The organism is Algoriphagus chordae, from assembly GCF_003254055.1.
Classification (GTDB): domain Bacteria; phylum Bacteroidota; class Bacteroidia; order Cytophagales; family Cyclobacteriaceae; genus Algoriphagus; species Algoriphagus chordae.
In genome coordinates, this window is the sequence record NZ_QKZT01000013.1 from 57,672 (window position 1) to 153,598 (window position 95,927).

The window sequence follows — 95,927 nt, forward strand, 5'->3', positions numbered from 1 at the left end:
CCAGCTTAAGAGGTGCCCTCTAATATAGAAAGATCTGCTTCCTTGCTTTCTAGCATTTATGATTCTATAGTTTGTAGTAAACATTCCGCTATTTGCTTCAGAGCCATCATCATGCCCATCTGCCAATGCATCAACTCTCGCAAGTGAACCGAATTCTCCATATATCGGCCCGTATATAGCTGGTGTATTATTGCCATCTGAAGGGATTGGTGCATTTTGAGTTAATAGAACTAATTCGTTGAATAAGGTCGAAATTCTATCATTTTTTGCTGACTCCTCATCAGGTCCTACTGCTCTAGCTTGCTCAGTAGATATTTCTTGAGCCTTGGCTCTTAGTGTAGCAATTGATGAATCTGGGAAATTAGGATTTGCTTCAAGTTCAGTTATCCAAACAAGATAATCAACCGGAGTGGATGCAATTTTTAGCGTAGCATTTGCACCTTCTCCTTCAAAATACATCTCATGTCTATGCCCATCTCTGGTGGTAAGTTCACGTCTACTACCCCACCAGTTCATTACCGCATCAACAGCATTCCTTCCTGCTTGCAATATTGCTCCGCCCACACTTATTGCCCGATCGATCAACCAATCAATTGCGGCATTCACACGATCACGTAGCCCGCCTATCATTTCGGCTATTCTAGTTCCTAATCCACGTAAGCCCACCTGATTTGCCAAGAAACCGATTGCTATTGGAATAGCTCTTGCCAGGGCATTTTCTAGGTAGTTGGCGGCATCTGCTATATTTCCTCGGGCAATATTGGCCACCCCAGCAACGAAGGAATTGACGATTTCCAGCATTTCTCGAAGCTTCTCGATAAAGGATTGTATAGCTCGGTAGAAAGCAATAAAACTATTCACCACGGCCATAATGCCTGTCGGGTCGAGTAAGGAAAGTAAACGGGTAGTTACTTGGGTGATGATCTGAGTGACCACCCAACTCTGAACTTGCTCCAGCACCATGGTCCAGAGGTTACTCAATTGGTCCTGCACATATTCCCAGATTGCAATTGGCCCTCGTTCCCATACATCCTTAATGAATGTCCAAATACCTGACAAGGTATCAATCGCTCCACGTATTTGGGCAACTCGTTCGGCTCCCAGCTTCATTTCCAAACGCTCCCAGACATTGTCCATTGTAAGACCTAATACATCTAACACAAAGCCTAAGATGCTTTCGAAGGTCAAATCTGCAGGAGGATTAATCCCTGCTGAGGCAAGTTCCCCGAATAGCCAATCACGTAATCCACCAAGTAGGTGAGTCAGTATATTTTCAAAGAACTGTACAAAGCCCTGTTTGACTGCGCCTAGGAGATTTCGGAGGAAGCCTATAGGATCCCGCTTGATATCTGCAAAAGCACTCTGAGCATTTGCAATGATCTGCTGAACTGTCTCGATAGGGAAATTCATCACCACCAGCAGCACCTCAATCAGAATTTGTACTATGGTCACTACAAAGGCAAAAAGTCTTTGAACTGGGGCTGCAAGTGTCTCTACAATTCGGAGGAAAGCATCAATCGGGTGAAAGACATCTTGGATCGAAAAGCTGTTCCAAAGTCCAAGGAATAGTCCCGTGATATAGCCCCAAGAAAAGTTTAGCGTGGCTACTGCAGCATCAATTCTAGAAACAGTTTGCTCTATGGCTCCAGTTTCTTGCATTTGCTGGAACTGCGCCTCACCGCCTGGCATCAAGCCCATAAAGCCTCTAATGAGATTGACGGTAGTTCTCGGTACAACCTCCTCGGTAAATGGATCCTTGTTGAGTATGACTGTCAGTAGGTGGAAACCTTGCTGTTCTCTAGCATAAGCTGAAAGCTGAGCAAGAAGCGCGGTTTTGATAAATTCCAGTACCTTGATTGCAACATTTGCCGCAAAGGTGAAAACCCGGGTAGTAAAGGGAGTGAAAATGGCAACTGTTCGTTGGAAAGCTCCAATTGGATCCCGAATATCTTCCAGCGAGAACGCGTTCCAAGCAGTTTCAAAAAGTGCTCGAACCTCAGTAAAACTGAAGTTGAGTGCCGCTAATTCTCCATCTATCCAATCGGCTGTGTCTTGAATTGTTCCTTCAGCACGCATTCGCTCTAGCTCATCTTCCTTGCCAATCAAAATCAAGAAATCCTCAATTTTCTCAGCTGTAGTGGAGATCACTTCTTCGCCGGTCAAAGGGTCATGTCCCAGGAGTTTGGTAAGCAGTGGATAACCAGGGAAAGCATCTGCCAATGCTTTAAGTCCAGCCATCAGAGCATCCTTAATCAGCGTAAAGATTTGATCTTTTACGCGACCTGCAAATGTCTCTATGTCCCGATAGAGCTGTCCAAAAGTTTCGTCTAGTATTCTAATATTCCCATCCCAGCCTTCGGTGAGCCCCATTCTATCCCAAGCTTCCTCCAAGGTATCACCTAGTCGACTTGAGGTAAGATTGAGTGATCTCATCTCGTCTTGAACCCAGGTAAAAGCATCGTTGATGATACCTAGTTCCGTTAGCTTATTGAAAAGGAGCATCCCAAAAACAGGGATCAGGCCGAGTAGTCCACCAAGAAGGTTTGGCCCATTTCGTTCGACAGATCTGCCTGCTATTGGATCATATCCGATGATTACTGTCAAAAGTGAATACCCTGGGATGTAGCTGGCAAATCTTGCCAATCCCTCTCGGGCAGCCCAAGGAAGTCGCTGTACTTGTGGTTCAGCTTTGCTGATCGTGGAAATAGGCATCCTTCTCACAGCCGCTCCTTGCTGTACCGTATGCGTCAACTCATGTGCTAAGAGATGTTTTCCATTGGACGTTTCAGGCTGATATTTTCCTTCATTGAAATAAATATCCTTGCCGTGCGTAAATGCTTGAGCTCCTAGGGCATTGCTCATTCCAGCCGCTTGCGAGCCTGTATGAATATTTACTCCACTAAAATCGGCCCCAATTTTTTGGCCCATTTCAGCTAGAACAGGAGCAGGCAGTGACTGGCCAGAACCTTTGCTCTGGCTGATCTGAGTTGAGATTTGGGGAGAAGCTGTTGGAGCACCATCTGCTGAAAGTTGGATTGCTTCCTCCTCCTCTTCTTGTCGCTGAATAGTTTGGGACAAATCTGGACTGAGCTGCACAGTTTCCTCCTCCTCTTCCATGGAACTCAGCTGGAGAATAGAGCTGCTTTCAGGGAAAGGCATCATTTGCAGAGTTTCTTCTTCCTCCTCTGTCTGCATTTGAAAAGCTGATTCTGAGCTGGATGCTGGACTCATAGCCAGTGCTGGTGCAGCATTCGAAGGAGACATCACTACATGATTGGCGACGGAATCCGCTTCCTGCTCATATTTATCCCCGGGCCTTCCGATTTTGAGACTAGGCTGAACCACAAGCCTACTACTACCATTTCTTGATGGCATTGGTAAAGGCTTACGTTCAGCTACTGCGCTCATTTCATTTTTTCTTTTCAGTTTTCATAGGAGAGGCTGCTGCCAACGGAGTCATAGGTTCCTGTTCCTCTTCTACAGGAGTCATTTTCACTTCTTGCTTTTCCTCTTTGGCAGTTTCTTTATCTTCTACCAAGACTACTACAGGCTCATTTTCATTGTCCTGTTCTTGTTGTTTTCTAACTTTCTTCTTCATATCGTCCTTCCCATTTTATGATATTCTCTTCGAATTCCCTCACGAATGTCTGCAAGGTGGATGGTGGCACTTTCCTTATCCAAAGCCATCAGCAGGCTATGTTGGATCACCTGAATGATAGATCCACCCGATAGCTCATAACTCCTCGCCAACTCATGTAGATCAACTCGATCTTCAAGTTTCACATTGGAAGGAAAACCTTTACTCCAAAGCATTTTACGCTGTTCAGGCTGTGGCATAGGGAAAAATACAGAAGCCTGAAATCGTCTCATAAAAGCTTCATCTAAGTTATTTTTGAGGTTGGTTGCCAAAATCACTAAACCGTCATAATCTTCTATTCGCTGTAACAAATAGGACACTTCCTGATTTGCGTAGCGATCATGAGCATCGGATACAGACGTTCTTTTTCCAAAAAGGGCATCAGCTTCATCAAAAAACAGAATCCATCCTTTTCGCTCCGCTCGGTCAAATATCTTTGCTAGGTTCTTTTCCGTCTCCCCAATATATTTTGACACCATACGAGAGAGATCGATTCGATAGACATCTAAACCTAGTTTTTGTCCTAGCAGTGTTGTTGTCAAGGTTTTCCCAGTTCCAGGTGGCCCATAGAATAGCGCCTTGAAGCCTGGCTTAAGCTTTCGATGCATACCCCATTCTTGCAGCAACTTGTCTTTATGCTTGAGCCAGATTTCTATCTCCCGCAGTTCATCAGATGTATGTGGATTAAGCACCAAATCATCCCAGCTCATTTCTGTTTCTAAAAGTTGAGCGGGAAAATCTGCACTGAAATCAGGCTTTCTTACTTTTCCACTTGTTATCTCCTGAAGGGTATCTCGCGAGATATTCAGCATTCCATTGAGATATGGCTCGTCAGAATCTGTTTCGCTGAATTTGAGATAAGCCTCTTTGAAAAGGGTGTTCTCTGAGCTAAGTAGATTAAGGTATTTGAATCGCTTTTCTAGATCACTTCCGGCAAGGATAAAAAGTACGGTTTCTCCGGTGGGAATAAATCCGTTGTGATTTTTGCCTTTTCGTCCTCCAAATTCCGTGAAAATCTGCTGGGTTAATTGATTCTTTCCCATGAACATATCCAGCATCTGTGGCTTGATATGAGGAACTGTAGCCAAAATCAATAGGAATCTCTCTGCTTCATTTAGCCCTAGTTTTTGGACAAGATTGGCATAAGAGCTAGCTTTTTCTAGCATGGGAGGAGCGGGTATTTCCAATACTTCCCGAATGCTATTCCCGGAATTTGAATTCATCGCCGAACGAGCCTTAAGCAAGCTTTGCAGCCAGTCTAATTCCGCTTGAATTACTCTTGCGTTATGTTGGTTTTGATTTACCATTCTACATAGATTAAATCCTCCATCCAGGGAAGTTTGATCATTCCAATTGTCCAAGGTAATCTATCCAGAAGCATGTCAAAAGGTAGTCTTTGGACCTGAAGTTGGTAGCCTTTTTGGACTTTGCGCAAAGAGCCCTCACGTCGGAAAAAGCCCTCCGATAGCATCTTGCCCGAATTGCTCTTTAAAGCCGTCCATTGACTTGCCATGCTTTCTAATAGTAATGCTATCTCCTTTTGCTCAGAAGCTAGGATTTTCGGGGTACAGCCCAAAGCTGATGCTGGAGCTATTCCACAAAGGAGTTTATTCAGTAGTAAATCTGTCTCGTCATAGTCCTGTTCCGATCCTAGCATCTCTTGGAGAATAAATACGGCTTTTATTTGGGCTTGCTCTGATATGAATTTCCCGGCTTTCACTAAGCGGAGATTTTCGAAAAATCTGGGTAGAAATGCTGCTACTAGCACCAGTCCGGCATTGTTGATAACTTCCAACTCGTCCAGAACTGGGGATTTTGATTCTATTGCCCGCTTTTCTTTCCGCTGTAAGTGAATGAGCTCTTTTGATAATGTGGATAACTCTGCAATGGTCGTAGTTCCTTCTTTCATGTTTTCCACAACTTTCTTCCAAAAATTGTTGGTACTACCCACGGTTTTCCCTTTTCTCGGAGGTACAATTCCACTTTTCAGCTGTTGTTGGATGAAGTCCGAACTAGCAATTTTCATGGGCGACTCGGATGCTTGCTCAGAAATTTTTATAATGAAAAAGCTAAGGAAAAACAGGAATTGACTTGTGTCTAAAGCCTTATTCCCATCAGCTGATTTGATGGATTTAAAACCTGCCACAAGGATGGGACTAAGCTCATTGTCTTTTCCAAAAACGCAAAACAGTAAGCTTGTATTCAGCCAAAACCGAATGCTTGATTTTTCCAGGCTTGTTTTTGAAAGAAGTACTTGGAGTAAGTTAGTTACTGGTTGAGTATCCTTAAATGATAGCTGCAAGCTGTCTTTTAATAAATAATCCAACTGTTTTTGAGATAACAATAGGCTTAGTCTTTTTGCTGTCGCCAATGAAATTGGGTTTTCCTTGAGCCAAGATCTTAAGACCGAAACATTCGAAACCGTAAGCCGATTGAAAAGCGATTGTATTGGTTCTTTCTCTTTTGACAAAACCCACCAGGGCATTCTCCCATAGACTAAATAGTAGCTGATTTTCTCCCAATCGCTGTGCTTTGCTGTACTGGTAAGATTGTCCTTAATTCCAATAGGGTTAGTTGTAGCAGGAGAGAGAATGCCTTGTTCCAAATAGATTTTTTTCAACTGATCTTCTAAAACATCCCGGAATCGATCACGCATGAGATCTTCAGGTAAATCTGCTGAAAACCTGCCTAGGTCCAATTCCAATTTGTCTATTCTTAAAGATCTGCCGCTAGGGTCATACTCATCAAAAACTTGCTCCATGATTGGAAGTAAAACTTTTTGATACCTCTCCTGTAGCAGTTTCTGACCTGCTAAGGCAGATTCCTTGCTCTGGAAGCTTGCTTCAAAAAGCTGGGTATGTATCAAATGCGAACTCATCTTTTACCGAGTATTTTTTCAATGAGAATAGCCTTCGTATCCTGTGATCCTACCGATATTGATTTTTCTTCGGAGATTTTCAAGAGTGTATCTTTTTTGAATAGCTCTAAGTCTTTTTTGAGAATGGAAGATTCAGGTGTTGTCGCTTTGAATGTTTCTACCAATAGTGTTTTATCGGCTGTAGGGAGGTAACTGATATTCTTTGAATCTAAATATTTCCTTATTTCCTCCACAGGAAGATTTTCTGCTGTGACAATGATGGCATCCTCTGTTCTAAATCCACAATTACTATTTTGGTAGGACTCAATAGCCGCTGGATATTGCGATTCTCGCATAGAAGAAGGGTTGAGGCCTACCGTTTCCAAAATGATTTTCTGGATTTCTGGATCCTTGACCAAAGTTTCTCTTAGTTCAGAAGAACTGAATCCTTTCGTCTCTCGAAGACTTATAAGTACAGCACTTATTACAGCAGAAAGATTATCTGAAGGGTTTTCTAGTTGTCTTAATTTGGCGATTGCCCGAATGAAATTTTCTGGCCATAGGGTAATAATTCTAATAGAATAGCACTCTGTGGCAGCTTGAACAGCTGGGACCATAGTGACATTTGCCTCAGGTTGACTACAGATTTCTATTTCTTGATTTTCATATCCCTCCAATTCAAATAGCAGTGTTTGTCCTGGAGTTTCGAATTGAATTTCGTAGAATCCTACCCCATTGGTGTGAGTCGTAATATCAGAATCTACTACTGTCACTTTTAACTTGGAAAGGGCTCTTCCTGCTGCATCTCTCACTGTACCACTTACGAATAAGGAGGTACATTCTGGGGTCAGTATAGCGCCACAATTTTTAGCTTGATGATCAAGAATTGCTTGCTCTTGCTGTTCATAAGACAACTGATTTGTTGAGATTCCTAAGCAACTTAACAGTTTCAATCTGGACTCCTGATCCTCCAATTCACCACCTCTAATTTCGTCTGTGGAGAAACCATGGGTTCCCTTGAGACTTTCTAACAATAGTTCTAAAGCCTTTTCATCGGTTTCGTTTGCAACCTCTATTTTTCTTCGCGCCAAAGTATTACGCACACTTTCTATTCCCCAGCAACTGAGTACTTCTATAGAATAGCAGCCTTGAGCGCCTTTTACAAGAATACTGACCTTACCCTGATCGGATTGGTTGGTTTCTTTATCTCGCAAGATGTATTGGAAGCTGTCAACTCCCGTAAAACCAGGAGCTGATGTGTATCTGAAAATATTGGTTTCAGAATCCTTTTCTACCTTCCCATTCTGTGCCGAGGATGAGCCAACAGCCAAGACTTCGTAGGTTCTTCCAGATACTAATGCATCATTTAGAGTGATCTCCAACCTGATCGGCTTTTCCGTATAGGCAACAGCATAATCAGGTCTGGCAAAAGGAGGTAAGGAGAAACTTTGTTCACCACATGCTTCTACGCATGGAGTACAATCGCAGCAATAATATGGCAAACTAAAATCACCTATTATGCGCTCTTGTTTTGGGTCATGCAGCAGAAAAAATGTCCCTGCTCTCAGCACTCCCGCTTCATGGCTAATGCCATTGTGATTTTTTAGGTAGTTGGCAAATTGGTTTGATTGTGAAAGAAGTTGAATTCTATTTTCATAGCTGGTATAAATTCGCTGAAGCTTGGTGAAGAAAAACAAATCTAAAATCCTGTATAGAATTGGCGAAAGTCTCATCAGAATTCCGTTGTAGAAATCCAGTTCTTTTTCCTTTTCAGGATCTGCTTTTACTTCTTGTAAAAGTCCTGATTCTAGAAGTGCAAAATCAATTAAATACTGTAGTAACCTCTTGTAGGTATTTTGAAAAATAGTCCAGTTCAGATCTTTAATACATTCGGGTAAGGCATTTGCCATTTCCAAAAGCAATTTTAAAACCTCCGAAGCCTTAATGTAAAACTCATTTGAAGTGAAATCCTCCTCTTCAGTTTCCTGCGCATATTTGGTTACATAGTCAAAAAGCTGATTCAACTCCATGATCATTCCAAGCATGAAATAGCGCTGGAACGCATATTCCTCCTGAAGATCATTCCAACCGCATTCATCAATAGCCTCAGAACCATCCACTTCCCCGAGATGGAGCACATCCACATGAATGGGAAGGTTAAACTGCAGAATTAACTTCCTGAGATTGCTCAAGGCGTTGGCCAGAGGCATATCCAAATGCCCTTCTATCCTGAAAAATGGATAGTCTTCTAGATCATAGAATAAGGGTGTTTCTAATATGCTTTTAGCCTCGGGAGAAGGTTCATCTGGCTGATTATCATATCCTTGTACTCCTTTGTGAGTAGCGCTGTTCAGTTGTAAATTTCCAGGGTCAGTCCAGCTTTCTTCCAGTGAAAACCAACTTGAAATGGCACTTTTTGATTTGATGTCGTAATAATAGGGCAGCGCTCTATTGCCAAGAAGTCCTTGTTTTTCTATTGATGGCGTGATTTTAATCGGGAATTTTTCTGATTCAGGTTCCGCCAAAATCCCTATTTCCAGCTTCTCGATTTGCAAAATCATTCTTCTGTGTCGTTGGATACAGGTTTCCGCCAAGAGTTTTTGTTGGTTGAAGATCGGAGGCTGAATAAAGCCATGACGGTATTTTAAAAACTGAGCTTGGGTTTCTGAATCGCTTTTTGCCCTCCCCAGCATCAGATGAAGTGGGAAAAGAGAACTATCAGCTGGGCAAGTGTACCATAACTCCAGGGCTGATGCTCTGAACTCCATATATGCTTTCACGAGTTCTTTGGCGAAATCCCATAGGTATTGGACGCCTTGAATTTCCGCAGGATCAGCTTCTAGCAATGATTTTATTTCTGATATTTTGGAGCTGATAGCTGCGTTTGCAATAGGATTTTCGAAACCATAGCTTTTGCTTAGAATAGGTTCGAATAGGTCATAGGAATTCTCTAGTTCTTTGAAAAACTCATCATTCAGAGTCTCTGCTGTCGTTTTTTGATAGTGTGCTACAAATGCACTGAATTCATTTGATTCAGGATTGTGTGGGTAGAAAAGAGGTTTTTTCACAAAGAACTCCTTCAGCTCTATTTCAGCAGGAAATGGAGTTCGGACGTTGGAAGATTTAGTGAGAATTTTATCCAAATCAGTTTCATTGACTACCAATCTTCGGATAGTCAACAGTCGATCTTGGCCACGATCGTCACAGGCATTTCCTAGGCAAGATTTGAGATCTTTATCAAAAATCTCCAAGAATATCAGGACATACTTATTGTTTAAAAAGTTAGCTGGACTGTTGAGTTTTTTGACCCCAGTACTTTCTGAAGGGATCTCAGTCAGTAGTTCAAATAATGAAACTTCATGATCCACATCTTTGAATGGCTTGTAGTCTACACCTTCTGGCAAAGCGTATGGCCGATAATGCGTGGCATCAAAATTACCCGACTGGATCAAAAAACCCTCGGAAGTGATACCTAGTCCTTTGGTGATTCTAAGCCCTTGAGGGAATGGCTGAATCTGCATGCCACAGACGATTCCAATGCCAATGAGCTTTGATCGAGTGAGCCTGCCTTGCTGATCTAAGTAGGCGGAGAGCTGGTTGAGCTGAGTACTGGTAAGTACCTGGCTACCTTCAAAAATCGGATAAGTTGAAATGATCTGGCTCATAATCGTTGTGGTTAAAATTCTCCTAATGATGAGGAGTTGAGAATGATGGAATTTTCCAAATTTTCGTCTCCATCACAGTCGTGTAGTGTGCCGACTGGATAGACGTTTCGGATTTGCGCCAAGGCATCAATCAGCCCCGCGAGTGTCTCAGCAAGTTTTTTAGGCTCCTGAGTTGTTTTCAGCGTTTCTAGTAGCCAAAGTTTCCAGGCCAATTCTAACGCATGCATATGACTGGGACTGATCCAGCAAATTGTCAAAAAGACATGTGCCGGAGTCTCCCTTTTTATCTTTTTCTCTAGAAATCTCCTGAAGTCTGTATTGGTAAATCGACCTGACCAATAAGGTAAAATCACATGTGCCATGCAGGTATATGGATCATCCAGCGTGCATACACATTCGTCCTCAGAATGTGGATCTAGTAGTTTGTCTTCTAAAATTTCAGTGATAGTACCACCCAATCCATCTGGGACTTTGTATTTTCCTTTCACTTTTGGACGGAGTAAAATATGCTCGATCAGATGGGTACCTTCATGTGAGAAAAATTCCCGAACGAAGAACTGCTGCACCTTTTGAATTGCTTTAAGATCTGCTCCACCTAGGATTCTGAAAGAATCACCAGAGGTAGAAACTACATCAAATTGTCTGCTGAGTATGACAAATCCGCCAGGCTGTTCATCCAAGTTTTCTGGATCTTCGACCAAATTTGGTCTCGGTGTTTTTTTAGTCACCAAAATCGTATTGCCATCTTCTTCTCTGACTTGGTGGATTGTGTAGTATATCAAATGCTCATTTTCGCCAAGCATAAATTGTACTTCGAAATCCTCAAATTCTTCGAATAATGAAGCGTGCAAGCCTTCGATGGTGATTTGATGAGAAAACAAATCAAGCCCGATAATTTCAAATGCCCGTTCAAAATGAATCTGATCACCTTTTTGAGGAGCTGGATTTGCTTTGCTTTGGATAAATGGCCCGATGGCAGTGGCCTCAGTTATATTCAGTGCTATAGGCTCGAAACCAACCTGAACTAGCCAGGAATCTCCCCATTCTTCATTCAAAATGGCTGTAGCCAGCGGAACATTAAAATCCGAGTCTGAGCTTTTCGCGAGTATTCCCCCGCGAATCGGATCCGTCACTGAGAATCTGTACGGTGAAGCGTATGGAGCAGGGTCTGTGACATACGCAGGTTCCATTACTCCAGCAGTACAAATCTGCCAGATAAGCTCTTCCAGTCTTTCCTCTGCTAGTTCTTGGAGCTCAGGTTCTGAGGTAGCAGCTGGAACTTCCACTTCCAATGTTCCTTCAATGATTTTAGTCCCAGCTCCGAATGGAGCATCAAAAAGGGAATATTCTAAGGTGTATTTGGGAGGGGCAGGTGCTAGGCTAACTGTGATATCAGCTTCCCAAAATGTATCCAATCCAAGACTTAAATTCTTACGATTTGCGAGTGGATTGTTGAGAAATTCAGAGCGCATAATCTCCCAAACTTCCGTAAGAGCTAGATCTGCATCGCCTCCTTCTGTGTCATCCCCAAAATCAACTTTCAGGCTAGTTCCCACAGTTTTTCCTTCCCAAAGCAGTTCAAAATAGAAACCTGCATCACCAGTAGAAACCTGATAGTTTTCCTTACTTGCTCCAATCAATAATGCGATTTCAAAGGCTAATGCAGCCTCTTCTTGACTAGGAAAAATACCAGTGAGTTCAAAGACGGGCACATCAGAGGAGTCTTTCATCTGAACCTTCCAGCTTCCGGTATTTTCCACAAATTCAAAAGCTGGGGAGAAACGAAGCCAAGTCGCAGGCTTTTCCCGGATTCCCATCAACCCTTGGATTCGATTTTCTAAGCCTGATAAGTTTTCTCGGTGCCAGAAATGATCTCCGATTTTATAATCAAAGCCCTTTCCTCGTTCGGAAGAAATCTTTGGATAGGCATTTAGAAAAGCCATTTTATCCTCGATCAATCTAGCCTGACCTTCAGCTGGATTAAGTCGTAAAGCAAGCAAGCCGTAGTCGGTAAATTGCTCAGCAAATCTTGCAAGTAGATGGTCTAGGAAGCGATTTCTTCTGATTTGAAAATCTTCCACAGACTCTGTGATTTCCTTAACGCTTGGCTCTAGCGCTACCAAATCCTTCCAAAGCACAGCGCCGTCTGGCGTTAGATTTTCTAGGCTTTTGGAAAAGTATGTGGAGTCTATGATGGGATTTCCAAATTCATCTGTGCTGTTGTCTATTGAAAACAGATGTTTTACATTCTCAAGCTGGCTTAGATAGTTCACTAAAAGTTGCTCGAAAACCATCAAATATGCTTTCAACTGCTGCACCTGAGGAAGATTTGGTCGACCTTGAGATTTTGGAAGCATTCCTGCTTCAGTGATTCCATAGACTAGCGGAAAATCATTTTGGATGGATTCGTAGTCTCCAGGGTTTCTGTAGGTTCCCTGAGGTAAGTCAAAATCCAGTTTTGGATAGTAGAGCTTCTGTTTACGTTCGCCAGCTTTATAGGCTTGCAATAAATCTTCAACCTTCTCTCGATTTGCTCTGAATGGTAATTCCTCTTTGAAATAAGTGATTTTAGAAAGCTCAGTATTCAATCGAGGCACGTAAAAATCATCCACAGCAAGTTCAAGACACCATTTTACGCTTTTTGTTGGAATAGATCCACTGGCATTGTCCTGAGGTTTGTTGGCGATCTGTATGCTTTTCACAGCGCGCACTCCTGGGATATCCATAATAATATGGATCAAATCTGTGACGTGAATACTAGATCTTCTGTCGGCCTTGCTTAGGTCTTCTTCATCTATAAAACCATGTTTTAGTAGTGGTCCTTCGAAAAGTTTTTCTGTAGGAACACACTGCGATTCTTCCCAGTTGCCAAGAAATACCTGATCGTCATCCATCAAGACTGGCGAGGGGAAATTAGGAGTCAATAGGATTTCGCAGAGCTTGGAGTTTTTTGGGTCTGTCTTTACTTCAAGTGCTTCATAGATTCCTACATTTCCTCCAGAACCAATAATACTCAACTTGGATTTTGGTTTTGGATAGTCTGAAGTTGGGATTTCAATCCAGATTTTCGCTGGGTTTTGTTGAATCTTGGCTATCGGTAGCGCTTCATCCTTACAGCGATTGAGCATTTCTTCCAAACTGAAGAAATTCACCTGAGGAGAAAGAAATGCACTGATGGCCTGAAAAATCAATGCCTCAGTTTCATTAATCGGAGCATTCGGTGAAAGCTCAATGTCTGCACAAACGAGTATTTCCTCTACGCGCAAGGCATGAAAATCTACAAAATCCTCACAGAGATTTCGTTGTGCATGTAAACTGCTTTTTGCCTGCTCAAGAATCTGTTTGATTTTGGTGACTTTTTTCAGGTAAAAAGCTAGAATCCCTTCTGGACTGTTGAAAGTAAAATTATTCACCTGATTGCTCAAAGCGCCTAAGCCATCAAGAGGATCAAGCCCTTCAGCAACCAATTTACTCCCTTTTAATTCGATGAGATTGCTGGGACTCAGATCAAAATCCAATGTAATTCCATCCGGTAGGTTCTGGAATTGAATGGAAATGGAATGCACATTTTTGCGAATGCTAGCGGGATCTTCCCAATCTACATTTGCGGCATCCCATCTCGGGAATTCAATCTGAATATCAATGACCACTCCTTCCAAATCTGGATGCTCGTCCACCTCGATTTCCATGCTGATCTTGTTCTCATTCAGATCGCCTAGATTTTCGCAGAAATCAAATTCCAGTAAAACATCATATAAAATGCCTAACTGCAGAGCCTTTTCGCTTGTCGGGAATGGCTTGTAGGCTAATTCTTTCTCTTTTCTATCTGGATAAATGGCTATTTCGTTGCTGTCACGGATAATAATCCAGGCATTTTTAATTCCAGCCCTAGGACAGTCCAGATCTTCCTCATCGACTAGCTCCACATCCATGAGGAATTTCCGGTAGTCGTTTAAAGTAACAGGGGTGGAGGGAAGTATTTCGGAAGCACGGAAAAACTGATCTTTCAAACTGCCAGCTTCATCAGCTAGTAGATCTTGGACAGGGAAATTACTTCTATATCCCAAGTCAGTTATCGCATAGCAAAGCACTTCTAGAATAGTAATCCCAGGGTCGTGACTGTTGTAATCAGTCCATATTTTTCCGCCTATCCGCTGGATATAGCTGATGGCTTCTGTGCGCAGCAGCTCATAATCCATGCTTTTGATGGTTGGTTTTGCTTTCGATATGGTAATTGACTTTTCCATTATTTCAAGTATCAAAATGCCTCGTCCAAGTCTTCATTTTCTACCGATGCAATGCTTGCCGCGGGCTTTATTTCATTGTCTTCACAAAGACAATCATCAGTTTCCAAGACTTCTATGAGATGATCACCAAAAGAGCTTTGTGTACCAATCGAACCGAGTACAGACACGCCACGACTTCCTTTGGCGGCTTCCACCCGAGTTCTGGAAAGTAGTTCTCCAGAAACTGGATTTTTGACAAGATGATAGAGTTCAAAGCAGGTTAGGTAGTCCACATACGCCAGTTTTTCCACAAAATGAAGCACCACAGAACTGTGTAATGATTCGCTGAAAGTCCAATCAAAATCAGTTTCAAAAGCCCAAGGAGACAGAAAAGCTTTAAGATCATCTTCTAGTTTTTTTGCGAAAAAGCTTTTGTCTGCCCAAGAGTGAAATTTCACTTTGGTCTTAACCTGTATCTCTTCAAAAACTGGATTTACCACATGGAGAAAAACTCCTGGAGGATAAATTCTTGTAATGAATTCTCTTATTGCCGCAAGCTGAGCTACACTGGCTTTTGGACGAAGTGGATCAATAGCATTTTTGTTTTGCACATTTGAGATTATCACCAAAGTCACATTCCTAGGCGCTAAGGCAAGGTATTTAGTCAAGTCTCCATCGTAGGAAGTATGGTTCAGGCATTTTACCTGATATACTTCAGGGAATTCCTCCAATACCAAATGTTCGTAATCCCAACTTGTGATCGCCCGTTGCTTATGGCGTAATCGTTCGGAAATTCGCTGGTAAAAATCAGTGGAGGCTTCGGTTGTTTTCCCGCCAAAAGAGGAAAAAGGTTGCTGAATTTTATTGATAGCACTATCTCCGATTTTTAATTTGCTTATGGCTTCTTTCGAAATTGCCTTGCCCACTCGCAGGGGATCATTCTCATTGGATTCAAATCTAGTCTTGATGGCTTGTGCCAATACGGAGATAAAATCTGGGATAGCATCAGAATCTGAACTGACTGAAGCTTTCAACCAGGTAAGATTATCTGTGAGAATAGTATGCGAATTGTCGGCTTCTCTAGGCATTGCAAAAGCCAACAGACCACTCTGTATTAGACCGTTTGTTTCATCAGTAAGCAGGGCATATTTATCAAACTCCTTCCATTTATTTCCAGCTAAGTAGCTCCATTTTACCTGTGGGACAGGTTTTTCAGGATTTGCTGAGCCATCTAGAATCTGGATCAGAAGCTGAATATTTTGTGATTTTTGATGCTCGCTTAGCCCGATCAGTAATTCACCCTCGTCTGAATATTCAGGTAAAAGTGATAATGAATCATCTTGCCCTGAGACTTTGGCTTCACCAAATGCCCCAATGTGGAAAAAGCCATCCCACTTACTATTCTGCAGGTTTAGAGTCTCCTCAGCAGTATAGTCTAGACTTACAGACTGGAGCTCTGGAGTGTAAGGTTCTTTGGGTAGTACTGGTGTTGTTGCGAGTGCCTGAGTAGCGAAAATCAATGGATACTCCTTATGTCCGAAGTCAGGGGAGTTAAGTTTTAATCTTAGAAATCCACGATTGGAAGCTGGAGACCAGCCTGTAAAATTATCAAGTTCTGGATCTTTGTTAATTGATTCCCAGGCAGGTTCTGTTAGGTCAATAGTTTTGTTAGGATTTAGAAAATGGTTATCGGCTCCCTCGAAAAGTGACATAGAAGTACTTAGAGGTTTCCAGGTTTTCTGATCTAGAAAATCTACTGCTGCTTTAAAACTCTGATTATTTCGAACTGGAACATAGCCGGTATATTGATCGGTAAAACCTTTACTGTCTTCTGGTAATCCGTGCCATTTGAAGTTCAACGCTACTTTTTTAGGAGATTTCCCAAAAACCTCCTTGCTTCCAATATAAAAATTGGAACCTTTTACCGGTCTGAATCCAAAGGGCTGGATGTTTTTACCAATTGGTAATACGGTTTGATCATTTTGAAGAATAAGGTTTTCTACACCTTTCACATCGATAGAAATCGTCGCTTTCGATACTTCGCATTCTTTCAGAATTTCATAGCCATAGCTTTGAATAGTATTAGCCAGATTCACTTTCATCACAGGTGAAATGGTATCAATTCTTTGGATCAACACTTCCTCATTATAATTTACAACTGCTGGATCTTCGGGTAAAAGCATGCAGTTGAGGATCAAATCAATGCTATCTGCTGTAGAAAGTAGTTGGTGTTTATTGCGGAAGGAGTATAGTAAATCAATTGTTTTGTCATCACCAATACCTCGAACTGCTGTCAGTTGCTCAAATTCAGTGAATAGTTTTCCTGGGTAAGAATCTCGCTTACTAAGGATGTTTTTAGCTGTTACCTCTCCAATATCATATCCACGAAAAGGTCGGTGTTTTCCGCTTTCTGGATCATCAAATATTGGCCCCGCTTGAGGTTCTACTCCAGCGATATCCTGCCATATTTTCGCCTTATTTATAAAATCAAGTACTTTGGATTTGACATTTTCTTTGTTTTCCTCCCAATCTAAGGTTGCTCGTATCCATTCTTCTTCTCCACTAAACCATATTTCAAAAGCTTGATCTAGAGGTAGTGATTTTAATTTGCCGAGTAAGCCATCAGTACGTTTGAAACTGATTTTTAAGGAAATTGAGCGACTTCCTTCTCCCATCAATAAAATTGGAGATGCAAAGGCAAAGCCTATTGTTGCGACTTCCCGATCCTGATTTGGAAATAGTGTCGAGGGAGATCCAAAAGTTTTCCATTGCATTTCTTCGCTTAGGATTTCAGCTCCCAGTCCGTCAGCTGAATTGGCTATAGGAGATTTGTAGAGCCTTCCATCTTCATCTTTGTACAAGCTCATCAGCGAAGTGACCTCCGCTTTATTGATGACATTTTGATCTGTAGTTTGAAAAAGTATTTCTTTCCCTAGATCGTCTTTTCCTGCTTTGAATGCGGTGTTAGTGGCTAAGAAATGTTCTTGGATATGCTTAGCCAGTTTGAGAATCAAATAAACCTGATCTGACTCAGCAGGCTTTTCCTTCAGTCTAAGTACATCACGGTAATAGAAATCTAAATGACGCTGCGTAAGCGTATTGATGTCTTGCTGCGCAAAATTGAAAAGCTTTAGGAAAGCGAGGAAGAGAGAGAAATGTGGGTTGGTTAACTGATTTTCTTGAATCTTTTGGTCAAAAAAGCCAGACCAATCTTCGCCTGACCAAGGGTTCTCATCTTTTATGAATTTTAATTCTCCAGCAATCTTTACTGCGAATGACTGCAAGTCTTCCATTTTCCGCTCATCTACCAGGACATAGTCTGGCATGAGACTTTTGATAAGTCTCTGTGCACGGCTAGTTCCATTGCCGGGAAGGGTAAGATCGTTGCAGTCTTTACTCATAATTTCAGATCAGTTGCTTCGGTGAATAAATATGGATACACCAAGTTTCTTCGGTTGTTCGTGGCTATAATTAGGTATTCGACCAGTACTTCTATTCTACCTTCATTGTAATCTGGTCTTAGGTCTATATCCTCAGTTTTTACTCTTGGTTCATGAAAGAGAATTGCTTTTTTTATGCGGTTGGCGATCATATTTGCCGTGGTCACATTCAATGCTTCGAATAATAAATCCTCCATGTTTGCACCGTAATCTGGACGCATGATCCGCTCTCCCAGCGTCGTGTTGAGAAGTATGATCAGACTTTGCTGAATATCCTCCTCATCTTCTGCCATCTGAACTTGATGGCTTTCGGAGCTGAAAGCAACTGGAAATGCCCAGCCTCTACCTAGAAATGAATTGTTGTCTTCCATGCTATCCTATGATTACAGTTGGTTCTCCTACTGCTGCAGAGGCTCCGCAGACGCAGGCATCTCCCACTCTCAAAGCAGGTTTTCCTCCTATTAGTACTGTTCCACTGCCAGCGATAAATGGGCTAACGGTGGGTTGATGGGTATTTGGAGGAAGCGAACAGACATGATTATCTCCCAATACGGCCGCAGGCATTCCGCCTATCAGCACAGTAGGTTCTCCAGGTCCTATGATGGTTCCTCCATGAGTTGTCGTGTCTGTTAATCTTGCTGCTGCTGGCATATCTAGTTTAATTGAACAAGTGAACCTGAAATAGTTGTCATGCCTCCAGAGGAGACTTCAGCTCCTGCTGAGCCTTCAGCCTTAAACTCAGCGTTTGCTTTGATTTCTATGTTTGTTCCTTCTAGAGACACATCCCCAGAAGCTTTCAAAATGAGGTCGGCGCTACTTTCAATGGTAATTCCATCTGAATTCATGCTGATCTTATTCCCATTTTCATCTTCCAGCATAATTGCTCCTTCGTCATCTGTGAGCTGTATTTTATTACCATTAGGGGTTTCTATGGAAATCGACTTTTTATCGTCATCGAATAGGAGCTTCAACTTGTCTCGTGTGATAATTCCTTTTTCATGATTGTCATCTTTTTCTTCAATCGGAGAAGGTTTACTGCTACTATGCAGCATCCCCAGAATCACTGGATCACGTGGGTCCTCGTTGATAAATGCTACGATCACCTCGTCTTCTATCTCAGGTCTGAAATAGAATCCACGCTCATTTCCTGCATCTGGTGAAGCAAACCTTGCCCAGATCCCTTCCTCATCTTTGCTTACCAGAGGGAGTTTTACTTTTATTCGATTTTCCCCATCAGGATCCCCTTCGAGAACTGTAACAATCCCAATGTGAAGTCCTTTGATAGCAGGAACTAAGCCTGAGGCAGGTTCATCGATGATGTCATCATATTGCTGTGCAAACCATTTGGGGTCGAGCCCGAGTCCGAGGTGTGTAAACCATTTTTGATTGGGAGAAATCTCATGATAGACCCCGGAAACGAAGGCTTTTCCATTGAAACGATTGCCAAAGCCTTTCAACTCAACCATGTCTCCTGGTTTTACCTTGTTGTCACCGAGGATTTTTACTCTTCCCTGGATTTTCGATAGACGACTTCTCATCAGTCCAGCATCGGTCCAAGCTTGGAGCTCCTCGTCTGCCAAAAGTCCTCCGTGTTGCATTTGAAAGGCTTCCAGTCCTATCACTCCTGCCAGATCGTCTCCACTTATATCGCCCTGAAAGTCCATCGAAGGATTGGCTCCCTCTTTTTCGGTAACTTCTTGCTTGATAAAATCCCAGCTAAATCCTTTAGTCGCTGAGTACTGCTGTCTGGCATCCATTTCTGCCTCAAATTCCACCACATTGTCTCCATATTGAAGTTCGATGACAGGATCTGCTGTTGTCTGTGGTTTTTGAATGGTGACTTTACCAGCTTCTGTCGTAGCTATTCTACCATTTGCGTCAGCTCGACTGAGGACAAAATCCCAATCAGTGGAATGATATTGGACAATCTCAGCATGGGATAAATCTGTACCCTCTACCTCTGCTTCTAGGCCTGAATATTTACCAATGAGCTCTTCCATCACATCACTATCGGCACTGTCAAAAAAGTACTTGTTCTTCCTTCCGACGGTCATTTTGATAACAGGATCTCGTAATTCAATAACTAGCCTTGATGCCTTTTCAGGATTTATTTCCAGTCCATGTTTGATAATAATTCCTTCGAAGATGGACTCCTCTAGATTGTGATATCCTGCATCAATGCGCAGACTTACTCCAGGTTTGAACAAGTCGCCTTCACTCCATTGAAATTCTCCTGTCGCTATATCACCATCGAAAAGTACCAGCTTCGCCATGGGGATTTTATTCACAGATTTGCGCACAGCTATCATCGCCACTCCCACAGAAGGTGGTAGCTCTTGCCCATCAGAATAGACTTTGAAGGTGGCGAGATCGAGTTGCGTTTGCGCAGATGTAGAGGTTTCAGGCATTTGAAGATTTGGCTAAAGGTGGAAAAATGAGTTTCTGGCCAGGAATGAGTTTTCTGAAATTGCCCAGTTTATTGGCTTTGGCTACTTCCAAGTAATATTCCTGAGTACCATAAATTCTTTTACACATTAAGAGCAAGGTGTCCCCAGCTTTGACTATTCGCTCGTGAGTCAAGTCTGGAGAGGTTCTCGCAGTGGTAGCAGCTTGCTCTTGACGAGAAAGAGACTGGTCAAAATTGGCAGAAACAGTAGCCCTAATTGGGAGACCAGAACTGTTGAAGAGTTTGTAATTGATGGTAGCTGTGGCCAATACTCCTCGGAATTGGTATGCTCCCCAGTTGATTTGTAAATAGTTTGGCTTGTGCGTGTCTGACTGAATATTTTGTGTGATGTCTAGAAATTTCCGAATTGCCCGATCCACATGTCTATCCTGATTGATTAGCTCAATCGCCGAGACTTTGTTACCGCTGATACTTTCCAGATTTGGTTTATCATCTCCTAAGTAATCGAGGTTAGTATCTCCAGATTTGTCTTCGCTCGGCGGAGAAGCAGCACTTGCATCAAACAGAAATTCGAAAGAAACAGAGTCTGATTCCAGTGTTCTGAATTGATATTGTTTGCCATCTGCAGGACCTTCTTCGGGAATCCATTTGGATTTGAATTCCTGGCTAAAAGTTGTAGGATTATACATGACTACATAAGTCGCAGTTGACTCATTGTATTCTTCATCCTTGAAAGCCGTGATTTTCAGCTTTTCCAAGCCTCCTTTTTGCGAAAAAATATCTGAAAGTGCCATTTTGCTAGTTTTAGCGTTCGTTTTTTTCTTTAATTAATTGGCTTAATTCTCTGATCCCATCCATGACAGCTCCCGCGTCTGGGACTTTTTTGCCTTTCCCTGTCGGTTTACTTTCTGCAGTATCGACCGTAGTGCGAATAATGAGTTCCTTGATTACTATTGGCATAACTTTATATTGAAATGTCATCAGGACTGATCCGTCTATAGTATTGATAGGCGAATTCGATGTTTTCGATCATAATGGAGTTTTCCATGGCGTTGAAACCTTCCACGGACCATTTTACCGGCCAAGCATTGATGAAATTCCAAGCTTGAAGCGGCACCTTCTCGGGGCTTAGCAAAATGACTGTGATGTCTTGCGTTTCAAATTGAAATCCTTCGACACTATCCTTGAACCATTTTGCGATCTGAGAACTGATAGCCATCCCCCTTTTCAATACCAGATTGGGGTAGGAAATAGGATTTGGCATTCTATGTTTGAATCGATTCTCACCGCCCTCAGCATATTCTTCCACTCCTATTTCCACGCTAAGTCCTGATACCTCTTGAAATCCGATATCTGGCATAGCTGGGTATTTGAGCAAAAGCCCTTCAAATCTTACCAGAAAATGAAAACCGGTGGGCGGATAAAATAGCGCCATGGCTTAAGGTGTTTCTATTGCCAACCCTTCATGGCAAAGCTCGATTGTCTCAATCGCCACTTCATTTCCTGTAGAGTTCAAGGAAGGGCCTTCCACTTTGCATGGCCAAGCTTCTTTGACTTTCCATACCATTACTGGCTCATGCTCCTCATTGAGCAAGCTGATAGTGAGGTCACGACGCTCTATGTTGTTCATTTTTACAGTATTGAGCCATTGGAAAAATTCATTGTCAGCTCTGAAAACACCTCTTTTCAGCGTGATATTGGAATACTGTGGGATGCCAGGCATTTTGCTTACGTGGTATTCGAGCGAGCTACCTTCACGATAGTCGATGCTTTGTAACTCCACAGTAAGGCCTGATACTTCTGTGAAACCTATGCGAGATCCGCCCCATTCTACCTGGAAATGAAATACGGAAACTGGATATGCTACTGCCATAATATTTTGATTTTAAGTTTGCTGTAGATGAAATGTTAGGTTAAGATTCCTGAAGCTTATGAGAGAATTTCAGGATGATAAATTCGGCAGGTCTTACTGCTGCCAATCCGATTTCTATGATAAGTCGGCCTTCGAGAATATCCTGTGAAGACATCGTCTGTCCCAGACCCACTCGTACAAAAAATGCTTCTTCTGGTTTGGCTCCTGCCAGTGCTCCATCTCGCCAGAGTTTGGAGAGGAAGTTCTCAATCATAGTTTTCGTGCGTAGCCAAGTGTTGGCATCATTGGGTTCGAAGACCACGAATTCGGTTGCTTTTTTGACTGATTCCTCCACGAATATGTATAGTCTTCGCACGGGAATGTATCGCCATTCATTGTCATTTCCAGCCAATGTTCTTGCACCCCAAACCAGTGTTCCTTTACCTGTAAAAGTGCGTATCGCATTGATTGATTTTCCTGAAGTAGCATCCACGTTGAGATCGGCTTGCTGATCATGGGAAACTTTTCGAGATGGACCAATTACTGTTCGTACATCCACATTTGCGGGAGCTTTCCACACGCCGCGCTGACGATCAACTCGTGCATAGATACCCGCCACTGCTCCTGATGGAGGCAATGTGATGTACTGTTTCTTGATTTCGGCAAGTATGCTTCGCGAAAGACTTGGGTCAGAAGTTTCCAAGGTTGTCAAATTCAAGGTGTCCGATGCTCCAGGCTCCGAAAGTGGAGCTCCTGAAGGATAGGTCCTAGTATGTGTGATTGTTTGGTCTAAAGATGAGTACGCGTAGTTTAAAGAAGTACTCAGATTCGGGTAATAGGCAGCGCCATATTTTAGGTTGGACATTCCTATGCCGTTATTGCGAAAATTCTGAGCATCTGCAAATGGATCGGCGGTGACATCCTTGACGTCAACAATTACAAAACGATCTTTCAAAATATCGCATTGAGAAAGAGCAGCGTCATAGATGTCTTTGTACACAGATCCTACTGTTTCGGGTAGCACTGCTGGAATTACATCAGGAAACACCAGCAAAGTAGGTTCGTCTATGGCTTTGATAGCTTCCAAACCACCCAAAATGCTAGCTGGAGTTGCAGAATCACCTTTGATAGGCACATTATCATAGTCATTTACTGAGACGATGTAGCAGGGGCCACCTCCATTTGAAAAGTAAATCTGCAAGCTGTAGTAAAGCTTATAGGGGCTTGCTGTAGCAGGAGGCATTGCTGTGATTTTTCGGTTAGCTAGTTTTTCTCCTGCTCCTTTTGCAGCATCATAGCTATCTTCCACTGTGATCGTGAACGTTTCCGGGTTTCCCTTGCCGAAAATACTTTCAAACTCAAGCATATTCGTAATTCTTGTAGGGACTCCTCGGACGTCTTCCCCATCTTTTATGGCAAGATCTGTATGGCCTATAAATGCTGGAATCGCTGTTTCCACAGAAGCAACAGATGCTGGTAGGGTGGAGATTTCTTCGATATATACGCCTGGTGTAGATTGAATTGACATGGCTAAATGTGTTTAAAATGAAATGGATTAAGATTCCTGAAGTTTATGAGAGAATTTCAGGATGATAAATTCTGCCGGTCTCACTGCCGCCATACCGATTTCTACTATTAGGCGACCTTCCAGTATATCCAGAGGTGTCATGGTCTTGCCTAAGCCAATTCTCACAAAAAATGCTTCTTCCGCTTTGGATCCTGCCAGAGCACCATCCCTCCATAGATTACTGAGGAAGTTTTCTATCATGGTTTTCACGCGAAGCCAGGTATTGGCATCATTTGGCTCAAAGACGACGAATTCAGTAGCTTTTTTGACAGATTCTTCGACAAAAATGTAAAGTCTACGAACTGGGATATACCGCCATTCATTGTCATTTCCGGCGAGTGTTCTAGCTCCCCAGACCAGATTTCCTTTTCCTTGGAAAAAACGAATAGCATTGATTGATTTGCCAGAAGTAGGATCTACGTTGAGCAAGCCCTGATCTTCTGCGCTCACAGCCACTACAGGCTTGATTACTCCGCGTACATCTACATTTGCCGGAGCTTTCCATACGCCTCGCTGACGATCTACTCTTGCGCAGATTCCTGCCATAGATGCAGCTGGGTAGAGCTCCATTTTTTTGGATTGTAGCTGTGCAACTATAGTGTTGTAAAGGGTTTTGTCTGGGGCCTGCCATGAGAAAGTGCCTGATCCGGAAATTACCGCACCTCCATTTCCATTGTCAGTATAGCTTAATGGAATTTGTCCTCCAGCTTCACCTGGAATTCTTGAGGTTAAGGTGATAAGGTTACCAGCTCGCAGTACCGAGAAATCAGGATCAGCGTTTATAACAGCTTCTAGCGCGCCTGCTGTAGTTATATCAGATGTAGATTTATCAAATTCTGCTCCCTCTGTATAAGTCCCTGATCCTATTGTGAATACATCTCCATCTATGTTGTCATAGTCGTTTACCCTTATTGTAGCACTGGCAAAGGCATCACCTGCCCCTATGGACAAAAGAGAGTTTCCATGAAATGGCCCTGATCCAGCTCCACCACGATTATCCGTGATTATCAAGGAGGCCTCTGAATAGTACTTGTAAAGAGATGTTTTCAGAGATGGATAGTAGGCTGCTGCATATTTCAAATCACTACTTCCTACTTCTTCGCGAAAAGAATCACCATCATCTTTCACACTTTGGTTACCATAATGCAATGCATCCATCAGCGCAAAGCGATCTTGCAGCTTTGAGCATTGTGCTATCAATGTGTCATGAATAGTTTTTCGATCAGTAGGGCTTAGAATTACAGCCTCTGGCACTACCAAAAGTGTTGGTTCGTCTTCTTCCTCTAATGCGTTAATTCCTGCTATCAGCTCTCCTGGATCAATTGATGCTGGAGCTGGATTTGGCCCAGCTACGAAATTCCCAACGGGAACTATATAACAAGGTCCTCCGCCATTATTGAAATACATATAGACTTGGTAAGTCATTCGGTAAGGCGAAAAATTGGTAGGGTCCGTGATTTCTACTACGGTTGATCCATCTACCTCCGTTAAGGTTACGCCATAGTCTTCTGGATAAGATTCTCCAAAAATCTCCTTGTATTCTAGGTAGGAGCTGACTCGTACGGGCTTATTGACGGGTAAAGTCTCTGCATTTTTTTCGCGTTTTGCGGTATAGCCTACGAATGCCGGGATCGCTGTGGCGACTGGCGCAATGGAGGCGGGAAGGGTTGATATTTCCTGAACATAAACCCCAGGGGTTTTAAAGTCTGCCATATTCGGATTGTTTGCTAGATGAATACATATATTTCTGAGTTAACCTCTCCGCCACTTTGCTTGGTTGGGGCAGATCGGGAAGGATTAGGAAGGTTGGGAATCAACACCTGATTTTCAGGTGTTTTGCGAAGCTGAAAGTTGAGCTTTGGGACTTCGAAATAAGGAATCTTGACCTGGGACTGGAAAATCACCGTTTCCAGATTGTTTATTTTAATATCAGCATTTGGACTGTCACCAATCTGATCAAAAGCATAGCTTCCATAAGGCACTGTGCCCTCATTTCCCTGATCTTGAATTTGTAGTTGGCTCGATATCAGATCTACCTTGTTATTACCATTGACCACGTAATAGGTCCACAGACTTTCCTTTCTATTGAAGGAGAGTTGGTAATATTCCTTGTTGCCATAAAGATGATTTGGAGCTGCTTCGTATCGTAGTTCTACAATGCCAAAAGGCTGATCAGTTTGAGTTTCCCCTAGCCAGTATTTTTTGGACCAGAGATCTTCAGTGTCAGCAGTATTGCGAAGAGTGAAGGTGTAAACTCCTTCCTTTTTCCCATTGAAATTAAATATGAATTTAAATTTCCCATGGTCATCTGGATTCACTTCATAGCCATCGGGTAATGGTGTGCCAGCACTATCTTTTCCTGGAGAGACTACTTCTCCAGGAGCATTACGAACCTTGATCCGAACTGAAGATGGTATAGGATTTAGACTTAATTCCAGCGAGAAAGTTTTTGGCCGTAGTCCATCAAGTAATTGATAGCTAAGCTCCTCAGGATTCTCACTATCCGTGGAGGCAGCTGCTGGACTGTTTTGGAAAAATGGAACTTTGCCAGCTTGAAACTCCTCAGACCCTGTATCTAAATCAGTGATTTGAAGAAACGATGCGGCATTTTCTGGTTTGAAAAAGAAGAAAAATGACTGAGGTAAAGCAAGTGGTGTAAGAGGAGTAAGCTCATCTTCTTCTGCTCGATAAAGTAACACGATTCCACCCGGAGTTTCCCTAAATAGGATTTTGCCATTTTTCATCAAATGAGCAGTTTCCTGAGTGGGCATTAATAGTATGTCCTTGGCTAAACCGTCACGGTAGAAATCATGGCGAAGTGCTACTTCGCCTAGGCGTGTGTAGATGATGCTCATGACTTATGTACTGTATCGAGGTGAATTTTTTCAATTGGATCCCCACTTTCTTGGATCGCATTTTCCTGGATTTTAAGCGTCTTTACTTTATATAGTACTGAAGGCAGGTATTTGGCACCTACCACAGTCCAGAAATTGTAGAGTTGTTCGAAAGAATAGCTATAGAGTTCCACCACAATTTTTGCTAACTCTGGGTCAAATCCCGCTAATCCAGGACTATTTTCGGTGGTGAATACGTTTTTGGACTGGAAAAAAGATATGGCATAGCCCAATTGCTTGAGTCCTTCTACATAATCGTCAGAAGAGTCGTTTAGATTTTTATTCTGGAAATTGGCTGTGATCAGCACATAAAGATTCAATCGTATCTCTGGATTGCGTTTTTCTACTTTTCCAACTGGATTGATATAAGTACTTCGTTGTTCCTTTATGGTACGCTCCTCTTCTATATTGATTAATGACAGTCCTAGACTTTGGTCAGGTATGGCGATACCGGCTTCATTGGTGACACTGGAGAGGTATATTCGATTCCCCATAGTATCCCCTACCTTCAATTTGATAAAGGCATTCAATTCAGCTGTTAAAAATTCCAAGGCGGAATGGATCATATCGCTAGTAAAAAAGATTAAAAATAAACGGTTAAAAACCTGACTCAAGGTATCTAACTTGGTTAGCAAATGACAGGAAATAATATTGGTCTTTTATGCGATAATTAAGAATTAAAAAATTACAATTGGCTGAAAATCATTAGAATAATCAAATAATGTATGCTACAGTTGACATAGCCCTTTCTCAGAAAGTAAGAATGTAGGCATCAAAGTGGAGCTTAGGTAGATTGACTCTTGAGTCTTTAAGAGTTTTGTCTTTTGAGTAAAGAAAGGATCCAACTATCATAGCGGATCAACTCGAAAGAATGGGGATGCCAGGCCAAATCACCCTTTTCATTTTGTAATTTAATAAAGAGAGGGTCGAGAGTCAGATCAATGCATTCTGGTTTGTGCATAGATTTCTGAAGCTTTGAGAAAAGCTGAAAAGCATAATCAATTCTTGTATTTATTTTGCCCTTTTTCCTAGAGACCAATTTTCTGAAGTTCTCAATTTTGTATTCCAGCCAGTCCTGATCATTTTGATCAAAAAGTATCATCAGTTCCAGCATTTTTGAGCCTAGGTAATAGTCTAGTTTATTTTTGAGATCTTTCTGACAGCTGTGGATTTGCTTCAACGCAGCCTTGAAACTCTGCTGCTTGAAGTCAACGTAGGCCATTAAATAGGCGCAGGAGGGACATTGCTGAGAACCCAGATTCATCAATTTTCTCTTAAGAATTAGCTGAGCATCGTCCAGTTTATTCTGATGGAATAAGGAATGCCAGTGAATCAGTGAGTGTTTGAGTGCATTCTCTGGCGAAAAATCAGAGGTGTTTTGAGACTCATTACACACGGCTAGTACTTTGGGGAATTTCCGTTGAGCAAGGAGAATAGACATTTTTGCAATGAGTAATTCATCCTTTGTCTTGGATTCTGTATTCTGATCCCATTCTGATTCGGCTTGTGTTACTTGAGCCATAGCAGTTTTGTACTTTCCATCTCGAATAGATTTATTAATTAGATCCAGCTTGGACCAGGAATTCCGACTAAAGCTGAGTTGGCGAATCATAGTCTTGAGGTGATGGTTTTTAGCCTGTGGCGGATCGTCTTCCTTTACTTGATTTTTGGTAATCAACAAGCGCAAATGGCTTCGAATGGCAATCTCAAGTTCTGGCAAGTCATTATTGCTGAGAACTTCATAAAGCCCAAATCTCTTTGCCGTACTATAGATAGTCAAGACTAAGTCATGAAAACCATGCTTAATTGCCATTTTCAGTCCGCGCTCTAACAACTTGGAACCTTCCGCTCGAATTCCTCTGGCGAGGATGTGCTGGCTTTTGAGCAGCAATTCAGAACATTCGATATGTAGCTGAGTCTCCTTCTTTAAACAGTTCGGCTTTAGGAGCATAAAAAGCTCTTCAAATTCATCCTTAACTCTTTTCTTCAACTGGAAGTAGGCAGCGGTTTCTGGCTTTTTGTAGATTTTTTGGGCGTATTCAGAATCGGAAAGTTCAGGTTGGTTCACGAAGAGTTTCATGAGCATCAACTTTTTGGTGCCGGCCGAGTTTTTAACTTTCGCATATTCCAGCAACTGCATTTTTTCGGGCAAAGAACATGTATCCAGCATTTGACTTATCGATTCCATGAAACAGTTGAATTAGGGTAAGCAAACACAAAGTGGTTTCTTAAAATAGTATTTATTTACCTGATAATCAAATGATTAAAATGTAAGTTTAACTATTAATTCTTTTGGGAAATGCTGCCTTTATTACTTTTTCAAAGAATAAACGCCAGTCGAGGTTTTACGATATTGTTCTTCCAAGGCTGGAAATTGCTTGAGTAATTTCTCAAAGTCTCCATTTGGATCGAGCACAGTACTTGGTTTTTGCTTTTGAAGCATCTGAAAAAGTCTTGCCTTTTCTCTTAAGCCACGATCCTGCTCCAGATAGAGCTTGCTTAGGCGATAATTTAGGAATGGACCGCCTAGACTAGCATTCAGGTAAGGAGACAAATCGTCCCCCAACACCATGATATCTTCTGAATATTCTGCTTCTGTTTTAGCAACAAAATAGTCAGACTCCGCTATTTTTTGTTGCCAAAACCAAAAACTAACCGCCGGAAGACCTAAAACCAAAAGGTAAAATGCAGTCTTGGCAACAACCTCTTTTTTGGTGTTCAAGAAAAACTGAGTGATCAGATAGGTAAGCCCAGGTATGAGAATTACCAATTGATAGGCAGCCTGTTTTTTGATGATGAATAGTTGTGCTGCAGAAAAAAGTAGCCAAATGACGATAAGTTGTCGCTGCTTTTGCTGGTTTATCGTAGAACCTCTAAGTACAGTGGCCATGAAATAACCCGCCACAGCAAGTAAGAGTGGGAATAGTCCAATTATTAACCAATTCACCAGCGACTGGTATTCATATTTTTGGGTTAAGAAGGTGAGTGGCCAAATTTGTATAGCTTCTTCTAGTCCGTCGTTCCAGAAATAGAAAACAGATATCAATAATAGCGGGAGGAAATATCCTACTAGAGAGAGCATCAGCTGTCGAAAGGAAAAGCTAGAGATGGCGATCCCAGTGAAAATCATATAGGGTAAAAAGAGGATGTAATTTGGATTAAAACCCGTCGCAAGACCAGCATAAATCCCTATTAGTAAGGTGGACTCACTGGTGTCTTTCTGAAGTACCGTCTGAGAGAAAAGCTGACCTAGGGCTAATATCAGGAAGGTAGATCCTAATAATGCTGGGCTCAAACTGAGTAGGTCAAAGGAAAAATGAAATAGAGCTGCCATGATAATGGCTGGCAAATAAGTGTTGATGTCAAAAGCTTTGAACTTGATCAACATGGAATTCCAATAAAGTATCTGAAAGGATATAAGAATCCTACCCACTACCTCGTAGGCAAATAGACTACGACCAAATAGAAAATCCATGAAGGTAAAGAAGCCTGCTGATAGCGGGCCGTTGTCATCGATGATATCTTGATACAAATAGAATCCTTGGCCCAAGCGCTCTCCCAATAGCATCCACATCAATTGTGGATTGGTAATTGGGAAAGGATTAAGTACCAAATAGACGATTGTCAGCAGGAGGACGTATATTCCTATGCCGATAAGCCTGAAGGGGTCATTTAATTTAAAAAAACTGAACAAGGTATATTGGAGAAGAGTGTTTGGTTTTGCCCGAAATTAAAGCTTGCCAAACTATTTCGCTAAATTTGTACCACAAATACTTCATATGGAAAGTAAAAGACAACAAAAATATTCGAAGCTGATCCAAAAAGAGCTTGGAGACATATTTCAAAAGGAATCAAAACACCTCGTCGGTCGCGCTATGGTGACGATCACTCGCGTTTTGATGAGTCCAGATTTGGGTTTGGCAAAAGTTTACCTAAGCTTTTTATTAGCTGACCCAGAAGCGACTTACAAGCTGATCAATGCACACAAAAAAGAAATCAGGCACCAATTAGCCAAGAGAATTGGCAAGTCCGTGCGTGTCATTCCTGAAATAGCCTTCTTCCCAGATGATTCGGCAGCCTATGCGCAACATATGGACAAGGTGATTTCTGATCTAGCGATCCCACCAGCTCCAGCTGAGGAAGAAGATCAAGAAGAAGAGGATTAATCAAACTATCCTTGAATCTTAGCTTTTTCATAGCCTCCAGATATTTCCGCAGCAAAAAGAAGCGGAACTTCATTACCATTTTGTCCAGGATTTCTATGATAGGAGTTGCTGTGGGCACGATGGCTCTAGTGATAGTGATGTCTGTATTCAATGGTTTGGAGGATTTGATACGAGGACTATTTGCGAGCTTCGATGCTGAGCTGAAGATTGAAGCTACGGTAGGTAAAAGCTTTATGACGAATGAAGAGTGGCTGGATAGCATCAAAAACATCGAAGGCATAGCGATTCTCACCGAAGTCATCGAGGACAATGCCCTGCTGGATTATAATGGCAATCAGATGATAGGCAGGCTCAAAGGTGTCTCTGATAATTTTCTAGATCAGGGACGATTCTCCAGAGGTTATTTCTGGGGAGACACCACCTTGGGAACAGCAATTAATCCCGCTGCAATTTTGGGTAGGGGTGTTGGGTTTTTTCTTTCGGTAAATCTCGACAACGTCAATGTTCCGCTGAAAATATTTTATCCCAAAGCACCGAAAAGTGCCGCCTCGATCGATCCTTCCCAGTTCTATGAATCAGCCGTGCTGGATCCCGTGGCTTATTTCAGTATCGGGGAGCGTCAGTTTGATGATGAGTATGTGATTGCACCATTGTTCTTTGTTCGAGACTTGTTGAAATATGGAGATAAAAGAACTTCACTAGAAGTGAAAGTTGCCGAAGGTCATTCTATTGCCGAGGTTCACAAAAGACTGAAGGCACATCTGGGGGATGATTTTTCGGTGAAAAATGCAGATGAGCAGCACGCAGACTTGATTCGTACTGTTCAGATGGAAAAGTTTTTCGTCTTCCTCACCTTGACATTTATTTTGGCGATAGCCTCTTTCAATATTTTCTTTTCGCTGAGCATGCTAGCGATTGAAAAGAAGAAAGATATAGCGGTGCTCAAGGCTATGGGTGCGCCGGAGAAATTAATCAGAATGATTTTCTTAAAACAAGGAGCTTTGATAGCGTTTAGTGGTGCAGCGATTGGTTTAATTCTTGGCTATTTGGTGTGCTGGGCACAGCAGACTTTTGGATTAGTTTCGCTTGGGATTTCCTCTGCCGTGGTAGATGCTTATCCCGTGAAAATGATTTGGTCTGACTTCATCTGGATCAGTCTGGCTATGATCGTAATTACTTTTTTTGCCTCTTCCCGCCCAGCTTGGATTGCTTCACAAGTAGATACCGTCAAGGAAATTTAATTCCTGCCCTAGGATTTAGGCAGGCGTTTCACTTTTCCCAAATTTGAATCCTGAGAATCCACGAATCAATATGGCATATAAACTTCCCAGTAGACCTAGCGTTCCGGTGAGGTAGGCATAAATCTCGTTTAAAAATGATTTGTCAAAAATGCTGATCAAGGCAAAACATATCAGTACAAAACTCACCGCAGAAACTTGGATCATCTTGGAGTTTCCATTTTTACTCTCAAAATCCTGGAAGCTTTTGATCTCCTGCTTACTCACATGCGTCAAGATATAAGTCTGGAATAATCTACTGAAAAACTCATATTTCTGCCATTCCAGGGTGTTATCTACTTCCTCGTCCTTAGTTGGATTGATAGCTGGGCTTGTGTCTTCCAGTTCATTGCTGGCTTTTGCCTTGATGAGGATACCTTTTCGAATCAGTTCATTGATGGCTTTTTTGCGTGATTTATTGAGAAAGCGTTCCATTGAAAAGGAGTAACAGACAAGTTTTTCCTGGAAATTCAACTCAGACCAGATGTCTGCGAATTGGGCAATTCCCAGTTGCATTTTTTCTTCATTTTCTGCTTGGTGAAGCAGGACATGCTTTTTGACATTTGGCTCTGCTTTAAAACTTTGCAGGTTGATGGGAAGTATGTGGAATTCAAACTCCGTGAAGGTCTCCGAATACATCACCTGATCGTCTATTTCCTTTATTCTATTAAATAGCTCATCCCAACTCTTGCCTGAACTGATGATGATAGATTTTTTTTCATCAATAAGCCTATTCATTAGAGGTACGATATCTAGTTGGTTTTTCAGACAATGAATATTCTGAACATGGACATGAGTTTTGTCTGATTCTATAAGCCCCTCCTTAGCAAGATCCGTGTCCAACAGGTTAATGGTCTGGAGTTTTTCATCTTTTATTTTCTTTTGGATCATTTCCGCAGGAATACCCGTCTGTGGAGAGCATAGAAATAGTTTGGGCTTGGAGAAGTTTATTCCCTTTCTTTTCAAACTGAAAAAAGGATAGAAAATAATATTTTGGATGATGTTTACAAAAAGAATGAACAGCGCTAGCATCGTGAGCACTACCATTAGATTATAGATGAGTCTTGAGAAACTCGGGAAATCAAGGCTCCTTTTCTCCATTGCCTTTTTGAAAACAAACTGATTTGGAGCGATGAAATTTTTGATTTTTTGGTCAAAAGGATCTGCTATCCAGCTAAGAATTTTTCTCCTATCTAGTTCATACTGTATTTGAAATGTGTTTAGTGAATCACCTAGTGAGCCGGGATCAGTCATTTGTTGAGAGCTGGAAGCATTCCAGATGGTTTGCTCGTACATCTGAGTTTTTGATTGCAGAAAATAGCCTGGTAAAAAGCCAATGATCAAGAACCACATGCCAAGAAACGCTGGTATTGTTATGCTTTTGTGATGTTTGGTGAAACTTGCCTTTGGCTTGATAATCAAGAACCAGATTGCAATAATAGCACAGGCAAGCAAGGTCAGAAATAGCGCTGTTAATAGGATTTGGAAATTATATATAGCGATAAAAAGCAGGAGCACTAGGTTGATGCCTACGAGAATAATAGTGCGCATGGAATAGCGTCGAATTTTGAATTCGGTGAAATCATCAAAAGTCAAGGAACTGATGGAAGTTGACAGGTTCACTAGTGAGATCAAAAAACTAGAGTATATCAGTATCAGCAGCATTTCTATATGAGAGGTGTCTGCTATATAATAGGTGCCAATCAGACCGATAGCATAGAAGATATAGGCGATAATCAGATAATTAAGTCGGGGAAGGTTGTTGGCATTGGGTTCCAGCCAAGAGTAAAGAAATGCCTTGGTTCCCTGCTTATCCAGTGATCGTCTTGAATATTTTTGAATCAATAGACTCAGTAATAAGCCTAAAAAATATACTCCGAGTAGAGATATGGACTCTGCAGAACTGAGAGAAGCAAAAGCATGATTGATGTTTTCATTTACCAAAAATAGTAACCATACATTTTCATCGAAATCAGTGGTATTTACTCTTTTAAGTATTCCCGTATAGAAATTCCCATTTAAGTATAGGGAGGTTTGGATTTGGGCATCAGAGTTTGAATTATTTTTCATCAGAGACTCTATCTCTCCCCACTTTGCTTGATTGATTCCTTCTTGGATTTTGGCGATAGGAGAGGAGATTTTATTACTCTTCATCAGTATTTTCCCATTCTCTTTCAGTGCCAAAAACCGGTAATTCTTGCTTAAATCTGGATTTACGTTGAATTTAAATGTGATTGCATTGATGCCAGAGATAGTTGGTCTTAGCTTGGAAGGTGCAAAATCCTTGGAGATGACAGTCTCCAGCTGTCCGTCTGAGCGACTGTAATGTGAATTTAGAAAGGTGACTTTTTCTTTTCCTTTTTCTTTGAAAATGGTGAAATACTCTCGTTGACTCAGATCTATTGCCGAGCTGATATTCGAAAAATCCACGAGCTTTGACTCGGTATTTGTATGCTTGAAATAGATTTTCTCTGCATAGCCATCTGCCTTAAAGGAGATTACCTCATTGAAATTGGTAGGTTCATCAGCGAGCTGCTCATACTCAGTGAAAGATTCTAAAAAGCTTCTATATATATTTAAAGAGTTCTCTAATTCGCATTTTATCTCATTTGCCAAGCCAACTTGCTGTTTCACGGGATCGGGTTCATTTCGAAACTGAGAAATAGAATAGCCTATAATAATAGTCAAACATACTAGAGAAATGCCCACTTGAGTCACTTTGTTTTGCGTGAGATTGTCTCCTGGAGATAGGTTCATCACACCTAGAATAGGAACCAAAGCGATCAGAATCAACAGAAAGAGTATCAACATGCTCAACTTGCCAAAATCTAAACGCATCCCTACTTTTTGGTAAGTATCTTCTGAGATCAAGCCTACGGCATAGAGCTGTTGGTTTTCCATGGCAATAGGCGATACATAGGCCCTGGACTGATTTCCAGAATAATTGAGTCGTATAATATCTGTGCCCGAATTGGTCACTCCTAACGTGTCTATTTCTATATCCTTAGGAAGGAATAACTTGATGCCCGTATCCTCTGGTGGATAGAGAATCGTCCCGTCATTGTAGGTGATAAAGAAGTGTTCAAATATTTTATTGGTTTCCTGCTTTCTCAAAAGCTCTGCTATCGGGATTTCCAAATCGATAATCAGTTTGCTGTCGGAATGGATTGATTGCTTTTGGGAAATTTTGAAAGCTGCTATGAGAGAATCTAAATCGTAGTTTCTATGCAGATTATCAATATTCACAACTAATCCGTTTTTGATCACAAGGCCATTTCTGAAGCCAAGTGAATCGTCAAATTCTGAGCTTGACCTAATTAGTCTTGGATTGGAATATTTGAAATTAAATTTGATGATATTGGCGAGTATCGCTGCTTCGGATTTGCTGCTGTCGGTATAGCTGAAAGCATGCGCAGCAGCTTCTCGCATAAAGTGAGCATCTACTCGTGTATAATAATCTGAAAGCGCCCGGACAATATCATTTTTGGAAGCTTCTACACTTCGAGTAAGTTGGTTTTCCAGCTCCTTCTGGTTGTTGAAGGATTGCATATAGAGTGTCACCCCAATAATTAGGATTACCGGTAGTAGGACGAGCCATATTTTTACTGTTTTTGCCATAGGAAAAAATTTATCTTAAAAAATCTTAATCAATGTAAGTTATAATGTGCTGAAAATCAATGTTTAGTGCTAGTGACCTTTATTGTTATAGAAATTCATTAGAAAAATTGGCCTTAAATTGCTCTGAGGCATGTTTCTTGGAGACTGAAGCCTTTCACCCTAGTTTGTAAATTAATTACCCAATGAAGCGCGTATTGCCCCTATTCCTTATTTTGATTACGTTTATTTCCCTTCCTTCTTTCACTTTTGCGCAAGCTAACTCTGAGGACAAAGGTTCTCTGCAATCAGGAACGATCGATAGCCAGTTTGACTACATCTATAGTGAGTCAAATGATTACCAAGAATATAAAGTCGTCAAGCGAACCAACTTGGATAAGCTGAAGTCCAATATTCTAGATTCTATGCGCACGATGAGAAAAGAGGTGGGAGATCTCAAGCTTTTGATAGTGAGTGAAAAAGACTCCATCAATACCCTTATTACCACCTTGGCTACTGCTGAAGTGGAGAAGCAAGATGCTATCGCACAAAAGGACAATTTTTCTTTTCTTGGAATGGGAATTCACAAGGCAGTTTATTCCTCTTTTATGTGGATTTTAGTAGCTGTACTTGCTGGAGCACTTGCCGTTTTCTCATTCCAATATTTCAGTAGCTTCAGGAAAATCAAAAAAGCTCAGAAAGATTTGGCTGAGGTGCAGGAAGAATTTGACAATCACCGTAAGAATATGGTGGATCGAGAGCGCAAACTCAAGCGAGAATTGGTTGATGCGCAATTGGGCAGATAGTAGCTGTTTTCCTCATGTTGATAGTATGTTTTGCAAAAATTCTTCACGCTCTTTTTTCGAAGTTTTCTTCATTTTCCAAATAAAAAAGCCACATACACAGGCTACTATTAAGCTTATTATATGCAACTGAATAAGGGTAGAAATCCCCAAGAAAATTAGTCCGTAGAAGTAAAGTGGATTAAGAAACATTTTTTTTGTCTCTTTTTGGTCAATGTAATTTTGATCAGTGGAATGATTAATAACGCCAAAGTAGGAGCCCTGGCTTTTACCTTCCCGAATGTACCAGTAAACTGTTACGTTATTCCCTTTCCTACAGGCGAGATTGAAATCTTGAAGTTGAAAAGAACGTTCTTTTCCCTCAGAATTTATTAAAAATAGCTGATCATGAATTACAGTCTGCGATGTGATACTGACTGGAGCCGAATACCCGGACCCTTGGTAGGTAGACCCTCCTCCGCCACCTCCAGAGACACGTGTTTCTAAATTTTTTCCTGACTCAGCTACCTCTCCTGAAAATTGATAGATATTAAAAGCTTTTTGGTAAGATGGATTAATAGTATTCATAAGCAAATAGATATAGTTAATAAAAATATTTGACCTTAAACAGTAAGGACTAAGATCATGAATTTTAAGAAATTAAGCAATACATAGGTCAAAGTGCATGCTTTTTTTTACCCCTTTTATTTCCTTGAGAAATTAGGTGTTTGTGAGAATTCATATTCATTTATTTTAAAGAATGTATGGTTCATGCTTTGCGAAAAAAAGAGACTTAGCTATATGATAATTTATCCTGAATGTTGAATTCTTAATTGGACAAGGTGTTTTTCCAGATAATTTTTTGACATAGGTTTTAGTAGTACCTGTAGAGTATCAATCCTTTCACTTTTACAAAGAGAATCCTTGCGAAAAAACCTTAAGTTTGTCCACTTAATACGAAAATCAACGGATGGCTAAGAAAAGAGGAACTGCTTTGGACGAGAGTGAGAAAAGGAAGTTGAATAAGCAGAATTTGAGTAAACTGGCAGGCATTTTTCAGTTTTTGATGCCTTATAAATCACATTTTTTTTTAGGACTAGTATTCCTAGTGTTTTCATCACTTACCCTGCTGACTTTTCCTTTCGTCGCTGGTAAGCTGATCGATACTGCTCAGGGGACGGATTGGATCGTATCTGATATTAATTCTATTGCGCTGATGTTGGTAGGAATACTGGCAGTGCAGAGCGTATTCTCTTTTTTCAGGGTCTGGCTTTTTGCCTTGGTCTCGGAGCGATCCATGCGTGACATCCGAATGGCATTGTATTCTAGAATGGTGCGTCTGCCTATGACGTTTTTTGATAAACGCAGAACGGGTGAATTGATCAGTAGAATTACCTCAGATGTAAGCATGCTTCAGGATACCTTTTCGGTTACGCTAGCAGAGCTTTTTCGACAGATCGTTACGCTTGTAGCTGGTGTGATATTCTTGATGGTCAATACGCCTAAATTGACCTTATTTATGCTTGCTACATTTCCTGTCTTGGTGGTGATAGCCATGGTCTTTGGGAAATTTATCCGGAAACTTTCCAAAAGCACCCAGGATGAATTGGCTTCTGCCAATGTGATTGTGGAGGAGACGCTTCAGTCCATCAGTACTGTCAAATCTTTTGTGGGTGAAGCTTTTGAATCTGCACGGTATGGAGCTGGCTTGAATAGAGTAGTGGGCGTAGCCTTACGAGCGGCCAAGTATAGAGGAGCATTTATTTCATTTATCATTTTTGCCTTGTTTGGAGGCATCGTGGCAGTGATGTGGTACGGCGCGAGTTTGGTTAGTTCAGGCGAAATGAGTGTGGGAGAGCTAGTTTCCTTTGTGCTTTACACCACCTTCATAGGAGGATCGATAGCAGGGCTAGGAGATATTTATGGACAGGTACAGAAGGCTATTGGCTCTTCGGAGCGAGTAATGGAGATTTTGGACGAAGAACCAGAGCCAGTTTTGGGTACACAGACACCTACCTTCCAAGGAAAAATATCTTTCGATCATGTTGGTTTTCATTATCCTACACGACTAGAGATGGAAGTCTTGAAGGATCTGACCTTCCATGTCAATCCAGGTGAAAAAGTAGCTTTGGCAGGTCACTCTGGTGCCGGTAAATCTACGATTATACAATTGCTGATGCGATTCTATGATGTGCAAAAGGGCTCCATTATGGTGGATGATCGTCAGTTGAGTGATTGGAACTTACAAAACTTGCGTTCTCATGTAGGGATGGTGCCTCAGGAGGTCTTGCTATTCGGCGGATCCATTCGTGAGAATATAGCTTACGCTAAACCAAGTGCCTCTGAGGAGGAGATTGTATTAGCTTCTAAAAAAGCCAATGCTTGGCAGTTTATTTCTCAATTCCCTGAAGGCTTAGACACCTTAGTTGGGGAGCGAGGAGTAAAGCTTTCGGGAGGACAAAGGCAGCGAGTGGCTATAGCCCGAGCTATTTTGAAAGATCCATCTATATTGATTTTGGATGAGGCTACCTCTTCCTTGGATGCGGAATCTGAATCCTTAGTGCAAGAGGCTCTGGATGAGCTGATGAAAGGCAGAACCACCATCATTATCGCACACCGACTAGCAACCATCCGCAAGGTGGATAGAATATATGTTCTCAGTGATGGGGAAATAGTAGAGCAAGGAACTCACCAAGACCTGCTCGATAGAGCCGATGGCTTTTATGCCAACTTGGTTCGATTACAATTTGCTGATTAGGAGAGGTTGTGTGCCGAGATTGATTTGATCATTCCCATAAACTTTTCTAGATATAGGGTTGAATTAGGGAAAAGCTGCTGCATTTCTTTTTGATCAAGTAGTCGGATTTCATCTAGGTACTGCTGGGCATCTTTGGGATCCCATTTTTGCAGCCTGCTCAGCTTAGTTTTGGTCAGGAAAAAGTAAAGTAAGCTGTGAGGCATGTACTGGGCAAAGGGGAGTGCATAGTGTGCTTCCACTGGGAAAATCCTGTTTGGAGTTTGGATAAAATGCTTTTTGCCTACACGAATAATCTCGTTTGCCATTTTTTGCTGATTCTCCCAAGTGTACAAATGCTCGATCACCGAATTTGAAAACACAAGATCAAAGCTGTTTTCTTCAAATTCCGTCATATTAGTAGCATCTCCCACCACTGATTTGATCTTAGGATGGTTGGTTTTTTCCTCACTCAGATTGAGGAGCACGATTTCAATGTTGGGGAGAGTAGGAAGGCTAGAAGTATTCCAGAAATAGGAAGCTCCGCCTACGTCCAGTACACGAATAGGATCATTTTTAGAGAAATTCTGAAAGAATAAATCCTCGAAATCTTTTTGCCTTTGGTTTCTAAACTTGGCTCCCAAAGATTCGGGATTATCGGAAGGTGAAAATAAATTCGAAATAAAACTCATGGGTTGCCCTTGAGGCGTTTCTGCTAACAAATAATTGCAAAAGTAATCAGCCTTGGTGATTCTTTTCTTAATTTTGAACTTGAAATGATTCACCTTTCGCTTCCAACTCTGCTAATTCGGTTTTAGGAGGAAAATAGGCCTGATTCTGGCTGATTAAATATTTTCAATTGTGGTTCGGATGAAATGTGAAAGTAACAAAATAGTCGCCCAAACGAGCTGATTTTTACTCGTGAAAATGCCAAGTGATTTGTATAAAACCTGTAAATTTTGTGGAGGCTCGAGCCTTATTTCTTTTGAGGCGAGTGAGCGCATGTTGGGTATGGGAGGCACCTTTGACTACTCAGAATGCAGGGATTGTAAGTCTGTTCAGTTGGACCAGATTCCCCAAAATCTCGCAGACTACTATTCCCGATCCGGGTATTATTCATTTTTGCCCTTAGTACAGTCCGGATTTGCCAGAAGAGTATTCAAGCAGATTCGCATGAACCTGCTGTTCGCGACTAATGCCAAAGCTTTTGAGCCAAGCTTTGGCTATTGGTTGAAGAAGTTGGCGCCGGGATTTCATTCCAAGATCGCTGACGTAGGATGTGGAAATGGACAATTGCTGTATGAATTGTATGCCTCGGGGTATACAGACTTGCATGGCTTTGATCCCTTTATGGAAAAGGATCAGGTGATCAATGCTAATCTTCATCTCCGGAAGCAGCGGATAGAAGAGAGTGAAAGCACTTTTGATCTGATTATGATGCATCATGCTTTTGAGCATATGGAAAGTCCGATGGAGACACTTCAGGCCTGTTTTGATAAACTCAATCCTGGAGGTAAGTTATTAATCAGAACTCCAGTGACAGATGCTGAAATTTGGAAGGAAAAGAGAGAATTGTGGGTGCAGCTAGATGCCCCGAGACATTTGGTTATTCCTTCGGTTGTTGGATTTGAGCGACTTTCCAAAGCAATAGGTTTTGATTTGTATGAGGTGCTTTTTGATTCCAGTGCATTTCAATTTTGGGGTACAGCCTTGTACGAGCAGGGTTTCACCTTGAGGCCGAATCTGGTGGATGAGCTTTATTCGAAGGAGGAATTAGTGTCTTTAGACGAAAAAGCCCTCCTTTATAATAAGGAGGGCATTGGAGATCAAGTTTGTTTTTTTCTGACGAAGCCGATCTAGACCTTAAATAGTGCTTCAAAGAATCCCATGGTTTCACCTTTCTTCTTGAAGATCAGCATGGGTAGAATATTGTTAACCACCACTAATTTTTCAGCTACAGACCCAAGGAGGATGGCCGCAGATTTTGTTTTGCCTCGAGAGCCAAGTAGGATCATATCAGCTCCGATTTTCCCTGCTTCTTCGAGCAAAGCTTTGCCTTGGCCTTCGCCATCATTCAAGACAAATCGGCAGCTTAAACCTGGATGATTAAACTTATCAATAAATCGATTGAAGTCCTCTTGAGCATTCTCCTTCATGATTTCGGCAAATTCCTCAAAGGTCTTGCCTGTCTTAGAGTAGCCATGAGGCACCTGATAAAGATGGACTGGAACAAGGTCAGCACCCAATTCTTCCGAGATTCTTTCCCCAAAATCATAGATCAAATCCGTGTGATTAGAGAAATCTGAAGGGATCATTATTTTATGAGGAAGTCCTGGAGGTCTTCTTTCTTGCAAGAGCAGCACAGAGCAAGGAGCTTTTTTGGCGACTCCTTTGGCAAGTGATCCATTTCCTTCTAGGACTTCTTTTCTTCCCATGATGATGAGATCAACGTCTTTGATTTTGGCCCAGCGAAGCAGTGTGTCCAAAGGATGAGCTCCTTCCTCTGCAAAAACTTCAATCTCCATACTTTCTGGAAAATCAAATTCTTCCAACTTTTCCTTGATTAAAGCTTCTATGGATTCATCTCCAGGAGCGAGCAATTCAGGATGGTTTTTGAGAATTTCATCCGGCACCGCAAGATTTTTGGCTACATGAACAAAGTAGCACTTATCTATTCCTAGGAACTTCAGATACACAATAGTTTTTTTGATCAGGATATCGTCCATCTCAGTCAAATCAAGACCTATCATGGCCTTATAAAAATACTTCATAGCTGTTTGGTGTTTATTCCCTTAATTTAAAGCTTTGATTGAGTTTATCGAATAGTTTTTTTGTTTTTACGCAAGGAATTCGTTTTCAAGGTAGTTTTGTGGGATAAATCACATGCGAAGATCAAAATCAGGAGCATAATTATTACATCCTCAATTTTGCCCAATAGGTTTCGGGATGGCCATAGAAAGAAAATCATGTACAAATGAGAGTGATGCAAAAGTATTTTTTGGCAATTGTGCCTGAAGGAGTTTTTCAGGAGCGGGTGACCAATCTAAAGTTAGAAATCAAGGATCGATACCAGGCTAAATACGCGCTCAAGTCCCCAGCACATATTACTGTGAAAATGCCTTTTATATTTAATGAGGCAAAAGAGGATAAGTTACTTGAGAAACTTAGGAGTTTTGTTGCAGGGTATCAGCCAATGGAGATTGCTATCAAAGGAGTGAAGACTTTTGGTGAACGGGTGATTTACTTAGGGGTAAAAGCGGATCAAAATCTGTTTGATTTCCAAAATGAATTGAAAACCTATTGTAAAAGGGAATTGAACTTAGTAGACGAGTTGAGCGATCGAAACTATCACCCACATATGACGATAGCTTTCAAAGACCTAAAGAAATCTCAGTTTCAGAATATTCTCAGGTTAGCGGTGGAAACTGAAATAGCTGCAGAATTGCAGGTGTCTCATATAGTCCTGTTGAAAAGAGTAAACGGCACTTGGTCCAGCTACAAAAAATTAGACTTAGGGTGAAATTGCCCGTTCAATCACCATTTTTTTTGATATTGAGTAAAAAAATGGGTTTGTGAAAAAAAATATTAAAAAATAGTTAATTCTTCAAAATAGGAAAAATTCGAAATTTTCTCTTTTTTATATATTTGTTTATACGATTTTGGTCCAAAATAAATCTATCATTTTTAACAAAAACTAATTGATTAAAAGAATTTTGTTTGGCAAAACTCACTAAATGATTAAAAGGAGGTGAAAGCAAGTTATAGCGACTTAGCTTAAACTTGCCTTAAAAGGATTGTTTTTCATTAAAAAGCAGATTTAATGATATGTTAATCATTAAATAATAAAATAAAAATCTGAAATTTTTGAAATCTTACATTCCATAAATTGTGATTTATATTTTTTAACAATTTTTCAAAACATAATTTTTTACCCACTTGATTCCCTGTGAGTTGTGGTCTTTTGTATATCAAACTTTCGGTTAATATTCGTAGCAAAAATATATAAACTTAAATGTATAACCTATGAAGAAAGTTTTATTAGGCTTTGCGTTAACCATACTGACAGTGATGTCAGTACTTGCGCAAACCAAAACAATCACTGGTAGGGTCACTTCAGCAGAAGAGCCTGACGGTGTACCCGGAGTAAGCGTAGTGCTAAAAGGTACTACTCAAGGAACAATCACGGATCTTGACGGAACCTATGCACTCAATGTGCCTGGGGATGCGACCACTCTCGTATTTAGTTTTGTAGGATATCTTACTAAGGAGATGCCTATCGGAACAAGAAGTGTAATCGACGTTGACCTGGCCCCCGATGTGAAAACACTTAATGAAGTGGTAGTCGTGGGTTATGGTACTCAGGAAAGAAGAGAAATTACCGGTTCTGTAGCTTCTATAGATGCAACCGCAATAGAAAATCTGGTTGCTCCTTCTTTTGAGTCACAGCTTGCTGGTAGAGCTCCTGGTGTACAGGTAACTACTCCAAGTGGAATATTGGGAGCTGCTCCTATTATTCGTATTAGGGGTGTAAACTCAATTACCTCAAGTGCTAGTCCTCTTATCGTAATCGACGGTGTACCAGTAGTGGATTCTGACAGATCTGCAGTCAATGCGGCTAACCCCTTGGCGAATATAAACCCTGCAGATATTGCTTCTTTTGAAGTATTGAAAGATGGTTCTGCCTCTGCAATCTATGGTTCGAGAGCTGCTAACGGTGTGATTTTGATTACCACAAAGAGAGGTATGGATGGTAAAGCTAAAGTTTCTTATAGCACATCCATGGGTATCAATGAGGAGGTGTCTAGATTTGATCTTCTGACTGGTGATGAGTTCGTAGAGATAGCTAATGAGAAGAGAACGAATGCAAATGCAGGTACATTAGCAAATCCTGGTGAAAATACTGATTGGCAGGATCTAATTTTCAGAAAAGGTTTTACGCAACAACATAACCTGTCCATTGCGGGTGGATCTCAAGCTACAAAGTATTTTTTCTCTGTGGGTTTCACTGATCAGGAATCACCTATCAAACCAAATGAATTGAGTAGATATTCTTTCCGTGGAAATGTGGATCATAGTATCTCCAAGGCGGTAAGAATAGGAAGTTCTATGTCTTATACCTATACCAAGATTTTAGGATTAAACAATGGTGCCAATTCCCTGTCAGGAGCTATCTACAATGCTACAAGATCGCTTCCAAATGTTGCTATCTACGATGCTGAAAATACTGCCTTTGATGGCTTCAACGTGACAGCTAATGGTGCTACTACGGGATTTGGCAACAACCTTGCTGGCCCAGATAACAACATTCCTAACATAGGATTTGTAATTCAAAATAATACCTTCCGAAGTAGTGCACACAGGGTAATAGGTAGTGCTTACGGTGAAGTGGATATCGTGACTGGCTTGACAGCAAGATCTCAAATCGGTATTGATTTGACTATGTCAGATGATTTCCAGTCATTGGACCCTCGTCATGGAGATGGTAGAAGCTCTAATGGTTCTGTTTATCAGTCATACCGACCTGCTTATCGATGGAACTGGCAAAACACATTGAATTACCAAACTGTCTTTGCCGAGGATCATAGCTTAAACGTAACTGCGGGTTTGGAATATCAATTTTCTAAATTCTACAATTTCACTGCCCAAGGAACGGATCTTTCTGATAATTTTTACCGGTTGAATAACTTGATTTCTGGTTCTTATAACAACCAATTCTCTGGCGGTGGATATGCTGAGCGTGGTTTTGACTCATACTTCGGTAGATTCAACTATAGCTACAAAGGCAAATACCTATTGTCTTTCACTGTAAGAAATGATGGAATTTCCGATCTAGCTCCAGAAAACCAAAGAGGTACATTCTTCGGTGGATCTGCTGGTTGGAGAGTTTCTGATGAGGCATTCTTCAACTCTGACTTAATCTCTGATTTCAAATTGAGAGTGTCTTATGCAGAAGTAGGAAATACTGAAATCGGTACATTCGCTGCTTATGGTGGATATAGCCCAGTATTGGGTGGTGCAGGTGCAGGTATTGGTTATGCTGCTATCGCAAACAATAATCTACAGTGGGAAACTTCTCAGAAGTTCAACATCGGTTTGGATTTGAGCATTGGCAAAGTGACTTTCACTGCTGATTACTTCAAAAACAATATCAACGGGTTGATCCTTGAAGCTCCTACTGCTCCTTCATTAGGTGTTCCGGGCAACTCAATCAACCAAAACGTTGGATCTATGAGCAACTCTGGTTTGGAATTGAGAGCTTTTGCTAACGTGATCAACAGAGGTAAATTCTCTTGGAATACTGACTTCAACATTACTTTTATTAGCAATGAAGTGACTGAGTTGGTTAGTCCACTGACTGGAACATACAACAGAACTGAAGTAGGCAATCCAATTGCTCAGCTTTATGGATACAAATGGGCGGGTGTAAACGCTGCTAATGGTAACCCAATGTATTATTCAGGAGACGATATTGTACAGTACAACTTGACTAGTGGTGCCTTAGGATATAAAGCCTATGATCCTGCCAATCCAGCTGATGTATCCGTTACAGGGGCTGCTCCCACTCAGGATTATCTTGGAAATACACTTCCAAAATGGCAAGGAGGATGGTCTAACAGCTTTACTTTCGGTGGATTTGACGCTGAGATCTTCACAAGATTCTCTGGAGGAAACTACATCATGAACGAATCTGTAAGAGGTCTAATGGGGCAAGGTTTCTCAAACAACCATGCTAGTATCTTAGACAGATGGACTGAAAGTGGTCAAGTAACTGATGTTCCTAAGCTTTATTCTGGACAAGATCAAAACATGTGGCAAAGTTCTGCTTCGAACAGCAGATTTGTTGAGAAAGGTGATTTTGTGAGAATTCAGAATATCGTTGTAGGCTATACTCTGCCAACAGCTGTGCTTTCAAGTGCTTTCAATGGTGCTATCACCAATGCAAGATTCTTTGCGCAGGTTCAGAATCCATTCACTTTCACTAGCTATTCGGGACTTGATCCTGAGTCAAACCAGTATTCTGGTCAATTGAGCTTCGGGGTGGATTGGAACGTAGCTCCAATTATCCGTACATACACGCTTGGCCTGAACGTAGGTTTCTAATCCTTAAAACCTAAAAGAAGAATTAAAATGAAAAAAATAACTATAAAAAATATCAAACTAGCGCTTGTTGCTGCTGCCTTGGTAGGCTTTTCCAGCTCTTGCGATGTGACTGATTTGACTCCAGCTAACTTGATTCCAGACGATGAAGCCTTCACAACAGCTGCGCGAATCGAATCGACAGTGCTTGGAGTATATGAATCTGCGCAGCGAGGTTATTATGGTGGAGCTGTACAAAGAGGTTATCCTTTTGGTGCTGCTAACGTAGAGCAGGGTGATTTGAGAGGTGAAGACATGTACAACGATCAGTTGTTCTATGAAATCACTTATGTAGGCTCTTATAATCCAAACTCCGCAAATAACAACGGAATGTGGATTTCCCTTTACAGAATGATCAACAGATTGAACATTATTCTGGGCAATTTGGATGAGGCTGTATCTTCCGGTGTTTTGACCACAGAACAAGGAAATGGCTACAAAGGAGAACTTCTATTCTTGAGAGCTTTAGCACATCATGAATTATTGGTTCATTTTGCAAGACCATACTCTGATGATCCTAATGCGCTTGGGGTACCTTACCGTACTTTTGGCGTGGATGATGTAACTAAGGTGCCTGAGGCGGAAGCTGTAGGTAGAGGTACAGTGGGAGCAGATTACACGCAATTGCTAACTGATCTAGATCAAGCAGAAGGATTAATAGCTGCTGGGGGTGCATTCCGAGCAAACAAAGGTGCAGTAATCGCATTGAAATCCAGAATCAAACTTCATATGGAAGATTGGACTGGTGTTTTGGCGGAATATGAGAAGTTGAAGGCAATGACTTATGCTTTGACACCAAATCCTGTGACTCCGTTCAGAGGAGGTACAAGCTCTGACAACATTTTCTCTTTTGTAAACTCTGCTGAAGCTAACCCAGGTGTAAACGGTGCTTTGCCTTCTATGTATGGCAACCCAGATCTTGGAGCAAGAGGCTTGGTGAAAATCAGCCCAGTAATATGGACTGCTGCTTTTTGGAAAGAGACTGATGCTAGAAGAGTAGCTATGACTACTAAATCTGCGACAGGCGTTTTCACAGATAAATATACTGACGCTACGACCTATACAGATCCTAACGTGATCTTAAGATATGCTGAAGTAGTATTGAATGCATCTGAAGCTTATGCTAGAACAGGCAAAATGGCTGAAGCAGTGGTATTGCTAAACTCAGTAAGAAGTCGTGCACTTCCAGCTTCAGAAGCTGAATACACCGTGTCAGGTCTTGGTGATGGTATTCTAGAAGCTATCTGGAATGAAAGAAGAATTGAATTCCTAGCAGAAGGCAGAAGATGGCCAGATATCCATAGGCTTTCTGGTTCTGGTGAAATGGAGGGTGTACCTTCAAAAGCCTCTTCCAGATCGATTACGAGCATCGATTTCTACACTGGTGCTAAGCCTATCCCAATGGATCATTCCATTGCGTATTCTTCAACTACCTTCATCTGGCCAATTCCATTGACAGAACTTCAGACCAACTCCACTGCTCCTATCGAGCAGAATCCAGGTTATTAATCTGATCATACCTTAAAATCAAAGTCCGGCCATTTGGTCGGACTTTTTTCGTTGGGACTCTGCAAATTTGAAAATGCACTACCTAATCCCTTATAAAGGAAAAGCTGGAATTATAGTGCTTTGGGCTAAAATCACTCAGGTCTAGTCTGAGCTGGACAAAACTCCCATTTCCTTATCCTTGCCTAGGATGATACTTTTGGGAGAATTGTCTTCAAAATAGAATTGGACCACATTCTTTTGATCTGAAAAATCAGCTATTAGTAAGTTGTTTTTGATTTTTATTGTAGTTGGTTCCTTCACTTTTTCAGATTCGAGATAGAACCAAGCAGCATCTTCCTCTACCTCATATCCGATAAAACTTACCGCTATCAATTTGTCATCAATCCAGATTTTATTATGCTCCCTTAAATAGGATTCTATCTGCTTATCAAGCTTTTCTTTATTAGCTGGATTTAAGAAATCTATCGATTCGTTATGAAATCCGCTCAAGGCGATTTCCAAATCATCCCAGAAAATCTTCTGAGAGATCTCCAGATGTTCTGTTTGCTCATTCCACTTGATTTCAGTCAAACTGAGGTGGAATGGATGGTATATCACCAGCCATCCCAAACTGATCATGTATAAGTAAAACTGTTGCATTTGGTAATCTGTGGTCTGTCTTTTGTCCTAATTATGACGTATAATTGCGCAATTTACTTCTTTAGAGGTATTTCGCCCTTTCTATGAGTTCATTTCAACTTTATTTCCGTCTCGGTCTTCAGCATATTCTTGATATTCAGGGATACGACCATATACTTTTTGTTTTGGCACTTTGTGCAGTCTTTATTCCAAGAGATTGGCGAAAAGTCGTGATTCTCGTGACCGCATTTACCATTGGTCATTCCCTAACGCTCGCATTGGCCACGTTTAGATTGATTAATGTGAATTCAGAATTAATAGAATTCCTGATCCCGGTTACTATTGCCATCACTGCATTTATAACTATTCTCCGTCCAAAACCTGCCTCAGGAAAAGGGCTGTCAATAAATTATCTCTTCGCACTTTTCTTCGGTCTTATTCATGGTTTAGGGTTCTCGACTTACCTACGTAGCCTTTTAGGCAAAGAAGCTAGTATCTGGCAGCCTTTGTTAGCATTCAATCTAGGATTGGAATTAGGCCAATTGATTATCGTAGGAGTGTTTCTCCTGGTTACCTCCATTCTAGTAGGGATAGCCGGAGTTAGCAGAAAGGAGTGGACATTGATCGTTGCCTCCATGGTATTTGGAGTTGCGCTGATGCTGATGTTGGAAGCGAAATTTTGGTAGATGAATAATGTTTGGTGCGGGTTGACCGATGTCCGATGCAGATGGGAAAACCTTGATTTGAGAAAAAATTTATACAGATAATGAGAAAATTACTTGCACTTACAGCACTGGCAATCTTGGGGTTTCCCCCTGTTTTTGCGCAGCAATCAGCCCAGAATCATGCGGAGCGATTTGAGCAACTCGGCACGATGCTTCGCTCGCCGAATGTTTATCGGACGGCTTCTGGAGCTCCGGGCCACATGTATTGGCAACAACAAGCCAACTATGTGATCAATGTGGAACTGGACGATGAAAATCAGTCTATTAAAGGATCTGAAAAAGTCACCTATATCAACAACTCTCCGGATCAACTCACATATCTATGGGTGCAGCTGGAAGAAAATCAGCGTGGAGCAGAATCTGCTACTCCTAAAGCCGCCGAGAGCTCCATCAATTCCCGAATGACACTTCGTACGCTTGAAGGTCTTATCTGGGCAAATGAGGATTTTGGTTACAAAGTATTGGAGGTAAAAGATGCCAAAGGCAATCCGCTTCCTGTAACTGTGAATCATACCATGATGCGGATTGATCTACCTACGCCTCTGAAAGCTGGGGAAAGCTTCACTTTCGGCGTAGAATGGACTTTCAACATCACCAATAGAGTAGGCTATATCGGAGGCCGTCCTGGCTATGAGTACTTCGAAGGAGATGACAATTACTTGTACACTATGGCTGAATGGTTCCCTAGAATGGCAGTTTACTCAGATTTCGAAGGATGGCAAAATAAGCAATTCATGGGTTCAGGTGAGTTTGCGCTGGTTTTTGGTAATTATGAAGTGAATATCACTGTGCCAGCTGATCATATGGTTGGAGCTACTGGTGAGTTGCAAAATGCAAATCAGGTACTTTCGTCCACAGAATTGAATAGATGGAATACTGCCAAAAAAACTTATGATAACCCAGTCGTAATCCGTACTCAGGAAGAAGCGACTGAATTGGAGAAAAGTAAGTCATCTGAGAAAAAAACCTGGAAATTCAAGGCTGAAAATGTGCGTGACTTTGCATGGACTTCTTCCCGCAAATTCATCTGGGATGCGATGGCTGTAAAACAAGGTAGCAAAGATGTGATGGCGATGTCTTATTATGCCAAAGAAGCCAATCCTCTCTATGGGCAATACTCTACCAGAGTCGTGGCTCATACGATCAAATCTTATTCAGCTCATACATTTGACTATCCTTATCCTACTGCCATCTCTGTAGAAGCGGCTAACGGTATGGAATATCCGATGATCTGCTTCAACTATGGACGCCCTGATCCTGACGGAACTTATTCTGAAGCTGTGAAAAATGGAATGATCGGCGTGATTATTCATGAAGTGGGACACAACTTCTTCCCAATGATCGTCAACTCTGACGAGCGTCAGTGGACTTGGATGGATGAGGGTTTAAACACCTTTATGCAGTTTATGGCTGAGCAAGAGTGGGATAGAAACTTCCCTTCTCGTCGTGGTCCTGCGCATAAGATTGTTCCTTATATGAGAAGTACTGCGAATACCTTGGAGCCGATCATGACCAACTCGGAGAATATCATTCAGTTTGGCCCAAATGCCTATGCTAAACCAGCAACTGCCCTAAACATCCTTCGCGAGACGGTGATGGGTCGCGAGCTGTTTGACTATGCATTTAAAGAATACGCACGAAGATGGAAGTTTAAGCATCCGACACCAGAGGATTTATTCCGTACGATGGAAGATGCTTCTGCAGTGGATTTGGATTGGTTCTGGAGAGGATGGTTCTATGGCACAGAGCCAGTGGATATTGCTATAGAGAATGTATCTCTATACAAAATGGACAATCGTACTCCTGCTGAGAAGAAGGCAGCGATGAAGGAAGAAGCTGAACGTGATGAAGATTATGTTTCCAAGGAATATAATAGAACAGCTATCAAAGAGACTGTAATCGAAGGCAATCCTGAGACTCATGATTTCTATACGAGTTATGATCCTTTCACGGTCACTCCAGAGGATGAGGAGAGCTATAAGAAGTTTATGGCTAGTCTTAGTCCAAAGGAAAAAGAACTAATGGAAAGTAATTTGAATTTCTATGAAATCACTTTCAAGAACGTGGGTGGATTGGTTATGCCGATCATTTTGGAGTTCCAATATGCTGACGGAACTTCTGAGATAGACCGCATACCTGTTGAGATCTGGAGAAAAAATGAGACTCAGGTTACTAAAGTTTTTGTGACTAAGAAGGAAATCACTCAAATCATCCTTGATCCTAAAAGAGAAACTGCAGATATAGACGAATCCAGTAATTACTGGCCTCCTCAGTATCAGCCTTCCAGATTTGAGCTGTTCAAAGGCTCTGGAGCTGCAAGGGGGACCTCTACTGGTAGTAATCCAATGAAGAAAGCAAATAGCAACCAATAAGAGTTAAAGCCGGCGAGAGTCGGCTTTTCATTTTTAACCACAGAGTACACTGAGTTTACGCAGAGTACGCGGTGCTTCCTAAAATCTCGAGTTGTCCTGCTTCTCCAGAAGTTGGACTTGGCAGGTAGTTGTTAATTTCCGTTCGTGGCGACACGAACGGAGGCGGGTGAGTTTATAAAGTCGGTTTTTCTTTTTATAGAGTTGTCCTGCTTCTCCAGAAGCTGGACTTGGTAGGTAGATGTTAATTTCCGTTCGTGATGACACGAACGGAGGCGAAGTTTTATTGGTTCTCTCTTGACTCCTTTTTCCAGTAGCTGAACATGGATGGTTTAGGTATAAGTTTGATGTTTAGATTTTCAGGGTTGACTTAGTTAATAAGTGCATTTTATTGAACTCTGAAGAAGCGAAATACCAATATTATTTTCCAAATCCACAATTGGCTTTTTAGGATTATCATAGAAACACTACTTTAGGCAATGAGATTGATTTTACCTTAATAATGAAACCTAAAACAAACCTAAAATGAAAGTAAGAAACCTGATTCCACTTGGCTTTATTGCCCTGTGTTTTTTCATCAGTTCAAATCTGTTTGCTCAAAAAAGAGATTATTACGAACTGAGAACTTATCACATAGAAACAGCAGCGCAAGAAGCAATGATAGATAGTTATTTAGAGAAAGCTTTTATTCCGGCTGCTCATAAAAATGGAATTTCCAAAGTAGGCGTTTTTAAGCCTATTGCTTCACAGCCTGATGCAGGGACCAAAGTGTATGTATTTATCCCTTTCAAATCCATGGATGAGTACCTAGGACTAGAAGGAAAACTGGCAAAAGATCAAACCTATCAGAAAGCTGGAAGTGCATATATTAATGCTACTCATGACAATCCGCCTTACAAGAGAATAGAGACATCTATTATGCAGGCGATGACAGGCCAGCCGAAGTTTGCTGAGTCAAAATTGACCAACTCAAAGAAGGATAGAGTCTATGAATTGCGGAGCTATGAAGCGGCTACGGAGCGTCTTTATAAGCAGAAAGTGAAAATGTTCAACTCAGGGGAAATGGACATTTTCAAGAAGCTGAATTGCAGCCCGATTTTCTATGGTGAAACAATTGCTGGAGCCAATATGCCGAACCTGATGTACATGACTACGCATGAAAATATGGAAACCAGGAATCAGCATTGGGATGAATTTAGAGCAGATCCTGATTGGGCAGGGATGAAAGATCTTCCAGAATATCAGAATACCGTTTCTCGCAACGATACGAGATTGCTTTATCCGGCAGAGTATTCAGATTTGTAAGAAATTTAAAAGCCGGCGAGAGTCGGTTTTTTTATGAGAAAGCTATATAATTTGTCTTCAATATGCCAAAAATACCCTGCATAGGGTATTTTTTTGAGGTTTTTTAAAATTAAGTTTGAAGAAATAAAAACTTAATTATATGAAAACACAACAACACAACAACACAACAACACAACAACACAACAACTTAATTTTTTGAAAGGATTCGTATTCCGCTATCTTATTTTTTCTTTCGCCATTTTTGGGATCTGGGGATGCGAATTGGAGACTTTTGAGGAGATCGGATCCGAGGAAATTTCAGAGCAAGTTCAAAGCCCTTTTCAAGTCCAGTCTGTAGATAAAAACTCACTCAATTTACTAGGTAAAAAAATAGGGAAACGGACAGGATTCAATGTGATAGAATCCGCCCAACAACGGGCATTTTCTGATTTTACATTTGATCTTGACGCATCCCTGCTTACCACTGATACCTTAAAACGCCGTACGTACACCGTTCCATTTCTTGAAATGGTAGATAGATACAGCACCTTTAACTTAGTAATGGTAGCGGACAGTACGGACAACGTCCTGGATCAATACGTGCTGCAATACGAATTTGATAGTATTCAATACCATACTTTTCTGGAGACTGAGAATCTACTTTCCTCAGGAGTCACCATCAAACGATTTCCTTTTTCCAGTTTTTTTAATGATTCCAATCCAGCTTTTTTGGAAAGATGTCAAGGGATATCTGATGCCAATGGAGATCCTGTCGTGTGTGATCAGATTACCATTAATTCAGGTTCTGGGACTGGAGGTGGAGGATCTGGATCCGGAAGTGGAGGAAGTATAACTATATCTCCAGGATCTGGCGGGGGCGGATCAAGTTGTGGTGCGTCAGTCTCCTATATAAGAATTGTGAATTGTCCAGCATACGATCATCCAGGGAATGCATGTACAAGCCCAGATTCTTATGCTTGGGTAATTACAATTTCTTGTAATGTCGCCAATCAAAGAAAAGCGCCTTCACATTCAATGATGGAATGCATGAATTGTGATATAGACGATTTTGGATCACCAGCATTTACACCGACGAAAACTTCCAACGCAATCGATCGGGACTTGGGTGGAATTTTAACTGATTACCACCTTCAATACCTAAGCAATAATCCCACGTTTGCAAATAACCTTCGAGCAGCAATTTTAGCGGATTCCGAAATTGATGAAAGTGCAGCCTTGTTTACTATCGCTGCTGGGATGAATGGATCGTTTACCGGCAACTTTAATTCCAATTTTGGTTTAGCTATTGAAGGGTTGATGACAGAATCAACGGCTGACTTTTCAAATGATATTATTATAAGACTGTTCCAATCCTACTTTGATCTAAAGTATGCTATGCTAAAGCAAGCAAATCCGAGTTGGACGCCAGCGAAACTGTATTATGAAACTGCCAAAGAGGCTATTCATCTTGCGCTGGATGGTATTGGATTGATTGAAGGATTTGGCACTCCTGCTGACCTCCTCAATGCTGGCTTATATTACTTGGAGGGAGACCGATTAAACGGGAATTTAAGTTTGGTCGCAGCTACACCTGTTATTGGATTGTTTTCGACTACTGTAAAAGGAGCTCTACGATTAAAAGGTATAATACCTGGGACTACCAGACGGATAACCCAAGTTTGGGCAAAGAATGGAAACATCATCCTATTTGGTGGAACAAGACTAAGAAAAGCAATGGGCTTGACAGATCCCACAAAACATGCTCATCATATCTTACCTTTAGAGCATGTAAAACATCCAGTAATTCAAAAAGCAGCAAAATCAACTAACAACCCTTTTCATATTAATGAGTTAAATAATGGCATTGAAGTTCTGGCTTCGCAAAATACCACTCATCCGGCGTACAATGCTTGGTTTTTAGCAAAATTAGAAAGCTTCAATAGGATAAATCCGAATGCCACGCCAGAACAGGCCTATAATTATATAAATCAACAGATTTCTAAGGCACGAACTGCTATTCAAAACTTACCAGCTAACGGAAAAATAAATGATGTAAAATGGGATTAAAATATTATCAACTTCAAATCATGAATGTAGCTAGAAGAGAATATGTTCAAGGAGAGCAAAACGTCTTGGGCTACATGGAATATGACGGAAATCCAAGTATTGGGAGTGCACCAGTCCAAAAAATCACAGCAAGTTCTCGTGTTAAAGATTTTTACACAGCATCATCCGATTTAGGAAGTAGAAAAATCATATCCACAAGAGTCAAAGAATTATTGGATAATTTTAGAAATGATAATGTTATTTATTTGAGATGTCCTTTGACTAGAGGATCTGTAATACTAAACGACTTTTGGATTACTGATGTGATAAAATTTGATGATCAAGAGGTTGATTTTGAGCGATCTATATTTAAGCTTTGCGAGGGTTGGGTAGAAAAAGAGGTAAATGGTATAGCTACAGAATTTGGACAAAAAATAACTGATATATCCTTTCAGAATTTGGAAGAGATGAAAAATTTTGAAGAAAACAAACTCAATTATCTTAGTTATATAATTACCAAGAAATTGGTAATAAAGGAGGGGTTTTCTTCGCCCTTATTCTTTCTTAAAATTTTTGGGGTTTTTGATTTCATAGTTTGTGAGGAAATTAAAGATGAAATACTAAAACAAAAAATGGACTTGGGAGTCGAATTCAAACCCTTAGAAATCCCCGATGAAGAATGGTTTGGCTCAAATGGCCTTAGAAAACAATTTTATAAATAACGTTGAATCCAACCTAGAAATAACTCTGGGTTGGTTTTTTTAATCAAGAAATATGAAAAGTAAACCTTGGCCTACTCTAGAAGAATGGATACAGTCAGATGAGACTCTGTTGGATAAACTTGCTGAAATCGAGCAATCCGAATTGTCCGTCGAGGAGCAAGCCAGAGAAGCCCTGGACTTTCTCTGCAAGACTTACCACCTGCCCAAAACCTCACTTGATGTGGAAAATCGAGACTGGGAAGACGCAGGAGATTCGTTTTATTTACCAATTTCTATGTTTGAGCAGATTGCCCAGCTTCTCTTCGTTGAGCCTGAAAATAATGACCCAAGATATTTGGTGATTAATTCGGCTTATCTAATCAAACACAAACTGGTCATCGATATGTCACAAGAGCTGAGTGAGTATCTTGGTGATGATGAACTGCAGGGCTTAGGGTACAGGGGAGAGGATATTCTGACAGCTGAATTGGTTCCGGTACGAAAGGGAGAAAGCTGGTCTGAATTGGGATGTAGATTCTTTATCAAAGAGGTAGGATGAATTATCCCAGAAGACCTTCCAGGTTTTAAAAACCTGGAAGGTCTTCTTTTTTAACCATTCACCTTCCTTACAATCCCCTCAAATACCTTGACCCCAGTATCAATTATTTCATCTGGGAAATCATAGGTAGGTTCGTGGAGTTGAGGACAGTTTTCTCCAGCACCTAGTCCGAAAAGATAGGATGGACAAGATTGGCTGAAGAGCCCAAAATCCTCCGACCAGCGGAATGGTTCTGGTTTTTCTATTTGCGCCAAACCAAGCTCCTTCATTACTCCTTCAGCGATTTCGGCAGCTTTAGGATCGTTTTTGGAAACAGCGAAGGATTCTACGAAGCTGATTTCGCAACCAAGCTTCTCTGCTGAAGCAACCCTTTTGACTTCCTCTATTATCATTTCGATCAAGCTTTCCAGATCAACTTGATCAAAAGCTCGGATGGTTAAGCTTAGACTTCCTTTACCTGCGCTAGTTCCAAACGCCATGCTACCAATCTCAGCATGAATCACGGTGACCAAAGCAAAGGTTTTGAGTTTCTCAGTAAGATTGGGAAGCGTTTGAAGCATTTGAGCAATAGCTTGGGCAGGATTGATTCCAGCATCAGGATGGGCTGCATGCGAAGTTTTTCCAGTTAGGGAAATAGTCAATCCAGTGCTTCCAGCTGCAAATGTTCCTTTTCTGATCACTACTCGATGAAGGGGAAACCCAGGGAGATTGTGAAGAGCAAATGCATAATCTGGTTTGATCTGCTCAAATTGCGGATCATCGAGAATTCTCTTTGCACCTTCACCCGTTTCTTCCGCTGGCTGGAGGAGTAAAACGACTTCTCCAGTTTCAGGTCTTTGCGCAGCAAGTTTCTCTCCCAGTCCGCAGATGATCGTCATATGCCCATCGTGACCGCAGAGATGAGCCTTGCCAGTAGTTTGGCTTTTATAACTTGGTTCTCCTGTTTCCTGAATTGGCAGAGCATCGAGTTCTGCCCGAAACAAACTTCTTTTGCCCGGCTTTTGCCCCTTGAATACGAATGCAAGTCCATTCCCACCAAGATTTTCTATGATGTGATCCGGTTTAAGATTGGCAAAAAAAGCTAAAATCTTCTCCGCTGTAGTAGTTTCCTCGCCAGCAATTTCGGGGTGTTGATGTAAAAATTGGCGAAGATTGATGAGTTCTGAAATCGGCATTTTTATTAATTATTTTCTGAAGGTAAGTTTCTACTGCTCAGTTGGAATCATTTTTGACGAAAAAAATGAGACGTAGATCAGGAACTTTCCAAGATCACTGGCTATTTTAGGATATCATTTCAACCCTTCAACCATAACTTTTATGAGCGACGTACAAATTCAAAACTACAACGAGCAAATCCAAGCCTTGGAGTCACAAATCACTGGTGACATGTTTGCAGATATGGAGATTCGCGACAAAATCCACAATTTGAAGATGGAGCGTGATGGGGTGAAACCAACAGATTCCAGCATAGACTGTGTTGGCTGCGGAAGTTAATTAACTGACCTTGGCTAGATACTTTATTATTTATAAGCCCTTTGGGGTTTTATGTCAATTTTCGGGAGAGGGGCAGACGCTTGCCTCTCTTTTTGATTTTCCGAAGGAAGTATATCCCGTCGGCAGACTGGATAAGGACTCGGAAGGACTTCTGATCATCACAGATGATAAATCTTTAAATCACCACTTACTAAATCCTCGCTTTGGACACCAGCGCACCTATTACGCTCAGGTGGAAGGAATTCCAGAACCAGCTTCTTTGAAAGGCTTGATGCAGGGCGTGATGATCAATGTGGAGGGTAGAGATTACAAAACAAAGCCTGCCATCGCCAAAACCTTGGATCCCCTTCCATCACTTCCAGATCGTGATCCACCGATTCGCTATAGAGCTTCGATTCCCGATACCTGGATTTCACTGACTTTGATAGAGGGGAAAAATCGACAGGTACGGAAGATGACTGCGGCAATCGGACATCCTACGCTGAGGCTGGTGCGCTGGTCTATGGAAAAATTGACCATTGCTAATTTCAAAGTAGGAGAAGTACAGGAGCTCGATGAACAAACGATTTACCATAAGTTAGGCTTGACTGATTTTAAGAAAACGGAAGGAAATAGGAAATAGAATAAATGATTTTCTCGCGGCGACGCAGCGACGCGGTGTTCTATAACCTTTGAGGTCTTTTTTTTGACCTCGAAGGTTTAATTGGTTTCTTGGGAAAAGCTAGAGTAAGGAGAGAAGCGAAGAGCTAATTCTAAAGGAAGAAATGCAGCCTGATTTCTTTATTACAACTTACGAATGTTGCGCCTTAGCGGGAGACCTCACAGGCAAAACCTTCGAGGTTTCGAAAACCTCAAAGGTTACCTAACGCCGCGCCGCCGCGAGAGACAAATTGCAGCCACGAGAAATAACCTTCTTAAAAAATCATAAAATCCCTTTAATCGTGAGGCATTACCGCTTCTAAGATTTAAGATTGTCCTTTGGGACAAAAACCTCTATTTTAGTCTCCAGAAAATAGCACTCAAAGATTCAAATTCCATGCATCAGGAAAAAATAGCAGACGTAATACAGGAAGTTAAGAAAGTAGTAGTGGGCCAGGACAGAATGGTCAACAGGCTTTTGATTGGACTTTTCACCAATGGACACATTCTTTTGGAAGGTGTACCGGGCTTGGCGAAGACCTTGACGGTAAATACCCTTGCCAAAGTGCTTCATCTTGATTTCAATAGAATCCAGTTTACGCCAGATTTGCTTCCAGCGGATTTGATCGGAACGATGATCTACAATCAGCAGGCAGCAAGTTTCGAAGTGAAGAAGGGTCCGATTTTCTCCAATGTGATTTTGGCGGATGAGGTCAACCGTTCTCCGGCGAAGGTTCAGTCGGCGCTTTTGGAAGCTATGCAGGAAAAGCAGGTGACTATCGGTGATACTACCTATATGCTAGACAGACCTTTCTTGGTACTTGCTACGCAAAACCCAGTAGATCAGGAAGGAACATATCCACTTCCAGAAGCACAGGTGGATAGATTCATGATGAAAGTCCATATCGACTACCCGAGCAAGGCGGACGAAATGGAAGTAATGCGAAGAATGGCGAATATGTCATTTAGTTCGGATGTGAATGCTATACTTTCCAAAGACGAAATTTTTGATATCCGTAATCAGATCAATGCAGTGAAAATGGCTGAGCCATTGGAGCACTATATTATAGAGTTGGTTTTTGCGACTAGATTCCCAGCGCAGTACGGTCTGAAAGATGAGGCGAAGTACATTCAGTTTGGGGTTTCTCCTCGTGCCAGTATCAACCTGAACCTTGCAGCCAAGGCTGTTGCTTTCATGGACGGAAGAGATTATGTCCTACCAGAAGACATCAAGGAAATAGCTGAAGACGTACTAAATCACCGGATCATTCTAAATTATGAGGCAGAAGCAGATGGAATTAACACGAGAGATTTGGTAAAAATATTCTTAGAGAAAGTTCCGATTAACAAAACGGTAACATTGAAATAGTAGCTAATACAGCACAAAAAGGCTTTTCGAAAGAGAAGCCTTTTTTTATGCCGCTTTTATTATTCCAATATTAAATTCGGCGCGCTTTAGTAAAAAAAGGATAATTCAGATAATTCTTTTGAGGTAAAAAATTGAGACAGATTTGCATCGTCAAATGAGGCAAAATCATAATCAATTATAAATCTCAATGAAAAAGTTTAACAACCTATTTATCTTGTTTGCAGCCCTAGTGATAGGATTCACTAGCTGTATTGATGGTAACGACAAACCTGTAGATCCAGTTGATCCGGATACTGATGATGTCTTGCTTATAGATTCAAACATTTCTTCTAATACTACTTGGGAGACTGGTAAAACATATGTTCTCGCAGGTAGAATCGCAGTAACTGCTGGTAATACACTCACTATTCAGCCTGGTGTAATCGTGAAAGGTGAAGTTGGATCTGGATCAAATGCTACTGCATTGATCATCGCTAGAGGAGCTAAGATCGATGCGCAAGGAACTGCTTCTTCTCCGATCATTTTTACTACTGTAGCGGATGAAATCATGCCAGGAGAAATCGCTTCTCCAAATATTGAAGCAAATCTTACTGGTCTTTGGGGTGGTCTGATCATCCTAGGTAATGCTAAGGGTTCTTTCGCAGGCGATGTAACTGAAACTCAAATAGAAGGTATCCCACCTTCCGATACTAATGGACTTTACGGTGGAACTGATGATGCTGATAACTCTGGTATCCTTAAATACATTTCCATCCGTCACGGTGGTGCTAACATCGGTGAAGGCAACGAAATCAACGGACTTACACTAGGTGCTGTTGGATCAGGAACAGTAATCGAAAACATTGAAGTAGTAGGTAACCAAGATGATGGAATCGAATGGTTTGGTGGTACTGTGAATGTGAAAAACGCAATCGTTTGGAATCCAGGTGATGACGGAATGGACACTGACCAAGCTTGGGCTGGTACACTAGATAACTTCATCGTAGTTGCTGGCGATGAGACTGATCATACCTTGGAAATCGACGGACCTGAAGGTTCTTACTTAGCTGGCCACACCATGAAAAATGGTTCTATAAAAGGAAACAATGTCGCTGAATTAGGTGATTTCAGAGATGGAGCTAGAGGCATGTTCGAAAACATTTACTTCTACAACTTCGCTGATCCGGCTACTACTGAGGGTCGAGGAGATCTATCACTAAGTGGTGACAAAACCTTGGCAACCTTCGCTGATGGCACATTGAAGTTCATGAACCTAGAAGCTACTCTTGCTGAAGGAGTATCATTATCACAAGTATTCAAGAACGGTACAGACGAATATGCAACTGCAGTATCTGCCGGAGCTAACACTGTTGGAGCTGATGCTTCAGTATTCGCTGGCTGGTCTTGGACCTACATTTCTGGAGTAATCTCCGACCTATAATCACAAACTAATTTGACAGAAGGGAGAAAGAGCTTGCAAGGCAACTTTCTTCCTTCTTTCAGATTTTACATTCAATTGCTGTATGAAAACTCAATCTTCAAACCCACTCATGAAGAGACTTTCCATTTTGATTCTATTGGTCCTTTCCCAGTTATTAGCGGGATTTGCATTTGCTCAAAAAGGAACCATCCGTGGAGCAATCTTCGACGAAAAAACAGGTGAACCGCTTTTTGGGGTCTCTGTTTTGGTCAAAGAAACTTCCACTGGAGCAGTCACTGATTTCGACGGGAAATTCGAAATCCAAGTTGCACCAGGAGCTTACACGCTTCAGGTATCTTATATTTCTTACTCATCAATCGAACTCACCGGAGTAACGGTGAAGGATGGAGATGTGGAAGTGATTAATGACCTGATGATGGCGGAAGAGGCTTCAGAATTGGAGACAGTGACCATTGCTGCTTCTGCAATCAGAACTACCGAATCAGCATTGATGTCGGTAAAAAGGAATGCTGCCAATCTTATTGACGGTATCTCTGCAAGTACTTTTAGACAAATCGGTGACGGTGATGCAGCCTCAGCTGTAAAGCGTGTGACCGGAGTCTCTATCGAAGGAGGCAAATACATTTATGTACGTGGATTGGGTGACCGATACACAAAGACCGTCTTGAACGGTGTAGATATTCCAGGACTTGATCCTGACAGAAATACGATCCAAATGGATATTTTTCCTACCAATGTGATCGACAATATTATCGTTTCTAAATCTTTTACTGCTGAACTTCCTGCTGACTTTACAGGTGGGGTGGTAGATATTGAGACCAAAGATTTTCCTGAAGAAAAAACCATGCGTTTGAGCCTGAGTGGTGGGATTAATCCTTCTATGCACTTCAATTCAAACTACCTGAAATATGACGGTGGTAAAACCGACTGGTTAGGTTTTGACGACGGAACAAGAGCCATCCCAACTGAAGGCTATGCCGTTATCCCGCAGTACGGCGATGTGGTGGGAAATCCAAATGGTCCTTTGGGCTTACAATACCAAGATATCTTGGGGAGCTTCAATAAAACACTTGGAGGCTATAGATCAAACAGTCTGATGGATATGGGTGTTAGCTTTTCCCTAGGCAACCAGATTGCAAGATCAAAAGCAACTTGGGGTTATAATTTTGCGGTGACCTATAAGAATGAGACGGAGTTTTTCCAAGATGCAGAATACAATCTGTATGCAAAGCCTAGAGATGTCAAAGAAAATGAACTTGAGGCATTGGAAAGACAGCGAGGTGACTACGGCGTCAATAATGTGCTATTGGGTGGACTTGCAGGTATCGCATTGAAAACAGATAATTCTAAGTTCAAATTGAATTTGATGCATCTTCAAAATGGAGAATCCAAAGCTGGTCAGTTTAACTTTATCAACACCAATCTGGGTGCAAACTTTGAAGCGACACAATACAACTTGGAATATAGCCAGAGAGGCCTAACAAGTATTCTTTTGGGAGGTACGCACTACCTTAATGGGAGAGATTGGGAAGTCAATTGGAAAATTGCACCTACAAGATCTACCATTTCTGATCCAGATATTAGATTCACTAGATTCAGAGAACCGACCAATACGGTTTCCACAGAAGTAGGTCTGCCAGCCAGAATCTGGAGAGACTTGAAGGAATACAGTATAGTAGGTAAACTGGATGTGACGCGTGGTATTTCGTTATTCTCCAGAGAAGGAAAAGTGAGGTTTGGTGGAAACTATGTGTTCAAACAACGTGATTTCAATATCCAAAGCTTCCAGTTTGCGACGGGAAACACCGTGTTCACAGGAGATCCCAATGAAATTTTGGATGATGAAAACTTATTCGCTGCTGACAATAGAAATGGCGTACGATACAATGCCGATTTCATCCCTATCAATGCAAATGAATACCAATCCATCGCGACTAATTTCGCTGGATACGGATCTATAGAAGCTAACCCTGCTCATAACCTAAAAGCAATTGTAGGTTTGCGTGTAGAGAAATTCAATCAATACTATACTGGAACAAACCAGACAGGTACGATCGATTATGATTTGGTGGAAATGCTGGATGACTTAGACTTCTTCCCTACAATCAACCTGATCTATAATCTTCACGAAAAGCAGAATCTTAGATTCTCAGCGTCACGAACTATCGCGAGACCTTCCTTTAAAGAGCTTTCCTACGCGGAGATACTTGATCCGATCACAGGCAGAACATTCATTGGAGGACTTTATCCTGAGACTACCAATGGGGGAACTGAAGTCCTTTGGGACGGAAATTTAGTATCCACTCGGGTAAATAACTTTGACTTGAGATGGGAAGCCTTCCAGGATAGAGGACAGATGTTTTCAGTAAGTGCATTCTACAAAACTTTTGAAAAGCCTATCGAAATGGTTCAGTTCCTTTCGGATCCAGGGACTTTCCAGCCAAGAAATGTGGGTGATGGAACTGTGGCCGGTTTGGAATTTGAGTTCAGAAAATCATTGAAATTCATCGCGCCAGCATTTGAGAATTTCAACTGGAACACCAATGTGACTATCACGAGATCTCAGATTGAAATGTCTGAGTCTGAGTATAGATCAAGACAATTGACAGCTAGAGAAGGTCAGGAGATTAAGGATACACGAGATATGGCAGGACAAGCTCCTTACTTAATCAATACTGGTTTGAGTTATAATAACTATGCGACAGGTTGGGAAGTAGGCATGTTCTACAACGTACAAGGTTCATCCTTGCAGTATGTAGGCTTTGGCAACAGAACGGATACTTATTCTGTACCATTCAATAGCTTAAACTTCAATTTGAACAAAACATTTGGTGCTGATGAGCGCTTGCAGGCTGGTTTTGGTGTACAAAACATCCTGAATTCTAAGAAAGAATATGTGTATAAGTCGTATGAAGCAGAAGACCAGATCTTCAGCAGTCTTTCGCCAGGTACTAAAATCAACTTTAAATTAGCTTTCTCTTTCTAAGGGAATGATCTAAGCTTTCCCCGCTGATTTTCGCTGCAAGATTATAGTGCTTATTTGATGATAGAAATTTAAAGATCTTCATCAGGTATGGCAGCTTGTCAGCAGAAATCAGCGGGTAATGCAATTCTTCTTTAGCTCGCTGGGTAAGAATCAATTAAGATATCCACAATTCGCTCAGCCGTTTTTCCATCCCAAAGTGGAATTCCTTGGTATTGTTTCCAGTCTCCTGTCATTATTTTTTTGAGGTACGGCTTTAGTTTGGCAGGATCAGTACCTACCAGTTCATTGGTTCCTAGGTGAATGGTTTCTGCTCGCTCGGTATTGTCACGAAGCGTGATACAAGGCACATTCATCACCGAAGCTTCCTCAGTAATCCCTCCAGAGTCGGTAATGACTCCTTTCGCATTTTTCACGAGGTAATTGAACTCTAAATAGCCCAAAGGGTCGCTCATCAGTAGATTGGGAGCATCAATACCTAGTGATTGCAGGTTTTTGGCAGTCCTAGGATGTACGGGAAAAATAATCGGTAGACCTTCTGTGCCCTCTAGGATAGCGTCGATCATGGCTTTGAGTTTATGCTCTTGATCTACATTCGCTGGGCGATGCATAGTCATGACGAAGTATTTCCCTTTTTCCAAGTTCTCGAATATCGCTCCTTCAGGTTTTTTGAACCTAGGCATTTGAGCCTTCAGGGTGTCGATCATGGTATTGCCAACGAAATGTATTTTTTCCTCAGCAAAACCACTTTTCCGAAGGTTGGTATTCGCGATTTCTGAAGTGGTGAAAAAATGATCTGTGATGCTGTCGGTTACCATTCGGTTGATTTCTTCAGGCATGGAAAGATCGCCAGAGCGAATTCCCCCCTCTACATGGGCAACGTCGATCTGTAGTTTTTTGGCAGCAATGGAGCAGGAAAGTGTACTGGTGACATCACCTACAACCAATACAAGGTCGGGACGATTTTCCATTAGCTCCTTTTCAAAAGCAACCATGATCGCAGCCGTTTGCTCAGCCTGGGTGCCACCACCACCACCTAAGTTGGCATTTGGTTCAGGGATATTCAGTTGCTCAAAAAAGTCACCTGACATCTTTTTATCATAATGCTGACCAGTATGAACTAGCCTGAATTTAACCGGAACTCCTTCCTGCTGCTTTTTGATAAATTGATGAATGATCGGTGCGATTTTCATGAAATTTGGTCGTGCACCTGCGACAATAGTAAAAGTAGCCATAGCTTGTTTTTATATTCAGCCCAAAAATAGCAAATCCTTTTGGAGGCATTGGTTAAAAATAGCGTTCTTTTGGTAAGTCTGGTTTGGCTCCTTTTTTGTTTCTTTGCAGGGTTATATTTTCTTAACTAACTGAATTTGATGGATTGCAATATTTGGTCAAAGGGAGTGAAAGCCCTTTTACTGCTAATGACCGCAGCTTCACTTTTCTCTTGCACAGATACGCTGGAGTCAGATGTGGTAGTCTACTCCAATGATTTTTCTGATTTAGATCTACAAGGATTTGAAAATGGGAGATTTCTGGTTTTTGAGAATGATACTGTAGTAGGTTATTATCATAATGAAGAATTAGCAGTCAATCTATCGGATATGCCTGCTCATAACCTATTGAAGGTGACTTTAGAAATTTTGATTCACGATACTTGGGATGGAAATACCTCGGATGGAGTGTCTGGTCCAGACCAGTGGTTTTTTGGAATAGATAATGAAGAGGTCTTTAGGACTTCTTTCTCAAACTCTCCTTGTGAATCTACCTATTGTCTTTATCAGTCCTATCCTGATTCTTTCTCCCAAACAAATAAGCCTAAAACCGGAGCGATACAAACCAATATGCCAGGTCTCTGCATATTTGGCACCGTACCTAATTATACCACACGATACAGTATCTCCAAAATAGTGGAGCATAGTAAGTCTAGCACAAGAATTTACATGAATTCAGATTTGGTCGCTACCAATTCTCCTGATCCCAAATGTGATGAATCATGGTCTCTAGCTAAAATAACTGTTGAAGCCCTTATCTTGAAATGAGCATGATGAAGAAAAGGAAATTTTTGAATAGCTGTATTGGTGCTTCGTTGCTATTCCTTCTAGTGGGTCATCTTTCGTTGGCGCAGACAGTGCCCGTGGGAACTCCAGTATTGGATGATTACCTGCGACGAGCGCAATTGATCGGGGATGTGGATTCTTCTTCATCTTTTATGATCCGACCACTTTATCCAGCTCAGGCCTTCGGAATCAAATATGGTTTTGACCTAGATAGCTCTGTGGTGGATATGGATCGCTCAAAATTCAACAGAGTTTTTGGCAAGGATAATAAAGGGGAGTTTTTGCTGATGCCGGCGGTAGCTAAGTTTCAATACAATTCCACCTATGCTTTTGGTGTCAACGATGGGGCTTTTATTCCCAATCGAGGTATCCAGACCATCATCAGTCCAGGAGCATTTTTGAATTATGGGTCGTTTAGTGTACAATTTCAGCCAGAACTGTTGATCGCTCAAAACCAAGATTACTTGGGATATCCGATAGAGCATCAGTTGAGTATTCTGTACTATTATGATTACATGAATAGAATTGATATGCCAGAGAGATTTGGTAGCAGTTCCTATTCACAATTTTATTTGGGGCAATCTAGTATTCGTTACAATTTCAAGGAGTACTCCTTTGGAATTTCTTCCGAAAACTTGTGGTGGGGCCCTGGAAGAAGGAATTCTCTTTTGCTTGGAAACAATGCACCGGGATTTATTCACCTGACGGCAAATACCCGCAAGCCTGTGGAAACCAAAATTGGTTCTTTTGAGGGACAGGTAATTGGTGGTTTCTTGAAATCTTCGGGGTTCTTACCTCCTTGGCCTGATTACCGAATTCAAGAAAACAATGTGCTTATCCCAAAGCCAGAAGATAATAAGCGCTTTTTGTCAGGATTGATTTTGACTTATCAGCCTAAATGGGTGCCAGGACTTTTTCTAGGATATGGATCTACCAGTCAGATTTACCAGCATGATATTTCTGGACTGGGTGATATACTCCCTATTTTCAATGGAAGGAAAAAAGCACAGAATATTGTAGATCCAACTCAAGAAAAAAGACAGCAGTTTAGCTCTGGATTTTTCAGATGGATGAGTCCCAAAGGTCGCTTTGAATTCTATGGAGAATATGGAACTCGTGACAATGACCGTACGCTCAATGATTTTATGATTACGCCAGAGTCAGGAAGAGCCTTTACTTTTGGGTTTTCGCACCTGATGAGCTTGAAAAAACCAGGTCATTTCTTACAGATCAGCTCGGAAATGACTCAAACGGGTCAAACTATACGGGATGATATTCGAGCACTTAAGACATGGTACATTCACGAGCATGTAGTGGACGGTTATACACACAATGGTCAGGTACTTGGAGCAGGCAATGGCCCAGCCAGTAACGTGATCTTTTTGGAATTTGCCTGGGTGCATGACATGAATAGAATTGGCTTCCAAATGGAGCGAATAGTCTACAACAATGATTACTATTACTATAGATATGAGGCGTCCAAGGACTGGAGAAATAAGTATGTGGATCTTGTGCCTTCATTGATAGGTGATTGGAAATTTGGGAATATTTTGCTGAATGCTCGTTTGCAATACGTGAATACCTTGAATTACAAATGGTACTTGGAAAATAATCCAGATCAGTATTTCGTGCCTGGCTACGATCGCAAGAACTTCGTAGGACAAGTTGGCGTAGCGTATATTTTCCAATAGAGATTAGAACATAGATATATGAAAGTAGATAAGAATACTGTGGTAGCAGTTTGCTATGACCTGAAGGTAGATGATGGTGAGACAGGAATGGTTGCTTATGAAACTGTCCCTGAGGATAAACCATTTTACTTTCTATTTAATGCTGGAGAGGTGTTTCCAAAGTTTGAAGCTGCCTTGTTAGGTAAGTCTGCCGGTGATGCATTTACGGCGGATCTTGGTTTTGACGAGGCCTATGGGGATTATATGGAGGAGAAAAAGACCGTTATTCCAAAAGCTAATTTCAAGGAGAACGGGAAGATAAATAAAGATATCCTTCGTGTGGGAAATGTGATTCCAATGCAAGACAATAAGGGGGGACAGATTCGGGGAGAGATTACCAAAATTGATTATACGGGAGTTCATATGGACTTCAATCCACCACTAGCTGGCTATGATTTGTCATTTGAGGGCAAAATCATTGCAGTGCGAGAAGCTCTGCCCGAAGAACTTGAACATGGTCATGCACATGGTCCAGATGGACATCACCACCACTAATTGACTTTTATGCCCTGTTCTTAGAATAGGGCATTTTTCGTTTAGTAATTAGCATAGTATTGAGTTTGCAATTCTTTTTGGCAATGAGGAAGAATATTGTTCTGCTTTTAGTTTGAGCTGGCTAGCAAAGATGCCTGCTCCTCTGCCAATTCCTTTAATCCTTCTATACGCTCAGACTGGTAAAGCTTTAATGCTTTATTGAGCTGTACAGCTGCTTTATCGAAGCTTTGCTCATTAAAAAGTGAGATCGCATCGTTGTAGTATTGTAAGCCAGCTAATTGTTTCAGATTGACTTTTCTAAAAATAGCATTGTCTGACAAATCTACTTTGGGGGCTCCTAAGCGCTGTGATACTGACTTTAGCTGAACCGATTCATCTGCTTTATATCCTTCCAAGTAAGCAGCCACTTCCGATGGAGCTGTGATCATACCGCCTATAGGAAGCGTACTTTCCAAAATAATATCTTTTCCTTCAAGATTGACCAGGACAAATACGTGATAATCAGTTTCTACAACCTTGTAATCAAATTCATAGCGATCCAGAAGCAAGGCTAATGCAGCAGATCCACTTACACAATCAAACTTGCCTTCATCAAGCATCGCATTGAATGTGGAATGTTGCTCATAGGTTTTGAATAACTGCTGATGAGACTTTTGAAAAATCTGCCGAAGTACATTGAGATGTGTACCTTTTTTATCGAATTTCTTATCCAAGTCCGAGACAAGGCCATTCCATTTATCGCCAGAAGGGATTTGCTCAGCTTGGACTGCTCTGAATAGCAAGTAAGGATTCTCTTGTCCAACCTCCCAAAGTTCCTTCTCTGTATTAGTATCAAAGTGCAAATCACTCACCTTCACAGTCGATTCCTGTGCTAGAGCAAGGAAAGCAACTGCTGAAATCAGGATATATGTGAGGACTACTTTTTTCAACTTGGATGAAGTTAATGTTACTAGACTTAAAGCCAATGTGACGGTAAGTTAACAATTTGGTAACATTAAAACATATAGGAATCCAAAACTTAACATTGGAAAGGTGTTAGTGGTCAGTTTTCAGTCACAGTCTCAGAGCTCTGAATACTGATTACTGCGACTGATTACTTTCTATTCATGATGATAAGGCTCGTTTCGCAGAATGGTAAATCCACGATAAACTTGCTCGATAAAAAATGGGCGGATCATCTGATGTGAAAAAGTCATTTTGGAGATGGAAAGCTTACCATTGGCTCTAGCATAAACTTCATCCGAAAAACCATAAGGCCCTCCAATAACGAAAATGAGTTGTTTTAGACCTGCATTCATCTTCTTTTGAAGGAAAGCAGAGAAATCCATAGAACTATAGCTTTTGCCGCGTTCATCCAACAGGATCAAATCATCAGATGGGATTAGCTTTTTCAAAATCAACTCTCCTTCTTTTTCCTTTTGCAAAATTTCGGAAAGTGATTTGGTGTTTTTCAGGTCTGGAATGACTTCAAATTCAAACTTGATGTAAAAATTCAGACGCTTGCTATATTCCTCAATAAGTGAAATGATAGCCTTGTTATCTGTTTTGCCTATGGCGATCAGTTTGATTTGCATGGTCAAATATCAAAAATTCAAGATTACCCGCAATGATTCCGATATTCCTTTTTGCTTCGTATGAGCAAAACGCAATGTTCGTGTTAATCTTCAAACCAAGGTAAGGATGAGTAGAAAACAGCCTCCTTTAATCAGATAGACTTTTTTATTGGGGCTGGTTTTTTAACTTTAGTGGACTATTCCTTAAAATCCCACTTTATGAGAAAGATATACTTCGCACTAATTTTTATCATTAGTATCTCCACGGCAAAAGCACAAAATTCAAATTCCCCCTATTTCGTATCAGACCCTACTCTTAGTCCTGATGCGAAGGATATTATTTTTAGTTTCGAAGGGGATCTTTGGAAAGTACCTGTGACTGGTGGTTCGGCCTTGCGCTTGACGGCCATGGAAGGGATAGAGACTAAGCCGTCGGTTTCTCCTGACGGAAAGTGGCTGGCCTTCACAGCTGAGCAATATGGCAACAAGGATATTTTTCTGATGCCTATGGCAGGAGGCGAAATCCGCCAACTGACTTATCATGAAGGAGCTGATGAACTTGAGTCCTGGAGCTGGGAAAGCGATAAGGTTTATTTTACCTCTGATCGATATAATAGGTTTTCCACTTATGAAATTGACCTTTCTGGTTCTACACCTACCCGACTTTTTCCACATTATTTTAATACCATTCACGGAGCGGTAGTTCAACCGAAAACTGGAGAAATCTACTTTAATGAAACCTGGGAAAGCAAGAACTTTGCGCACCGAAAGCGCTATAAAGGCGAGTATAATCCTGATATCAAGTCCTACAATCCTAGCACAGAGAAATTCTCGCAATACACTGATTATGAAGGAAAGGACTTCGGCACGACCATCGATGCTGAGGGTAATGTGTTTTTCCAGTCAGATGAAGCCAATGGGGAATACAACTTATACACATTCAAAGGAGCGACTAAAACTCAGTTGACAGAATTCACTTCTTCTATTATGTGGCCGAAAGTATCTGCCAATGGAGAGAAAGTAGTCTTTAGAAAAGACTATCAGCTATTCGTCTATGACGTAGCTACTGGCAAAACCTCTCAGCCGAATATCTCCATCTTCCAAAATCAAACCCTGCAGAAAGAGCAAAGCCGACAGGTAGCAGGAAATATCTCCAATTTTGATGTGTCGCCTGATGGGAATAAAATGGCTTTTGTATCTCGTGGCGTTCTGTTTATTTCTGATGTAAAAGGGAAATTTGCGAAGCAAATACAAACCGATCCCAAAGAAGCTGTGGAGGAAGTGAAGTGGCTAGCGGACAACAAAACCCTGATTTATACCCGCACGGTCAAGGGCTATGCGAATCTCTTTAGTATCTCAGCTCAGGATCCAGGGGAGGAAAAACAGCTTACGGACGACAAATTCAAAAACCGACAATTGACCCTGAATTCAGCACGCACATTGGGCATTTATATTGGAGGAAGAAATGAAGTTCGCGAGATCGATCTCAAGACACTAGAAAGCAAAACATTGGTAGAGGACGAATTATGGGGATTCTATACTCCGAATGCCTACCTATCTCCAGACGATGAATATGTGGTGTATAGCCCAATTAGGAATTTTGAGCGTGAAGTGATGGTCTATCACAGAGCTACTAAGAAAACCATCAATTTGACTGAGACATTTGTGACAGAGACCAATCCCTATTGGTCCCCAGATGGCAAATACATCTATTTCACCTCTGATAGGACTCATGCGAGCTTTCCTTTTGGGACCAGTGAAGCACATCTATATCGCATGAAGTTGGAGAAGTTTGCTGGGTTATTTGAGTCCGATAAGGTTGCTGCGCTGTTTAAGGAAGAGGATAAAACTGATAAGGAAGACAAAGATGACAAGGATAAAAAGGAGGCTACGCCGGATAAGTCTTCAGCAAAGGTAAAGATCAGTTCAGGAGATTTGATGGAGCGATTGGAACGTATTGGGCCTGCTTTTGGGCAGCAATCCAATCCAGTAGTTCTTCAGAAAGATGATAAAACTTGGGTTTTCTATACTTCAAATCATGATGAGGGTAATCCCAAATTATGGAAAACAACCCTGGAAGATTTCGAAAAAACCAAAACCGAGAAAGTAAGTGATGAAAGAATCGGAGGATATGACTTAGTTGAGGCAAAGGGCAAAGTGTACCTGTTGGCAGGAGGTAAAGTTCATACGCTTGATCCGGCTAGCAATAAGACTGAAGAGATCAAGATAGGACAGACTTTTACCAAGAAACTTCGGGATGAGTTTGAGCAGATGTACTATGAAGCTTGGGCTGGGATGGAGCAGAATTTCTATGATGGGGATTTCCATGGGGAGAACTGGCAGGAGCTTAGGGATCGCTATGCTGAGTTTTTACCTTATGTGAGTAGCCGAGATAATTTGCGAATTATTTTCAATGATATGCTGGGCGAGTTGAACACTTCTCATTTTGGCTTTAGCTCTAGTGGGGATGAGGAAAAAGGCTATTTCGGTACTCGCTCGATGAATGCCGGAATTGTATTTGACGAGGAGAATCCTTATGCTGTCGATCGTATTTTGAAACATAGTCCTGCAGATCTGGATCCAGTGCCTCTGATGCCTGGCGACAAGTTGGTTGCAGTGGATGGTGTAAAGGTCGCGCCAAGCCAAAATCGAGAGTTTTATTTTGCTGGGCCTGCGATGGCAGAGGAATTGACACTCACTTTTGACAGAAAGGGTACAGAACTAAGTCTGAAAGTTCATCCAGCTTCGGCAGGACAAATGAAAACATGGCTATATGATGAGTGGATGGATGATAATGAAGCCTATGTAGACGAGAAGTCTGGAGACAAAATCTCCTATGTTCACATGAAAAATATGGGTGGAGGCGAGTTGCAGCACTTTATGGAAGAGATGGTTTCTGTGAAGGGAAATCGGGATGGACTTATTCTGGATCTACGCTACAATACAGGCGGAAATGTCCATGATGAGGTTCTGAAATTCCTAGCTCAGAAGAGCTATTTGCAATGGAAATATCGTGATGGAGCGCTTACTAATCAGCCCAATTTCTCTCCAGCTGATAAGCCAATTGTGCTTCTTATCAATGAGCAATCACTCTCAGATGCGGAGATGACAGCGGCAGGGTTTAAGGAATTGGGCCTAGGAACTATCATTGGGACGGAAACTTATCGTTGGATTATCTTCACCTCTGGTCAGGGCTTAGTGGATGGTTCTTTTTATAGACTTCCCGCTTGGGGTTGCTACACGCTTGATGGCAGGAATTTGGAGAAAGATGGGGTGGAGCCAGATATCCGGGTGGAAGAAGGTTTTGTTGACCGACTACAGGGAAACCAAAAGCAACTGGACAAGGCGATAGAGGTGATTCTGGAGCAGTTGAACTAACTCAAATAGATAATTTGCTGTTTGACATAAATTTTGAATTGAATGCGTATAGCAGGTAGACCATCTATGAAGCCCTATTTACTTCAAGTCGTTGCAATAGTGATGTTGTTATGTTCTTGTGCTACAAAAGAGCCTATTTTGAAAATTGGTCTGGTGGCTGATCCTCAGTATGCGAATAAAGCAACAGCGGGGAAAAGGTATTATAGAGAATCCTTATGGAAACTGGAGGAGGCAATTGATGTATTCAATAATAACAAGGTTGATTTTGTTCAGAACCTCGGAGATATTATAGATGATGACTGGGGTAGTTACGATTCTATCTTGCCTGTATATCAAAAGTTAGATCCTCAGATTGAAAATCACCAACTGTTAGGAAACCATGAATTCTCAATAGACTCCAGTCAAATGGGAAACTTGCTGGAAAAACTATCCATGCCGAATTATTATTATTCGTACTTGAAAAATGGTTGGCGGTTTATCGTGTTGGACGCTACAGATTATTCCTTCTTTTCAAATTCACTTCATAAGCATGATATCGATCAGGTGAATTCATATTTTGAATTGACTTCTGAGAAAGCGAATAATTATCGCTGGAATAGTGCAATAGGTAGTGAACAACAACAATGGCTTAAGGAGCAATTGGATGCTGCAGAAAAGTCCAATGAAAAAGTGATCCTTTTTTCACATATGCCTTTAAGGCCTGCCGAGAATGCGCATAATCTATGGAATGATAATGAAATCATTAAATTGATCGAGGGTAGTTCTACGGTAGTGGCCTTTATCAATGGTCATAATCATGCGGGTGAATATGTCCTAAAGAACGGCATACATTACTTGACGATGTTTGGGATGGTGGATACGGAGATTAGCTCGTATGGGGTTTTGGAGATATATACCGATAGCTTAGTGTTGAAAGGATATGGGAATCAAGAAAACCTGGTAATGCAAATCAATAAGGCGCCACATTAGTCTAAAACCAAGATGTGATGAACAAGGTGATTTATTATGTAGCGAGTTCTCTGGACGGTTTTATTGCTGGTGAGAATGACGATGGAATGCAAAAAGCCCCCCAATCTGGGAGGCTTTTGCTGAATATTGGGGCGAAGCCTATTTTATAAGCTCCTTACGCTTCAGGATTGTTTCCATAAATTTCCGCTCATTGTCTGAGTTGAAAATACGGAAAGGAAGATGGATGAATTGTGCTTTGGACATGTATAGTACAAAGGCATCTTTTCTTACTTCAGCATTTTTGATCATGTTCCATTGTACTGGCATGCCCTGCTTGCTGTTGATTTTCATCAATATCTGACGGCTGTCAATCTCATAGGCCATCTTATCAAAAATCACCTTATTTTGCTCCATCTGAGTCACTCCAGTAAACTGAATCGCCCAGAATAGTACGTAAAGGCCGTATGCTATCAAAGCAGCAATGATCCACCAAATCGATGGAATCCAGAAATAGCCACACATTATCGCCAATGCGATAGGGATTACCCACCACTGTTCTTTGAGAACATTGACGAGGGCCATTTTGATATAGGTGCCAGTTGGGAGTTGATATTTTTTTGTTTTTACTATCATCACTTATCTTTTTCAGAGCGCAAATATCCACCTATCCAAGGGAATTAGCAAGTCCGCTTAAATCATAAAAAACTTCTTTATTGAAAAACAAATCGGCATTAGCATTGATTTACTTCTTGTATTCAATTATCTTATCTCAAATTTTTAACAATGAGTAGTCTTGTAATCGATTTGATTCTGTGTGGGTTGGCTTATGTCATCTTGATATATGTCATGGCGACTATGACCAAAAATTCCTTGAAAAAAGGTGGTAGTAGCGAAGATGATGGAGATGGTGGCGTAGAAGATCTTACACCTCCCAAAATCGATCTGCCTCCTGGGGTGCAGTGGCCAAGTGATTCTCCAAAATCAAGAATGCCTGAACCGGTGGAGTATTAGTGACACTTATTGCAGACTCCCTGCACTAATAAGCTCATTTCTTTCTTTTTAAAACCCTTGGGTAGTTTGATGCTTGGTAAGGTGATAGATTCCAAACAAGTGGTTTCTCCACAGACCTCACATTTGAAATGAACATGTTCATGATTGTGCTCCTCCTCTTCGTGTGAGCAAAGCGCGTATTTGGTAGCGCCGCTATCATCGAGAACCTTGTGTACCACATCCTTATCCACAAAAGTCTTGAGTGTACGATAAATCGTCACTCTATCAAACTGACTGTCTAGTGCTTCTTCTAAGTCGGAATGCGCTAAGGCTACTTGCTTATCCAAAAATTCGCGGATAATTTCCTGACGACAATCTGTGATTCTGAGCTTGTGACTTTGAAGAATAGAAAGTGGTGATGACATGTTCATGAGTTTGAAACAAAACTAATCAAAAAATGATTTCAAGACATTTTTTCTCGCAGTAGCTCGGCAGAGCAAGGATTTTTCGCAATAAGAATCTCAGTATTTTTCAATAATCTACCTTTATAAACTCCGGGTCTTGAATTATACTAATCAAATAGATAGCGCCGTACCATTGTGTGGCTGCGAGAGTCTATAAAACAAAAAAATGGGCACCGATCTGGTGCCCATTTAAATTATGCGGATAAACTCGTGTTCTTACTTTGGATCAAGAATAGCATTTACTCTTTCTAGTGCGTCTTCCAAGTGAAGTTTAGACATTCTATCTGATGTTCTAGAGATCGCAGATTTTATATCTTTTTGAAGTGTTTTCAATTCACCTCTAGCCATCGGTCTGATGTCTGACTGTGAAGCGTCGATCTGAGTACCGTAGTATCTTCTTGCTGCAGCAGGGATATTCGGCTCATCAGCAGTCATCAAATCTCCAACACGCTCGATGTAGGCTCTTTGCAATGCTCTTCTATGCACGTCGATCGTCTTGCCAGCAGGAAGCTCAGACCAGATACCTTTTCTCAGGTCATCAAATAATTCAGTGATTTTATACGCTTCATCACCGTTAAGTGCTTCATTTTCGATCACTCTTCCTAGTCTTCCCAAGTCAAATAGGTTGGATAAGGTGCTTGACTGCATACCTCTGATTTTCTCCAATGCTCCAAAATCTTCTGTTCTAGCTAAGATATCATCTTGCATCATCCATTCTGGCGTCGTGAATAACTCCTTATTCAAGAAAGCTACAGCAGACTTCTGAATGTCTTTTGCAGTATGTGTATACACAGGAAGATCCTGACCTGCCGCTCTGTAAACCTCAGCCACACCGCCGACATTAGTTCTCACATGACCCATATAACGGTTGAATTGTGTGAATACTTGTCCATACATTTCTCCCAAATCATCGAAATCTTTGTAAGGCTTGCTTGGATCAGCAGTCCATTCCATCAGGTTTGGCATGATACGCTTCAAGTTGGCAATACCATACTCAGAAGCTTTCATAGAGTTATCTCCCAAATCTTCGCTTTGTGCAGTAGGGTCATATCTATTTCCCTGACGACCATATCTGTAGACTGGATCACCTTGTTTTTCTAGTATCCACTGATTTAGCGTCATCAACTCATCTTCTGGAGTAGCTGCATCAGGAATCGGTCTGTAACCCCATGCTACTGCATATTTGTCATACGGACCTACGTTTGGCATAAGGCTTACTCCTTCATCACCTGGCTGGGCGATGTAGTTAAATCGAGCATAATCCATGATGGATGGAGCAGTTCCATTTGCTTTGGTAAAGGCTGCATCTCTCAGCATCTCTACTGGATAAGCATGCGAAGAAGCAAAGTTGTGAGGAAGTCCAAGGGTGTGTCCTACTTCGTGAGAAGAAACAAATTGCACCAATCTACCCATTACTTCATCTTTAAATTGGATGCTTTGTGCTTCTGGGTTGATTGCAGCTGTTTGGATGAAGAACCAGTTTCTCAATAGGTTCATCACATTGTGGTACCATCCGATATCAGACTCCAAGATTTCACCTGATCGTGGATCAGATACGTGTGGTCCGTATGCATTTTGAATGTCAGAAGCGAAGTATCTGATTACAGAATATCTAGCATCTTCAGGACTCCAATCTGGATCCTCTTCTTTGGTAGGCGCTAGCTTAGCAACGATCGCATTTTTGAAACCAGCAGCTTCAAAGGCAACTTGCCAATCTTCCACACCAGCGATGAGATAAGGTATCCATTGCTTTGGAGTAGCAGGATCGATGTAATAAACGATTTGTTTTTTAGGCTCTACTAATTCTCCAGCCTTGAATTTGGCCATGTCCTCATCCTTCACTTCCAGTCTCCATCTGTCAAGGAAAGTACGACGTTGCGCTTTTTGAGCATCAGAACCGTAATCCACAATTGATCTGCTAAACCAGCCTACTCGCTGATCTCCTAAACGTTGCTTCATCGGCTCCTTTGGAAGTAGCAACATAGAAGAGTTCATCTCCAAGGTGATAGATCCTGTTGAGCTATTAGAAGGAGGGGAATTGGCAATGTAAGTCATTACATATCTCGACTCGATATTGATCGGATAAGAATGGATATGCTCGATATAAGATCTATCCGAGTCAAGTCTAGTTACTTTATACTGCGTGCGTTGACCTTTAGTAAGTCCCAATGCTTGAATATCCTTAGTCCACAGATCTGTCGCCTCGATCACTATTCCAGTAGAATCAGTACCGAGGGATTTGATTGCAAACTTATGTAGTAGCGGCTCCAAATTGGAATTCTTTACCGCCAATGCGATAGGAAGAGAATCTGCAGCGAAATTGTTTACTGAGATAACCTTTAGGTGGATATCGTTGTTGTTCTTTTCCCAACGAAGCATCAGTGTGTTGGTTCGTTCACCGCCATAACCTAGGCCATCTGCAGTTTTGGCAATGGTGGTGACCATAAGCATGTCCTGACCAAGAAGGGTGTCAGGAATCTCATAATAATATTTGTCTTCGATCTGGTGAACTTTGAAAAGGCCATCTTTAGATATAGCTTTATCGGTGATCACCTCACTATAAGGTTTAGGATCAGAATCCTTTGCTTTTGGTTTGGCTGGTGTAGCCGGTGCAGCTGCTTCTTTTTTGGCATTCTTTTTCTTCTTTTTCTGAGCAAAAGAATCCGTAGAATAAAGCATCACACCCATTACGCCGATTATCAGTGTTAATCTTCTAAGTAATTTGGGTAGGGTATTTCTCATAATAATAGTATGGTTAAGAAATTTGTAAACCGTGAATTTCCTGAATGCATTTTGAAAGATGCGCCATTTTTGATAAGCGGTATATTTATGAAGCAAAAGGTATATCTGTGAAGCAAAAGTACAATACGATAGTAATTGGAGGAGGCTTAGCTGGCCTGATAGCTGCTTATTTACTGACTAAAAATGGGCATGATGTGCTCCTGATCGAAAAGAAGAGCTATCCATTTCATAGAGTGTGCGGAGAATATGTTTCCAATGAAGTGCTTGATTTTTTGAATAGGGAAAATCTGATGCCTTCGCAAAATGAGTTGCCTCAAATTGAAACATTCCTGTTTTCTGATACTTCTGGGGAAAGTGTTTCTACGCCTTTGGGTTTGGGAGGATTTGGTATTAGTCGCTATGTGTTGGATGAGCATCTTTATCAAAAAGTATTGGAAAAGGGAGGAGCTGTAAAAACGGGCGAACAAGTAGCCTCAGTTTTATTTGAAGATAAGAAGAATTGTTTTCAATTAGAATTGTCAGGAGGAGAGCTTTTGACGGCGGATTATGTGATAGGAGCCTTTGGAAAAAGGTCCAGACTAGACAAAACTTTGAAGCGATCTTTTATAGAAAAAAGAAGTCCTTACATCGGAGTGAAATACCATATTAGGACTGAGTTTGATCGTGGTTCAGTTGCGCTTTACAATTTCGATGGAGGCTACTGCGGGCTGAATGCAATAGAGGAAGGCAAAGCCAACCTCTGTTATCTAGGCAATCGGGAGCAGCTCAGAACCTATGGCTCAATTGATAAGATGGAGCAAGCAGTCCTTTGGAAAAATCCAGCACTTAAAAGGATTTTCAGGGATGGTGAGTTTCTCTTCGAAAAGCCTGAAGTAATCAATGAGATAAATTTTGAGCCTAAGAAGCCTGTGGAAGATCATATCCTGATGGCGGGAGATTCGGCAGGATTAATTACCCCACTGTGTGGCAATGGAATGGCGATGGCGATACAATCTGGGAAATTGGCAGCGGAGTCAATATTGGCGGGAAGGTCAAGAAAAGAAATTGAGTCTAGCTATGAATCTTCTTGGAAATCATTGTTTGAAGGTAGGCTGTGGCTAGGTCGAAATGTTCAGCGACTTTTTGGAGGAAAACAGGCTTCTGTTTTCACGAGGAAGTTAATTCAGAATGTGCCTTTCATTGCCAGGCAAATAATTAAAAATACCCATGGCAAGCCTTTTTAGTACCCTAAGGCCTGAAGAATTTGTGTGTTTTCTAGGAAGTAGTAAATGAAGAAAGCATTGAGGGCTAGCGCAGAGAAATAGTTCATTCCCATTGCCCAATTGTAATTCGCATATTTTATAGGATTGAGTCGGATAAAGTTGAACCAAGTAAGAAAGTAGAGCATTATCGGAGTCATCGCAGCCAGGTAAACCCATAGAATTTGGGTTTGATTTCGATCCAAGAAAAACCAGGCGAAAGCAGCTCCAGTTATCATAAAAATCGAAGACGAAAAGAGAAATGTTCCTTTGATTCCTAAGGCTAAACTCAAGGTTCGATCACCTCGTCGACTATCTTCTTTATGCTGGTAAACCTGCGTAAGTGGATAGTTTCCCCAAAGCATCAAGCTTGTCAAAAGCCCAGGGATAAATACATGAGGCTTGTATAGAACTTCCCAGCTCAATTTACTCAGGCCAGCATAAGCCATTGCAAAGGTGAAATATCCTTGAAATAAACCGGCAATAAACCAGCTGAGCCAAGGGTATTTTTTGATGCGGATCCAGGGATGAGAATAGGCCATGCTCACCAGTCCATAAATCAGCAGCATCAATGCAAAACTGAAATTGATAGTTGCTCCAATACCAATCGCGATCAGAAAGAAAACCAGCGAAATCCAATAGAGATCCTTGGTCACTTTTGGAGGATGCTTCAGTCCACCTATACTTTCTTCATCCTTATCGAAATAACTATTGTAGCCATTACTCGAAGGGTATAGGAAAAGATGCAGCGCTACAAAAACCCACAATATCCTGGACTCATTGTGATTGGGAGTAAGTGCCAGTGCAAAGAAAAACACCGGCATCAAGAAGAGCGAAAAAGGAATTCGAAGATGCTTAAGACTGGAAATGGAAATCATATCGTAAATCAAGTTGGCTATATAACTATTTCCTCTGCGGCTAGTTACACTGCAAGCTCCCAATTTAGAAATATTCAAGTAACTTGATCTAATGAACTTAGTAATGGAAGAAACATTTCGGCATCCTTTTAGAATGAATAATCCTATGACCCTACATCAAAACAGAATGGTAGAGAATTCATTGAACCCAAATTTCTTTCTATGAGCACCAGTATAGTAAGTATTGGCTTAGCAAATCCTGGAAAAGCTATTGATCAGTCTGCGATAGCCAGTTTTATGCATAAAGCACATCAATTGGATGAGTTGGATGCGCGAAAGTTGGGGTTTTTGTATAGGAAATCTGGGATTTCTACACGCTATTCTGTGTTGGATGATTTTGAGAAGACTGATCCAGAAGACTTTACTTTTTTTCCGAAGACAAAAGATTTTGAGCCATTTCCTGGTACTAAGGCTAGAATGGAGGTTTTTCGACAAACAGCTCCTCAACTCTGCGAAGACGCCGTAACTAATTGCCTCTCTAAAACTTCCATAAATCCATCAGAAATTACTCATTTGATTTTGGTTTCCTGTACAGGAATGGTGGCCCCTGGAGTTGAATTGGACTTAATGAAGAGACTAGGCTTGGATGATAGCATAGAGCGTTATTGTGTTCATTTCATGGGATGCTATGCAGCATTTACAGGATTGAAATTGGCGGATAAAATTGTCAGAGCTGAGCCTGAAGCCAAAGTTATGCTAGTATCGGTGGAATTGTGCACCCTGCATTTTCAGAAGTCATATGTGGAGGATAACATTCTCGCCAATTCGCTTTTTGGCGATGGCGCCGCTGCAGCGCTTGTGATGAATTCGGAATCTGGGCTGAAAATCAAATCCTATCTCAGTCAGGTTCTTCGAGAAGGAGAGGGGGATATGGCTTGGGGAATAGGAGATTTTGGGTTTGAAATGCGGCTGAGTAAATACATTCCTACACTTTTGGATCAGGGAATACAGCAATTGAAAGCTGTTTTTGAGCAAGAATTTAAGTTATCCACAGTCGATAACTTCGCAATTCATCCTGGGGGAAAGCAGATTCTTCAAAAGGTACAGGAGGCTTTTGGCCTGCCCGAATCAGTAAATGAGCATGCCAAGGAAGTCCTAAGTCAATTTGGGAATATGTCTTCTGCGACTATACTTTTTGTGCTAGAGAGAATGATGCGTGATAAGGAGATTCAGGGTGAAATTATTTCCATGGGTTTTGGACCAGGATTGACCTTGGAAACTATATTACTCGAAAAACAATGAGCATTTTTGCACAGCGAAGTGAAGAGAAAGAGCTGATGGATGATCTCAATTGCTCTGGCGAGGAATTGAATCAAACGCTGCGCGAGCTAAAAACCATCAATCGCTGGCTCGGTGGGAATTATGTAACGACCTCTGGCTTAGCCAAAATCTTCAGCAAATTTCCACAAGCCGAGTATACTATTGCGGACATAGGCTGTGGCGGTGGTGATATGATCAGAGTTATGGCTGACTGGGCAAAAAGTCAGGAAAAACATCTTAACTTTGTAGGAATAGATGCCAACAGGAACATTATTGACCTAGCGGCAATTAGATTGGCTGACCTAGCCAAGGTCAGCTGGAGAGTTCAGAATGTTTTTGAAGCAGAATTCTCCGAAGAAAAAGTAGATATTTCTACTTGCACGCTCTTTACACATCATTTTACAGACAGCGAATTAGTCGGGCTATTGAAGTCGCTCAAAGCCAAATCCCGACTGGGAATTGTGATCAACGATCTCCATCGGCATTGGATTGCATACTATAGCATCAAATTACTTACTCGTCTTTTTAGTAAATCAGAAATGGTGCAAAACGATGCGCCTCTGTCAGTACTAAGGAGTTTTTCTAGAACTGATTGGGAGAGGATTTTGAACAAAGCAGGAATAAAAGATTTTACAATTTCTTGGAACTGGGCTTTTCGCTGGCAAGTGAATATTTTAATTTAGCAAATCATCAACCAAAAAAATAAGTTAATATGGAAGACTTTGGATTATCTCAGGAGACAACGGACGCACTTTATGCTCAAGGAATAGGCATAGGAGTAGAGATTGTTCTCAGACTCATCGGTGCTGTAATTTTTTACTTTATAGCGAAGTTTATCGTTAAGAAGCTTCTGAAAGGGTTAAAGAATTTTTTGGAGCGCAGGGATGACACTCCTTCGCTTAATGAATTTCTATTTGGCTTCGCCAAATTAGCACTTTACGCTGTACTGTTTGTAGGCGTTCTTATGATTCTAGGTGTACCAGGTAGTTCTTTCTTAGCGGTCTTTGGAGCTGCAGGTTTGGCTATTGGTTTGGCCTTGCAAGGTTCACTTTCCAATTTTGCAGGAGGTCTGTTGATATTAGCCTTTAAGCCTTTCAAAGTAGGTCATGTGGTAGTGGCTCAAGGCCATACAGGCGTGGTTTCCAAGGTGAAAATTCTTTACACTCACTTGATGACCTTTGATAATCAGGAAGTAATTATCCCGAATGGTAATTTGGCCAACTCGGATGTGATCAATATGAGTACCCAAGAAACCAGAAGAGCTGAGCTTAAAGTTGGTGTAGCATATGGTACTAATATTAAAGAAGCTAAAGAGATCATCTTGAATATCTTTAATAATGACGCTAGAGTATTAAAAGATCCAGCACCATTTGTTGCCTTGCAAAATTTCGGAGATAGTTCTCTTGATATTGTAGTAAGAGTTTGGGCAAAATCAGCTGATATGTGGCCGGTGTATTTTGATGGAATGGAAGCGATTAACTCCGAGTTTGAGAAGCATGACATTGAAATTCCTTTCCCACAACGCGTTGTTCATCAGATCAAAGAAAAAGCAGCGGAAGAACAAGAAGATTCAAAATCTTAAGGAAGATTCTTACCCAAAAAAGGCGATCAATTTTGATCGCCTTTTTGCATTTAGAACTTTTTGATAATCTCGTCCAGGGATTTTCTGTGTATATCTGGCACATAAGTTTCAGCCTTGGGATAACCTACAGGTATCAATAGATAGGGTTTCTCATTAAATGGCCTAGCCAATATTTCACTTAGAAAATTCATTGGGCTTGGGGTATGTGTGACGGCTGTCAAACCAGCTTGATGAATCGCTGCTATAAGAAATCCACAGGCAATACCCACAGATTCATTGACATAATAATGCTGGATTTTTTCGCCATTTTCCATGCCATAGGATTGCTTGAAAACTACAATCAAATAAGGAGCTTCTTCCAAAAATGGTTTTTCCCAAGTAGTACCAAGAGGCTTCAGATCTGCTTTCCAATGTTCAGGCATACGCGTAGCATAGCTGATTTTCTCCTCTTCCTCGGCTGCATCTCTGATTTTTTTTTTGATGCTGGGATCTGAAATCAGACAAAAAGTCCAAGGTTGCTTGTGCGCTCCAGAAGGCGCGGTACTCGCTGTAAGGATGATATTTTCCAGTACTTCTAAGGGGACAGACCTAGTGTCAAATTCCCGTACGGTACGTCTTTGATCCAATTCCTGATAAAACTGCTCAGAGCGAAGGATCATTTCTTCAGGGCTAAGTTGTGGTCGTTCGTAACGAACATGTTCAAAACCCTCAATTTTTTTCTTTTCCATAAACAAAAACGGCTACCTCGAAAGATAGCCGTTTTGATGTTAGAATTGAAAAGGAATTAGTCTAGTGTGACTTCTTTTGATCCGGTTGGATAGTTGATGGTTGCCATTTTATCACATGCACCGTCACCGTAGTCCACAGTCAATTCAATTCCTCCATAAAGAAATTTTAAAATTCCTGAGGTAGGAACCGTTACTCCAGATTCCAAGCAGCTTTTTGTGTAATGTAAAGCTTCAGAAACTGAGGTAGTGTATTCAGTACCGATTCTACTTGTGCCTTCAGCAGTTCCTGTAATAGAAGCTTCATATTCTCCTTGAGTTCCTAGTTTGATTACACGTAGCTGGTCACTAGTTATTGTAACGAATGTATCGTCAGACCAAGTGATTTTTCCGTTTTGGATTTGGACTTCCAGATTGATCGTGTTGGACGAGATATCGACTCCCTTGTTAGTAAGTACTCTGGCCCCTTCTACTTTCATTCCGTTGACCTCATAGCCATCAAAAGTGGTAGTGATCATAGCTCCAGTGAGCAGGAGGTTGCCAGTGTATTGCAACATGACGATCCCTTTTCTAGTTACGCCACCTGTACTCGTGCAGCCATCTCCAAAATCAACTCTGATCATTTTTTCAGCTTCATCAATAGATATCAAAGCGCCATCGCAAAGATTTCCACCTGGGAGATCTACAGAGGTTCTTGCACTGAGACCGGCATTGCTAAGTACGGAAAGTGTAAGATTATCCAAATCTTCAAATGCTATGTTGACTTGAGTGTCATCTTCTATTACTGAGAGATTTGGAACAGGAGGCGCATCATCCATACTATCGCAGCTAAAGAAAATCATGCTGCCGATGACCAAAAGAAATAAGACTGAGGGGTTAAATGTGTTTTTCATGTGGGTAAGAATTGGTAAAAAGGTAATTTTATTTAGTAGTTGGTTTAATCGTCTGTTTAGATTTTTTGGCTTTTCCACCGACACAGCCAATATTTTGAGTAAGTGATACATCAGAAGGAAGTATTCCCATACCAGCTGAGAGATCCCATTCTTCTGCTTCTATTTCGACTTCCTTTTCAGGTTGCTTTTTGCTTTTATTAGTTTTCATATGGATAGTCTGCTTAATGATTAACGTCAAACACAGGCTTAAAATTTGAATTAGTGGCAAGGATTGCGCCAAATTGAATACTTAGCTTAGTTCAATTCATATCTTTGGGCATGAAAGGATTTGATTTTGAAAATTCTGGGCTATCAGAGAAGTTGAAAACAGTAAAAAATAAGGCAGGTAGCCTGTCTTTTCTGCGGTTACTTGTCTTTGTAGCAATGGGAGGATTTTTTGTGTTATCTGTATCAGATAGCCCAATTTGGTTTTTGTTTTTTGGAGCTTCCGTAGTTGCCTTTATTTCTTTGATCAAAAAATACAATGATCAGAAAGATCAGGAGGCTATTTATATAGCCTTGGAAAAAATGAATCTCGATAGAGAAATGAGAGTCAGCAGGAAGCTGAAAGGCTTAGATGCTGGAATTGAATTTCAAGAGAAAACACATCCTTTTTCCAATGACCTAGACCTGTTTGGAGATCATTCTCTTTTTCAGCTACTGAATCATACCGTTTCCAAGAAGGGAAAGGAGAGACTTGCTGCACAGATTAAATCGGAATTTGATTTGGACAAAGCTGCTACTGTACGGGAAGCTTCATCCGAGTTATCCACTAAATCGGATTTCCTTCGAGCGATGGAAAGCATAGGGAATGCCTTCTATAATGAAGAGAAAACTAATTCTGGCTGGGTCAACTGGCTGAATGAAGAGGATAAAAGCAGCATTTTAATATCAATTTTTGCCTTTGTAGGGCCGATCGGAGGTCTGGCACTTTCGGTATTGATTTATTTGGGAATTGTACCTGGAGCACTGTTAGGGGTTTGGATTTTGATAGGAATGGTATTTTTGGGTTTGGTTTTCAAGTCATTGAAAAAGGCCTCTGAATCTATACCAAGCCGAAATCAGCTAAAGACCTATAGATATTGGTTGGCTGTGTTGGAGGAGGAGAACTTTGATTCCCCGGTTTTGAAAAAGATGCAGGCGCCATTCCTAACCAAAGAGGTCAAAGCTTCTACACTTTTTGATCAGTTGGATAGTTTGGGACTGTGGATTCAGAACAGAATCAATATACTTTATATTCCTCTCAATTTACTTTTTTGGACAGACCTGTTTTTATACATCAGGTTGGTTTCTTGGAAGAAAAAGCATGGACACTTAGTTGCTAATTTCCCTGCTCAGCTCGTGGAATGGGAAATTATAATTTCCTTGGGAGCATTTGAAAATGAAGTTGGAGGGAAAGGCAAGGTCATATCGGTAACTCGGGGAATGACAGGTAAAGTCGTCGCTCATCCTTTACTAGAGCCGGGAGTAGCCGTGCCAAATGATTTCGTAATTGACGAAAGTCAGCGTATCATTTTGCTAACAGGAGCAAATATGAGTGGGAAAACAACTTTCATGCGAACGCTGGGGATCAATTGTGTGTTGGTGAACCTAGGTTTGAGTCCTTTTGCCGAGGAGTTTGGTTTCTCAGGATTTCAGCTTTATACCAGTATGAGAAATACTGACAACTTGGGTGAGAGTGTAAGTTCATTCTATGCCGAACTTAGTCGGATCAAGCAATTGATAGACAGGATAGAAAAAAGAGAGCAGATTTTCTTCTTATTAGACGAGATTCTGAAAGGTACCAATACTGAAGACCGCATAGCAGGATCGGAAGCGCTGATCAGACAGGTGGACAATACCAATGCAATGGGTATTATCAGTACCCATGATATTGAGTTAGCAGAACTGGAAGAACGAATGGCCTCTGTGCAGAATTACAGTTTCCATTCTGAAATCCACGATCAAAATATAGACTTTGATTATAAAATTAAACGGGGTGCATGCCCGAGTTTCAATGCGCATAAACTTATGGAATTGATGGGTATTCGCTTTCAGCAAGAAAAGTAAATACCAATTCCTGAGATTTGTGACTATATAAAAAAACTATGACTACACCATCGCAATCACCCGTACTGGGAGTCCTCGGAGGAGGTCAATTGGGCCGGATGCTTATTCAATCGGCAATCAATTACAATCAAGATATCCACATTTTGGATCCAGATCCTAATGCGCCCTGCAAAGATCTTTCACAGCGATTTACGGTGGGATCACTCAAGGATTTTGATACAGTTTATGCCTTTGGTCATAGCTGTGATGTGATTACAGTGGAGATTGAATCTGTTAATACAGAGGCTCTTGAGAAATTACAGCGCGAAGGGAAGAAGGTTTATCCACAACCTGATATATTGAGTTTGATCAAGGATAAGCGTAAGCAAAAGCAGTTTTATCAATTGCATGGAATCCCTACTGCAGAGTTTATTTTGACAGCAGACAAAGCTGACGTTATCCACAATGCTAGTTTTCTGCCAGCAGTGAATAAGATGGGTAAGGAAGGGTATGATGGAAGAGGTGTTCAGGTGCTCAGAACTGAAGCGGATTTGGAAAATGCCTTTGACGCGCCTGGTCTTTTAGAAAAATTGATTGACTTCGATAAGGAAATTGCAGTCACTGTCGCTAGAAATGAAGCAGGTGATTTGATCGCTTATCCTGCAGTGGAATGTGCTTTTCATCCGACCGCTAATTTGGTTGAGTTTCTTTTTGCGCCAGCAGAAATCAACAAGGAAGTCGCTGAAAAAGCTGAGCAAATCGCCAAGGATGTGATTCTGAAATTGGGGATGGTGGGGATTCTAGCTGTTGAGATGTTTGTGACCAAAGAGGGAGATGTCCTGGTAAACGAGGTAGCCCCAAGACCACATAATAGTGGACACCATACGATTGAAGCTAATTTTACTTCTCAATTTGAACAACATCTACGCTCCGTGATGAACTGGCCGCTAGGCAATCCGAATCTGAGATGTCCCGCAGCTATGATTAATTTGCTAGGAGAAGATGGTTTTACCGGTCCGGTTTTGGTAGAGGGACAAGCCGAAGCACTAGCTGAGCAGGGAGTTTATATCCATATGTATGGCAAGAAGATCACCAAACCATTTAGGAAAATGGGGCATGTGACTATCTTATCAGATACAGTAGAAGGATTGAAGGAGAAAGCACAACGAATCAAAGACTTAATCAAAATCAAATCTATATAATGAATCCACAGGTAGGTATTATTATGGGAAGCCAGTCGGATCTGCCGATTATGGCTGAGGCTGCACAGATGCTGGAAGAATTGGGTGTACAGTATGAATTGACGGTAGTTTCTGCGCATCGCACTCCGCAGCGAATGATTGATTATGCGCATTCTGCACGCGAGCGTGGGATCAAAGTGATCGTAGCAGGTGCTGGTGGTGCAGCGCATTTGCCAGGTATGGTAGCATCTATGACAAGTTTGCCAGTAATAGGCGTGCCAATCAAAAGCTCAAATTCAATTGATGGCTGGGATAGTATATTGTCCATTTTGCAGATGCCAGGAGGTATTCCTGTTGCAACAGTTGCGCTCAATGGAGGGAAAAATGCAGGTATTCTAGCAGCATCTATTGTTGGTTCATTTGATGCCCAAGTGGGTGAAAGTCTAGACGCTTACAAAAAGACACTCAAAGAAAAAGTGGAGGAGTCTGCGGCCCTGATAGAAGCTAAAGGCTGGAAAGAAATCCTTAAGAAATAACTGAACGAGGGAGGAGGACCGATACTTCGACTGCGCTATGTATAAGTGAATGATGAGCGCAGTAAACTCAATTAGCTTATGTAATCCGTGGATGGATTGCAATAAACAAAGTGAAGGGTTTTTTGATCCATTGTATAAATAGCGACCTCTGTGACACCTCTGTGCTCACTGCGGTTAAAAATAAGATAAATAAAAAATGCGGCTGAAAAGCCGCATTTTAATCGATTACCATGAATTGGAAAAAGATTGTTCGATTTAAGATAGGGGATGTGCCCTGGGAAGTTCCTCTAGATGTGCTTCTCCTTGTAGGAGGAATTACGCTAGTACTGATGGGAGTTGGTGCTTATTTTGGCTTCCAGTTTGGAAGTAGTTAATCTGTAAAGATTCCCCAGCCATCATCATTTTTTTCATTAGGATCAAATCCCTTTTGCCAGTCAATAAAGAGCAAGCGATATTCCTCAATAGCTTCTCTGAGTAAATCTAAGTGCTCTTCTGCATGAGTTTCTTCGATGCCCAATTGATAGGTCATCGTGTTTAGACTCTTGGCATGAACTTTCATGATGACTGCTTTTTCCATTTTCAGCACGTAATCCGATATGCTTTCCGCACCAGCAAATTTGGCGCTCATAACCATCGCATCTTCCATCATGATATTGCCATAAAGCTCCTTGCGAGCCTCATCCAGACTACCCACTAGGGCGCGAGTCAGGCGAAATATATCCTTGGACTTTTTCATCAAGGGGTGTTTATAAATCTTTTCGTGCTCCTTGCGAGCATCGAATTCATCATCCTCATCCCAATCATCCTCATCGTCATCTTCCCACATGACAATAGTAATTTAGAATGGTAGTTTATCTTCTTCTCCTTCGGAATGGAAGGTGTCCACCTCAGGCATGGATGTAGGTGCAGCAGATGCTCCACCGCTTTTTTCTACTCTGAAAGCTTTCACTTCAGTGTACCATCGGCTATTATATTCTCTACTTTCCACGTCTATGCTAAATGTCACATTCTCGCCAGCATTAATAGAAAACTGGTCGATTTTGTCGCCCCAGACTGCTACACATACCTTTTTAGGATACTGTCCTCCAGTTTCAAGGATGAATTCCTGCTTTCTCCAGGCGTTGCCACTTTTTGAATTTCCACCTACTTCGGGTAGTATTTGGATTATTTTTCCACTCAATTCCATTATCGTATTATTTAATTTCTATCTCTGCGAAGGTACACAATGTGCTTGAAATCTTCTGCGTGGATCTGCCCAAATTACTTTAATTCTAAAAGGAGGTTTTAACATTTTTTGGCATAAACATTGGTTAATAAATAGTCAGGATTTTGGTAGTTTAAAATATTATTCCGCTTATCAGTAATTTTGTAGAATATAATTCCGATTGCCTGTCTGATAAACTTTGTTAGGCAAAATCATCGGTTTTTCTTTGCAGAGTTGTTTTCGAAATCATACTTTTAGAACCAATTCTTTTTCTTTCACACTTAACAGATACTATGGCCTAGACCTTTACGTTTATAATAAACCAACTAAAAATGAGTAAACGAATTGGTCCTAAGGACAGCGAATTGATAGCACAGTATCGAAATGGTAGTGATGCTGCCTTTGATTTATTAGTAGATCGATACCAAAGTAAGATGTTCACCACAATTTTTCTGATCGTTAAGGATCAGAAGGTAGCTGAGGATTTGCTTCAAGATGTATTTGTGAAGGTGGTCAAAACACTTAATTCAGATAAATACAACGAAGAGGGGAAGTTTCAGCCTTGGGTGATGCGGATAGCTCACAATCTGGCCATTGATTATTTCAGGAAGGCCAAAAGGTATCCGACTATACTGATGGAGGATGGCTCCAATATTTTCAATTCGCTGAGATTTGCGGAGGAAAATCAGGAAGATCGTCAGGTGAGGGAAGAGAATATTGAGTTAGTGAAGCGCCTTATAGAGGAGCTTCCCGAGGCTCAAAAGCAGGTTTTGGTGATGCGACATTACTTGGATATGAGTTTCCAAGAGATAGCAGATCAGACAGGCGTAAGTATAAATACTGCTCTTGGAAGAATGCGATACGCGCTAATCCACCTGCGGAAGAAGATGAAACAACTAAATTTTGCATATGACAAAACCATTTACCCCAAATGACTTGGTAAGATATATTTACCAAGAAATGTCGGAGGTAGAGCAAGAACTCTTAGTGCAAGCCTTGCATAGTGATGATTCACTGATGCAAGAATATGTGGAAATGCTGAGCACAATAGAGCAAATGGATCAAATCCAGCTTCAACCTTCGGAAAAAGTAGTACTAGCGATCAAGTCGAGAGCTCAATCTACGGGACTCGAGCGAGTCTGAAAATCATGGTAATCCCGCATTTTGCGGGATTTTTTATTTTAGCACTTTTTCCAAAAAACTTGCCGCCTGCTCAAATATGAAGGGATAGGTTTCATCTGTGAATCCATGTCCTTGATTAGGTACTCGAGTGAATTCATGATCCACTCCAACTTTTATCAAGGCAGCTTCCAATAACTCGCTTTGTGAAATTGGGACAACCTGATCCTGGGTACCATGAAAAAACACGGTTGGCACTGATTGCTTATCTACAAAGGTAATTGGACTAGAAGCCGCATAGGCCTCAGGACGTTCTGAAGGCGTGCCTTCCAACATTCCACTTAGGCCAAGCTCTGTGAAAACACTAAAGTCATAAAGAGCTGCGAGATCTGTAGGAGGGAAAAATGCAATTACCGCAGAGATATCGCCTATTGATTGATGTTTATAAGCGTGTAGTAGCGCTAAATGCCCACCTGCACTTGCGCCGGCCAGAACTATTTTATCAGAAATATTCCATTCATCAGTTTTGCTTTGTATGAATTGGAGAGCTTCTATTACATCGTTTTCTTGTGTAGGGAATTTATTGATACCAGAATTTAAATCATAAAGGCTATAGTTGATGGCTACGAAGGCATAGCCGGGCAATGCGGAGGAAAGAATTGTTCTGAATTCAGCAAATTCCTCCTTGCTTCCCTGCACCCAGGCACCACCATGAATATATATCAGGAGTGGGGTTTCTGCTATAGATCTTCCAGCAGGCAAAAAGACATCTAGAATCTGACTTTGTTCAGCACCGTAGGATTGGTCAAACAAGTCTATTGCCGCAAGACCTCCATTTGGTTTTTCATCTCCATCTGAACTACAGCTCCAAGAGGCGAAAACAATTAGAAGAACAAAAACGAGTTTAGGATATGGGAGGCAGTCATTTTTGAACATGCTTAAAACCATTTGATTAGGGAGGCGATGATTTGCTTGGCTCTGATGCCGTATGGAGGACGGAGAAGAGTTACATTATTAAGGCCGACGCGCTGCTTGAGCACACCCTTTTCATTGCTGAAAGCCATAAATCCATGATAGCCATGTGCTTTTCCGATTCCGCTATTATTCACTCCGCCAAAAGGTAATTCCGTATGGATGTAATGTATAACACAATCATTGATTACGGCATTTCCAGAACTAGTCTCTTGGAGGGCTTTAGAAGATTGCTCAGTACTCCCACCAAAATAATAAAGCGCCAGTGGCTTTGGCTTAGAATTGACATAAGCTATCGCTTCATCTAAGTTGCTAAAAGGCACTATAGGGAGGATAGGGCCGAAAATCTCCTCTTGCATCACCTGCATTTCATCGCTGACATGAGTTAAAATAGTGGGTTCTATATAACGTGTTTGGTGGTCGAATTTGCCGCCAAAAGCTATTTTCGCACCCTTTGTAACTGCCTCTTCGATACTGTTTCTGAGTCGATCAAAATGTTTATCGTTTACTATTCGAGCCATATCAGGAGAAGTTTCAATTCCTTTAAAATCAGGATCGTACATCTTCTGAAGCGCTACTTTCAACTCACTGATAAGGTTGTCTAGCTGAGAATTGTGTACCAGTAGGTAATCTGGAGCAATGCAGGTTTGTCCACAGTTGACAAATTTCCCCCATATCAGTTTCTCCGCGGCATCCTTACAATCAGCATCCTGGTTCACAATCACGGGAGATTTTCCGCCCAATTCCAAGGTAACTGAGCTCAAATGCTCTGCTGCTGCCTTCATGACGATTTTACCAACTGCTGGACTCCCGGTAAAAAATATATGATCGAAGGGTAGCTGAAGTAAGGCTTGCGACACAGTTACTTCACCCAGGGCCACCGATACTTCTGTAGGAGGAAAAAGCTCAGAAATCATCTTTGAAATCAGCTCAGAGGTATGCGGAGTCAATTCCGATGGCTTTATGATCGCTGTGCATCCTGCTGAAAGCGCAGAAATCAATGGGCCAATGGTAAGATTGAAGGGGTAATTCCATGGAGATATAATCAAAGACCTTCCTTTGGGTTCCAAGTATATCTTAGCTGATGTGCCCAGCATTGGAAGTGGTGTTGAAACGGAGATTGGCCTCATCCATTTTTTTAGGAGTTTGATGGAATGGTTGATTTCAGCGGTGACAGGATAAATTTCGCTGAGATCCGTTTCGGGTTCGGGTTTACCAAAATCATTTTTTATAGCATCACGGATATCCTGCTGATGTTCTTTTATCCAGTTTCTGATTTTTTTTAACCTTCCTATTCTTTCGTCTGCAGTGGAAGTTCTCCAGGATAGGGATGTTGGCAGTTGCGAATGAAAGACAAGTTCAGGTGCAGAGTTTACGGGTGTTGAGGGAGATAAGAGCATAGATTTTTTTAAGCTACCTATTTTAAGCAAAAGTAGCAATTTCAATGGGATCGACTTGATTGAAGGAGTGTTTTATGATGGGTTTAGTTGAAAGGCTGAAGTTATTTTGAAGTCAGTTTTTATAATTTCAAAGATATAAAATTGCATTTCGTATCATTTTTTTATGGTAAAAATTAGGATATGAAATACAATAAAGTGTACTTTTACAACAGAATAGTAGTTGTGATAGTTATGTCTGGTTTGAATTAGCAAAAACAGGCGGTCTATTATTCGAGGTATTTGAATGGTTATTGGCTCTAAATCAAAATTTTATTCTGATTTATTTTCAATCATCTATTATTAACAAAGTATTTAGAGGAAAATTGAGAAAATTTTACAAACTCGAAATTTTAAAAACTAACGATATGGACAGTACTTCCAATTGTCAATTCGGCTTGCTCCATTTTAAAAATGGATTTTTTAAGAGAGCCACATTTAGCAAACATATAATGAACATTTTTTCACTAGCGGTAGTGTTCATGCTTATTTTGTTGTCTCAACAGCAGAGTTTTTCTCAAGGGTTAGGTGATCCAATTTTCAAGGAGGATTTTGGTGATATTAATGATGGTTCTGAGCAGCATGTCTTCAATGATCTGCGAACTGGAACTTCAGAAGGAGTATATTTTAAGTATAATCCTCTGCCCTATATTAACTCAATTGATTTTTATTCCCCACAGAGATGGGCTCTTGGTGATGCTTACAGAGACAACCGATTTGTGAATTCTGGCGGAGCGCCAGGAGTTCCTGCTGGGGTAAGCTTTCAAGGCAGTTTCCCTGCTAGTGTAAATCAGGGGAACTGGGGGCCTGTTTTTAAGAACGGTGCTAATAATACTAATAGCTTGGATGGTGTGGGTGGTTACTCAATCACAAATGATTCGAGAGGGTATTATCAGGGGTATATGGCAAGAGTTCCTGATCATACTTCTGGTGACTATACAGGCTATATGCTAGTTGTTGATGCACATTCATCTACCCGACTATATTACAACAGGGTGATTGATGGTTTATGTGCTGGTACATCATTTAAATTTTCCGTATGGGTAAATGATTTGAATGTTGAGGGAAATACACCTCCGCAGGTACAATTTAAGGTTTATGATGAAAGCGATTATGTATCGGCTGATTCCGATGTTGGCCTGATTTTTTCATATTCAACCCTAGCAGCAGATGTAAGTCCTGCGGGGACATGGAAAGAATTACAATATACTTTTACCATGCCTCCGGGAGTTAGTGAGGTAAGACTTCAGATTGAAAATATTGTTGATACACAATATGGAAATGATTTGGCAATTGACGATATCCAATTCCAACCATTCGGCCCACCTTCAGCACTTATAGGATTAAATTCTATTTGTATTGGTGAAGATCCTGAATTGACCGCTAGTGTGACTGGAGAGCCGTTCCCTACTAATTATTTCCAACTTCAGCGTTCACTTCCTGGAGAAAATAATTGGGTAGATGTAGGAACACCAGTGACAACTACAGGTACTGATGAAGTTCAATTTCCTAATCCAAATGCTCCAGAGGATAATACTGATTATGAGTATAGAGTAGTTGTTGCGGGAGATCTTACTACCCTAGGAAATCCTAATTGTAGAGTAGTTTCTGATCCTCTTTTGGTTCAATTCTATAATCATACTGTAAGTATTCAAGCTGTTCCAGATGCAATTTGTGTGGGAGGTAGCTCAGATTTAACTGCAATTATCCAAAGTGAAATTGCAGGTAAGACGTATGAATATTTTTGGGAAGAGAGTATTAATGGGGTCGATTGGACCATCATTGATGGCGAAAACGGTTCAACTATTAACACTGGTCCACTAAGTGTAACAACTCAATATCGGGTTCAGACGAGAGTTGTTGGAGCGAATTGTTTTGGAACAGGGTATTCTGAAATTGATGCTGTTACCGTTATTGCTCCAGAATTGGTTATTACAAATCCTGCTCCTATTTGTGGTCCAGGTACAATAGATATTACTGATGCTAGTATTACTGCTGGTTCTGATGCAGGGCTTGTTTTTACCTACTTCGATACAGATGGTACAACAGAACTAACAGCAGTTGAAGCTGCTGCCATTAGTGTTTCTGGTGTATATTTTATAACTGCAACAATTGATGGTTGTTCAGTGACTGAAGAGGTTACTGTAGCTATAAATGATTGTTCGTTGAACATCACTAAGAGTGTAGATCCGACGAGCATCAGTGCTCCTGCGACCTTGAATTATACGATCAACGTCACCAACGAAGGCAACGTAAGCTTGACCGGAGTAGTGGTAACCGATCCATTCACAGACGGAGTAACTCCATTGGCCTTGACCGGCGGAGATACCGACAACGACGGTGAGTTGGACTTGACAGAGATCTGGACCTACGAGACGAGCTATGCTGCAGATCAGGCAGCTGTAGATGCGGGTGCTGACATTGTGAACACAGCGTTTGTGGACAGCAACGAGACTGCGCAAGACCAGGCGAGTGCGACCACGACGATT

At 41.2% G+C, this 95,927-nt stretch carries 77 protein-coding genes (1 of these 77 only partly in view); 37 read left to right on the forward strand and 40 right to left on the reverse strand.

Going from position 1 to position 95,927, the window contains the following annotated elements; genetic code table 11:
- The 20 genes from LV85_RS14545 to LV85_RS14635 all read right to left on the reverse strand — a co-directional run.
- Positions 1-3,408 carry the 5' portion of an eCIS core domain-containing protein gene (locus LV85_RS14545; RefSeq protein ID WP_111320684.1) on the reverse strand. The gene continues 624 nt to the left of window position 1, outside the view, so only the first 3,408 of its 4,032 coding nucleotides appear in the window; its start codon is at positions 3,406-3,408; the stop codon falls past the left edge of the window.
- A gap of 1 nt (position 3,409) precedes the next feature.
- Entirely contained in the window at positions 3,410-3,598 is a 189-nt protein-coding gene (locus LV85_RS14550) for a hypothetical protein (RefSeq protein WP_111320686.1), read from the reverse strand.
- Positions 3,595-4,944 (reverse strand): ATP-binding protein, encoded by a 1,350-nt coding sequence (locus LV85_RS14555; protein ID WP_111320688.1) that lies wholly within the window; start codon positions 4,942-4,944, stop codon positions 3,595-3,597. The genes LV85_RS14550 and LV85_RS14555 overlap by 4 nt, the downstream gene beginning before the upstream one ends.
- Complete coding sequence (locus tag LV85_RS14560; RefSeq protein ID WP_111320690.1) at positions 4,938-6,515, reverse strand: contractile injection system tape measure protein; 1,578 nt, start codon at positions 6,513-6,515, stop codon at positions 4,938-4,940. Before LV85_RS14560 ends, LV85_RS14555 begins: the two co-directional genes overlap by 7 nt.
- Positions 6,512-10,159, reverse strand: coding sequence for an Ig-like domain-containing protein (locus LV85_RS14565; RefSeq protein WP_111320692.1), 3,648 nt, complete (start codon positions 10,157-10,159; stop codon positions 6,512-6,514). The genes LV85_RS14560 and LV85_RS14565 overlap by 4 nt, the downstream gene beginning before the upstream one ends.
- Positions 10,160-10,170: 11 nt before the next feature.
- On the reverse strand, positions 10,171-14,406 hold the full coding sequence (locus tag LV85_RS14570) for a hypothetical protein (protein WP_111320694.1): 4,236 nt from the start codon (positions 14,404-14,406) through the stop codon (positions 10,171-10,173).
- An 11-nt stretch (positions 14,407-14,417) separates the two neighbouring features.
- On the reverse strand, positions 14,418-17,786 hold the full coding sequence (locus LV85_RS14575; protein WP_111320696.1) for a baseplate J/gp47 family protein: 3,369 nt from the start codon (positions 17,784-17,786) through the stop codon (positions 14,418-14,420).
- A complete protein-coding gene (locus tag LV85_RS14580) occupies positions 17,783-18,196 on the reverse strand; it encodes a GPW/gp25 family protein (RefSeq protein WP_111320698.1) in 414 nt (137 codons plus the stop codon). Before LV85_RS14580 ends, LV85_RS14575 begins: the two co-directional genes overlap by 4 nt.
- Position 18,197: 1 nt before the next feature.
- The gene (locus tag LV85_RS14585; RefSeq protein ID WP_111320700.1) at positions 18,198-18,476 is read right to left on the reverse strand and encodes a PAAR domain-containing protein; all 279 of its coding nucleotides are present in this window, start codon (positions 18,474-18,476) and stop codon (positions 18,198-18,200) included.
- 2 nt (positions 18,477-18,478) lie between these two features.
- Complete coding sequence (gene vgrG / locus LV85_RS14590; protein WP_111320702.1) at positions 18,479-20,233, reverse strand: type VI secretion system tip protein VgrG; 1,755 nt, start codon at positions 20,231-20,233, stop codon at positions 18,479-18,481.
- Positions 20,226-21,026, reverse strand: coding sequence for a CIS tube protein (locus tag LV85_RS14595; protein WP_111320704.1), 801 nt, complete (start codon positions 21,024-21,026; stop codon positions 20,226-20,228). The genes vgrG and LV85_RS14595 overlap by 8 nt, the downstream gene beginning before the upstream one ends.
- Before the next feature lie 10 nt (positions 21,027-21,036).
- On the reverse strand, positions 21,037-21,192 hold the full coding sequence (locus LV85_RS22085) for a DUF5908 family protein (RefSeq protein ID WP_158531185.1): 156 nt from the start codon (positions 21,190-21,192) through the stop codon (positions 21,037-21,039).
- A 4-nt stretch (positions 21,193-21,196) separates the two neighbouring features.
- Positions 21,197-21,667 (reverse strand): phage tail protein, encoded by a 471-nt coding sequence (locus LV85_RS14600; protein WP_111320706.1) that lies wholly within the window; start codon positions 21,665-21,667, stop codon positions 21,197-21,199.
- A 3-nt stretch (positions 21,668-21,670) separates the two neighbouring features.
- A complete protein-coding gene (locus tag LV85_RS14605) occupies positions 21,671-22,105 on the reverse strand; it encodes a phage tail protein (RefSeq protein ID WP_111320708.1) in 435 nt (144 codons plus the stop codon).
- 40 nt (positions 22,106-22,145) lie between these two features.
- Positions 22,146-23,612, reverse strand: a complete 1,467-nt coding sequence (locus LV85_RS14610) for a phage tail sheath family protein (RefSeq protein WP_111320710.1) — start codon at positions 23,610-23,612, stop codon at positions 22,146-22,148.
- A 27-nt stretch (positions 23,613-23,639) separates the two neighbouring features.
- Positions 23,640-25,364: a phage tail sheath family protein gene (locus LV85_RS14615; protein WP_111320711.1), complete on the reverse strand. Its 1,725-nt coding sequence runs from the start codon at positions 25,362-25,364 to the stop codon at positions 23,640-23,642.
- Between the two features lie 14 nt (positions 25,365-25,378).
- On the reverse strand, positions 25,379-26,506 hold the full coding sequence (locus LV85_RS14620) for a hypothetical protein (RefSeq protein ID WP_111320713.1): 1,128 nt from the start codon (positions 26,504-26,506) through the stop codon (positions 25,379-25,381).
- Positions 26,503-27,111 carry a DUF4255 domain-containing protein gene (locus LV85_RS14625; RefSeq protein WP_111320715.1) on the reverse strand — a complete coding sequence of 203 codons (609 nt, stop codon included), beginning with the start codon at positions 27,109-27,111 and terminating at the stop codon, positions 26,503-26,505. Before LV85_RS14625 ends, LV85_RS14620 begins: the two co-directional genes overlap by 4 nt.
- A 242-nt stretch (positions 27,112-27,353) precedes the next feature.
- The gene (locus tag LV85_RS14630; RefSeq protein ID WP_146260481.1) at positions 27,354-28,733 is read right to left on the reverse strand and encodes a hypothetical protein; all 1,380 of its coding nucleotides are present in this window, start codon (positions 28,731-28,733) and stop codon (positions 27,354-27,356) included.
- 123 nt (positions 28,734-28,856) lie between these two features.
- A complete protein-coding gene (locus tag LV85_RS14635) occupies positions 28,857-30,119 on the reverse strand; it encodes a hypothetical protein (RefSeq protein ID WP_111320719.1) in 1,263 nt (420 codons plus the stop codon).
- 205 nt (positions 30,120-30,324) lie between these two features.
- Between LV85_RS14635 and rbfA the strand changes: the two genes are divergently transcribed.
- Positions 30,325-30,711, forward strand: a complete 387-nt coding sequence (gene rbfA, locus LV85_RS14640; RefSeq protein WP_111320721.1) for a 30S ribosome-binding factor RbfA — start codon at positions 30,325-30,327, stop codon at positions 30,709-30,711.
- Between the two features lie 11 nt (positions 30,712-30,722).
- Positions 30,723-31,952, forward strand: a complete 1,230-nt coding sequence (locus LV85_RS14645) for an FtsX-like permease family protein (RefSeq protein ID WP_245942320.1) — start codon at positions 30,723-30,725, stop codon at positions 31,950-31,952.
- A 15-nt stretch (positions 31,953-31,967) separates the two neighbouring features.
- Here LV85_RS14645 and LV85_RS14650 read toward each other — a convergent pair whose 3' ends face one another.
- On the reverse strand, positions 31,968-35,606 hold the full coding sequence (locus LV85_RS14650) for a hypothetical protein (RefSeq protein ID WP_111320725.1): 3,639 nt from the start codon (positions 35,604-35,606) through the stop codon (positions 31,968-31,970).
- A 182-nt stretch (positions 35,607-35,788) separates the two neighbouring features.
- Here LV85_RS14650 and LV85_RS14655 point away from each other — a divergent pair, with 182 nt between their 5' ends.
- On the forward strand, positions 35,789-36,388 hold the full coding sequence (locus LV85_RS14655) for a hypothetical protein (RefSeq protein ID WP_111320727.1): 600 nt from the start codon (positions 35,789-35,791) through the stop codon (positions 36,386-36,388).
- A gap of 12 nt (positions 36,389-36,400) precedes the next feature.
- On the opposite strand, the gene LV85_RS14660 is transcribed toward LV85_RS14655, so the two are convergent.
- Entirely contained in the window at positions 36,401-36,952 is a 552-nt protein-coding gene (locus LV85_RS14660) for a hypothetical protein (RefSeq protein WP_111320729.1), read from the reverse strand.
- Positions 36,953-37,334: 382 nt separating this feature from the next.
- Between LV85_RS14660 and LV85_RS14665 the strand changes: the two genes are divergently transcribed.
- Entirely contained in the window at positions 37,335-39,122 is a 1,788-nt protein-coding gene (locus LV85_RS14665; protein WP_111320731.1) for an ABC transporter ATP-binding protein, read from the forward strand.
- Here LV85_RS14665 and LV85_RS14670 read toward each other — a convergent pair.
- Positions 39,119-39,790: a class I SAM-dependent methyltransferase gene (locus tag LV85_RS14670; protein WP_111320833.1), complete on the reverse strand. Its 672-nt coding sequence runs from the start codon at positions 39,788-39,790 to the stop codon at positions 39,119-39,121. The two genes, LV85_RS14665 and LV85_RS14670, sit on opposite strands and share 4 nt — an antisense overlap.
- 481 nt (positions 39,791-40,271) lie before the next feature.
- Here LV85_RS14670 and LV85_RS14675 point away from each other — a divergent pair, with 481 nt between their 5' ends.
- Positions 40,272-40,958 (forward strand): class I SAM-dependent methyltransferase, encoded by a 687-nt coding sequence (locus tag LV85_RS14675; protein ID WP_158531186.1) that lies wholly within the window; start codon positions 40,272-40,274, stop codon positions 40,956-40,958.
- Here LV85_RS14675 and LV85_RS14680 read toward each other — a convergent pair.
- Positions 40,955-41,869 (reverse strand): universal stress protein, encoded by a 915-nt coding sequence (locus LV85_RS14680; RefSeq protein WP_111320735.1) that lies wholly within the window; start codon positions 41,867-41,869, stop codon positions 40,955-40,957. The genes LV85_RS14675 and LV85_RS14680 overlap by 4 nt on opposite strands.
- A 212-nt stretch (positions 41,870-42,081) precedes the next feature.
- Between LV85_RS14680 and LV85_RS14685 the strand changes: the two genes are divergently transcribed.
- From LV85_RS14685 to LV85_RS14695, 3 genes are all read left to right on the forward strand, one after another.
- Positions 42,082-42,618, forward strand: coding sequence for a 2'-5' RNA ligase family protein (locus tag LV85_RS14685; protein ID WP_158531187.1), 537 nt, complete (start codon positions 42,082-42,084; stop codon positions 42,616-42,618).
- 503 nt (positions 42,619-43,121) lie between these two features.
- Positions 43,122-46,199 (forward strand): SusC/RagA family TonB-linked outer membrane protein, encoded by a 3,078-nt coding sequence (locus LV85_RS14690; protein WP_111320739.1) that lies wholly within the window; start codon positions 43,122-43,124, stop codon positions 46,197-46,199.
- 27 nt (positions 46,200-46,226) lie between these two features.
- On the forward strand, positions 46,227-47,744 hold the full coding sequence (locus tag LV85_RS14695; RefSeq protein WP_111320741.1) for a RagB/SusD family nutrient uptake outer membrane protein: 1,518 nt from the start codon (positions 46,227-46,229) through the stop codon (positions 47,742-47,744).
- A gap of 141 nt (positions 47,745-47,885) precedes the next feature.
- Here the strand turns inward: LV85_RS14695 and LV85_RS14700 are convergent, their stop codons facing one another.
- Positions 47,886-48,383 carry a DUF6702 family protein gene (locus LV85_RS14700; RefSeq protein ID WP_111320743.1) on the reverse strand — a complete coding sequence of 166 codons (498 nt, stop codon included), beginning with the start codon at positions 48,381-48,383 and terminating at the stop codon, positions 47,886-47,888.
- Between the two features lie 83 nt (positions 48,384-48,466).
- On the opposite strand from LV85_RS14700, the gene LV85_RS14705 reads away from it, so the two are divergent.
- The 6 genes from LV85_RS14705 (at position 48,467) to LV85_RS14730 (ending at position 56,046) form a co-directional block, all read left to right on the forward strand.
- Positions 48,467-49,048: a HupE/UreJ family protein gene (locus LV85_RS14705; RefSeq protein ID WP_111320745.1), complete on the forward strand. Its 582-nt coding sequence runs from the start codon at positions 48,467-48,469 to the stop codon at positions 49,046-49,048.
- 80 nt (positions 49,049-49,128) lie between these two features.
- Positions 49,129-51,459 carry a M1 family metallopeptidase gene (locus tag LV85_RS14710; RefSeq protein WP_111320747.1) on the forward strand — a complete coding sequence of 777 codons (2,331 nt, stop codon included), beginning with the start codon at positions 49,129-49,131 and terminating at the stop codon, positions 51,457-51,459.
- Between the two features lie 522 nt (positions 51,460-51,981).
- Complete coding sequence (locus tag LV85_RS14715) at positions 51,982-52,761, forward strand: NIPSNAP family protein (protein ID WP_111320749.1); 780 nt, start codon at positions 51,982-51,984, stop codon at positions 52,759-52,761.
- 195 nt (positions 52,762-52,956) lie between these two features.
- Positions 52,957-54,807: a hypothetical protein gene (locus tag LV85_RS14720; protein ID WP_111320751.1), complete on the forward strand. Its 1,851-nt coding sequence runs from the start codon at positions 52,957-52,959 to the stop codon at positions 54,805-54,807.
- Positions 54,798-55,508 (forward strand): hypothetical protein, encoded by a 711-nt coding sequence (locus LV85_RS14725; protein WP_111320753.1) that lies wholly within the window; start codon positions 54,798-54,800, stop codon positions 55,506-55,508. Before LV85_RS14720 ends, LV85_RS14725 begins: the two co-directional genes overlap by 10 nt.
- 52 nt (positions 55,509-55,560) lie before the next feature.
- Positions 55,561-56,046, forward strand: coding sequence for a hypothetical protein (locus LV85_RS14730; protein WP_111320755.1), 486 nt, complete (start codon positions 55,561-55,563; stop codon positions 56,044-56,046).
- Positions 56,047-56,096: 50 nt separating this feature from the next.
- Here LV85_RS14730 and LV85_RS14735 read toward each other — a convergent pair whose 3' ends face one another.
- The gene (locus LV85_RS14735; protein ID WP_111320757.1) at positions 56,097-57,221 is read right to left on the reverse strand and encodes an amidohydrolase; all 1,125 of its coding nucleotides are present in this window, start codon (positions 57,219-57,221) and stop codon (positions 56,097-56,099) included.
- 142 nt (positions 57,222-57,363) lie between these two features.
- Between LV85_RS14735 and LV85_RS22170 the strand changes: the two genes are divergently transcribed.
- The 5 genes from LV85_RS22170 to LV85_RS14755 all read left to right on the forward strand — a co-directional run bounded on the left by LV85_RS22170 (position 57,364) and on the right by LV85_RS14755 (position 63,954).
- Positions 57,364-57,540, forward strand: coding sequence for a hypothetical protein (locus LV85_RS22170; RefSeq protein WP_170125625.1), 177 nt, complete (start codon positions 57,364-57,366; stop codon positions 57,538-57,540).
- Positions 57,541-57,550: 10 nt separating this feature from the next.
- The gene (locus LV85_RS14740; protein ID WP_111320759.1) at positions 57,551-58,162 is read left to right on the forward strand and encodes a pseudouridine synthase; all 612 of its coding nucleotides are present in this window, start codon (positions 57,551-57,553) and stop codon (positions 58,160-58,162) included.
- A 414-nt stretch (positions 58,163-58,576) separates the two neighbouring features.
- Complete coding sequence (locus LV85_RS14745) at positions 58,577-59,548, forward strand: AAA family ATPase (RefSeq protein WP_111320761.1); 972 nt, start codon at positions 58,577-58,579, stop codon at positions 59,546-59,548.
- Positions 59,549-59,735: 187 nt separating this feature from the next.
- Positions 59,736-60,968, forward strand: coding sequence for a hypothetical protein (locus LV85_RS14750; protein ID WP_111320763.1), 1,233 nt, complete (start codon positions 59,736-59,738; stop codon positions 60,966-60,968).
- A gap of 109 nt (positions 60,969-61,077) precedes the next feature.
- Complete coding sequence (locus LV85_RS14755; protein WP_111320835.1) at positions 61,078-63,954, forward strand: TonB-dependent receptor; 2,877 nt, start codon at positions 61,078-61,080, stop codon at positions 63,952-63,954.
- Between the two features lie 131 nt (positions 63,955-64,085).
- On the opposite strand, the gene wecB is transcribed toward LV85_RS14755, so the two are convergent.
- The gene (wecB, locus tag LV85_RS14760; protein WP_111320765.1) at positions 64,086-65,186 is read right to left on the reverse strand and encodes a non-hydrolyzing UDP-N-acetylglucosamine 2-epimerase; all 1,101 of its coding nucleotides are present in this window, start codon (positions 65,184-65,186) and stop codon (positions 64,086-64,088) included.
- Positions 65,187-65,324: 138 nt separating this feature from the next.
- Between wecB and LV85_RS14765 the strand changes: the two genes are divergently transcribed.
- From LV85_RS14765 to LV85_RS14775, 3 genes are read left to right on the forward strand one after another with little or no spacing between them, the layout of a single operon-like run.
- Complete coding sequence (locus tag LV85_RS14765; protein ID WP_111320767.1) at positions 65,325-65,990, forward strand: hypothetical protein; 666 nt, start codon at positions 65,325-65,327, stop codon at positions 65,988-65,990.
- Between the two features lie 2 nt (positions 65,991-65,992).
- The gene (locus tag LV85_RS14770; protein ID WP_317046447.1) at positions 65,993-67,699 is read left to right on the forward strand and encodes a capsule assembly Wzi family protein; all 1,707 of its coding nucleotides are present in this window, start codon (positions 65,993-65,995) and stop codon (positions 67,697-67,699) included.
- Positions 67,700-67,717: 18 nt separating this feature from the next.
- Positions 67,718-68,233, forward strand: a complete 516-nt coding sequence (locus LV85_RS14775; protein ID WP_111320769.1) for an FKBP-type peptidyl-prolyl cis-trans isomerase — start codon at positions 67,718-67,720, stop codon at positions 68,231-68,233.
- 107 nt (positions 68,234-68,340) lie between these two features.
- Here LV85_RS14775 and LV85_RS14780 read toward each other — a convergent pair whose 3' ends face one another.
- Positions 68,341-69,162 (reverse strand): hypothetical protein, encoded by an 822-nt coding sequence (locus LV85_RS14780; RefSeq protein WP_111320771.1) that lies wholly within the window; start codon positions 69,160-69,162, stop codon positions 68,341-68,343.
- Between the two features lie 171 nt (positions 69,163-69,333).
- Entirely contained in the window at positions 69,334-69,807 is a 474-nt protein-coding gene (gene rlmH / locus LV85_RS14785) for a 23S rRNA (pseudouridine(1915)-N(3))-methyltransferase RlmH (protein ID WP_111320773.1), read from the reverse strand.
- Positions 69,808-70,005: 198 nt separating this feature from the next.
- On the opposite strand from rlmH, the gene LV85_RS14790 reads away from it, so the two are divergent.
- From LV85_RS14790 to LV85_RS22380, 3 genes are read left to right on the forward strand one after another with little or no spacing between them, the layout of a single operon-like run.
- A complete protein-coding gene (locus tag LV85_RS14790) occupies positions 70,006-73,164 on the forward strand; it encodes a S41 family peptidase (RefSeq protein ID WP_111320775.1) in 3,159 nt (1,052 codons plus the stop codon).
- Between the two features lie 42 nt (positions 73,165-73,206).
- Complete coding sequence (locus LV85_RS14795) at positions 73,207-74,133, forward strand: metallophosphoesterase (RefSeq protein ID WP_111320777.1); 927 nt, start codon at positions 73,207-73,209, stop codon at positions 74,131-74,133.
- A 17-nt stretch (positions 74,134-74,150) separates the two neighbouring features.
- On the forward strand, positions 74,151-74,282 hold the full coding sequence (locus tag LV85_RS22380) for a hypothetical protein (RefSeq protein ID WP_262510141.1): 132 nt from the start codon (positions 74,151-74,153) through the stop codon (positions 74,280-74,282).
- Here LV85_RS22380 and LV85_RS14800 read toward each other — a convergent pair.
- Complete coding sequence (locus tag LV85_RS14800) at positions 74,272-74,745, reverse strand: YcxB family protein (RefSeq protein WP_111320779.1); 474 nt, start codon at positions 74,743-74,745, stop codon at positions 74,272-74,274. The genes LV85_RS22380 and LV85_RS14800 overlap by 11 nt on opposite strands.
- A 150-nt stretch (positions 74,746-74,895) precedes the next feature.
- On the opposite strand from LV85_RS14800, the gene LV85_RS14805 reads away from it, so the two are divergent.
- Positions 74,896-75,123, forward strand: coding sequence for a hypothetical protein (locus LV85_RS14805; protein WP_111320781.1), 228 nt, complete (start codon positions 74,896-74,898; stop codon positions 75,121-75,123).
- On the opposite strand, the gene LV85_RS14810 is transcribed toward LV85_RS14805, so the two are convergent.
- Together LV85_RS14810 and LV85_RS14815 are read right to left on the reverse strand one after the other, a co-directional pair.
- Complete coding sequence (locus LV85_RS14810; RefSeq protein ID WP_111320783.1) at positions 75,120-75,527, reverse strand: Fur family transcriptional regulator; 408 nt, start codon at positions 75,525-75,527, stop codon at positions 75,120-75,122. The two genes, LV85_RS14805 and LV85_RS14810, sit on opposite strands and share 4 nt — an antisense overlap.
- Before the next feature lie 255 nt (positions 75,528-75,782).
- Positions 75,783-78,308 (reverse strand): zinc-dependent metalloprotease, encoded by a 2,526-nt coding sequence (locus LV85_RS14815; protein ID WP_111320785.1) that lies wholly within the window; start codon positions 78,306-78,308, stop codon positions 75,783-75,785.
- A gap of 44 nt (positions 78,309-78,352) precedes the next feature.
- Here LV85_RS14815 and LV85_RS14820 point away from each other — a divergent pair, with 44 nt between their 5' ends.
- On the forward strand, positions 78,353-79,531 hold the full coding sequence (locus tag LV85_RS14820; RefSeq protein WP_111320787.1) for an NAD(P)/FAD-dependent oxidoreductase: 1,179 nt from the start codon (positions 78,353-78,355) through the stop codon (positions 79,529-79,531).
- Here the strand turns inward: LV85_RS14820 and LV85_RS14825 are convergent.
- Complete coding sequence (locus LV85_RS14825) at positions 79,528-80,502, reverse strand: UbiA family prenyltransferase (protein WP_317046448.1); 975 nt, start codon at positions 80,500-80,502, stop codon at positions 79,528-79,530. The genes LV85_RS14820 and LV85_RS14825 overlap by 4 nt on opposite strands.
- Before the next feature lie 123 nt (positions 80,503-80,625).
- Between LV85_RS14825 and LV85_RS14830 the strand changes: the two genes are divergently transcribed.
- The 3 genes from LV85_RS14830 to LV85_RS14840 are packed head-to-tail and all read left to right on the forward strand — an operon-like array spanning position 80,626 to position 83,305.
- The gene (locus LV85_RS14830; RefSeq protein ID WP_111320791.1) at positions 80,626-81,705 is read left to right on the forward strand and encodes a type III polyketide synthase; all 1,080 of its coding nucleotides are present in this window, start codon (positions 80,626-80,628) and stop codon (positions 81,703-81,705) included.
- Positions 81,702-82,406 carry a methyltransferase domain-containing protein gene (locus tag LV85_RS14835; RefSeq protein WP_111320793.1) on the forward strand — a complete coding sequence of 235 codons (705 nt, stop codon included), beginning with the start codon at positions 81,702-81,704 and terminating at the stop codon, positions 82,404-82,406. The genes LV85_RS14830 and LV85_RS14835 overlap by 4 nt, the downstream gene beginning before the upstream one ends.
- Before the next feature lie 29 nt (positions 82,407-82,435).
- Complete coding sequence (locus LV85_RS14840) at positions 82,436-83,305, forward strand: mechanosensitive ion channel family protein (protein ID WP_111320795.1); 870 nt, start codon at positions 82,436-82,438, stop codon at positions 83,303-83,305.
- Between the two features lie 50 nt (positions 83,306-83,355).
- Here LV85_RS14840 and LV85_RS14845 read toward each other — a convergent pair whose 3' ends face one another.
- Genes LV85_RS14845 through LV85_RS14855 form a run of 3 tightly spaced genes read right to left on the reverse strand, consistent with a single transcriptional unit; the run spans position 83,356 to position 85,131 of the window.
- Positions 83,356-84,033, reverse strand: a complete 678-nt coding sequence (locus LV85_RS14845; RefSeq protein ID WP_111320797.1) for a nitroreductase family protein — start codon at positions 84,031-84,033, stop codon at positions 83,356-83,358.
- A 56-nt stretch (positions 84,034-84,089) separates the two neighbouring features.
- A complete protein-coding gene (locus LV85_RS14850) occupies positions 84,090-84,923 on the reverse strand; it encodes a hypothetical protein (protein WP_146260483.1) in 834 nt (277 codons plus the stop codon).
- A 28-nt stretch (positions 84,924-84,951) separates the two neighbouring features.
- Entirely contained in the window at positions 84,952-85,131 is a 180-nt protein-coding gene (locus LV85_RS14855; protein ID WP_111320801.1) for a hypothetical protein, read from the reverse strand.
- A gap of 110 nt (positions 85,132-85,241) precedes the next feature.
- Here LV85_RS14855 and LV85_RS14860 point away from each other — a divergent pair, with 110 nt between their 5' ends.
- The 4 genes from LV85_RS14860 to LV85_RS22175 all read left to right on the forward strand — a co-directional run bounded on the left by LV85_RS14860 (position 85,242) and on the right by LV85_RS22175 (position 89,081).
- Complete coding sequence (locus tag LV85_RS14860) at positions 85,242-87,011, forward strand: MutS-related protein (RefSeq protein ID WP_111320803.1); 1,770 nt, start codon at positions 85,242-85,244, stop codon at positions 87,009-87,011.
- A 38-nt stretch (positions 87,012-87,049) separates the two neighbouring features.
- The gene (locus LV85_RS14865) at positions 87,050-88,192 is read left to right on the forward strand and encodes a 5-(carboxyamino)imidazole ribonucleotide synthase (protein ID WP_111320805.1); all 1,143 of its coding nucleotides are present in this window, start codon (positions 87,050-87,052) and stop codon (positions 88,190-88,192) included.
- The gene (purE, locus tag LV85_RS14870; protein WP_111320807.1) at positions 88,192-88,707 is read left to right on the forward strand and encodes a 5-(carboxyamino)imidazole ribonucleotide mutase; all 516 of its coding nucleotides are present in this window, start codon (positions 88,192-88,194) and stop codon (positions 88,705-88,707) included. Before LV85_RS14865 ends, purE begins: the two co-directional genes overlap by 1 nt.
- A gap of 230 nt (positions 88,708-88,937) precedes the next feature.
- Positions 88,938-89,081 (forward strand): hypothetical protein, encoded by a 144-nt coding sequence (locus LV85_RS22175; RefSeq protein ID WP_170125626.1) that lies wholly within the window; start codon positions 88,938-88,940, stop codon positions 89,079-89,081.
- Here LV85_RS22175 and LV85_RS14875 read toward each other — a convergent pair.
- Positions 89,078-89,533, reverse strand: coding sequence for a hypothetical protein (locus LV85_RS14875; protein ID WP_111320809.1), 456 nt, complete (start codon positions 89,531-89,533; stop codon positions 89,078-89,080). The two genes, LV85_RS22175 and LV85_RS14875, sit on opposite strands and share 4 nt — an antisense overlap.
- A 12-nt stretch (positions 89,534-89,545) precedes the next feature.
- Complete coding sequence (locus LV85_RS14880; protein WP_111320811.1) at positions 89,546-89,893, reverse strand: DUF3127 domain-containing protein; 348 nt, start codon at positions 89,891-89,893, stop codon at positions 89,546-89,548.
- A 350-nt stretch (positions 89,894-90,243) separates the two neighbouring features.
- Between LV85_RS14880 and LV85_RS14885 the strand changes: the two genes are divergently transcribed.
- On the forward strand, positions 90,244-90,846 hold the full coding sequence (locus tag LV85_RS14885) for an RNA polymerase sigma factor (protein WP_111320813.1): 603 nt from the start codon (positions 90,244-90,246) through the stop codon (positions 90,844-90,846).
- Positions 90,821-91,054 (forward strand): hypothetical protein, encoded by a 234-nt coding sequence (locus LV85_RS14890; RefSeq protein ID WP_111320815.1) that lies wholly within the window; start codon positions 90,821-90,823, stop codon positions 91,052-91,054. Before LV85_RS14885 ends, LV85_RS14890 begins: the two co-directional genes overlap by 26 nt.
- 33 nt (positions 91,055-91,087) lie before the next feature.
- Here LV85_RS14890 and LV85_RS14895 read toward each other — a convergent pair whose 3' ends face one another.
- Positions 91,088-91,966 carry an alpha/beta hydrolase gene (locus LV85_RS14895; protein ID WP_158531188.1) on the reverse strand — a complete coding sequence of 293 codons (879 nt, stop codon included), beginning with the start codon at positions 91,964-91,966 and terminating at the stop codon, positions 91,088-91,090.
- Between the two features lie 2 nt (positions 91,967-91,968).
- Positions 91,969-93,402: an aldehyde dehydrogenase family protein gene (locus LV85_RS14900; protein WP_111320819.1), complete on the reverse strand. Its 1,434-nt coding sequence runs from the start codon at positions 93,400-93,402 to the stop codon at positions 91,969-91,971.
- Positions 93,403-93,890: 488 nt separating this feature from the next.
- Here LV85_RS14900 and LV85_RS14905 point away from each other — a divergent pair.
- On the forward strand, positions 93,891-95,927 hold a 2,037-nt coding region (locus LV85_RS14905; RefSeq protein ID WP_158531189.1), incomplete at its 3' end, for a DUF7507 domain-containing protein.

What these genes read in the sequence shown, in the direction of transcription:
- LV85_RS14550 (WP_111320686.1), bottom strand. Translation starts at nt 3,598, where the DNA reads ATGAAGAAGAAAGTTAGAAAACAACAAGAACAGGACAATGAAAATGAG.
- LV85_RS14555 (WP_111320688.1), bottom strand. Translation starts at nt 4,944, where the DNA reads ATGGTAAATCAAAACCAACATAACGCAAGAGTAATTCAAGCGGAATTA.
- LV85_RS14560 (WP_111320690.1), bottom strand. Translation starts at nt 6,515, where the DNA reads ATGAGTTCGCATTTGATACATACCCAGCTTTTTGAAGCAAGCTTCCAG.
- LV85_RS14565 (WP_111320692.1), bottom strand. Translation starts at nt 10,159, where the DNA reads ATGAGCCAGATCATTTCAACTTATCCGATTTTTGAAGGTAGCCAGGTA.
- LV85_RS14570 (WP_111320694.1), bottom strand. Translation starts at nt 14,406, where the DNA reads ATGGAAAAGTCAATTACCATATCGAAAGCAAAACCAACCATCAAAAGC.
- LV85_RS14575 (WP_111320696.1), bottom strand. Translation starts at nt 17,786, where the DNA reads ATGAGTAAAGACTGCAACGATCTTACCCTTCCCGGCAATGGAACTAGC.
- LV85_RS14580 (WP_111320698.1), bottom strand. Translation starts at nt 18,196, where the DNA reads ATGGAAGACAACAATTCATTTCTAGGTAGAGGCTGGGCATTTCCAGTT.
- LV85_RS14585 (WP_111320700.1), bottom strand. Translation starts at nt 18,476, where the DNA reads ATGCCAGCAGCAGCAAGATTAACAGACACGACAACTCATGGAGGAACC.
- vgrG (WP_111320702.1), bottom strand. Translation starts at nt 20,233, where the DNA reads ATGCCTGAAACCTCTACATCTGCGCAAACGCAACTCGATCTCGCCACC.
- LV85_RS14595 (WP_111320704.1), bottom strand. Translation starts at nt 21,026, where the DNA reads ATGGCACTTTCAGATATTTTTTCGCAAAAAGGAGGCTTGGAAAAGCTG.
- LV85_RS22085 (WP_158531185.1), bottom strand. Translation starts at nt 21,192, where the DNA reads ATGCCAATAGTAATCAAGGAACTCATTATTCGCACTACGGTCGATACT.
- LV85_RS14600 (WP_111320706.1), bottom strand. Translation starts at nt 21,667, where the DNA reads ATGGCGCTATTTTATCCGCCCACCGGTTTTCATTTTCTGGTAAGATTT.
- LV85_RS14605 (WP_111320708.1), bottom strand. Translation starts at nt 22,105, where the DNA reads ATGGCAGTAGCATATCCAGTTTCCGTATTTCATTTCCAGGTAGAATGG.
- LV85_RS14610 (WP_111320710.1), bottom strand. Translation starts at nt 23,612, where the DNA reads ATGTCAATTCAATCTACACCAGGCGTATATATCGAAGAAATCTCCACC.
- LV85_RS14615 (WP_111320711.1), bottom strand. Translation starts at nt 25,364, where the DNA reads ATGGCAGACTTTAAAACCCCTGGGGTTTATGTTCAGGAAATATCAACC.
- LV85_RS14620 (WP_111320713.1), bottom strand. Translation starts at nt 26,506, where the DNA reads ATGAGCATCATCTACACACGCCTAGGCGAAGTAGCACTTCGCCATGAT.
- LV85_RS14625 (WP_111320715.1), bottom strand. Translation starts at nt 27,111, where the DNA reads ATGATCCATTCCGCCTTGGAATTTTTAACAGCTGAATTGAATGCCTTT.
- LV85_RS14630 (WP_146260481.1), bottom strand. Translation starts at nt 28,733, where the DNA reads ATGGAATCGATAAGTCAAATGCTGGATACATGTTCTTTGCCCGAAAAA.
- LV85_RS14635 (WP_111320719.1), bottom strand. Translation starts at nt 30,119, where the DNA reads ATGTGGATGCTATTGGGAGAGCGCTTGGGCCAAGGATTCTATTTGTAT.
- rbfA (WP_111320721.1), top strand. Translation starts at nt 30,325, where the DNA reads ATGGAAAGTAAAAGACAACAAAAATATTCGAAGCTGATCCAAAAAGAG.
- LV85_RS14650 (WP_111320725.1), bottom strand. Translation starts at nt 35,606, where the DNA reads ATGGCAAAAACAGTAAAAATATGGCTCGTCCTACTACCGGTAATCCTA.
- LV85_RS14655 (WP_111320727.1), top strand. Translation starts at nt 35,789, where the DNA reads ATGAAGCGCGTATTGCCCCTATTCCTTATTTTGATTACGTTTATTTCC.
- LV85_RS14660 (WP_111320729.1), bottom strand. Translation starts at nt 36,952, where the DNA reads ATGAATACTATTAATCCATCTTACCAAAAAGCTTTTAATATCTATCAA.
- LV85_RS14665 (WP_111320731.1), top strand. Translation starts at nt 37,335, where the DNA reads ATGGCTAAGAAAAGAGGAACTGCTTTGGACGAGAGTGAGAAAAGGAAG.
- LV85_RS14670 (WP_111320833.1), bottom strand. Translation starts at nt 39,790, where the DNA reads ATGAGTTTTATTTCGAATTTATTTTCACCTTCCGATAATCCCGAATCT.
- LV85_RS14675 (WP_158531186.1), top strand. Translation starts at nt 40,272, where the DNA reads ATGAACCTGCTGTTCGCGACTAATGCCAAAGCTTTTGAGCCAAGCTTT.
- LV85_RS14680 (WP_111320735.1), bottom strand. Translation starts at nt 41,869, where the DNA reads ATGAAGTATTTTTATAAGGCCATGATAGGTCTTGATTTGACTGAGATG.
- LV85_RS14685 (WP_158531187.1), top strand. Translation starts at nt 42,082, where the DNA reads ATGCAAAAGTATTTTTTGGCAATTGTGCCTGAAGGAGTTTTTCAGGAG.
- LV85_RS14690 (WP_111320739.1), top strand. Translation starts at nt 43,122, where the DNA reads ATGAAGAAAGTTTTATTAGGCTTTGCGTTAACCATACTGACAGTGATG.
- LV85_RS14695 (WP_111320741.1), top strand. Translation starts at nt 46,227, where the DNA reads ATGAAAAAAATAACTATAAAAAATATCAAACTAGCGCTTGTTGCTGCT.
- LV85_RS14700 (WP_111320743.1), bottom strand. Translation starts at nt 48,383, where the DNA reads ATGCAACAGTTTTACTTATACATGATCAGTTTGGGATGGCTGGTGATA.
- LV85_RS14705 (WP_111320745.1), top strand. Translation starts at nt 48,467, where the DNA reads ATGAGTTCATTTCAACTTTATTTCCGTCTCGGTCTTCAGCATATTCTT.
- LV85_RS14710 (WP_111320747.1), top strand. Translation starts at nt 49,129, where the DNA reads ATGAGAAAATTACTTGCACTTACAGCACTGGCAATCTTGGGGTTTCCC.
- LV85_RS14715 (WP_111320749.1), top strand. Translation starts at nt 51,982, where the DNA reads ATGAAAGTAAGAAACCTGATTCCACTTGGCTTTATTGCCCTGTGTTTT.
- LV85_RS14725 (WP_111320753.1), top strand. Translation starts at nt 54,798, where the DNA reads ATGGGATTAAAATATTATCAACTTCAAATCATGAATGTAGCTAGAAGA.
- LV85_RS14730 (WP_111320755.1), top strand. Translation starts at nt 55,561, where the DNA reads ATGAAAAGTAAACCTTGGCCTACTCTAGAAGAATGGATACAGTCAGAT.
- LV85_RS14735 (WP_111320757.1), bottom strand. Translation starts at nt 57,221, where the DNA reads ATGCCGATTTCAGAACTCATCAATCTTCGCCAATTTTTACATCAACAC.
- LV85_RS22170 (WP_170125625.1), top strand. Translation starts at nt 57,364, where the DNA reads ATGAGCGACGTACAAATTCAAAACTACAACGAGCAAATCCAAGCCTTG.
- LV85_RS14745 (WP_111320761.1), top strand. Translation starts at nt 58,577, where the DNA reads ATGCATCAGGAAAAAATAGCAGACGTAATACAGGAAGTTAAGAAAGTA.
- LV85_RS14750 (WP_111320763.1), top strand. Translation starts at nt 59,736, where the DNA reads ATGAAAAAGTTTAACAACCTATTTATCTTGTTTGCAGCCCTAGTGATA.
- LV85_RS14755 (WP_111320835.1), top strand. Translation starts at nt 61,078, where the DNA reads ATGAAGAGACTTTCCATTTTGATTCTATTGGTCCTTTCCCAGTTATTA.
- wecB (WP_111320765.1), bottom strand. Translation starts at nt 65,186, where the DNA reads ATGGCTACTTTTACTATTGTCGCAGGTGCACGACCAAATTTCATGAAA.
- LV85_RS14765 (WP_111320767.1), top strand. Translation starts at nt 65,325, where the DNA reads ATGGATTGCAATATTTGGTCAAAGGGAGTGAAAGCCCTTTTACTGCTA.
- LV85_RS14770 (WP_317046447.1), top strand. Translation starts at nt 65,993, where the DNA reads ATGATGAAGAAAAGGAAATTTTTGAATAGCTGTATTGGTGCTTCGTTG.
- LV85_RS14775 (WP_111320769.1), top strand. Translation starts at nt 67,718, where the DNA reads ATGAAAGTAGATAAGAATACTGTGGTAGCAGTTTGCTATGACCTGAAG.
- rlmH (WP_111320773.1), bottom strand. Translation starts at nt 69,807, where the DNA reads ATGCAAATCAAACTGATCGCCATAGGCAAAACAGATAACAAGGCTATC.
- LV85_RS14790 (WP_111320775.1), top strand. Translation starts at nt 70,006, where the DNA reads ATGAGAAAGATATACTTCGCACTAATTTTTATCATTAGTATCTCCACG.
- LV85_RS14795 (WP_111320777.1), top strand. Translation starts at nt 73,207, where the DNA reads ATGCGTATAGCAGGTAGACCATCTATGAAGCCCTATTTACTTCAAGTC.
- LV85_RS22380 (WP_262510141.1), top strand. Translation starts at nt 74,151, where the DNA reads ATGAACAAGGTGATTTATTATGTAGCGAGTTCTCTGGACGGTTTTATT.
- LV85_RS14800 (WP_111320779.1), bottom strand. Translation starts at nt 74,745, where the DNA reads ATGATAGTAAAAACAAAAAAATATCAACTCCCAACTGGCACCTATATC.
- LV85_RS14805 (WP_111320781.1), top strand. Translation starts at nt 74,896, where the DNA reads ATGAGTAGTCTTGTAATCGATTTGATTCTGTGTGGGTTGGCTTATGTC.
- LV85_RS14810 (WP_111320783.1), bottom strand. Translation starts at nt 75,527, where the DNA reads ATGTCATCACCACTTTCTATTCTTCAAAGTCACAAGCTCAGAATCACA.
- LV85_RS14815 (WP_111320785.1), bottom strand. Translation starts at nt 78,308, where the DNA reads ATGAGAAATACCCTACCCAAATTACTTAGAAGATTAACACTGATAATC.
- LV85_RS14820 (WP_111320787.1), top strand. Translation starts at nt 78,353, where the DNA reads ATGCATTTTGAAAGATGCGCCATTTTTGATAAGCGGTATATTTATGAA.
- LV85_RS14830 (WP_111320791.1), top strand. Translation starts at nt 80,626, where the DNA reads ATGAGCACCAGTATAGTAAGTATTGGCTTAGCAAATCCTGGAAAAGCT.
- LV85_RS14835 (WP_111320793.1), top strand. Translation starts at nt 81,702, where the DNA reads ATGAGCATTTTTGCACAGCGAAGTGAAGAGAAAGAGCTGATGGATGAT.
- LV85_RS14840 (WP_111320795.1), top strand. Translation starts at nt 82,436, where the DNA reads ATGGAAGACTTTGGATTATCTCAGGAGACAACGGACGCACTTTATGCT.
- LV85_RS14845 (WP_111320797.1), bottom strand. Translation starts at nt 84,033, where the DNA reads ATGGAAAAGAAAAAAATTGAGGGTTTTGAACATGTTCGTTACGAACGA.
- LV85_RS14850 (WP_146260483.1), bottom strand. Translation starts at nt 84,923, where the DNA reads ATGAAAAACACATTTAACCCCTCAGTCTTATTTCTTTTGGTCATCGGC.
- LV85_RS14855 (WP_111320801.1), bottom strand. Translation starts at nt 85,131, where the DNA reads ATGAAAACTAATAAAAGCAAAAAGCAACCTGAAAAGGAAGTCGAAATA.
- LV85_RS14860 (WP_111320803.1), top strand. Translation starts at nt 85,242, where the DNA reads ATGAAAGGATTTGATTTTGAAAATTCTGGGCTATCAGAGAAGTTGAAA.
- LV85_RS14865 (WP_111320805.1), top strand. Translation starts at nt 87,050, where the DNA reads ATGACTACACCATCGCAATCACCCGTACTGGGAGTCCTCGGAGGAGGT.
- purE (WP_111320807.1), top strand. Translation starts at nt 88,192, where the DNA reads ATGAATCCACAGGTAGGTATTATTATGGGAAGCCAGTCGGATCTGCCG.
- LV85_RS22175 (WP_170125626.1), top strand. Translation starts at nt 88,938, where the DNA reads ATGAATTGGAAAAAGATTGTTCGATTTAAGATAGGGGATGTGCCCTGG.
- LV85_RS14875 (WP_111320809.1), bottom strand. Translation starts at nt 89,533, where the DNA reads ATGTGGGAAGATGACGATGAGGATGATTGGGATGAGGATGATGAATTC.
- LV85_RS14880 (WP_111320811.1), bottom strand. Translation starts at nt 89,893, where the DNA reads ATGGAATTGAGTGGAAAAATAATCCAAATACTACCCGAAGTAGGTGGA.
- LV85_RS14885 (WP_111320813.1), top strand. Translation starts at nt 90,244, where the DNA reads ATGAGTAAACGAATTGGTCCTAAGGACAGCGAATTGATAGCACAGTAT.
- LV85_RS14890 (WP_111320815.1), top strand. Translation starts at nt 90,821, where the DNA reads ATGACAAAACCATTTACCCCAAATGACTTGGTAAGATATATTTACCAA.
- LV85_RS14895 (WP_158531188.1), bottom strand. Translation starts at nt 91,966, where the DNA reads ATGTTCAAAAATGACTGCCTCCCATATCCTAAACTCGTTTTTGTTCTT.
- LV85_RS14900 (WP_111320819.1), bottom strand. Translation starts at nt 93,402, where the DNA reads ATGCTCTTATCTCCCTCAACACCCGTAAACTCTGCACCTGAACTTGTC.